Annotated in this window: 109 protein-coding genes and 2 pseudogenes (2 of these 111 only partly in view); 48 read left to right on the top strand and 63 right to left on the bottom strand. The window is 60.8% G+C overall.

All coding sequences use genetic code 11. The features are described 5' to 3' along the window. The 11 genes from AACX99_RS02565 to AACX99_RS02515 form a co-directional block, all read left to right on the top strand. Window positions 1–663, top strand: partial view of a FecCD family ABC transporter permease gene (locus AACX99_RS02565; RefSeq protein WP_339409258.1) — the 3' portion only. 357 nt of this gene lie to the left of the window's left edge; 663 of the gene's 1020 nt are visible here — the last part of the coding sequence; its start codon lies off the left edge, out of view; the stop codon is at window positions 661–663. Between the two features lie 117 nt (window positions 664–780). Continuing rightward, window positions 781–1038 carry a BufA2 family periplasmic bufferin-type metallophore gene (gene bufA2 / locus AACX99_RS02560; protein ID WP_160013906.1) on the top strand — a complete coding sequence of 86 codons (258 nt, stop codon included), beginning with the start codon at window positions 781–783 and terminating at the stop codon, window positions 1036–1038. Window positions 1039–1093: 55 nt separating this feature from the next. Beyond that, window positions 1094–1939 carry an MNIO family bufferin maturase gene (gene bufB / locus AACX99_RS02555; RefSeq protein ID WP_339409257.1) on the top strand — a complete coding sequence of 282 codons (846 nt, stop codon included), beginning with the start codon at window positions 1094–1096 and terminating at the stop codon, window positions 1937–1939. Further along, a complete protein-coding gene (locus AACX99_RS02550; protein ID WP_339409256.1) occupies window positions 1930–2718 on the top strand; it encodes an HvfC/BufC N-terminal domain-containing protein in 789 nt (262 codons plus the stop codon). The genes bufB and AACX99_RS02550 overlap by 10 nt, the downstream gene beginning before the upstream one ends. Window positions 2719–2775: 57 nt before the next feature. After that, complete coding sequence (locus AACX99_RS02545) at window positions 2776–4530, top strand: sensor histidine kinase (RefSeq protein WP_339409255.1); 1755 nt, start codon at window positions 2776–2778, stop codon at window positions 4528–4530. 116 nt (window positions 4531–4646) lie between these two features. Next, entirely contained in the window at window positions 4647–5999 is a 1353-nt protein-coding gene (locus AACX99_RS02540) for a sigma-54-dependent transcriptional regulator (RefSeq protein ID WP_339409254.1), read from the top strand. 532 nt (window positions 6000–6531) lie between these two features. Further along, window positions 6532–7485 (top strand): TAXI family TRAP transporter solute-binding subunit, encoded by a 954-nt coding sequence (locus AACX99_RS02535; protein ID WP_339409253.1) that lies wholly within the window; start codon window positions 6532–6534, stop codon window positions 7483–7485. A gap of 235 nt (window positions 7486–7720) precedes the next feature. Then, on the top strand, window positions 7721–9748 hold the full coding sequence (locus AACX99_RS02530; RefSeq protein ID WP_339409252.1) for a TRAP transporter permease: 2028 nt from the start codon (window positions 7721–7723) through the stop codon (window positions 9746–9748). Then, the gene (locus AACX99_RS02525) at window positions 9745–10167 is read left to right on the top strand and encodes a DUF1850 domain-containing protein (protein ID WP_339409251.1); all 423 of its coding nucleotides are present in this window, start codon (window positions 9745–9747) and stop codon (window positions 10165–10167) included. Before AACX99_RS02530 ends, AACX99_RS02525 begins: the two co-directional genes overlap by 4 nt. Window positions 10168–10298: 131 nt before the next feature. Beyond that, a complete protein-coding gene (locus AACX99_RS02520) occupies window positions 10299–10790 on the top strand; it encodes a GNAT family N-acetyltransferase (RefSeq protein WP_339409250.1) in 492 nt (163 codons plus the stop codon). Between the two features lie 341 nt (window positions 10791–11131). Further along, a complete protein-coding gene (locus AACX99_RS02515) occupies window positions 11132–12787 on the top strand; it encodes a BCCT family transporter (RefSeq protein ID WP_339409249.1) in 1656 nt (551 codons plus the stop codon). A 212-nt stretch (window positions 12788–12999) separates the two neighbouring features. On the opposite strand, the gene AACX99_RS02510 is transcribed toward AACX99_RS02515, so the two are convergent. After that, window positions 13000–13719, bottom strand: coding sequence for a 3'-5' exonuclease (locus AACX99_RS02510; protein ID WP_339409248.1), 720 nt, complete (start codon window positions 13717–13719; stop codon window positions 13000–13002). Further along, a complete protein-coding gene (locus tag AACX99_RS02505; protein ID WP_339409247.1) occupies window positions 13716–15605 on the bottom strand; it encodes a DUF294 nucleotidyltransferase-like domain-containing protein in 1890 nt (629 codons plus the stop codon). The genes AACX99_RS02510 and AACX99_RS02505 overlap by 4 nt, the downstream gene beginning before the upstream one ends. 232 nt (window positions 15606–15837) lie before the next feature. Between AACX99_RS02505 and AACX99_RS02500 the strand changes: the two genes are divergently transcribed. Then, window positions 15838–16353 (top strand): DUF3617 domain-containing protein, encoded by a 516-nt coding sequence (locus AACX99_RS02500; RefSeq protein WP_339409246.1) that lies wholly within the window; start codon window positions 15838–15840, stop codon window positions 16351–16353. 10 nt (window positions 16354–16363) lie between these two features. On the opposite strand, the gene AACX99_RS02495 is transcribed toward AACX99_RS02500, so the two are convergent. After that, window positions 16364–17110, bottom strand: coding sequence for a substrate-binding periplasmic protein (locus tag AACX99_RS02495; protein WP_339409245.1), 747 nt, complete (start codon window positions 17108–17110; stop codon window positions 16364–16366). A gap of 276 nt (window positions 17111–17386) precedes the next feature. On the opposite strand from AACX99_RS02495, the gene AACX99_RS02490 reads away from it, so the two are divergent. Continuing rightward, entirely contained in the window at window positions 17387–19054 is a 1668-nt protein-coding gene (locus AACX99_RS02490; protein WP_339409244.1) for a BCCT family transporter, read from the top strand. Between the two features lie 661 nt (window positions 19055–19715). Here AACX99_RS02490 and AACX99_RS02485 read toward each other — a convergent pair. The 11 genes from AACX99_RS02485 to AACX99_RS02435 form a co-directional block, all read right to left on the bottom strand. Next, complete coding sequence (locus AACX99_RS02485; protein WP_339409243.1) at window positions 19716–19976, bottom strand: hypothetical protein; 261 nt, start codon at window positions 19974–19976, stop codon at window positions 19716–19718. Window positions 19977–20050: 74 nt separating this feature from the next. Beyond that, on the bottom strand, window positions 20051–20608 hold the full coding sequence (locus tag AACX99_RS02480; protein WP_339409242.1) for a hypothetical protein: 558 nt from the start codon (window positions 20606–20608) through the stop codon (window positions 20051–20053). Window positions 20609–20691: 83 nt separating this feature from the next. Further along, the gene (locus AACX99_RS02475; protein WP_339409241.1) at window positions 20692–21084 is read right to left on the bottom strand and encodes a hypothetical protein; all 393 of its coding nucleotides are present in this window, start codon (window positions 21082–21084) and stop codon (window positions 20692–20694) included. Window positions 21085–21154: 70 nt separating this feature from the next. Beyond that, window positions 21155–21430 (bottom strand): hypothetical protein, encoded by a 276-nt coding sequence (locus tag AACX99_RS02470; protein ID WP_339409240.1) that lies wholly within the window; start codon window positions 21428–21430, stop codon window positions 21155–21157. Window positions 21431–21483: 53 nt separating this feature from the next. Beyond that, a complete protein-coding gene (locus AACX99_RS02465; RefSeq protein WP_339409239.1) occupies window positions 21484–21858 on the bottom strand; it encodes a tetratricopeptide repeat protein in 375 nt (124 codons plus the stop codon). Between the two features lie 95 nt (window positions 21859–21953). Continuing rightward, complete coding sequence (locus AACX99_RS02460; RefSeq protein WP_339409238.1) at window positions 21954–22364, bottom strand: hypothetical protein; 411 nt, start codon at window positions 22362–22364, stop codon at window positions 21954–21956. 104 nt (window positions 22365–22468) lie between these two features. Continuing rightward, window positions 22469–22813, bottom strand: a complete 345-nt coding sequence (locus AACX99_RS02455; protein ID WP_339409237.1) for a hypothetical protein — start codon at window positions 22811–22813, stop codon at window positions 22469–22471. Window positions 22814–22900: 87 nt separating this feature from the next. After that, window positions 22901–23176, bottom strand: coding sequence for a hypothetical protein (locus tag AACX99_RS02450; protein ID WP_339409236.1), 276 nt, complete (start codon window positions 23174–23176; stop codon window positions 22901–22903). Window positions 23177–23680: 504 nt separating this feature from the next. Continuing rightward, complete coding sequence (locus AACX99_RS02445) at window positions 23681–23890, bottom strand: DUF6434 domain-containing protein (RefSeq protein WP_339409235.1); 210 nt, start codon at window positions 23888–23890, stop codon at window positions 23681–23683. Window positions 23891–23996: 106 nt separating this feature from the next. Then, window positions 23997–24707 (bottom strand): 3'-5' exonuclease, encoded by a 711-nt coding sequence (locus tag AACX99_RS02440; protein ID WP_339409234.1) that lies wholly within the window; start codon window positions 24705–24707, stop codon window positions 23997–23999. Then, a complete protein-coding gene (locus tag AACX99_RS02435; RefSeq protein WP_339409233.1) occupies window positions 24704–26578 on the bottom strand; it encodes a DUF294 nucleotidyltransferase-like domain-containing protein in 1875 nt (624 codons plus the stop codon). Before AACX99_RS02435 ends, AACX99_RS02440 begins: the two co-directional genes overlap by 4 nt. Window positions 26579–26740: 162 nt before the next feature. Here AACX99_RS02435 and AACX99_RS02430 point away from each other — a divergent pair, with 162 nt between their 5' ends. Together AACX99_RS02430 and AACX99_RS02425 are read left to right on the top strand one after the other, a co-directional pair. Next, window positions 26741–27307, top strand: a complete 567-nt coding sequence (locus AACX99_RS02430) for a LemA family protein (protein WP_339409232.1) — start codon at window positions 26741–26743, stop codon at window positions 27305–27307. A gap of 1 nt (window position 27308) precedes the next feature. Further along, a complete protein-coding gene (locus tag AACX99_RS02425; RefSeq protein WP_339409231.1) occupies window positions 27309–29237 on the top strand; it encodes a DUF2207 domain-containing protein in 1929 nt (642 codons plus the stop codon). A gap of 108 nt (window positions 29238–29345) precedes the next feature. Here the strand turns inward: AACX99_RS02425 and AACX99_RS02420 are convergent, their stop codons facing one another. From AACX99_RS02420 to folE2, 3 genes are all read right to left on the bottom strand, one after another. After that, window positions 29346–29582 carry a hypothetical protein gene (locus AACX99_RS02420; protein WP_090378522.1) on the bottom strand — a complete coding sequence of 79 codons (237 nt, stop codon included), beginning with the start codon at window positions 29580–29582 and terminating at the stop codon, window positions 29346–29348. After that, window positions 29579–30073, bottom strand: a complete 495-nt coding sequence (locus tag AACX99_RS02415; RefSeq protein WP_339409230.1) for a GNAT family N-acetyltransferase — start codon at window positions 30071–30073, stop codon at window positions 29579–29581. The genes AACX99_RS02420 and AACX99_RS02415 overlap by 4 nt, the downstream gene beginning before the upstream one ends. 62 nt (window positions 30074–30135) lie before the next feature. Then, the gene (gene folE2, locus AACX99_RS02410) at window positions 30136–31026 is read right to left on the bottom strand and encodes a GTP cyclohydrolase FolE2 (RefSeq protein WP_339409229.1); all 891 of its coding nucleotides are present in this window, start codon (window positions 31024–31026) and stop codon (window positions 30136–30138) included. Between the two features lie 75 nt (window positions 31027–31101). Here folE2 and dksA point away from each other — a divergent pair, with 75 nt between their 5' ends. The 3 genes from dksA to AACX99_RS02395 are packed head-to-tail and all read left to right on the top strand — an operon-like array spanning window position 31102 to window position 33391. Further along, window positions 31102–31527: an RNA polymerase-binding protein DksA gene (dksA, locus tag AACX99_RS02405; RefSeq protein WP_339409658.1), complete on the top strand. Its 426-nt coding sequence runs from the start codon at window positions 31102–31104 to the stop codon at window positions 31525–31527. 14 nt (window positions 31528–31541) lie between these two features. After that, a complete protein-coding gene (gene zigA / locus AACX99_RS02400; RefSeq protein WP_339409228.1) occupies window positions 31542–32747 on the top strand; it encodes a zinc metallochaperone GTPase ZigA in 1206 nt (401 codons plus the stop codon). Beyond that, window positions 32747–33391, top strand: coding sequence for a DUF1826 domain-containing protein (locus AACX99_RS02395; RefSeq protein ID WP_339409227.1), 645 nt, complete (start codon window positions 32747–32749; stop codon window positions 33389–33391). The genes zigA and AACX99_RS02395 overlap by 1 nt, the downstream gene beginning before the upstream one ends. Before the next feature lie 134 nt (window positions 33392–33525). On the opposite strand, the gene AACX99_RS02390 is transcribed toward AACX99_RS02395, so the two are convergent. Continuing rightward, window positions 33526–33879 (bottom strand): NADH:ubiquinone oxidoreductase, encoded by a 354-nt coding sequence (locus tag AACX99_RS02390; protein ID WP_339409226.1) that lies wholly within the window; start codon window positions 33877–33879, stop codon window positions 33526–33528. A gap of 213 nt (window positions 33880–34092) precedes the next feature. On the opposite strand from AACX99_RS02390, the gene AACX99_RS02385 reads away from it, so the two are divergent. Continuing rightward, window positions 34093–35085, top strand: coding sequence for a CobW family GTP-binding protein (locus tag AACX99_RS02385; protein ID WP_339409225.1), 993 nt, complete (start codon window positions 34093–34095; stop codon window positions 35083–35085). Here AACX99_RS02385 and AACX99_RS02380 read toward each other — a convergent pair. Beyond that, complete coding sequence (locus AACX99_RS02380) at window positions 35050–35409, bottom strand: hypothetical protein (RefSeq protein WP_339409224.1); 360 nt, start codon at window positions 35407–35409, stop codon at window positions 35050–35052. The two genes, AACX99_RS02385 and AACX99_RS02380, sit on opposite strands and share 36 nt — an antisense overlap. 112 nt (window positions 35410–35521) lie before the next feature. Here AACX99_RS02380 and AACX99_RS02375 point away from each other — a divergent pair, with 112 nt between their 5' ends. Together AACX99_RS02375 and AACX99_RS02370 are read left to right on the top strand one after the other, a co-directional pair. Next, window positions 35522–36400 (top strand): alpha/beta fold hydrolase, encoded by an 879-nt coding sequence (locus AACX99_RS02375; RefSeq protein WP_339409223.1) that lies wholly within the window; start codon window positions 35522–35524, stop codon window positions 36398–36400. A gap of 2 nt (window positions 36401–36402) precedes the next feature. Beyond that, on the top strand, window positions 36403–36777 hold the full coding sequence (locus AACX99_RS02370; RefSeq protein WP_339409222.1) for a DUF7079 family protein: 375 nt from the start codon (window positions 36403–36405) through the stop codon (window positions 36775–36777). Between the two features lie 40 nt (window positions 36778–36817). On the opposite strand, the gene AACX99_RS02365 is transcribed toward AACX99_RS02370, so the two are convergent. Continuing rightward, window positions 36818–37222, bottom strand: a complete 405-nt coding sequence (locus AACX99_RS02365) for a DUF3301 domain-containing protein (RefSeq protein ID WP_339409221.1) — start codon at window positions 37220–37222, stop codon at window positions 36818–36820. Window positions 37223–37610: 388 nt separating this feature from the next. On the opposite strand from AACX99_RS02365, the gene AACX99_RS02360 reads away from it, so the two are divergent. Then, window positions 37611–38144: a zf-TFIIB domain-containing protein gene (locus tag AACX99_RS02360; protein ID WP_339409220.1), complete on the top strand. Its 534-nt coding sequence runs from the start codon at window positions 37611–37613 to the stop codon at window positions 38142–38144. A gap of 33 nt (window positions 38145–38177) precedes the next feature. Next, window positions 38178–39416 (top strand): hypothetical protein, encoded by a 1239-nt coding sequence (locus AACX99_RS02355; protein ID WP_339409219.1) that lies wholly within the window; start codon window positions 38178–38180, stop codon window positions 39414–39416. Window positions 39417–39563: 147 nt separating this feature from the next. On the opposite strand, the gene AACX99_RS02350 is transcribed toward AACX99_RS02355, so the two are convergent. The 4 genes from AACX99_RS02350 to AACX99_RS02335 form a co-directional block, all read right to left on the bottom strand. Beyond that, window positions 39564–40049: an acyl-CoA thioesterase gene (locus tag AACX99_RS02350; RefSeq protein WP_339409218.1), complete on the bottom strand. Its 486-nt coding sequence runs from the start codon at window positions 40047–40049 to the stop codon at window positions 39564–39566. Between the two features lie 61 nt (window positions 40050–40110). Next, a complete protein-coding gene (locus AACX99_RS02345; RefSeq protein WP_339409217.1) occupies window positions 40111–40863 on the bottom strand; it encodes a substrate-binding periplasmic protein in 753 nt (250 codons plus the stop codon). A 108-nt stretch (window positions 40864–40971) separates the two neighbouring features. Then, window positions 40972–42339: a glutamine synthetase family protein gene (locus AACX99_RS02340; RefSeq protein ID WP_339409216.1), complete on the bottom strand. Its 1368-nt coding sequence runs from the start codon at window positions 42337–42339 to the stop codon at window positions 40972–40974. A gap of 107 nt (window positions 42340–42446) precedes the next feature. Then, on the bottom strand, window positions 42447–43838 hold the full coding sequence (locus AACX99_RS02335) for an aspartate aminotransferase family protein (RefSeq protein WP_339409215.1): 1392 nt from the start codon (window positions 43836–43838) through the stop codon (window positions 42447–42449). A gap of 122 nt (window positions 43839–43960) precedes the next feature. Between AACX99_RS02335 and AACX99_RS02330 the strand changes: the two genes are divergently transcribed. The 4 genes and pseudogenes from AACX99_RS02330 to AACX99_RS02315 all read left to right on the top strand — a co-directional run bounded on the left by AACX99_RS02330 (window position 43961) and on the right by AACX99_RS02315 (window position 46585). Beyond that, window positions 43961–44734, top strand: a complete 774-nt coding sequence (locus tag AACX99_RS02330; protein WP_339409214.1) for an SDR family NAD(P)-dependent oxidoreductase — start codon at window positions 43961–43963, stop codon at window positions 44732–44734. A 304-nt stretch (window positions 44735–45038) separates the two neighbouring features. Beyond that, window positions 45039–45692, top strand: coding sequence for a GntR family transcriptional regulator (locus tag AACX99_RS02325; RefSeq protein ID WP_339409213.1), 654 nt, complete (start codon window positions 45039–45041; stop codon window positions 45690–45692). Window positions 45693–45719: 27 nt separating this feature from the next. Further along, a pseudogene (locus tag AACX99_RS02320) lies at window positions 45720–45868 on the top strand (sensor histidine kinase); the annotation flags it as partial. A 39-nt stretch (window positions 45869–45907) separates the two neighbouring features. Continuing rightward, a complete protein-coding gene (locus tag AACX99_RS02315; protein WP_339409212.1) occupies window positions 45908–46585 on the top strand; it encodes a Fe2+-dependent dioxygenase in 678 nt (225 codons plus the stop codon). Between the two features lie 16 nt (window positions 46586–46601). Here AACX99_RS02315 and AACX99_RS02310 read toward each other — a convergent pair whose 3' ends face one another. From AACX99_RS02310 to AACX99_RS02300, 3 genes are all read right to left on the bottom strand, one after another. Continuing rightward, a complete protein-coding gene (locus AACX99_RS02310) occupies window positions 46602–47432 on the bottom strand; it encodes an alpha/beta hydrolase (RefSeq protein ID WP_339409211.1) in 831 nt (276 codons plus the stop codon). Then, on the bottom strand, window positions 47432–49123 hold the full coding sequence (locus tag AACX99_RS02305) for an autotransporter family protein (protein WP_339409210.1): 1692 nt from the start codon (window positions 49121–49123) through the stop codon (window positions 47432–47434). The genes AACX99_RS02310 and AACX99_RS02305 overlap by 1 nt, the downstream gene beginning before the upstream one ends. Window positions 49124–49799: 676 nt before the next feature. Then, window positions 49800–50210 (bottom strand): SMI1/KNR4 family protein, encoded by a 411-nt coding sequence (locus AACX99_RS02300; RefSeq protein ID WP_269379478.1) that lies wholly within the window; start codon window positions 50208–50210, stop codon window positions 49800–49802. A 134-nt stretch (window positions 50211–50344) separates the two neighbouring features. Between AACX99_RS02300 and AACX99_RS02295 the strand changes: the two genes are divergently transcribed. Next, window positions 50345–50932, top strand: a complete 588-nt coding sequence (locus AACX99_RS02295) for a hypothetical protein (protein ID WP_339409209.1) — start codon at window positions 50345–50347, stop codon at window positions 50930–50932. Here AACX99_RS02295 and AACX99_RS02290 read toward each other — a convergent pair. From AACX99_RS02290 to uvrD, 6 genes are all read right to left on the bottom strand, one after another. Next, window positions 50929–51297: a VOC family protein gene (locus tag AACX99_RS02290; RefSeq protein ID WP_339409208.1), complete on the bottom strand. Its 369-nt coding sequence runs from the start codon at window positions 51295–51297 to the stop codon at window positions 50929–50931. The two genes, AACX99_RS02295 and AACX99_RS02290, sit on opposite strands and share 4 nt — an antisense overlap. A 136-nt stretch (window positions 51298–51433) precedes the next feature. Then, window positions 51434–52279: a Tim44 domain-containing protein gene (locus AACX99_RS02285; protein ID WP_339409207.1), complete on the bottom strand. Its 846-nt coding sequence runs from the start codon at window positions 52277–52279 to the stop codon at window positions 51434–51436. 343 nt (window positions 52280–52622) lie between these two features. Then, complete coding sequence (locus tag AACX99_RS02280; protein WP_339409206.1) at window positions 52623–53201, bottom strand: TetR/AcrR family transcriptional regulator; 579 nt, start codon at window positions 53199–53201, stop codon at window positions 52623–52625. 112 nt (window positions 53202–53313) lie between these two features. Next, window positions 53314–54018, bottom strand: a complete 705-nt coding sequence (locus tag AACX99_RS02275; protein ID WP_339409657.1) for an outer membrane protein — start codon at window positions 54016–54018, stop codon at window positions 53314–53316. Between the two features lie 41 nt (window positions 54019–54059). Next, window positions 54060–55148 (bottom strand): TRAP transporter substrate-binding protein, encoded by a 1089-nt coding sequence (locus tag AACX99_RS02270; protein ID WP_339409205.1) that lies wholly within the window; start codon window positions 55146–55148, stop codon window positions 54060–54062. Between the two features lie 154 nt (window positions 55149–55302). Continuing rightward, window positions 55303–57507 (bottom strand): DNA helicase II, encoded by a 2205-nt coding sequence (gene uvrD, locus AACX99_RS02265; RefSeq protein WP_339409204.1) that lies wholly within the window; start codon window positions 57505–57507, stop codon window positions 55303–55305. Window positions 57508–57742: 235 nt separating this feature from the next. On the opposite strand from uvrD, the gene AACX99_RS02260 reads away from it, so the two are divergent. From AACX99_RS02260 to AACX99_RS02250, 3 genes are all read left to right on the top strand, one after another. Next, window positions 57743–60625: a putative bifunctional diguanylate cyclase/phosphodiesterase gene (locus AACX99_RS02260; RefSeq protein ID WP_339409203.1), complete on the top strand. Its 2883-nt coding sequence runs from the start codon at window positions 57743–57745 to the stop codon at window positions 60623–60625. 74 nt (window positions 60626–60699) lie between these two features. Then, complete coding sequence (locus tag AACX99_RS02255; protein WP_339409202.1) at window positions 60700–61968, top strand: MFS transporter; 1269 nt, start codon at window positions 60700–60702, stop codon at window positions 61966–61968. 149 nt (window positions 61969–62117) lie between these two features. Beyond that, a complete protein-coding gene (locus AACX99_RS02250) occupies window positions 62118–62792 on the top strand; it encodes a hypothetical protein (protein WP_339409201.1) in 675 nt (224 codons plus the stop codon). Between the two features lie 10 nt (window positions 62793–62802). On the opposite strand, the gene zwf is transcribed toward AACX99_RS02250, so the two are convergent. Then, window positions 62803–64290, bottom strand: coding sequence for a glucose-6-phosphate dehydrogenase (gene zwf / locus AACX99_RS02245; protein ID WP_339409200.1), 1488 nt, complete (start codon window positions 64288–64290; stop codon window positions 62803–62805). 111 nt (window positions 64291–64401) lie between these two features. On the opposite strand from zwf, the gene hexR reads away from it, so the two are divergent. Both hexR and AACX99_RS02235 read left to right on the top strand, forming a co-directional pair. After that, window positions 64402–65268 (top strand): transcriptional regulator HexR, encoded by an 867-nt coding sequence (gene hexR, locus AACX99_RS02240; protein ID WP_339409199.1) that lies wholly within the window; start codon window positions 64402–64404, stop codon window positions 65266–65268. A gap of 211 nt (window positions 65269–65479) precedes the next feature. Then, on the top strand, window positions 65480–65707 hold the full coding sequence (locus tag AACX99_RS02235) for a PA3496 family putative envelope integrity protein (protein WP_339409198.1): 228 nt from the start codon (window positions 65480–65482) through the stop codon (window positions 65705–65707). Between the two features lie 46 nt (window positions 65708–65753). On the opposite strand, the gene AACX99_RS02230 is transcribed toward AACX99_RS02235, so the two are convergent. Then, entirely contained in the window at window positions 65754–67943 is a 2190-nt protein-coding gene (locus AACX99_RS02230; protein WP_339409197.1) for a M14 family zinc carboxypeptidase, read from the bottom strand. A gap of 330 nt (window positions 67944–68273) precedes the next feature. Between AACX99_RS02230 and AACX99_RS02225 the strand changes: the two genes are divergently transcribed. After that, the gene (locus tag AACX99_RS02225) at window positions 68274–68744 is read left to right on the top strand and encodes a hypothetical protein (protein ID WP_339409196.1); all 471 of its coding nucleotides are present in this window, start codon (window positions 68274–68276) and stop codon (window positions 68742–68744) included. Here the strand turns inward: AACX99_RS02225 and AACX99_RS02220 are convergent. Then, a complete protein-coding gene (locus AACX99_RS02220; RefSeq protein WP_339409195.1) occupies window positions 68710–69690 on the bottom strand; it encodes a LysR family transcriptional regulator in 981 nt (326 codons plus the stop codon). The two genes, AACX99_RS02225 and AACX99_RS02220, sit on opposite strands and share 35 nt — an antisense overlap. A 190-nt stretch (window positions 69691–69880) precedes the next feature. Here AACX99_RS02220 and AACX99_RS02215 point away from each other — a divergent pair, with 190 nt between their 5' ends. From AACX99_RS02215 to AACX99_RS02200, 4 genes are all read left to right on the top strand, one after another. After that, on the top strand, window positions 69881–71296 hold the full coding sequence (locus AACX99_RS02215; protein WP_339409194.1) for an acetyl-CoA carboxylase biotin carboxylase subunit: 1416 nt from the start codon (window positions 69881–69883) through the stop codon (window positions 71294–71296). A 16-nt stretch (window positions 71297–71312) separates the two neighbouring features. Further along, on the top strand, window positions 71313–73124 hold the full coding sequence (oadA, locus tag AACX99_RS02210; RefSeq protein WP_339409193.1) for a sodium-extruding oxaloacetate decarboxylase subunit alpha: 1812 nt from the start codon (window positions 71313–71315) through the stop codon (window positions 73122–73124). 319 nt (window positions 73125–73443) lie between these two features. Then, window positions 73444–74385, top strand: coding sequence for a sodium-dependent bicarbonate transport family permease (locus AACX99_RS02205; RefSeq protein WP_339409192.1), 942 nt, complete (start codon window positions 73444–73446; stop codon window positions 74383–74385). 1 nt (window position 74386) lies between these two features. After that, window positions 74387–74689: a DUF3240 family protein gene (locus tag AACX99_RS02200; protein WP_339409191.1), complete on the top strand. Its 303-nt coding sequence runs from the start codon at window positions 74387–74389 to the stop codon at window positions 74687–74689. On the opposite strand, the gene AACX99_RS02195 is transcribed toward AACX99_RS02200, so the two are convergent. Continuing rightward, window positions 74686–75081 (bottom strand): hypothetical protein, encoded by a 396-nt coding sequence (locus tag AACX99_RS02195; protein ID WP_339409190.1) that lies wholly within the window; start codon window positions 75079–75081, stop codon window positions 74686–74688. The two genes, AACX99_RS02200 and AACX99_RS02195, sit on opposite strands and share 4 nt — an antisense overlap. A 221-nt stretch (window positions 75082–75302) precedes the next feature. Between AACX99_RS02195 and glsB the strand changes: the two genes are divergently transcribed. Beyond that, window positions 75303–76211: a glutaminase B gene (gene glsB, locus AACX99_RS02190; protein WP_339409189.1), complete on the top strand. Its 909-nt coding sequence runs from the start codon at window positions 75303–75305 to the stop codon at window positions 76209–76211. A gap of 29 nt (window positions 76212–76240) precedes the next feature. On the opposite strand, the gene AACX99_RS02185 is transcribed toward glsB, so the two are convergent. The 5 genes from AACX99_RS02185 to AACX99_RS02165 all read right to left on the bottom strand — a co-directional run bounded on the left by AACX99_RS02185 (window position 76241) and on the right by AACX99_RS02165 (window position 81480). Then, window positions 76241–76573 carry a hypothetical protein gene (locus AACX99_RS02185; protein WP_339409188.1) on the bottom strand — a complete coding sequence of 111 codons (333 nt, stop codon included), beginning with the start codon at window positions 76571–76573 and terminating at the stop codon, window positions 76241–76243. 150 nt (window positions 76574–76723) lie between these two features. After that, complete coding sequence (locus AACX99_RS02180; RefSeq protein WP_339409187.1) at window positions 76724–78079, bottom strand: 8-oxoguanine deaminase; 1356 nt, start codon at window positions 78077–78079, stop codon at window positions 76724–76726. Between the two features lie 170 nt (window positions 78080–78249). After that, a complete protein-coding gene (locus AACX99_RS02175) occupies window positions 78250–78705 on the bottom strand; it encodes a GNAT family N-acetyltransferase (RefSeq protein WP_339409186.1) in 456 nt (151 codons plus the stop codon). Window positions 78706–78763: 58 nt separating this feature from the next. Further along, window positions 78764–79750: an asparaginase gene (locus tag AACX99_RS02170; RefSeq protein ID WP_445261824.1), complete on the bottom strand. Its 987-nt coding sequence runs from the start codon at window positions 79748–79750 to the stop codon at window positions 78764–78766. Between the two features lie 287 nt (window positions 79751–80037). Continuing rightward, window positions 80038–81480: an alanine/glycine:cation symporter family protein gene (locus AACX99_RS02165; RefSeq protein ID WP_339409185.1), complete on the bottom strand. Its 1443-nt coding sequence runs from the start codon at window positions 81478–81480 to the stop codon at window positions 80038–80040. A gap of 152 nt (window positions 81481–81632) precedes the next feature. On the opposite strand from AACX99_RS02165, the gene AACX99_RS02160 reads away from it, so the two are divergent. Continuing rightward, complete coding sequence (locus tag AACX99_RS02160) at window positions 81633–82451, top strand: helix-turn-helix domain-containing protein (RefSeq protein ID WP_339409184.1); 819 nt, start codon at window positions 81633–81635, stop codon at window positions 82449–82451. A gap of 84 nt (window positions 82452–82535) precedes the next feature. Here the strand turns inward: AACX99_RS02160 and AACX99_RS02155 are convergent, their stop codons facing one another. Genes AACX99_RS02155 through AACX99_RS02145 form a run of 3 tightly spaced genes read right to left on the bottom strand, consistent with a single transcriptional unit; the run spans window position 82536 to window position 84321 of the window. After that, window positions 82536–83216: a GNAT family N-acetyltransferase gene (locus tag AACX99_RS02155; RefSeq protein WP_339409183.1), complete on the bottom strand. Its 681-nt coding sequence runs from the start codon at window positions 83214–83216 to the stop codon at window positions 82536–82538. A 14-nt stretch (window positions 83217–83230) separates the two neighbouring features. Further along, window positions 83231–83674, bottom strand: a complete 444-nt coding sequence (locus AACX99_RS02150) for a GNAT family N-acetyltransferase (protein ID WP_339409182.1) — start codon at window positions 83672–83674, stop codon at window positions 83231–83233. Beyond that, on the bottom strand, window positions 83671–84321 hold the full coding sequence (locus AACX99_RS02145) for an FMN-binding negative transcriptional regulator (RefSeq protein ID WP_339409181.1): 651 nt from the start codon (window positions 84319–84321) through the stop codon (window positions 83671–83673). Before AACX99_RS02145 ends, AACX99_RS02150 begins: the two co-directional genes overlap by 4 nt. Window positions 84322–84524: 203 nt before the next feature. Between AACX99_RS02145 and AACX99_RS02140 the strand changes: the two genes are divergently transcribed. After that, the gene (locus AACX99_RS02140) at window positions 84525–85508 is read left to right on the top strand and encodes an NAD-dependent epimerase/dehydratase family protein (protein ID WP_339409180.1); all 984 of its coding nucleotides are present in this window, start codon (window positions 84525–84527) and stop codon (window positions 85506–85508) included. On the opposite strand, the gene AACX99_RS02135 is transcribed toward AACX99_RS02140, so the two are convergent. After that, window positions 85505–85885 carry a MerR family transcriptional regulator gene (locus tag AACX99_RS02135; RefSeq protein WP_339409179.1) on the bottom strand — a complete coding sequence of 127 codons (381 nt, stop codon included), beginning with the start codon at window positions 85883–85885 and terminating at the stop codon, window positions 85505–85507. The two genes, AACX99_RS02140 and AACX99_RS02135, sit on opposite strands and share 4 nt — an antisense overlap. Window positions 85886–86141: 256 nt before the next feature. Between AACX99_RS02135 and pdxR the strand changes: the two genes are divergently transcribed. Further along, window positions 86142–87614 (top strand): MocR-like pyridoxine biosynthesis transcription factor PdxR, encoded by a 1473-nt coding sequence (gene pdxR / locus AACX99_RS02130; protein ID WP_339409178.1) that lies wholly within the window; start codon window positions 86142–86144, stop codon window positions 87612–87614. A 100-nt stretch (window positions 87615–87714) separates the two neighbouring features. Here the strand turns inward: pdxR and AACX99_RS02125 are convergent, their stop codons facing one another. The 6 genes from AACX99_RS02125 to AACX99_RS02095 all read right to left on the bottom strand — a co-directional run bounded on the left by AACX99_RS02125 (window position 87715) and on the right by AACX99_RS02095 (window position 96071). Then, window positions 87715–89121, bottom strand: a complete 1407-nt coding sequence (locus AACX99_RS02125) for a mechanosensitive ion channel family protein (protein WP_339409177.1) — start codon at window positions 89119–89121, stop codon at window positions 87715–87717. Window positions 89122–89236: 115 nt separating this feature from the next. After that, window positions 89237–89986, bottom strand: coding sequence for a glutaredoxin (locus AACX99_RS02120; RefSeq protein WP_339409176.1), 750 nt, complete (start codon window positions 89984–89986; stop codon window positions 89237–89239). A 448-nt stretch (window positions 89987–90434) separates the two neighbouring features. Continuing rightward, window positions 90435–91190, bottom strand: a complete 756-nt coding sequence (locus AACX99_RS02110) for a substrate-binding periplasmic protein (protein WP_339409175.1) — start codon at window positions 91188–91190, stop codon at window positions 90435–90437. A gap of 106 nt (window positions 91191–91296) precedes the next feature. Beyond that, entirely contained in the window at window positions 91297–92721 is a 1425-nt protein-coding gene (locus AACX99_RS02105; RefSeq protein WP_339409174.1) for an alanine/glycine:cation symporter family protein, read from the bottom strand. Window positions 92722–93228: 507 nt separating this feature from the next. Further along, window positions 93229–94482, bottom strand: coding sequence for a dicarboxylate/amino acid:cation symporter (locus AACX99_RS02100; protein ID WP_339409173.1), 1254 nt, complete (start codon window positions 94480–94482; stop codon window positions 93229–93231). A gap of 164 nt (window positions 94483–94646) precedes the next feature. Next, on the bottom strand, window positions 94647–96071 hold the full coding sequence (locus AACX99_RS02095; protein ID WP_339409172.1) for an aspartate ammonia-lyase: 1425 nt from the start codon (window positions 96069–96071) through the stop codon (window positions 94647–94649). 449 nt (window positions 96072–96520) lie between these two features. Here AACX99_RS02095 and AACX99_RS02090 point away from each other — a divergent pair, with 449 nt between their 5' ends. Then, the gene (locus AACX99_RS02090) at window positions 96521–97426 is read left to right on the top strand and encodes a LysR substrate-binding domain-containing protein (protein WP_339409171.1); all 906 of its coding nucleotides are present in this window, start codon (window positions 96521–96523) and stop codon (window positions 97424–97426) included. Window positions 97427–97448: 22 nt separating this feature from the next. On the opposite strand, the gene AACX99_RS02085 is transcribed toward AACX99_RS02090, so the two are convergent. The 5 genes from AACX99_RS02085 to AACX99_RS02065 form a co-directional block, all read right to left on the bottom strand. After that, the gene (locus AACX99_RS02085; RefSeq protein ID WP_339409170.1) at window positions 97449–98561 is read right to left on the bottom strand and encodes a polyamine ABC transporter substrate-binding protein; all 1113 of its coding nucleotides are present in this window, start codon (window positions 98559–98561) and stop codon (window positions 97449–97451) included. 110 nt (window positions 98562–98671) lie between these two features. Next, a complete protein-coding gene (locus AACX99_RS02080) occupies window positions 98672–99706 on the bottom strand; it encodes a histone deacetylase family protein (RefSeq protein ID WP_339409169.1) in 1035 nt (344 codons plus the stop codon). 126 nt (window positions 99707–99832) lie between these two features. Then, window positions 99833–99958, bottom strand: coding sequence for a hypothetical protein (locus AACX99_RS02075; RefSeq protein WP_339409168.1), 126 nt, complete (start codon window positions 99956–99958; stop codon window positions 99833–99835). 31 nt (window positions 99959–99989) lie between these two features. After that, window positions 99990–100982 carry an AraC family transcriptional regulator gene (locus tag AACX99_RS02070; RefSeq protein ID WP_339409167.1) on the bottom strand — a complete coding sequence of 331 codons (993 nt, stop codon included), beginning with the start codon at window positions 100980–100982 and terminating at the stop codon, window positions 99990–99992. Window positions 100983–101083: 101 nt separating this feature from the next. Then, the gene (locus tag AACX99_RS02065; RefSeq protein WP_339409166.1) at window positions 101084–101878 is read right to left on the bottom strand and encodes a hypothetical protein; all 795 of its coding nucleotides are present in this window, start codon (window positions 101876–101878) and stop codon (window positions 101084–101086) included. A gap of 304 nt (window positions 101879–102182) precedes the next feature. Here AACX99_RS02065 and purE point away from each other — a divergent pair, with 304 nt between their 5' ends. The 5 genes and pseudogenes from purE (at window position 102183) to AACX99_RS02040 (ending at window position 105456) form a co-directional block, all read left to right on the top strand. Then, window positions 102183–102674, top strand: coding sequence for a 5-(carboxyamino)imidazole ribonucleotide mutase (purE, locus tag AACX99_RS02060; protein ID WP_339409165.1), 492 nt, complete (start codon window positions 102183–102185; stop codon window positions 102672–102674). A 3-nt stretch (window positions 102675–102677) separates the two neighbouring features. Beyond that, the gene (locus AACX99_RS02055) at window positions 102678–103763 is read left to right on the top strand and encodes a 5-(carboxyamino)imidazole ribonucleotide synthase (RefSeq protein WP_339409164.1); all 1086 of its coding nucleotides are present in this window, start codon (window positions 102678–102680) and stop codon (window positions 103761–103763) included. 51 nt (window positions 103764–103814) lie between these two features. After that, window positions 103815–104573 (top strand): substrate-binding periplasmic protein, encoded by a 759-nt coding sequence (locus tag AACX99_RS02050; protein WP_339409163.1) that lies wholly within the window; start codon window positions 103815–103817, stop codon window positions 104571–104573. A 67-nt stretch (window positions 104574–104640) separates the two neighbouring features. Further along, window positions 104641–104888 (top strand): annotated as a pseudogene (locus tag AACX99_RS02045) (GlsB/YeaQ/YmgE family stress response membrane protein). A gap of 34 nt (window positions 104889–104922) precedes the next feature. Further along, window positions 104923–105456: a DUF3299 domain-containing protein gene (locus AACX99_RS02040; RefSeq protein WP_339409162.1), complete on the top strand. Its 534-nt coding sequence runs from the start codon at window positions 104923–104925 to the stop codon at window positions 105454–105456. A gap of 54 nt (window positions 105457–105510) precedes the next feature. On the opposite strand, the gene AACX99_RS02035 is transcribed toward AACX99_RS02040, so the two are convergent. The 6 genes from AACX99_RS02035 to tssI form a co-directional block, all read right to left on the bottom strand. Then, the gene (locus AACX99_RS02035; RefSeq protein WP_339409161.1) at window positions 105511–106323 is read right to left on the bottom strand and encodes a hypothetical protein; all 813 of its coding nucleotides are present in this window, start codon (window positions 106321–106323) and stop codon (window positions 105511–105513) included. Window positions 106324–106483: 160 nt separating this feature from the next. Further along, window positions 106484–109024, bottom strand: a complete 2541-nt coding sequence (locus AACX99_RS02030; RefSeq protein ID WP_445261830.1) for a T6SS phospholipase effector Tle1-like catalytic domain-containing protein — start codon at window positions 109022–109024, stop codon at window positions 106484–106486. A gap of 62 nt (window positions 109025–109086) precedes the next feature. Further along, the gene (locus AACX99_RS02025) at window positions 109087–109611 is read right to left on the bottom strand and encodes a DUF3304 domain-containing protein (protein WP_339409159.1); all 525 of its coding nucleotides are present in this window, start codon (window positions 109609–109611) and stop codon (window positions 109087–109089) included. A gap of 97 nt (window positions 109612–109708) precedes the next feature. After that, complete coding sequence (locus tag AACX99_RS02020) at window positions 109709–110236, bottom strand: DUF3304 domain-containing protein (RefSeq protein WP_339409158.1); 528 nt, start codon at window positions 110234–110236, stop codon at window positions 109709–109711. Then, window positions 110233–111048 carry a DUF4123 domain-containing protein gene (locus AACX99_RS02015; protein WP_339409157.1) on the bottom strand — a complete coding sequence of 272 codons (816 nt, stop codon included), beginning with the start codon at window positions 111046–111048 and terminating at the stop codon, window positions 110233–110235. Before AACX99_RS02015 ends, AACX99_RS02020 begins: the two co-directional genes overlap by 4 nt. A 17-nt stretch (window positions 111049–111065) precedes the next feature. Further along, on the bottom strand, window positions 111066–111817 hold the 3' portion of the coding sequence (gene tssI, locus AACX99_RS02010; protein WP_339409156.1) for a type VI secretion system Vgr family protein. The gene runs 1339 nt beyond the window's last position; the window shows 752 of its 2091 coding nt (coding positions 1340–2091); the start codon falls outside the window, past its right edge; its stop codon occupies window positions 111066–111068.

Here is a 111817-nt window from a genome sequence, read left to right as displayed (position 1 = left end):
CTGGGTGAATTTGTCGGCCTGCTTAGCCTGCCGCTGGCGGCCTTTGTCGGTGCACTGGTGAGCATGCTGCTGGTGCTGGCGATTGCCAGTCGCGGTGGTCGGCTGGAGAGCGACCGCCTGTTGCTGGCCGGGGTGGCGGTGTCGTTTGTGATGATGGCGGCGAGCAACCTGCTGCTGTTTCTCGGCGATCACCATGCCGCCAGTTCGGTGATCTTCTGGATGCTCGGCGGCCTTGGTCTGGCGCGTTGGGAACTGCTTTGGTTGCCGGCGCTGTGCTTGATGCTGGCCCTGCTGCTGTTGCTCGGTCTGGCGCGGGCGTTGAATGCGCTGATGGCCGGTGAACACAGCGCGGTCAGCCTGGGCCTGGAACCGCGTCGGGTGCGCCTGCTGGTGTTTGTCTGCGCGTCGCTGCTGACCGGGGTGCTGGTGTCGCTAAGCGGTGCCATCGGGTTTGTCGGACTGATCCTGCCGCATATCGCGCGCTTTCTGGTGGGCGCCGAACACCGTCGCCTGCTGCCGGTCAGTGCGCTGCTCGGCGCGCTGTTTCTAGTCTGGGTGGATGTCGCCGCGCGCACCCTGCTGGCGCCGCAGGACCTGCCAATCGGCATCGCCACGGCGGCAATTGGTGGGGTGTTCTTCGTGCTTTTGCTGCGTCGGCGCTGAACGACTAAAGTTTTTTTCAGCGCGGCTGTAACGCCTGTTCGTCTCGTCGCTCTAGTTAAATGCCGGCACACAAACCCCTTTTCGTCCGGCCAACCCAGATCACCCGAGGATACGCACATGACCATGAAATCCACCGCTGCTACTGGTGCCGCCATTGCCTTCGCCGCTGCTGCCATGTTCGCCGGCATGTCCGGCACTGTCGTCGCAGCTGAAGAAGCCAAGGTGCACTGCTACGGCGTGACGTCCTGCAAAGGCCAGAATGACTGCAAGACCGCCGAAAACAGCTGCAAAGGTCAGGCTGTCTGCAAGGGCCACGGCTTCAAGGCCATGACTCAGGCCGAGTGCGATGCTGCTGGCGGTACTGTCGGCGAGTAAGTGAGCCGGGGCAGCCGCGTGCGGTTGCCCCGCATCACCCTGCAAGGAGCCAGCAATGAATGCTCAACGCGGCAATCTGGGCTTTGGCCTGGGCCTGCGCAGCACCTATTACCAAGCCATTCTCGAGCAGCAGCCGGCGATCGACTGGTTCGAGATCGTCTCGGAAAATTATCTGGTAGCGGGCGGCAAGGCCCTCTACTTTCTCGATGCCATCGGCGAGCAATACCCGCTGGTGATGCATGGCGTGTCGCTGTCGATTGGCGGCCCGCATGAGCTGGATCGCGACTACCTGCGCCAGCTCAAACACCTCGCCGCGCGCGTGCAGCCGGCGTGGATCTCCGATCACCTGTGCTGGAGCCAGGGTAATGCCCACCAGTTGCATGACCTGCTGCCGCTACCCTACACCGAGGAGAGCCTGCAGCATGTGGCGGCGAGAGTGCGTCAGGTGCAGGACGTGATCGAGCGGCCGCTGGTGCTGGAAAACGTCTCCAGTTACTTGCGCTGCGCCGATGATCAATTCAGTGAATGGCAGTTTCTCGCGGCCCTCAGTGAACTGAGCGGCTGCGAGCTGTTGCTCGACGTTAACAACGTCTACGTCAGTGCACGTAACCATGGCTTCGATGCCTGGGAATTTATCAGCAGCCTGCCCCCGCAGCGTATTCGTCAGCTGCATCTGGCCGGGCACAGCGATTACGGCAGCTACTTGATCGACACCCATGATCAACCGGTCAGTGATCCGGTCTGGCAGCTCTATCAGCGCACCTTGCAGCACCTCGGGCCGGTGTCGACCTTGCTTGAGCGCGATGACCATTTCCCTGATTTAGACGAACTGCTCGGCGAGCTGAATAAGGCCCGTATGGTGGCCGCTGAAGCCCTCAAAGGTTCGACGTTATGCGCCTGAGTGACTGGCAGGCAGAGGTGCAGAGCTACCTGCTGAATGGCGATGTAATACCCCATCCGGCTTTGCAGGCGAGCCTATTGGGCAGCGCCGCATTGACTGCCGAACAGGGCCTGGCGATTTATCACAACGCCTATCGCGCGCGCCTGTTGGAAACGCTGCGTGGTGACTATCCCGCCGTGCATGACTGGCTCGGTGACGAGGAGTTCGATGCCTTGGCGCTGGCCTATCTTAGTGCGCACCCGTCACAACACTACAGCCTGCGTTGGCTCGGCGCGCAGTTGGCCGACTTTATCGATGGTTATCTGGTGCCGGCGCAAGCTGCACCGTTAAGCGAGCTGGCGCGGCTGGAATGGGCCTTCACCCTGGCCTTTGATGCTGCAGACGCCAGCGTGCTGAGCATGGCGCAGATGGCTGAGCTTGCGGCTGAAGATTGGCCGACCTTGCAGGTACGCTTGCTCCCCAGCGTGCAATGGCTGGCGTGTCGGCATAACAGCCTGGCGCTCTGGCGGGCGTGCAAGGAGCAGGGCGAATTTCCCGGCAGCCAGCCACTGAGCGAGGTGGAAAGCTGCCTGGTGTGGCGCGACCACCTGATCACCCGCTATCGCAGCGTGGCGGCCGATGAAGCCGCTGCACTACAGGGCATGGCCGTGCAGGGCTGGAACTTCGCCGAGCTGTGCGGCGAGCTGGCGCATCTGGGTGAACAGGCGCCGGTACAGGCCGTCTCCTGGTTGCGCCAGTGGCTCAGCGATGGCTTGCTACAGCGTTACCCAACGGTCTAATCCGCTGCACCTAGCTTTTGCCTTACCATGCCGGCTCTGCCTTGTTGCGAGCCGTGCATGCCTGCTTTCCTGCTGCGTTACCGCGTTGTTCTGATCGTCCTGCTGATTCTGCTCGGCCTGTTGGCGAGCATCTGGCTGGCCGGGCGCTATGCCGAACAGCGCGCCTGGCAGGAGCGCAGCGTCGAAGCGCGCGGCCAATTGCAGCTGTATGCGCAGTCGATCCACACTCTGGTCGAGCGCTTTCGTTCGGTGCCCGAGGTGCTGGCGCTGGACAGTGATATCAAGTCATTGCTGCGTGCGCCGGCTGACAGCCTGCTGCGCAGCAAACTGAATGAACGCCTGGAGCAGCTCAACACTGCCGCCGGCTCCAACGTGCTGTATCTGCTTAACGATCAAGGCGAAACTCTGGTGGCCAGCAACTGGCGCGACTGGAGCAGTTTCGTCGGCAACAACTACGCCTTCCGTCCCTATTTTCAGGATGCCGTACGGCAGTCCTCCGGGCGTTATTTCGCGGTGGGCGTGACCACTGGCATCCCCGGATATTTTCTCTCCCATGCGGTGCGCGATGACGACGGCACGGTGCTCGGCGTGCTGGTGGTCAAGCTGGAGCTGGAAGAGCTGCAACGCGAATGGGCTAGCCAGTCCGGTGTGCTGCTGGTGGCCGACAGTTACTCGGTGGTGATCCTCAGCAACCGCCCGGCCTGGCGTTTCCTCGCCCTCGACAGCTTGAGCGAGCAGGCCCGCGCGGAGCTGGTGGAGGTGCGCAAGTACGCCGAACAGGCGTTGCAGCCGCTGTCCAGCATGCTGCGTCGGCAGATCGACAGCGACAGCCAGTGGCGCCGCGTGCAAGGCCCGGATGGCTCGCGTGATTACCTGTGGCAGCGCCAGGATCTGGGTGAAGAAGGCTGGACTCTGCACTTGCTACACGAACCGAAAACTCTGGTCGACAGCGTACGCAGCTACCGCCTGGCTGCCGCTGGGGTGTGGATGACCCTGGCGTTTCTGCTGCTCTACCTAGCCCAGCGGCGCAAGACTCAGCGCCTGCAGGCTAGCATTCGTGAGCGCCTGGAGCGTGAGGTGGCCCTGCGCACCGCCGAGTTGCGCGAGGCCCAGGAAGGCCTAGTACATGCGGCGAAGATGGCGGCGCTGGGGCAGATGTCGGCGGCCATGGCCCATGAAATCAACCAACCGCTGACCGCCATGCAGATGCAACTGGGCAGCCTGCGCCTGTTGCTCGATAGCGGTCGCCAGGACGACGTGCGTGAAGGGCTGCAGCGTATCGATAGCTTGTTGCAACGCATTGCTGGGCTCACCGGCCACCTGAAAACCTTTGCCCGCAAAAGCCCGGCGGGCCTGAGTGAGCGCCTGCGCCTGAGCGATGTGCTGGAGCAGGCGCTGCAATTGCTGGCACCGCGTCTGCGCAGCGAACAGGTGCAGCTGCACAGCGAGATCGACAGCCGCGCGCTGGTGCTGGGCGATGCGATTCGCCTGGAACAGGTGCTGCTCAATCTGCTGAACAACGCCCTGGATGCTATGGCGTCTGTAGAGTCACGGCAGTTGCAGATTCGCATCGAGCGCCAGGCCGAGCAGTGCTTGCTGAGCATCGCCGACAGCGGCGGTGGAATCGCTGCGGACGCGGTGGGGCATGTGTTCGAGCCGTTCTTTACCACCAAGCCGGTGGGTGCCGGGTTGGGCCTCGGCCTGGCGGTGTCCTACGGCATCGTTCGCGAACTGGGCGGCAGTCTGGAGGCGGCCAATGGCGAGCAGGGCGCGGTGTTTACCCTGCGCCTGCCAGCCGCGCCGAATCTGTAGGGTGGATGGCGCGGTATCCATCCACCAAGGCTGCCCCGGCTGGTGGATGTAAAGAGCGACATCCACCCTACAAAATGCCAAGGCAGTAGACTGCCGCCGATTGATCAGGAGGTGATATGACTGGGCACGTAATAGTCGTCGACGATGAAGCGGCAATCCGCGAGGCGGTGCAGCAGTGGCTGGAGCTGTCTGGCTTGCACGTGCACAGCTGCGCCACGGCGCAGGCCGCGCTGGCGCTGGTCGGCCGTGATTACCCTGGCATCATCATCAGCGATGTGCGCATGCCCGGCACCGACGGCCTGCAGCTGCTCGACAGCGTGCTGGAGCGCGACCGCGACCTGCCGGTGATTTTGATCACCGGGCATGGTGATGTGCCGATGGCGGTGCAGGCGTTGCGCCAGGGCGCCTACGACTTTATCGAGAAGCCATTCACCCCTGAGCGCCTGCTCGACAGCGTGCGCCGCGCCCTGGATAAGCGCCGGCTGGTTTGTGAGAACCGCCAGCTGCGTCAGCAGTTCGCCCTCAAGGACCATATCGAGGCGCAGCTGCTCGGCGTATCGCGGCCGATGGAAAACCTGCGTCGACAGATCCTCGAACTGGCCGGCACCTCGGTGAATATTCTCCTGCGTGGCGACACCGGCAGTGGCAAGGAGCGGGTTGCCCGCTGTCTGCATGATTTCAGCAACCGTGCCGGCAAGCCGTTTGTCGCGCTGAACTGCGCGGCGATTCCCGAGCACCTGTTCGAAAGCGAGCTGTTCGGCCATGAAAGCGGCGCCTTTACCGGAGCCCAGGGCAAACGCATCGGCCGTATCGAACACGCCGATGGCGGCACCCTGTTTCTTGATGAGGTGGAAAGCCTGCCGCTGGCCCAGCAGGTCAAACTGTTGCGCGTATTGCAGGAGAAGACCCTCGAACGTCTGGGTTCGAACAAGAGCATTCGGGTCGACTTGCGAGTGATCAGTGCAGTTAAACCGGACCTGCTCGATGAGGTTAAGGCTGGGCGTTTCCGCGAAGACCTCTACTACCGTCTGAATGTCGCCACCCTGCGTATTCCGCCGCTGCGTGAGCGCCGCGAGGATATTCCACTGCTGTTCGAGCACTTCGCCAATCAGGCCGCGCAACGCAATGGCCGCGAGACGCCAAGCCTAGCGCCCGCAGAGCTGAGCCGCTTGCTCGGGCATGACTGGCCGGGCAACGTGCGGGAGCTGATCAACGCCGCCGAACGCCATGCCCTGGGTTTGAGTGGTGACGTGGCGAATGCCGATGGTCTGCCGGTGCAATCGCTGGCCGAGCAGATGGAGGCTTTCGAGGCGCAATGCCTGCACCGCGCCCTGCAGCACTGTCAGGGCAATATCGCCGAGGTGATGGCGCTGCTGCAGCTGCCGCGGCGCACCCTCAACGAGAAAATGCAGCGCCACGGTTTGCAGCGCAGCAGCTATCGGCCTGCCGGCAGCAGCGACGAAGATTGAAAGCCCGTAGCCAGGATGCACGGACCATGTAGGGTGGATGACGCTTCATCCATCCACCGCCTGCGATGGTGGATGAAAACAGCGTCAGCTCCGCCCCCCGATCCACCCTACGAAATCGCATCTCCCTGTGACACAGTCGGCGGAATCTCGCTTATCCAGGTTTTTCCGCTGGCGGATTTCCGCTTACTGCAGCCGCCAGGTTGGCAGTGCTGATTGGAGTAAAGGCTCTAAACCGGGCTTTTCTCTCACTGGCACGGCATCTGCTATAGCTCTTGTCAGCCAGGCACTCGATTGCCTCGGCCTCTATAAGAAAGACAAGAGGTGAATCCCATGCACTGCCCAGCATCATCTGCGCGCTCGTCGCGTCCTGCATCAACCGCTCATCTCTTGTGCGCTCGGCTCAGGCCGCGCGTGAGCCTCTGCTCCTTTTCGCCTTTGCGTTAGTCCCGGCGCTGCACCGCCACCTGGGTGGCGCGCAGCGTCTACAGTGAAAAACTCTGCATAAAGCCATAACAACGACGGAGATTCTTCCATGCGAATGACCAAACGTTTCAGCCTGTTTGCTGCTGCCGCAGCCTTTACCGCGAGCACCGCAGTACTCGCCGCCCCGACCTTTATCAATATCCTTACTGGCGGCACCAGCGGTGTGTATTACCCAATTGGTGTGGGCCTGTCGCAGCTGTATAGCAACGGCATCGAAGGCTCGAAGACCTCAGTACAAGCGACCAAGGCCTCGGTGGAAAACCTCAACTTGCTGCAAGCCGGTCGTGGCGAACTGGCCCTGGCCCTGGGTGATTCCGTGGCCGATGCCTGGAATGGCGTGGAAGATGCCGGCTTTAAAGCGCCGTTGAAAAAGCTGCGGGCGATTGCGGGCACCTACCCGAACTACATCCAAATTGTTGCCAGCAAGGAATCCGGCATCACCACCCTGGCTGACCTGAAGGGCAAGCGCATCTCAGTTGGCGCACCGAAGTCCGGCACCGAGCTCAACGCCCGCGCCATCTTCAAGGCCGCTGGTCTGAGCTATGAAGACATGGGCAAGGTCGAGTTTCTGCCGTACGCCGAGTCGGTTGAACTGATCAAGAACCGTCAGCTGGATGCCACCCTGCAGTCTTCGGGCCTGGGCATGGCGGCGATTCGCGACCTGGCCGCGACCCTGCCGATCACCTTTGTTTCGGTACCGGCTGACGTGACCGCCAAGATCGGTAATGACGCTTACCAGCCTGCTCCGATCCCTGCCGGCACCTACGACGGTCAGGATGCCGACGTACCGACCGTGGCCATCACCAACATTTTGGTCAGCCATGAAGGCGTGTCCGAAGAAGTGGCTTACCAGATGACCAAGCTGATGTTTGAAAACCTTGAGCGTTTGGGCAACGCCCATTCGGCTGCCAAGGACATCAAGCTGGAAACTGCAGCGAAAAACCTGCCGATCCCGCTGCATCCGGGTGCTGAGCGCTTCTACAAGGAAGCCGGCGCGCTGTAAGGCTGCTGAAGGGTTGGCCACGTAGGATGGGTTGAGCATCGCGATACCCATGCTGCATGGTTTGAGCCTGGTGAGAGACTTCACCATCGCTCGATGGGTTACGCCGCTGCGCGGCTAACCCATCCTACCCATGCCTCCCTATTTCTAGAGCTACGAATAAAACCGGCGTGCGCGCCACGGCAGGTTTTGTTGGCGACTCTTGCGCTATCGACGTTGTAACGAGGGTGTGACCTTCATGAGTGAGCAAAACCAAGGCCTCGCCGCCAACCCCAGCGAGTGGCCGAAAGCGCTGTTTTATGTCGCGCTGCTGTTTTCCATCTTCCAGATCATCACCGCAGCTTTTCACCCGGTATCCAGCCAGATTCTGCGCGCGGTGCATGTGGGCTTTCTGCTGCTGGTGGTGTTTCTCTGCTTTCCGTCCCACGGCAAGGGCCAGCCTTGGCAGCCGATGGCCTGGCTACTGGGCCTGGCCGGTATGGCCACGGCGTTCTACCAGTGGTATTTCGAAGCCGATCTGATTCAACGTTCCGGTGATCTGACTCAGAGCGACATGGTCGTCGGCCTGATGCTGATCGTGCTGGTGTTTGAAGCCGCACGCAGGGTGATGGGCATCGCCCTGCCATTTATCTGCGCGCTGTTTCTGGTCTACGGTCTGTTCGGCCAGTACCTGCCGGGCGACCTGATGCACCGTGGCTACGCCATCGATCAGATCGTCAACCAGCTGGCCTTCGGCACCGAAGGCCTGTACGGCACGCCGACCTATGTGTCGGCCACCTATATCTTCCTGTTTATCCTGTTCGGCGCGTTCCTCGAACAGGCGGGCATGATCAAGCTGTTCACCGATTTCGCCATGGGCCTGTTCGGCCACAAGCTCGGCGGCCCGGCCAAGGTCTCGGTGGTGTCGTCGGCGTTGATGGGCACCATCACCGGTTCGGGCGTGGCTAACGTGGTCACCACCGGCCAGTTCACCATTCCGCTGATGAAGCGCTTCGGCTACAAGCCGGCGTTTGCCGGCGGCGTGGAAGCGACCTCGTCGATGGGCAGCCAGATCATGCCGCCGATCATGGGTGCGGTGGCCTTTATCATGGCCGAGACCATCAATGTGCCGTTCTTCGAGGTGGCCAAGGCCGCGTTGATTCCGGCCATGTTGTACTTCGGCTCGGTGTTCTGGATGGTCCATCTGGAAGCCAAGCGTGCCAACCTGCGTGGCCTACCGAAGGATCAATGCCCCAACCCCTGGGCTGCGGTGAAGCAGCGCTGGTACCTGCTGATTCCGTTGTTCGTGCTGATCTACCTGCTGTTTTCCGGGCGCACACCGTTGTTCTCCGGGATGGTCGGCCTGTGCTTGACCGCCATCGTGATTCTTGGTTCGGCGATCATCCTACGGGTGTCGTCCAAGGTTATGCGCTTCGCCTTCTGGATTGCCCTGGGCGTGCTCTGCGCCGGCTTCTTCCAGCTCGGCATCGGCGTGGTGTTCGGTGTGGTCGCGCTGCTGGTGGCGGTGTGCTGGTTTATCAAAGGCGGCCGCGACACGCTGACCATTTGCCTGCACGCGTTGGTGGAAGGTGCTCGTCATGCCGTGCCAGTTGGCATTGCCTGCGCCCTGGTGGGGGTGATTATCGGCGTGGTCTCGTTGACCGGTGTGGCCTCGACCTTCGCCGGCTATATCCTCGCTATCGGTCAGGACAACCTGTTCCTCTCGTTGGTGCTGACCATGCTCACCTGCCTGGTGCTGGGCATGGGCATCCCGACCATTCCCAACTACATCATCACCAGCTCGATTGCCGCGCCGGCGTTGCTGGAGCTGGGCGTGCCGCTGATCGTCTCGCATATGTTCGTGTTCTATTTCGGCATCATGGCCGACCTCACGCCGCCGGTGGCGCTGGCTTGTTTCGCAGCCGCACCGATTGCCAAGGAGAGCGGCCTGAAGATCAGCCTGTGGGCGATTCGCATCGCCGTTGCCGGCTTCGTGGTGCCATTTATGGCGGTGTACGAGCCGGCGCTGATGCTGCAAGGCGATAGCCTGCTAGCCACGCTCTATGTGGTACTCAAAGCGCTGCTGGCCATTGGCATCTGGGGTGTGGTGTTTACCGGTTACCTGCAGGCCAAACTGAGCTGGTGGGAGCGCGCGCTGGGCTTTGCGGCGGGCGCCAGCCTGATTCTGGCCACGCCGATGAGTGACGAAATCGGCTTTGCCCTGGCGGCGCTGTTTATCGCTCAGCACGTCTGGCGTGCGCATCGCGCCCAGGTAGCGGCGGCGTGATTGGTTTGTGCCTGGGTTTGGCGGGCGCGGTGTGGGCAGAAGTGCCTACGCCAGCCTTCACCCTGGCCTGGACGCACACGATTGAGAAGATACGTTGGGAAGAGGATTACCGCGTGACGCCTGAGGGGTTGCTGCTCGGCGAAGCGCGGGTCAAGGGTTCCGGGGCCGGAATGGAGATTCCAGACGGTGCCGAACTGCGCGAGGGCAGCTGGCATTACCAGCGTCAGCTACCACCCTTGCAACCACTGCGCTTGGGGCGAACCCCCGAGGCAGGGGATTATCAACTGTGTTTCAACCAGCGTTGCCACTCGATGAGTGAATGGCTCGGCCCGCCACAAGCGACCCAGCCGGCGTTGGAACTCTGGAGCTGTGAGCAAAGCTCCCCGGCCGCCTCGGCGGCAGGCCAGGACGATCGCTAAGGCGGCGTCTGCTCCCGGGCCACAAGCCCTGGCGTAAAAAGAGGAGAACCCCCATTTGGCTCAGCCGGTGGGGGTTTTGTTCGTTTGTAGTAACGGTTAGCTTCAGCAGATTGACTGACAAGCAGGATGTTATGAGCACCATCACCTATTACCTGGCTATGCAGCACCCCGAGCAGATTCTCGCCAAGCCACTACCGGCCGACCTGAGCGTGGTGGAATGCCAGCTCAAGCAGTTTCAGCTCAACCGCTTTCTCTACCAACTGGTCGGCGAGCCCTGGCAGTGGACCGACAAACTGAGCTGGACGGACGCGCAGTGGCGCGAGCTGATCGAGCAGCCTAATCACCGCACCTGGGTGGCCTATCACCAGGGAGCCATCGCCGGGTACTACGAGCTGCTGCGCGATGCCGACGGCGCGGTGGAGATTCTCTATTTCGGCCTGGCCGATGCGTTCTTCGGTCAGGGCTTTGGCGGCCCATTGCTGAGTCATGCCTTGCAGTCCGCCTGGGCTTGGCCGGGCACCAGCAAGGTCTGGGTGCATACCTGCAGCCTCGACCACCCCAGCGCGCTGGCCAACTACCAGGCACGCGGCCTGCGTATCTACCGCGAAGAAGTGACCGCGTAGGACGGGCGTATGGCGCCCACCGCGTCGATACCTTGATATTTGACACGCGCCGTTACCCATAGACGGCGCGGAGCGCTCTTGCTGGCCAGGTCAGGCCTCGGGTGTGTTGCCGCAGGAGTAATCCGGGACGACCACACCGCGAATGCACGGTTCAAGCCCATGAGCTGCAGATGACGTTTCTGTAGCATTGCACGCCGGTTTCAATACCGGTCGCTCGATACCTCGCTGTTAACCTCCGCAATCAGAGTGGAATGGGCCCTGTTAGCTATCAGTGTGCATATCCGCCGGTTGTCCGCTTGCGCACTTCAACAAAAACATAATAAGAAGCGAGGATACAGTAGATGGCTAACTATCCACCCAAAGGCGCAACGCCAGCGCCGACCCCTGATAGCATTCCGGCCCCCAGTGGGGCGGCCAATCTGATCGATACCGACTATGTGATCGGCCAGGACAACATCAAGGGCAAATATCTCTTCAACCTTGACATCCATGGCAAGGTCTTCAGCATTTCCGCGTTGCTAACCGTGCTGTTCGTGGTCTTGACCCTGGCACTGCAAAGCGAGGTAGAACCTCTGTTCACCGCCGTGCGCAACTGGTTGACCGGCAACCTGGCCTGGTTCTTCCTTGGCTCGGCGAATATTTTCGTCCTGCTCTGCCTGGGTCTGATCGTCTCGCCGTTGGGCAAGGTGCGTCTGGGCGGCAAGGAGGCAAAGGCGGATTACTCGTACACCGGCTGGTTCTCCATGCTGTTTGCCGCCGGTATGGGTATCGGCCTGATGTTCTATGGCGTGGCCGAGCCGATGTCACACTTCTCCTCGTCCATGGGCGGCACCAGTGTCGAGAATGGTGCGCGTACCGACTGGGCGCCGTTGGCTGCCGCCGCCGGCGATGCCAAGGCGGCCGCCAGCCTGAGCATGGCCGCCACCATCTTCCACTGGGGTCTGCATCCCTGGGCGATCTACGCCATCGTCGCGTTGGCACTGGCGCTGTTCTCCTTCAACAAGGGCCTGCCGCTGAGCATCCGCTCGATCTTCTATCCACTGCTCGGTGAGCGGGTTTGGGGTTGGCCGGGACATATTGTCGACATCCTCGCCGTATTCGCCACCCTGTTCGGTTTGGCCACCTCCCTGGGCCTGGGTGCTCAGCAGGCGGCTGCCGGCCTCGACTTCTTGTTCGGCATCCCCAATACCGACACGAGCAAAGTGCTGCTAGTCATCGGTATCACCGTGATCGCTCTGTGCTCGGTGCTGGCCGGTCTGGACAAGGGGGTCAAGCGCCTGTCGGAAATCAACATGGTGCTGGCGATCCTGTTGCTGCTGTTCATCATCGTGGTGGGACCAACCATGGCGATTTTCACCGGCTTTTTCGACAATCTGGGTAGTTACCTAGTCAACTTGCCGGCGCTGTCCAACCCGTTCGGACGCGAAGATGCCAACTTCAGCCAAGGCTGGACCGCGTTCTACTGGGCATGGTGGATCAGCTGGTCCCCGTTCGTTGGTATGTTCATTGCGCGGGTCAGTCGCGGCCGCACCGTGCGAGAATTTCTCGTCGCCGTGCTACTGGTGCCGTCGCTGGTGTCGGTGCTGTGGATGACTGCCTTCGGTGGCACCGCTCTTGGCCAGTTCGTCACCGATGGCTTTGCCGGGGTGCAGGATGCGGCGTTGGAACTGAAGCTGTTCGCCATGCTCGGCGAATTGCCGCTGACGCAGCTCAGCTCCTTTATCGGTATCGTGTTGGTGATCGTGTTCTTTGTTACCTCGTCGGACTCCGGCTCGCTGGTGATCGACACCATCACCTCCGGCGGCAAGGTCAACGCGCCGGTACCGCAGCGGGCCTTCTGGGCCATCTTGGAAGGTGTAGTGGCCATTGCCCTGCTGCTTGGCGGCGGCTTGGTCGCCCTGCAGGCCATGGCGGTGTCAACGGGCTTGCCGTTCACCATCGTGTTGTTGGTGGGTTGCGTGTCGATCGTCAAAGGTCTGTTGAGTGAGCCGCGCTAACCACGGCAGTTGGGTCATGCAAGAGCGCGCCTAAGGGCGCGCTTTTTTGTGGGCGGTCGGAAAATTCTACTGAGAGGGTTTGGCGGCAACCCGCTTTAGCTGCGAATGCTTAACCAGTACCCGGGCGGATGACGTCTTTTTCATCGCCCCCACGATGTTGGCGAACAGAGGGTTTTGTTGCGGTGGCAAGGCGGTAAATAGGGAAAGATGCCTTAATTCCACAGACTGCCCACCGGCGTGCTTGCCGAATAGTGTTTCGCCGTTTGGGCCTGCAGCAACTCCGCGGTCGCCAAGGCATCGGTCAGGGCATGGTGCGCCTGGTACAGCGGCAGGTTGTAACGCAGGCGGCTATCGGCCAGACGGATCGACACCGATGGCTTGTCGAATAAGTGGCGCAGCCAGCCGGCCCGCCGCTTACGCGGGTGTAGAAGGGCCTCAAGTTGCATGGTGTCGATTACTGGGAATTGCAGCCCCTCACCGAGCAAATGACGCAGCGCCTGGTCGAGAAAACCGCGTTCGATCGGGCGGTAGTGCACCACCATGATCTTGCCGGTCATGGCCGTCAGCAGCTGTTCCAGGACGCTGTCCAGGCCCGGTGCGCTTTGGATATCCGAGTGGGTGATGTGGTGGAAGGTGACCGACTGACTGCTCAGTTCGCCCGCCGGCTTGACCACCCAGTAGCTGGCCTCGCGGCAGCGAATGCGCTGCAGGTCGAACGGTACTAGGCCGAGGCTGACGATCGAGTCCCGGCTACTGTCCAGGCCGGTGGTCTCGACATCCAGGGCGATCAATGGCACCCGCTCCAGCGGCGTGTCGGCGCTGACCGTGCCGGCCTGGTAGAAGCGCGCCAGGCGAGGATCGCGGGCGCTCTGCGCCAGCTGGGCGAACAGCGCCGGCCAGTCGGGCGGCGCGGCAGTGCGCTGGCGTCTCATAGCGGCATATTTTGCGCTTGCCCCGGGTAGCGGAAGCGCAGAAATTTCTGCGCATTGCTCAGCACCTGGAAAGACGATTTGAGGTTGTGCCGGTCGCTAGCGGAGACCTTCTCCGGTTCGATGTAGTTGTCCGGTTTGCGGCCTTCCTGCAGGTCCATGGCCTGATGGCGGATGCGTACGATGGAGAGAAATTCCAGGGCGTAGCGCAGCTGGGTGATGGCCTCCTCGGTGAGCAGCTTGGTGGCGGCGATGGCGTCCAGGCGCTCCAGCGAGTTCTGTGCCTTGGAACCGCAGGCCAGGGCATGCACGCGGATCAGGTCGGTGAGCGGCGCAGTGCCGCGGCCCTTGAGGTTGATGATGTTGTTCTGCTCGCCATCCTTCTCCATCACGAAGGTGCGGAAGAAGCCCAGCGGCGGAGTGCGGTTGATCGCGTTGCGCGCCAGGTTGGCGAGAAACAAGGGGTTGTTGCTGGCCTTGTGCGCCACCAGCTCCTTGAGGTTTTCGACCAGCTCGGCCTCGCCGTAGACGCTGTCCAGGTCGAAGAAGATGCAACTGTTGAGCAGGGTTTCCGGATTGGGTCTATCGATCCAATCGGTGAAGTAGCCCCGCCAGACCCGCAGCGGCTGGCGCCACTTGGGGTTGCTGGCCATGATCCCGCCCTTGCAGTAAGTGAAGCCGCAGGCCGCCAGGCCATCGCTGACGAAGTCGGCGAGTTGCACAAAGTAGTCATCGTGAACCCGCGGATCGAAGCGGTTGTCGAGCACCAGGGCGTTGTCCTGATCGGTGACTATCAGCTGCTCGTCGCGCGCCATCGAGCCCAGCACCATAAAGCAGTAGGGCACCGGCGGGGGCCCGAGCTTCTCTTCGGCCAGCTCCAGCAGACGTTGGGTCAGGCTGCGGCCGATGCCGGACATGGCGCTGCCGATCATGTGCGCGGTGGCCTGCTCGTTGACCAGGCGCAGGAAGGTGGCGCGCAGGTCCGGCACCAGGGCCTGCAACTCCGCCACCGACTGGCGGTTGAAGATGCTGTTGACCAGATACAGGCTGCTCTGCGACTCGTACTTGATGATGTCCGAGAGGTTGATCACCCCGATCGGCCGCTGACGGTGCATCACCGGCAGGTGGTGGATGTTGTGCCGGAGCATGCACAGCATGGCCTCGAACACCGAGTCGTCGGCCTGGATGGTGATCGGGTTGGGCGACATGATCTGCTCGACCGGCGTGTCCAGGGCCAGGCCCTCGGCCAGCACGCGGGTGCGCAGGTCGCGATCGGTGGTGATGCCGACCATCGCCTGGCCCTGGCCGGCATTGCCCGACAGCGCGCCGAGGATCACCAGGGAAGACACGCCGTGCTCGGTCATCACCCGCGCCGCATCCTGCACCGAGGTGCCCAGCGGCACGCTGACGGTACGCCGGGTGACCAGCTTGCGCACCTCGATCTTCATCAGTTCGCTGGCATTGCCCTGGGATTGTTCCAGCGACTTCAGCCGCGACTGGCCTTCGGCCTCGACGAAGTCGGCGAAGGCCTCATAGGTCTCGCATAGCTGCTCGAACAGCGGGCCGGGGATGAAATAGATCAGGCTGTCCTCGATCGCTCGGGCCGGTAGCCGGACTTTCTTGCCGCGCAGTAAGCCGAATTGACCAAACACCTCGCCTTCGGCCAGACGGTTATACAGCTCTCCGTTACGCCGGTAGATCTCCACCGCACCGCTGCGGATGTAGTGCAGTTCGCCGATCGGTTCGCCATAGCGAAGGAGGTCGCTGCCAGCCTGAAAATAGCCGACTTCGACCTGTTGCGCGATTTCGTCGAGGACCTCGCTCGGCAGTCCGTCGAAAGGGGCGAAGCGACTCAGGTGGTCGCGTATTTCGATCAGCTCTACCTGCATGCGGATCTCCTGGCGGACGCTATGGTGAACATTGAACCATACGCCCGGCGGTGTCGGCAGTTACTGCCTTCGCGTGCGGTAGCAACCGTCGTTTGCAGGTAGCTGCGTGTCGGTTGGAGGTAGCCTTGGCTGGGTATCGGTATGGCGCAGTTTCGGGTATCCCGTCGGTTTTCTACCGACACCGGATGGCGGAGCCTATGCTTGGGCCAAATTAATTATCTGGAGCCGTGTCATGCGTCTATCACTGTTGAACAGCCTGCTGTTGGGGCTCTGTCTGGTGCCATTGGCCTGCAGCGCAGAGGAAATACAGCCCGGCCTCTGGGAAATCAGTTCAAACAATATGCAGGTCGGCGGCCAGGCGGTGCCGGGGATGGAACAGATGCTCGAACAGATGAAAAATCTGCCGCCCGAGCAACGGCAAATGATGGAGCAGATGATGGCCCAGCAAGGCGTTCAACTGGGCGACAAGGGCGTGCGCATCTGCATGAGTGAAGCGCAGATCAAAGCCCAGCAGATTCCCATGCAAGACCCCGAGTCCGGTTGCAGCAATGAAGTCACCGAACGCAGCGCCGAGCTGTGGAAGTTCCGCTTCAGTTGCCCCAACGGCCAGGGCGAAGGCGAGACGCGCTTTGTCAGCGACAAGGAGTTCACCTCAACGGTCAACGGTACCTTCGACGGCCAGAGCAGCAGCATGCAAAGCCATGCGCGCTGGGTGGCGACGGATTGCGGGACGTTGCAGCCGCAGTAAGCAGTCGAGGTCACTGGCTGTTAAGCGGATCACTGATGCCGTGGCGGTCTTTTAGCGTTTGCACCAGCTCGGCCTGGCTGAAGAGGAAGGCGTCGAACTGCTCGATCACCTCAGGGTGGTTGATGCTCGACAGGAAGTAGTGATCATCCTGATAGGGCAGGCTGGGGTCGAACACCAGGCCGCTTTGCGCGCTGTTATAGAGCTGGTGGCGCACCACTTGCGGGTTGAGGTACACACCGTCGACCCGGTCGCTCATGGCCATGGCCAGCAGCGAGTCGATCTGGTTGGCCTGGATCAGCAGAATCTTGCCGGCTTTGATGTCATTCAAGTAGGGCCAGGGTGTAAAGCCGCGCTGCGTGCCGAGGCGCAGTAGGCGTGCTTTGCCCTTGCCGAGGAACTGCGGCTTGACCAGCACACCATCGATGGCCGGCGCTGCCGCCTGGCTGAAGTGCACCTTGTGGCCTTGTTTCAGGTCGGCGTTCCAGCGCGGGTTGTCCGGGTATTTGAAATCCACCCGGCCGCTGAGAAAGTCGCTAAGCAGGCGCCGCACCGGCAGCGGCTGGTAGATAAATTCATGGCCCTGATGCGCCGCAAAGGCGTCGAGCAGATCACGGCCATAGCCCAGGTACTGGCCATCTTGCACGTTGGAGTAGGGCAAATAGGGTTGTAGCTCAACTCCAACCTTAAAAGTCTCGGCTTGTGCCAGCGAAGCCAGGGCAAGAACTAGACAAGCCAGCAGAATCAGCAATGCTCTCATCAGTGACATCTCGAACAGCGACCCTGAGCAGGCCATAGGCAAACCATAGCTAATTGCCACGACCTGCGGGAGGCAAGTGCCGAGATAATCTGAACAGGCAGACCAAAACAGCAATTGCGCAGCAGGCTGCAATGGCCGGTAATACTGGCTTTGCGCCTGCACGCAGCGGCCATGGCTGTTACCCTGTACCCGCAGCCGCCGCGATGGCGGCTGTACGAGTAGGGCAATCCGTCCTCGTGCGCGTAATGCGTGCCACACGCCAAAGGAGCATTCCATATGGAAAAAGACCCTTCGTCTGACACGACCCCGCAACCAGAAGCGGCAAATCTGGACGGCATCCCCGCCCCTTCGGGCGAGGCCAATCTGATCGACACCGACTACGTCATCGGTCAGGACAACATCAAAGGCAAGTTCCTGTTCAATCTGGACATCCACGGCAAGGTCTTCACCATCTCGGCAGTCGTTGCCGTGCTGTTCGTAGTGCTGGCACTGGCCCTGCAAACCCAGGTCGAGCCGCTGTTCAGCGCCCTGCGCAACTGGCTCACCCAGCACATGGCCTGGTTCTTTATCGGTTCCGCCAACATCTTTGTGCTGCTCTGCCTCGGCCTGATCGTCTCACCCCTGGGCAAGGTGCGCCTTGGTGGCATGGACGCGAAACCGGATTACTCCTACCTCGGTTGGTTCTCCATGCTGTTTGCAGCCGGGATGGGCATCGGCCTGATGTTCTACGGCGTCTCCGAGCCGATGTCGCACTTCAGCTCGGCCATGGGCGGTATCAGCGTCGGTGCCGATGGTGTGCGCACCGACTGGGCGCCGTTGGGTGGCGCTGCCGGTAATGCCGAGGAGGCCGTGCGCCTGGGCATGGCTGCGACCATCTTCCATTGGGGCCTGCACCCCTGGGCGATCTACGCCATCGTCGCCTTGTCGCTGGCGCTGTTCTCTTTCAACAAGGGCCTGCCGCTGTCGATCCGCTCGATCTTCTACCCGATCCTCGGTGAGCGGGTGTGGGGCTGGCCGGGCCATGTGATCGACATCCTCGCGGTGTTCGCCACCCTGTTCGGCCTGGTCACCTCCCTCGGTTTGGGCGCGGAACAGGCCGCAGCAGGCGTCGAATACCTGTTCGGTATCAGCGCCACCGACACCAGCAAGGTGCTGCTGATTATCGTCGTCACCATCATCGCCCTGGTTTCGGTGGTTGCCGGTCTGGACAAGGGCGTCAAGCGTCTGTCTGAGCTGAACATGGTCCTGGCCATGGCGCTGCTGTTGTTTGTGATTATCGCCGGGCCGACCCTGGCCATCCTCACCGGCTTCTTCAAGAACCTCGGCGCATATATGCAGTACCTGCCGGCGTTGTCCAACCCGATTGCCCGGGAAGACGCCAACTTCAGCCAGGGCTGGACGGCCTTCTACTGGGCCTGGTGGATCAGCTGGTCGCCGTTCGTGGGGATGTTTATCGCCCGCGTCAGCCGTGGCCGCACCGTGCGCGAGTTCCTGATAGCCGTGCTGCTGGTGCCGTCCCTGGTGTCGGTGTTGTGGATGACTGCGTTCGGCGGCACCGCGATCAACCAGTTGCTGGTCGATGGCTTTACCGGCGCGCAGGATGCCGGCCTGGAGCTGAAGCTGTTCAGCATGCTCGGCGAGATGCCGTTGACCAGCATCACCTCGCTGATCGGCATCGTCTTGGTGGTGGTGTTCTTTATCACCTCGTCAGACTCCGGCTCGCTGGTGATCGATACCATCACCGCCGGCGGCAAGGTCAATGCACCGACACCGCAGCGGATTTTCTGGGCCAGCATCGAGGGCGTAATCGCCATCGCCCTGCTGCTCGGCGGCGGCTTGGTTGCCTTGCAGGCCATGGCGGTGTCGACGGGTTTACCGTTCACCATCGTGCTGTTGGTGGGCTGTATTTCCATCGTCAAAGGCTTGATGAGCGAACCGCGCTGACCGCTGTTGGTGGGTAGTACAAGAGCGCGCCTTTGGGCGCGCTTTTTTATGCCCACGATTTGTGCTGGTTGGCGCCTGTAGGAGCGGTTCATGGCCGCGATGCTTTGCCTTGTTTTTCACCCCTCTCCCGCTTGCGGGAGAGGGGCTGGGGGAGAGGGCGCGGTTGGCTGCGTAGAATGGGTTGAGCTTGGCGATACCCATCACTTGGCTATTTGATCGATATGTTCGGCATTGCACCGCGTGTGCTGATGTTTCGTGTTGCGCCCCCTCGGGCGCCTCACTTTTCTTTGTTCCCGGAGCGCCGGCCGGTGCAAAGAAAAGTGAGCAAAAGAAACACGCCCCGGCATCCGGCCCTGCCTGCGGCAGAGTACGTTACTCGCTCCGCTCGCCCTTCGGGCCAGCCTACGGCTGTTACTACGCTTCGCTCCGTATCACGCCATTATTGCTCCAGGGGCCCGACCAAGAGGCCATCCATGGCCCATCGCAGCTCTCGCGGCATCCATGCCGCTCAACCCCTTCCGCAACGATTCTGTTCACCCTCCTGACGGGGGATTTGGCGCGCGGCTGGGAGTACTGGGTTTTTGAACTCAAAACGAGTGGCAAAGAACATGTTTATTTCTTGTCGCAGAACAAAAATAGATCCGCCCCTTAACGGCCTCCTTTACGTGCGCTCATCTTTTACAGTTGCGGCATCAAGTAGCTTTTGTGGGCTTTCATTCGCTAGGTCTACGTTGCTAGCGAGATCATCCAGATTGCCTGGCTGGGTCAGAAACAGAATAGCCCCCAGAATCTTGTCCGATTTATCCGCCGATTTTTGCAGGATTTCTTCTGCCTTTTCTCGATAGAGAGGACCAAATTTTTTATTGATGACCCAATCTCTATCGTCAGGGCTTAAACCGTATTCCCTTCTGTTCCTAGGCATAACCCTAAAGCCTCGAATTACACATAGTGCTGACGTGAGCGGCGCCCCAGTCGGGCGTACGCTCGATGGAATGGTTAGTCATCTCGAGTAGAACTAAGGTGTAGTGCTATTGCGATGACCATGTTCCAGAAAATGTACGACGGGATAACCCACTGTGGCGCGAACAATGCGTCTTTCCAGTCCATTGTTCGGAAGCATATTGCGAAGGGAATGCTGCCTAGAAATCCTGCAAAAGAAAGCACGATGAAGTAGCGAAAATACTGCCGAGACTGAATGAGGCGTGGGACGAGAAGCCCAAGTATCGCCCCGCTTATCGACCCCGCTGCGACAAAGGAAAGCCAACCGCCGATCCACCAGCCAAAGCCTCCAACTGCGAATGCAGCAACCCACGCGAACACGCCTATGCCCAGCGCAGCGACTGCGCGACCGGGGCTGACCCAACGACTATGGGGAACGAGAAGCAAGGCACCGAAGATAATCCCCGGCAAGATCCAGGCAGGAATTTCCGATACAACATCCTTATCAAGAAGGCCTAACGGGCCAACTGCCCAGGCAAGAAGTCCAGCCGCAAAGGCCAGCCAAAGTTTAATAGGCAATGAAGTTTTTATGTTTGTAGCAAGTTTTTTATGCATCAGCATGTTCCTGTGATGCCTAACGTTTGGTTAATGCGCTGGCTTTAGCACTGTTCCAGTGAGTGAACGGTTCGACACAGTTGTCAGGGCTCGTGCCACTCTTCATCCGGAGTTGACTCTTGTTCCGGGTTACCGAAACTGAACGTGTCGCCATTGCTCGCGGTGATAGTGCCAGTACCCAAATTGCGAATTTGCCACTGCCATGTGTCGTAACGAGTGCTAAGAGTCCCTCTTATAGAGCATGGCCCATACAGGAAAAAATCGTGCTCTTGGCGCCCAGAAATTAATACCGTTTTGTTAAAAAAGACATGGACCTCATCCGCTGTCATAACAAACGCGGCACACCCTTCGTTCTTTGGTCCGATGCCGCTCTCCATAATAGAGATATTTGTAATAACGCCAATCGGGCTAGCTAAACTTAGCGCGGGAAATATAAGTTCGACTATGAGTAGTAAGTGTAAGATTTTCTTATTCATCGGGAGCTAACGTTTGGTTAAGGGTGGGCTTTTGCCCGAAGCGAACGGTTTGAACCACTTGCTTATGCGTTTAACCGAACAGGCCAGAGATTGCAGTCGCAATGCCTTCGACTATCGCTACGGCACCATCGAATATTGCGTCGAGAGTACCTAATAGTATTTCTAGTGGACCATCATTGCTGAGACCAACAGGTGTTGCTACGCCTGCAATAGAAAATGCTACAGCTGCCATAGCGACAGAATGGAAGCCCGCAACCAAAATATAAATCACGGATGACAAGAGTAAAGTTACGCCAAGTGCATTAAAAGCTCTAAGGCCAACTGGGTTTTTGTTTTTTTTCTTCATTTACGCTCCATGTATAACTGAATGCCAAATTACCGTAGACGCATAACGTTTGGTTAAGGGGTGACTTTGCCGGTCCCAGCGAACGAAGTGAGCGCTTTGATATAAACATTGCTGTTGCTCAATGCCTGGTTTATTTCTTTTAGCATTTGATACTCTGCACCGGCAATTTCTTTGTTGTGCGTAGACAGCTTCGATAGATGAATTTGGGCGGCTATAAGTTTTGGATTGGCTTCTTCGGTGCGGCCAAGTTGATGCAGTGTAAGACCTAAACCAGCTTCAAAGATGCTGTTTTTCGTAATTTCAGGATCCCACCTTTCGGCTTTTGTGAGCAATTCGCAGCTTTTCTGATAGTTCCCCCGCCAATAGTGCATTAGACCTTGGGTTGCTACTGCTGGCGCGAAAGCCGCTTTGAAGAAGCTGATCAGCATGATCTATACCATTTGATTAAGGGGCGAAGTTTAGTCCGTCCTAGAGAGCGAAGCGAGAGATTCGAACCAATTGTTATGCATTGAGTCACTGGGGATCAACTAGAGAAGTAAATAGCCATACCGGCAGTAGCCCCAATGGCAAAGGAGAAAAAGTCATAAGTTAAACCGCTTAACGTAGATAATGCAGAATTATTTTTCAACAGAATAAACCCTGCTGTTGAACTAATTGCTGCGCTTGGTAGCAAGAAACAAATATGGATTAACCCTAATAGGCCTTGGTTTATCTGATGCTGCCAGTAAAAAAATATAAAAAATGATAGCTGTAAGGCCAAAGCCATTCCGCAACAAATATTAGAAGCTGTTGTGAGGAAATAATTTGCACCTATTATAAGTGCAGGTAGTAGAAGGTAATACCACAGTCCTATATAGAGATAGTCGCCGTTCAATATGACGATAATTGGTGCTGCTGCCGAGATAAGGCATGCAGTTTCAATATCCATTTCCATGAATTTATCTCGATTTCAGCTGTGCATAACGTTTGGTTAAGGGGCAGGCTTTAGCTCGTACCAGTGAGCGAAGCGAACGTTTGAACAGTTGTTAGAGGTTGCCATTACGGGCCCTGAATGTGCTTAACCCATATGGGAGCAGTATATCCAAGGAGACCGCCAATGATCGTAGCCAACGCATAACCTTCTGACCCTGCTTGAAAAGAAAAAGCAATGAGCAGGCAACCTAATATTGAGAAGCATATCTGCCAAGTAATAGGGTGACTAAAAGCCTTAGGTTCGATGTGCGGTGCTCCAATAGCGCCGAGGATAGCGCCTAAGGAAGAGAATAATAAAATATTGGGCAAGGTGTAGCCGTAAGTCAGTCCACCGAAGATAGCGAAAAATGCTGCGCTTGTGGCGGCGATTACTATTGCAACTTTAAGGGCAGAGGTGAGCTTCCGAGCCATCAAGACCTCTAACGTTTGGTTAAGGGGCGGGCTTTAGCCCGTCCCAGTGAGCGCAGCGAACGATTTGAACCAATTGTTATACGGCGATTACTCATGCGGCGTTCCTGCTTTCACATATTTCAAAATTTCTTCGCAGTTAGATTCATAACCCTGTAGTGGCAGGTTGCTAGCGAAATTCGCCCAATTTTTAAAAGCTTTTGGTTTTGAAGAGTTAGCTGCTTTCTGTGAGCCGGAGCCAAGCTCTGACAGTAATTCGGAGTAGCACATATTTTGGTTAAACGAGGTCGTAAAAGCACCTACCCCAAAGCATAAAGCTCCGAACGTAAGGCTTAAGAGCACAGCAAATATTGCTTTGATGGTCATTACGGGCTCTCCATAGCCTTATAACTATTAATTATGCGACAGGTCTATCGCAGTGCTTGTCGCATAAACTTCCTAGTCGTCGGCTAAGCCTGTGCCTGCATTGAAGTTTCTTCGCAGCAACGCGACAGCACTTAGAGGTAAACGCGACATGAAGGACGGCGAGCCCGAGTTGCTGGTGCAATGCTGGTAGGTTTGAGCCAGAAGCTAGTTCATTCGAGCCTAGGCTGTCCATGGCGGCGGCCGATAACGCAAATCCGGCCAGGTTTCGCTTTGGCTTTTCGCCAGTCACAGAGCATTAGCCGCGTGCCGACGCCTTATCAGAAGGCTGAGCGTAGGTGTTGCGTAGGAGGACGAGCCGCATGGATGCGGCGCGCTAAGGGGCGTAACCAGAAACTTCAGTACATAGGGTGGCGTGTCGAACGACTATGTAATAGCCGAGTATTGATGGATATCGCGCTGCTCAACCTACGCGAACCGACCCATTCTACGGCGCTTATTCCGTCGCTACTGCTGGCGCCGCAGCCATTCTGTCGCCACGTCGCCCATTGTTTTGGGCGACCCGTCTTTTATCCAAGCCATAAACGCGCGATTAAATTGGAAGCTCGGTCCGCAAGCGTCCGTTAAAAACCGGCGAACATTTTGCGTATTTCGATAGGTCGTAGTGATCGGTGTTTGGGCCGTTATCGTGTCGCTGTGCCAGTCGAAACTATTCATCTTGGTTTGCTCGAGTCATGCGGGCTGGGTTATTTACATGAGGTGGTCGGCTTACAAATCAATCGTGATGGTTTGTGTCGCCCAATTTCGTTCCTGAAGGTTTGTCTCAACTCCACAATTCCCCCACCAGCGTATCCCCCGAATACCGCGTCGCCACCTGCGCCTGCAGCAGCTCCGCGGTGGCCAGCGCATCGGTCAACGCATGGTGCGCCTGGTACATCGGCAGGTTGTAACGCAGGCGACTGTCAGCCAATCGTATCGACACCGGCTGGCGGCCCAACAACCGGCCAACCCAGCCCGGCTGACGCTTGGGATACAAACGCGCTTCCAGCTGCATGGTGTCGATTACCGGGAACTGCAAACCCTCACCCAGCTGCTGACGCAGTGCCTGGTCGAGAAAGCTGCGCTCGATAGTGCGGTAGTGCACCACCATCACTTTGCCGGCCATGGCCGTCAGCAACTCGTCGAGTATCTGCCCCAGACGCGGGGCGTGGCGGATGTCCGAGTGGGTGATGTGGTGGAAAGTTATCGACTCGCCGCTCAGCTCGCAGGCCGGTTTGACCACCCAGTAGCGCGCCGCGCCGCAGCGGATGCGTTGTAGGTTGAAGGGCAGCAGGCCGAGGCTGACGATGGCGTGCTGGTTGGCATCCAGGCCGGTAGTTTCTACGTCCAGGGCCAGCAGTGGCACTTGCTCCAACGGGGTATCGGCGGCCACACAGCCGGCCTGGTAGAAGGCTTGCAGGCGTGGTTCGGTCGCGCTGGCGGCGAGTTCGGTAAAGCGCGCAGCCCAGTCCAGTGGCGCGGTGGGCGTTGTCACAGGCTTTTGCTCGGTTGCGCGGGGTAGCGAAAGCGCAGGAATTTCTGCGCGTTGCTAATCACCTGAAAGGCTTCCTTGAGGTTGTGCCGATCACTGGCGGAGACTTTTTCCGGTTCGATGTAGTTGTTCGGCTGCGCACCGTCGGCTGCGGCCATGGCCTGGTGGCGGGCACGTACCAGGCTGAGAAACTCCAGGGCGTAGCGCAGCTGGCTGATGGCTTCGGGTTGCAGCAGTTTGGTTTTGTCGATGGCGTCGAGGCGTTCCAGAGAGTTCTGCGCCTTGCTGCCGCAGGCCAGGGCGTGCACGCGGATCAGGTCGGTGAGCGGCGCGGTGCCACGGCCCTTGAGGTTGATGATGTGCTTCTGCTGGCCGTCGGTTTCCATCACAAAGGTGCGGAAGAAGCCCAGCGGCGGCGTGCGGTTGAGGGCGTTGCGCGCCAGGGCAGCGAGGAAGGCCGGGCTGCTGCTGGCTTTCTGCGCGAGCAGGTCCTTGAGGTTTTCCACAAGTTCGAACTCGCCATACACGCCGTCGAGGTCGAAGAAGATGCAGCTGTGCAGCAGGGTCTGTGGCTTGGGTTTGTCGATCCACTGGTTGAAGTAACCGCGCCAGACGCTTAGCGGCTGCCGCCATTCGGCGTTGCTGGCCATGATGCCGCCCTTGCAGTAGGTGTAGCCGCAGGCGGCCAGGCCGTCGCTGACAAACTGGGCGAGGGCCGCGAAGTAGGCATCGTGCTGCGCCGGGTCAAAGCTGTCATCGAGCACCAGGGCATTGTCCTGGTCGGTGACCAGCAGCTGTTCGTCGCGGGCCATGGAGCCGGCAACCATAAAGCAGTAGGGCACGGGCGGCGGGCCGAGTTTCTGTTCGGCCAGCTCCAGCAGGCGCTGGGTAAAGGCGCGGCCGATGCCGGCCATGGCGCTGCCGACCATATGCGCGGTGGCGTGCTCGTTGACCATGCGCACAAAGGTGCCGCGCAGGGCTGCCAGCAGGTTTTGCAGGCCGGCGACATTGGGTTGGTTGAAGATTGAGTTGACCAGGTACAGGCTGCTCTGCGACTCGTAGCGGATGATGTCGCTGAGGTTGATCAGACCAATCGGCCGGCGACGCTGCACCACCGGCAGGTGATGGATATTGTGGCGCAGCATGCACAGCATGGCGTCGAACACGCTGTCATCGGCCTGCACGGTAAATGGTTCGGGTGTCATCACCTGGCTTACCGGCGTGCTGTCCGCAAGCCCGGCGGCGAGCACGCGCGTGCGCAGGTCGCGGTCGGTGAGGATGCCGACCATCATGGCGCCGGCGGCATCGCCATCGACAATCACCAGTGAGGACACGCTTTGCTCGGTCATCAGCTGCGCGGCCTGTTGCACGGGTGTATCCAGGCTGACGCAGACCGGCGTGCGCGAGATCAGTTTGCGCACCTTGAGCTGGATCAGCTCGCTGGCCTGGCCCTGGCTTTCCACCGCGGATTTGAGCCGCGACTGGCCTTCGGCCTCGACGAACTCGGCAAAGCCGTCGTGCTCTTCGCACAGCTGGGCGAACAACGTGGCGGGGATAAAGTAGATCAGACTGTCTTCAATCGCTCGCGCCGGGAAGCGCACCTTGTTGCTGCGCAGCAGCCCGGCCTGGCCGAAGATGTCGCCCTCACTCAAGCGGTTGTACAGCTCGCCGTTGCGTCGGTAGATTTCCACCGCACCACTGCGCACATAGTGCAGCTCGTGAATGGCCGCGCCGTGCTGGAGAATGTCGCTGCCGGCTTTGAAGTAGGTCACTTCGATCTGCCGGGCAATAGTGTCGAGGCTGTCCTCGGGCAGCATATCGAAGGGCGGGAAGCGCTGCAGGTGGTCGCGGATTTCCAGTAACTCGATCTGCATGGGGTGCCTCGCAGTGGCTGGTACTAAAGGATACGGCGATTATCGGATGATGTCCGCCTCGCCAGCGTTCTGGATGTGCCGGCACGCGTGGTCGACGCCGGCTATGGTGTGAGGTGGTGGCGGATAACACAGGCGACAGCTGGTTTTTATCAAGGAGTGACTATGCACGGTGCGGGATTCTGGGTGGTGCTGGCGCTGCTGTTGGCGCTCGCGGGTTTGGCGATTTATTACTACAACCGCCTGGTGTTCAACCGTGCGCGGGTGGCCGAGGCGTGGAGTGGTATCGATGTGCAGCTCAAGCGCCGCGCCAGCCTGATTCCGGCGCTGGTCGAGTGCGTGCGCCAGTACATGAGCTACGAGCAGGGCACCCTGCAGGCGCTGGTGCAGGAGCGCATGCGCGCGGTGCAGCTGGCCGATTCGCCGCTGGGCGAGCGCGCGCCGGTGGAGGCGCAGTTGAGTACGCAGCTGCGCCAGCTGTTCGCCCTGGTCGAGGATTACCCGGCGCTCAAGGCCGATGGCCAGTTTCTCGACCTGCAACGCACCATCAGCGAGGCCGAGGCGCATATCCAGATGGCCCGGCGTTACTACAACGGCGCGGTGCGCGAGTTGAATGTGCTGGTCGAGTCGGTGCCGAGCAACCTGGTGGCGCGGCCCTTTGCTTTTACCCTGGCCGAGTACTTCAGCCTGGATGACCCGCGTGATGCTCAGTCGCCAAAAATGGAGTTTTGATATGCCCGGATTACTGCGCGCTCTGCTGTTGAGCCTGTGTCTGCTCCCACTGTGGGCTACAGCGGCCGAGGTGATTGAGGACTTTGCCGTCACGCTGCAGGTGCAGGCGGACGGCAACCTGTTGGTGACCGAGCGAATCACCGTGCGGGCCGAGGGCGAACAGATCAAGCGCGGCATCTACCGCGATTTGCCTGTCAGCTATGGGAGGGCGTTGGGCTTGTTGCAGAGCAGCCCGATCACCCTGCTTGGAGTGAGCCGCGATGGCCAGCCGGAGCGCGTGCGGGTCGAGCAGAACGGCAGCTGGGTGCGTTATTACCTCGGCTCGGCGGACCACCTGCTGCAGCCGGGCCGCTATCAGTACGAACTGCGATACCGGGTTGAGCGACAGCTGTTGCATCACGCCACTACCGATGAGCTGTACTGGAACGTCACCGGTAATCAGTGGGTGTTCCCGATACTTCAAGCCTCGGTCGAGGTTCAGCTGCCGCCGGGCGCGCGGATGGGTGATGTGGCCGCCTATACCGGGGCAGGCGGTGAGCAGGGCAAGGCCTATGAGGTGCTTGAGCAGCGCGACGATTATTTACACCTGGCCACCACGCAAACTTTGCCGGCCTACCATGGCCTGACGGTGGCCGTGGATTGGCCAGCTGGCCTGGTGGCGCGGCCGGGCGCAGCGCAGCGCCTGGGCTCTCTGTTGCTGGATAACCTCGGCCTGTGCCTGGGCTCGCTGCTGCTGATCGGCCTGGTGATTTTTTATCTGCGTGCCTGGGATCGGGTCGGCCGCGACCCTGATAAAGGCTTGATCATTCCACTGTTTGAAGCCCCGAAAGGCATGAGCGCAGTGCAGGCCGGCTATCTCTGGCATCGCGGTTTGCAGGGGGCTTATCAGGATGCGCGGGCGTTTAGTGTGTGGCTCACCGATATGGCCATCCGCAAACACCTGCATATCGAGGACAAGCCGCGCGGCGGTGGTTTTAGCCTGGCCCGTGGCACAGGCGCGCGTGACGATTTCAGCGAGGCGGATCGCGAGCTGCGCAAGCGCCTGTTCCCGGCTAACAAGGAAGGTATCGCTCTGGAGATTGGCAGAGACTACGAGCCGCGTCTGGCCGATGCGTTAGCCGGGCTGAAAAGCCAGCTGCAAAAACAGGGCAAGGCCTGGTTCAGCAATAACCGCGGGCTCTGGGTGTGGGGGCTGGTGTGGGCAGTTGCTGCGTGTCTGCTGATGTTGTTTCTCGGTGCGCAGAGTGAGGACGATGTGGCTGCCGGCTTTGCGGGCCTGGTGTTTAGCTTGGGTTTTGGTGTGCCGTCGCTGTGGGTGTTTTATCTGGCCTGGCATCAACCTAGCTGGGGTAAACGGATTGGCCTGGGCTTGGCGGGCTTTATGTTTTTCTGGCCAGCGCCGATTGGCCTGTGGATGCTGTGCGACGCCGTATCAGTGCCGGCCTTGTTGCTGCTCTGCCTATTTGTGCTGGTGGTGGTGCTGTTCTACTACCTGCTGCCGGCGCCGTCGGTCAAAGGGCGGCGCTTGCTTGATCAGCTGGAAGGCTATCGCGACTACCTGCAACTGGCGGAAAGCGACGCGCTGGCCCTGGCCGGCAATGCCCCGGCGATGAGCATCGCGCTGTACGAAAAACACTTGCCCTACGCCATGGCCCTGGGCGTTGAGGACAAATGGAGCGCACGCTTTAGTACGGCGCTGGCCAATGGGCTGATTGACCCGGCGCAGCGTGACTATCAACCCGACTGGTACCACAGCCGCAGCAGTTTCAGCACCCCACTGGCGATGAGCACCGCTCTGGCTGCTGGCCTGAGCAGCGCCACGGCACTGGCTTCATCGCCACCGTCGAGCAGCTCGTCAGGCGGTGGCGGTTCATCTGGCGGTGGTTCGTCCGGCGGCGGCGGTGGTGGCGGAGGGGGCGGCGGTTGGTAGGGCACTAAGTGCTGTTGTAGGAGCGGCGGGGCGCCTAGCCCATGCCCGCGATTCGCATGGTTTAGTCATCCCCGCCGCACCTACAGGTTTGCGGCAGCTGTCGTGACACTAGGGCTTGCGGGTTTCCTGCAGCTTGGCCAGCAAGGCTTCGCTTTTCTCCAGTTGCTCGGCTTCGCTGAGTTGCGGGTTTTCCAGCACGCTGTCGAGTTGTGCGATCAGCTCGCTCTGCCGGTTGATCCGTTCATCCAGCTTCTCCAACTTGCGCTGGTTGTGCCAGCTCCACAGCGCCAGAGCGCAGGCTGCCAGCACCACGGCGGTCAGCACGATAATTGTCAGGGTGTTCATCGCGGCTCCAGAGTTTTGCCCATCAGCATGCGCGGCAACATAACAGCGCCGCGCGTCACCGTCTGTGCCTGCTGCACAGAAAATCCCTGGCTGGCAAAAAACGCCTGGGCCACTAGGCTGGCTTCGGTAAACAGCTCGCGCACACCGCCCTCCCGCAGGCGTTGTTCGGCAGCGGCATACAAGGCGCTGGCGACACCCTGGCGGGCATGGCTGGGCGCGCAGTACAGCAGATCAATATGCCCATCCAGGCTAAAGCCGATAAAACCGGCGATAACCTGGCCTTTTCCTGCGATAAACAGCTCAAGTGACGCCAAACGTGTTTGCCAAGTGGGCATGTCCGCAACCTCGGGAGACCAGGCCTGACGCTGCGCTGCGTCGTAGTGCTCGGTGGTCAACTGGCTGACCGAGGCCTGAAACAGTGCGACCAGGGCGGGTAGATCCTGAGGTTGGTAGGCCCGTAAGTTGAACGCGGCAGGCAGGGGAGTTGTCATCGGGATACCTGCAATTGGCTGCCCGGCAGGTTAGCGCCGGGTGCTGATCAGGTAAATCGCCGCTAGCGCCAGTTCCAGGCGCTAGCGGCCACCGCATCGTGGGCGTGCAGGCTTTCCGCGTGCACCACGCGCAGCTGAAAGGCGCTGAACGCCGGTTGCTCACGTAAGGCGCTGTGCAGGCGGCGCGCGGCGTCTTCGCAGAACATCAGGTTTTGTCCGTTGGCCAGGGCAAAGGCCTGCTCATCGGCGCGCTTTACGGCGGTTTGCACGGCGGTACCGAGGGTCTGTTCAGCGCTGTCGATCAGCGCAACCAGCGGCAACTCTGCGCTGTTGCTGTGCAGACGCACTTGCAGGGTGGCGTAGCTGCGCTGGCTGTGCGGCGTGGCGACGATGCCCTCGGGCGAGCCGAGCCAGGCCAGCAGTTGTGCGTGGTTCAGCGGCTGGCCTGCGAAGTCCTCGATAAAGCGCTGCTGAATCAGCTGGCGCGCCAGGGCAGCGGAGCACGGGCAGGTCGAGGAATAGGCCACTTCAACCTGCAGTTCCACGTGAAACCCCCATAGGTCCTGGCGTGCACGCACCTCGAAGGGGTAGGACTTCCAACCGGCCAGGTGGCTGACCAGTGCTGGGCGGCTGAGTAAGGCCTCGCCACGCAGGGCAATGGACGCCTGTTGCGATAGGTCTTGGTGGCTGTTCAGAAACTCGTCCAGCAGCTGCTGCAGCGTCGTCGTGCTCAGTTCGCGCTGTTCCAGCGCATGCAACGCCAGATACAGGCGTGACATATGAATGCCGCGGGCATTGCCATCACCCAGGTTGACCCCGACATCGGCGTGGGCATGGATGCGTTGCCCAGCCAGGTTGATCGGCAGCGCGATGCCCTGCATGCCGACCCAGTCCAGAGCCTGTGCGTGGGCAGGTGTTTGCGCGGCTATGTCCGGCAGGGTCAGTGCGTTCATCAGAAATCGGCGCTCGGTTATGGGTTTAAATGTTATGTTATAACAAGTAAATTACAAAGCCAGCGAATCCTGATGATGACCGAAACGCCGCTTACCCACGCCGAACTGCTCGCTCAGCCGGCGGATGACTATATGAACGCCGCGCAGCAGCAGTTCTTTCGCACGCTGCTGCTCAGCCAGCGCGATGAACTGCAGAACCGGATTGCCGAGGAGTTCGAAACCCTGCGCGAACGCGAAACCAGCAGCGACCCCGCCGACATTGGCAGCGCCGAAGAGCAACGGCAGTGGCAGCTGCGCCTGCTGGAGCGGGAAAAGAAGCTGCTCGACAAGATCGATGAAGCCCTTGAGCGCCTGGCCCGTGGCGAATACGGCTGGTGTGTGGAAACCGGTGAGCCAATCGGCCTTAAACGCTTGCTGCTACGGCCCACTGCGAGCCTGTGCATCGAAGCCAAAGAGCGTCAGGAACAACGCGAAAAACACCTGCGCCACGCAGAATTTTGATGGAGCCCGCAACCATGACCAATCGCCTTCCCGTAACTGTGCTGTCCGGCTTTCTCGGTGCCGGTAAAAGCACCCTGCTCAATGCCATTCTGAAAAACCGCCAGGGTTTGAAAGTGGCGGTGATCGTCAACGATATGAGCGAGATCAATATCGATGGCAGCGAAGTTCAGCGTGATGTCAGCCTGAACCGCGCCGAAGAAAAACTCGTGGTGATGAGCAACGGCTGCATCTGCTGCACCCTGCGCGAAGACTTGCTGGAAGAAGTCGGTCGCCTGGCCCGTGATGGCCGTTTCGACTATCTGCTGATCGAATCCACCGGGATCAGCGAGCCGCTGCCGGTGGCCGAGACCTTCACCTTCCGTGGTGAAGACGGCCAGAGCCTGGCCGATGTGGCGCGCCTGGACTGCATGGTGACGGTGGTCGACGGAGTGAACTTTCTGCGCGACTTCCATGAGGCCGAGAGCCTGGCCAGCCGCGGCGAAACCCTGGGCGAAGAGGACGAGCGCTCGATCACTGACCTGCTGATCGAACAGGTGGAATTCGCCGATGTGTTGCTGGTCAGCAAGATCGACCTGATCAGCAGCCATGAGCGCGAAGAGCTGATGGCCATTCTCAAGGGCCTGAATACCCACGCCGAAATCGTGCCGATGGCCATGGGCGCGGTGCCGCTGGAAAAGATCCTCAATACCGGCCGTTTCGACTTCGAGCGCGCCGCGCAAGCGCCGGGCTGGCTCAAGGAACTACGCGGCGAACACGCCCCGGAAACCGAGGAGTACGGCATTGCTTCCACGGCTTACCGAGCGCGCAAGCCGCTGCACCCCGAGCGGTTCTTCAATTTCATCAACCGCGAATGGAGCAATGGCCGCCTGCTGCGCAGCAAGGGCTTCTTCTGGCTGGCCAGCAAGTACCAAGAGGCTGGCAGCTGGTCCCAGGCGGGCGGTCTGATGCGTCATGGTTTTGCCGGGCGCTGGTGGCGTTTTGTGCCGAAAAGCCAGTGGCCCCAGGATGAGGAAGGGCTGCAGGCGATTATGAAAAACTGGCAGACGCAAACCGGCGACTGCCGTCAGGAGCTGGTATTTATCGGCCAGAACATCGACTTCGCTCTACTGACCGCCGAGCTGGATGCCTGCCTGCTCACCGAGGCGGAAATGGCCCTCGGTGTCGATGCCTGGCAGGCGCTGCCCGATCCATTCGGCCCCTGGCATGAGCAGGCCGCCTGATGCTGGCGCCTGTACTGCGTCAGCCGTTGCAGCAGGCCAGCAGCGAGCAGATTGATGTATTCGGTGAGGTGCTGCGTGATGAGGTCAACCTGGCTGTTTGGCAACGCCAGCTGCCGGCGCTGATCGGCGATTTCGCCAACGCTCTGTTAGCCCAGGGCGAGCCGCTGGGGCAATCCATCGTGCTCGAGCTGGCCAGCCCGGAGAGCACGCCGAACCTCAGTGGCCTGGTCGATGGCTACAGCGGTTTGCCGGGGCAGGCGGCCTTTCTGCAGGATGTTAGCTGGCTGGTCAGCGCCTTTGCCTGCCTGTTCGACGCCACACGCATCGGCCTGCGCCTGCGCATTCTCGACAAGGCCATGTGTCCGCGTTTTCACGTTGACCATGTGCCGGTGCGCTTGATTACCAGCTATGCCGGGATAGGCAGTGAATGGCTGGAAGAGGGCGTGATGGCGCGCCGTCGCCTTGGCGATCCGGCGGCTGAGCCCAGTGATGCTGCGTTGATCAAGCGAGCCGAGAGCGGGCATGTGCTGCTGGCCAAGGGGGAGAAATGGGTCGGCAACGAGGGCGGCGGGCTGATTCACCGCTCGCCGCAACCGCCGGCCGGTGAGCGGCGCTTGTTGTTGACGCTGGATTGGCTGGCCTGAATTTCAGGCAAAAAAATAGGCTGCGCAGACAGCAGCCTTAAGCACCAGAAAGGCATACCGGCGCGTGACCCGGCATGCAGGGGTGAGGTACCCAAGGCCACTAGAACATAGAAAGGGTTACGCTTTGATGACGGTTAACGAGCCATCCATACACCCTTACTCTGCTGCTCGCAGAAGGGCTTGAGGTAGGTGGCGTCGCTGGCAACGCCGTAATAATGCACATCCTGCTTGTAGGGCGTGCCGCCGACCGTTGAGTTGCGGCACACACCGAAGGAGCCCATCGGGCACTGCTCGACAAATTCCACTGCGACCTTCTGCCCTTTTAGCTGCGGCTGGCAGAAGCCAGTGCGGAACAGGTTGGGCGGGATGCTGCGATTCTGCTGACACACCTTCACATCCAGGCGTTCGGCCTGGCTATGCACCACACAGGCTTCACCCCAGGCCAGGCCGGACAATAGGGATAAGCCAAGCAGTAGAGCGACACGCATCGTTAAAAACCTCGATAGCAGGAATGGCCAAGAACAGGTGAGCGTTGTAGGAGCGGCCCATGGCCGGGAAGCGCAATCGCGGCCATGGGCCGCTCCTACAGTTCAGGTTGATGGCATGTCAAAAAATTGCTGCAAACTCTAGCACGCAGCTTTTATTCAGTCTGCGCCATGCTCGGGGTTCTCTCCCAGCAGGCAAACCCGCACCATAGGCCCATGCTGAAAAATATCCCTACCCATGTGATTGCCGGGCCGCTTGGTGCCGGCAAGACCAGCCTGATCCGTAATCTGCTGGCGCAACGGCCGGCGCATGAACGCTGGGCGGTGCTGATCAACGAGTTCGGCCTGGTTGGTCTGGACGCCGCCCTGCTGAGCAGTGATGACGACGGCATTGCCATGGGCGAAGTGGCAGGCGGCTGTCTGTGTTGCGTCAACGGCGTGCCGTTTCAGGTCGGCCTGAGTCGGCTGTTGCGCAAGGCCAAACCTGATCGCCTGCTGATCGAACCGTCCGGCCTCGGTCATCCCCTACAACTGCTCGAACAGCTGCGCGAAATGCCCTGGGCTGGTGTGCTGGCGGTGCAGGAGCCGCTGCTGGTGCTGGATGCTCAGGCCTTGGCTGCGGGTGAAGCGCTGCCAGAGAGTCAGCAGGCGACGCTTGGCCACGCCGGGCTGCTGCTGTTGAACAAGGCCGAGGGGCTGGATGAAGCCACCCAGGCGCGCATTCAGATGCAACTGCCCGCGCGCCCGATTTACTGGACTCGTCAGGGTGCTTTGCCACTGGCAGAACTGCCCGGTTTTAGCGCCCAGGCCGATAGCGTTGGCACGCTGGATAACCTGCCCACCGGCAGCGCGCCATTGCCGCAACTGTGGCGCAACCCGAGCGAGCCGATCTGCCAGATTCAGCAACAGGCCGAAGGCTGGAGCATCGGTTGGCGCTGGCACCCCAGCCAGCAGTTCGAGCTGCTGCGCGTACAGCAGTGGCTGAGCGGCCTGCCCTGGCGCCGTGCCAAGCTGGTGCTGCACTGTAACGCCGGCTGGCTGTCCGCCAACGCCCTGAACGGTGAGGCGCTGCATTGGCAGAACAGCGAATGGCGTAAGGACTCGCGGTTGGAGCTGATCTTTAGCGCGGCGCAGGATGTGCCGGCGTTGCAGGCCGGGTTTGCCGCCTGTGTTTTAGCGCCAGAGCATTTCGGCCAGGCTGCCGAATAGCAAAATCAGCACAGCCAGGGCGCTGATACGCAGAGCCAGAGGGGAGGTGAGCCACTGCAGTGCCTGCTGTTTCGGAGCTTCGCGCAGCGCATGCCACTCTTGATGGAACACCGGGTCGATGCGCAGGGCAAATATTCTGTCGCGGTACAACAGGTGCCGGGCGTGGCGCATCTGGCTGTAAAGCGGCAGGCGAATGGCAAAGTGCAGTTCGCCGTCTGCGGCGCGTCCCATGGCCAGTACATGGCAGTTGATGCCGGCGCTGCTGAGTTGTTCTTGCAGGTGCTCGATAAAGCCGGCGTGGCTGGATTCCAGTAAAACAAACACCCTGACGTCCTCCCTGATAGGTTTGCGCTCAGCATGCCGGAGTCAGATAGAACTGACGAGTCGTCTGGTTACGCTGATAATTCCGCTTAATAAATTCACGCAAGGCACGCCCATGCACCTTCTCCCCTGGTCCCACGACAGCAGCGCCGGCTTTACCCTGCGTGGCTGGTATACGCCGCCTACGGGCAAACCTGTGTTGCATTTTCTGCATGGCAACGGCTATTGCGGGCGGGTGTATACGCCGATGCTGGCGCTGTTGGCCGAGGATTTCGACCTGTGGTTGTGCGACGTGCAGGGCCATGGTGAGACTGATCACGGCGGGCGTTTCCATGGCTGGAACCGCAGTGCCGAGCTGGCGGTAGAGGCGTTTAACGCCGGTCGTGAGCGCTTTGCCGATGCGCCGGCCTATGCGCTGGGCCACAGCTTTGGCGGGGTGTTGACCAGCCTGATGCTGGCCCAGCAGCCGCAGTTGTTTCAGCGCGCGGTGTTGCTCGACCCGGTGCTATTCAGCCCGGCGATGATTGGGGTGATGGCGCTTTCCGATGTGGTTGGCCTGAGCCGGCGCACCACCCTGGCCAGCAAGGCGCTCAAACGTCGCAGTAGTTGGCCGGATCGCGCGGCCGCCCACGCAGCATTGCATGGCCGTGGGATGTTCCGCGGCTGGACCGAAGAGGCCTTTGCCGCCTATATCCAGCATGCATTGAAGGACAGCGACAAAGGCGCCGAGCTGCGCTGCCGGCCAAGTCGCGAGGCGGATATCTTCAGCTCATTCCCCAAGCGGCTGTGGCCGTCGCTGGGCAAAGTCACCACCCCGACCCAGGTGCTCTATGGTGAGCGCAGCTACCCCTTTGTGGCCAAGTCGGTGGCCCGTTGGTGCGCCAGCAATGGGCATGTCAGTGGCCATGTGGTGCCCGGCGGGCACTGCTTTATGCAGGAGCAGCCGGAGGCCGCTGCAGCGCGCATTAGCGACTTTCTGCTGCAGCGTGGCTAAGCATGCAGGCCGCGACTCGGGAGGACGTCTGGTTGATGTTGTCCGACCTGTGGCTGGATACCGAACTGGATCAGCGCTGGCTGGCAGGGATTGCTGATGTATTGCGGCGTAGTGGCCTGAGCAGGGCGCAGCTGGAGGCAGTCTGGTTGTATGAAGTGGCCCCCGTGGTCTGGCTCAATCACTGGAACTTTACCGGTGTGTGGGCCGGCTTCGATTCGCAGTGGTTGCTCGCCGGTTGCCGGCGCAACCAGCAGCGTGGGCGTTGGCATCGCTGCAAATGCCGGCTGTTGCGCTGGCCGATGACCTACGGCTGCCAGAGTGAGTGGCTGCAGATTCTCGGGTACTTGGCCGAGCCGCCTGCGGGCGGTACGAGTTAGCGCTTGGGCAGTGCCGCCTATGGCGCGTGAGGTGGTGTTTTCAGTGACGCGGGCTGCTGTCGTCGGGCAAATGACGCTGGCTGCGCCACTGCTCCATTTCGATCACCTGGGCACTGTCTGCCGGCGGTTCGCGGAAGGGATGGGCCGCCAGTTCGATACGCCCCACTTGCTTGCCGAACATGACGATGCTGCCGGCGTGGCGCTGCTCACCCGTAACCGTGAACTCGAAGCCATACACTCGTGCCAGGCGCTTGCGTCCGCGCGCATCGGGCAACAGGGCGAGCCGGCGTAGGGCAACATTGCCATCGAGCAACTCCACATCAGCCTTGGCGCAGTGCTGCTGCACCAGGGCCAACGCGCGCTCACGCAGACCATGGGCATGCCACAGCCAGGCGCAGGCGGTGGCGAACAGCATCAGCAGAAATACATCGAAGAGGTCGATCATGGTGGCTCCGGCGGCAGAGTGCAGAGCTTAACCGATTGCCGCACAGTTCTTGGTGCCGGGCTTGTCGCCGTTAAGCAGTTGCTTTAGGGTCTGTTGCCGTTTCGTTCGCGGCCGCGCCGGAGCCTGTTTTAGCGCGAGGCAAGGCACGAGACACGAAGTTTGGTTGTCCCAAATGAGTGTCGAGAAACGCAGCATCGCGCTAAAACAGGCCCGTCCCTACGGGTTGCGCGCAAAATCTCGCCATGCGGTGTTGGAGGACTTGGCAAGGGAACAACCATTACCTGCGTCCTCCGCCTAGCCTGGCGAGATTTTACGCAGCAACGCGGCTCGCGACGAAACGGCAACAGACCCTAGCGTCCGCGCACGCCAATCCGAAAAGGAATTTCCCATGCAGTGTCCTGCCTGCCGTACCACCCCGTTGCAACCAACCAAACTGGATGACGGCCTGCTGGCCCACGGCTGCCCACAGTGCTCCGGCGCTCTGGTGGCCTTGTTGTATTACCGCGACTGGGCTGAGCGTCAGCCGCAGAACGATGAGCCGCAGGCGCAGGTTGCAGCTGAGGCGGCCAGCGAGAGCCAGCAGGCCCTGAGCTGCCCCAAATGCGCCAAATTGATGAGCAAATTCCAGATCAGCGGCACCCACGGCAACCGCCTGGATTTGTGCAGCAGCTGTGATGAGGCCTGGCTGGATAACGGCGAATGGCAACTGCTCAAGGCGCTGGAGCTTAGCCACAAGATGCCGAGCATTTTCACCGAGGCCTGGCAGCGCAAGGTGCGCCAGCAAGCCTCCGAGGAAGCGCGCCGGCAACGCTTCGCTCGGCTGGTTGGGGATGAAGCCATTGCCCGCGCGGACGATATTCGCAGCTGGCTGAAGGATCATCCGCAGCGCCGTGAGCTGCTGTTCTATATCGGTCACGAGTGACCCTGAAGCTGTTCGTGGAGCAGGACGCTGTATATGAACAAGTGGGCTGTTTCGGCGCTGGCTGGCCTGATGTTGTTGGTTACTGTTGGCTGGTTGTGGTCACGCGATGAAGCGTTGAGTCCGCAGGCTAAGGATTGGCTTGAGCAGGCGGCTGCCAATGTGGGTGAAAGTCCGGCCTACTACCAGCTTATGGGGATGGATGCATCTGCTGGCCGCGACCCGCAGATTGAAGGTCGTAAGCGTGTGGCGCTCTATCACCAGCGTTTGCTTAGCCAGGAGGCACAACCTGGTGCAGACATATCCACGCTGGCGATGCCGGGGCGGGCGTTGTGCGTGCTTGGTGCGCAGGGCTGTTTGCAACGGTTGCGGCTAGAGCCTACGCAACGGCAAGCGTTGCTCAGCCAGCACCGTGAACTGTTGCAGCGCTATCAGCAGCTGTTGATGCTTGATGCGCCGCATACCGTGGCACGACCTGGTCTGGATGAGCCGATACCCAACTATGCAGCGGTACTGCGGGGTAATCGACTGCGCGCTTTACAAGCGTTGCAACTGGCTGAAGAGGGCCGGGGTGAAGATGCTCTGGCGTTGCTTCAGGAGGATATTCGCCTGCTGCGTATCTGGCTGTCGGATGCCGATAACCTGATCATGAAAATGACCACCGTAGCGCTCATCGCGCAGAACCTGGATGCGCTAGCGATGCTGTATCAGGTCGGTCTGATTCCTCCGCCTGACATTCAACAGCCTTTGAGCGGTGAGGAGCGCTCGTTGTTGCGCGCCATGCAACGTGAGTTCGCCATGGTGGCTACTGGTCTAACGGAGCTTAGATATCAGGCAAATCTCGAGCAGGAGTTGGGTGTCAGTGCTTGGCGCTTGCAGTGGGTCTACAAGCCACAGATGAGTATCAACGACAGCTTGCCTGCCTATGCTCGCTCGGCCAGCGAGTCTTTTATGGATGCTGAGGCTTTTGTCGGAGTTTTGAGTGAGCCGGCGCCCTCTGATGTTTCGACTTGGCGGCGCGTGCGCAACCCTGTTGGAGGGATTCTGGTTGGGGTGGCGATCCCTGATTTCAGGCCTTATATGGCCCGGCTGCATGACTTAGACGCCAAGTTTGTATTGTTCAATCGCCTAGGGCGGCCTGCGCGGGTAGGCGGTAATCCCTACTCGCCCAACGAGCAGCCTGTTTGGGATGAGAAGCACCAACGTATGTGCTTTAACGGCCCGCTGGCAGACGCTAAGCAGGTGCGTTGTCTACCCGCTAACCCGCCACTTTAGCGCCTCGACAATCTAGGCAGATACGCTTACGCCCCTGCGCTTTGGCGTTGTATAGCTGGGTATCCGCCCGCTGCAGCTGTTGCAGGCTGTCGCCGGGACGGGCGCACGTCAGATCGATGCTGATGGTGTATGTACTTGTCTGCACGCTCAGCTTTTTTCTTTGTTCAAGGCCTGGTAGCGCTGCTGCAGTTCGTGGCGGATCTGCCGGCGCTGCAGGGCCTGGCGCTGGCGGCGTTCGGCGTCGGCGGTGGCGGGCTCTAGGGTGGGGATGGGTACGGGCTTTCCCTGTTCATCGACTGCCACCATGGTGAAGAAGCAGCTGTTGGTGTGACGCACCGAACGTTCGCGAATGTTCTCCGTGATGACCTTGATGCCGACCTCCATTGAGGTACGGCCCGCATAGTTGACTGAGGCGAGAAAGGTCACCAGTTCGCCAACGTGGATGGGCTTGAGGAACACCACCTGATCTACCGACAGGGTCACCACGTAGCAGCCGGCATAGCGGCTGGCGCAGGCGTAGGCGACTTCATCAAGGTATTTGAGCAGGGTGCCGCCGTGCACATTGCCGGAGAAGTTAGCCATGTCCGGGGTCATCAGTACGGTCATCGTCAGCTGGGCGTTTCCGGGTTCCATAACAGGCTCTGTACGGGGAAGTAGGCCAACCATAACAGCTGGCGCCTGCTGTTGGCTGCGTTTAAGGCAGGCTGGCGCTGCTTTGGGGCAGGTTGAACCGTTGGCGCAGCTGGTTTAATTGCACAGCCTCTTCGAGCAGGAAGCGGTCAAAGCGCTTGATCAGTTCGGGGTGTTTGTAGCTGCTCAGGTGAAAACTGGTGTTGACCTGCGGTAGCTGTGGATCGAGCTGCACCTGAGCGGGGTCGAGGCCGAGTTGGCGTAGCTGGTGCTGTACCACTTGCGGGTTGGCATAGATGGCATCCAGGCGGTTGCGCTCCAGCATGCGCAGCATGCTGTGGATATCCTGAACCTCCACCAGTTCGACGCCGTTTTTGGCCAGCACGGGCTGCCAGGCCTCGGCGGTAAAGCCACGGACAATACCCAGGCGTTTGACCGTGTGCAGTCCTTGGCCGAGTCGTTTAGCACGCACCAGGGTGGCGTCGACAATCTGGACCACCGGCTGGCTGTAATACAGCGTCTGGCCGTCGCGGGCCTTACGGGCCCAGGCCGGGTTATCGGGGAACAGCAGATCGAGGTTTTGTCCGCTGAGCATATTGCGATACAGGCGGTTGACCGGTTGCGGGCGCAGCTCCAGCTCAAGGCCTTCGCGCGTGGCAAAGGCTCGCAGCAGAGCGATGCAGTAACCATCGAAATCCTGACCTTCTACGGCGCTGTAGTAGGGGTAGTAGTCGTGATTTTCCAGGCCAACGCGCAACGGCTCGGCCGTTGCGAGTGTGCTGTACAGCCAGCAGGCCAGGATAAAGCAGAGGCGCATGGGCCACTCCACGGGTGTGCAGTTTTTGTACAGCATAGCCGCTAGGGACTGTTGCCGTTTCGTCGCAACCTGCGAACGAAACGGCAACAGTCCCTAGACACCGCACCGTCAGGCGTGGGTCAGGTACCAGCGCCAGTCCTGCTCGCCGACTTCGCCCATAAACTGGCGGAATTCATTCCACTTGATCGCCAGAAACACCTTGAGGAAGTCCTCGCTCAGCGCTTCTTTGGCCCAGGCGGAGTTTTCCAGCGCGCGTAGGGCGGTCAGCCAGTCGGTCGGCAGGGTTTCACGTGCCTGTTCGTAGCCGTTGCCGATGATTTCCTCGCCCGGATCGATCTGGTTTTTGATCCCGTGATGAATCCCGGCAAGGATCGCCGCTGCCGCCAGGTAGGGGTTGGCGTCGGCGCCGCAGATGCGGTGCTCGACATGCCGACTCTTGGCCGGACCGCCCGGTACACGGAACGACACGGTGCGGTTGTTCACGCCCCAGCTCTTGGCCAGTGGCGCGTAGCTGTTGGCCTGGAAGCGGCGGTAGGAGTTGGCGTTGGGGCAGAAGATCGCCAGGGCGTCGTTGAGCGTGGCCATCATCCCGCCGATGGCGTGCTTGAGCAGCGGTGTGCCATGCGGGTCGTCGCTGGCCATCAGGTTGTTGCCCTGTTCATCCGCCAGGCTAACGTGCATGTGCATCCCGCTGCCGGCCAGGTCGCCGAACGGCTTGGCCATGAAGCAGGCCTGCAGCCCGTGCTTGTTGGCCACGCCTTTAACCAGACGCTTGTAGCGCACACCTTCGTCGACGGCCTGCAGCGCGTCGAAGCGGTGCTCCAGGGTCAGTTCAACCTGGCCAGGGGCGTATTCGGAAATCGCCGTGCGTACCGGCAGGCCCTGTACCTCGCAGGCGCTGTAGAGATCGTCGAGGAAGGGCTGCAACTGCTCTAGCTCGTACACCCCATACACCTGCGACGCCTGCGGACGCACGCCGTTGGCCTGCATGGCCGGCTGCGGGCGACCGTTGGCGTCGCGCTGTTTATCTAGCAGGTAGAACTCCAGCTCCACCGCCATTACCGGGTGGTAGCCGTCGGCCTTGAGGCGGTCGATGGCGCGTACCAGCACATGCCGTGGATCGGCCGGCGCGGCGGGCATGCCTTGCGTTGGATGCATGCTCACCTGCAACTGGCCGGTGGGGTTGCTGCGCCAGGGTTGCAAGGTCAGGCTGCCGGGGATTGGATAGGTCCAGCAGTCGGCGTCGGCCACTTCCCAGACCAGGCCGCTTTCTTCCACGTCCTCGCCCTGGATGGTCAGCGCCAGGATCGAGCTGGGCAGCGGTCGGCCGTTCTCGTAGATGGCCAGCAGCTCGTCGCGGTGCAGCAACTTGCCGCGCGGAATGCCGTTGGCGTCGATCAGCATCAGCTCGATGCTGCGTACCTCGGGATGGGCGGCAAGGAAGTCGCGGGCTTCCTGGGGATCGGCGAATTGCATGGTGGTGTCCTGGGTAGGATGGGTTAGGCGCGTAGCGGCGTAACCCATCGATGCGCTCTGATGGGTATCGCTGCGCTCCACCCATCCTACGGTTTAGATCGTTTGGTTTACTCGCGGGCGCCGGGAATGGCCAGCAGCTCGGTCAGGGCCCGGTCGAGCATGTCGATCAACTTATCCACATCGTCTGCCGTGGTGCTGGGGCAGCACAGGGTCATATTGTGGAAAGGCGTGATCAAAATGCCGCGGTTGATCAGGTACAGGTGCAGGGCCATCTGCAGTTCGTCATGGAACGCCGCTTCGGCCTCGGCGCCGGTCTTCGGTGATACCGGGCAGAACTGGAACTCGCTGCGCGCGCCCAACTCGGTCACCGACCACTTGAGGTCGTGCTTGCCGATCAGGCTGCGAAAGCCCGCCGCGAGTCTGGCGGCCAGCGGCAACATATGCGCGTAGGCAGCCTCGGTCATCACCTGTTCCAAGTTGGCGCGCATGCAGTGCATGGCCAGGGCGTTGGCCGACAGGGTGGTGCCCATGCCGCTGTGACCGTGACCGTGGCTGCCTTCGCTGGCGCGTTTGCGCGCAGCGGTCATGGCCTCGGCCATCGCTGCGCTGCAGCCGAAGATACCGCACGGCACACCGCCGGCAATCGGTTTGCCGACCACAAAGAAGTCCGGTTCGAGGTTCCACAATTTCGTGCAGCCACCCATGTCGGTGGAGATGGTGTGAGTTTCGTCGATGATCAGCAGCGCGCCATACTTACGTGTGAGTTCGCGGCATTGCTGCATAAAGCCCGGCTCGGGCAGGACCATGCCGATATTGGTCATCGCCGGCTCGCAGAGCAGGGCGCACACATCGCCTTGGGCCAGTGCAGCTTCCAGCGCCGCGACATCGTTGAACGGGATCGAGCGGCTGTGCTCGGTCAGGTCATAGGCCTGGCCGATCAGGCCGGAGCGCGGCACGGTTTCGCCGTCGATACAGCGCACCATCACATCATCCACGGTGCCGTGGTAGCAGCCGTCGAATACCAGCAGGGTGTTGCGCTGGGTGATCGCGCGCGCCCAGCGCAGCACATAGCGATTCGAATCTGTTGCGGTGGCCGTGACCTGCCAGAACGGCAGGCCGAAGCGTGCGGCCAGCAGCTCACCGCAGACCACCGCGTCCTCGCCTGGGAGCATGGTGGTCAGGCCGTTGTTGCCTTGCTCGGCGATGGCCTTGGCGATCGGGTCCGGCGAGTGGCCAAACATGGTGCCGGTGTCCCCCAGACAGAAGTCGATGTATTCGTGGCCGTCGACGTCATAGAAACGCGCGCCCTTGGCCCGCTCGACGAACAGTGGCACCGGTGTCGACCAGTCGGCCATCCAATGCATCGGTACGCCGCCATACAGCGAGTTGCGCGCGCGTTCGGCCAAGGCCACGGATTTCGGGTTACGCGCAATAAAACGCTCGCGCTCACGGCTGGCGAAGGTTGCTACGGCGGATGGGCTGATACCGCTGGCAGTCATGTTGAACACCTCGTTCGAATATCTGCACATCCTATTTTGTGATCACAGAAAGCTCAAGCGTTGGTTTAATTCGGCTTTATTGCTAGATTGTCGTCATATTTGTGATCACAGGATGTTGCGAAATGGTCTTTCAACAGCAGGTCGCGCTGATCAGCGGCGCGGGCAGTGAATCGGGAATCGGCCTGGCCATCGCCCGGCGTCTGGGCCGTGCCGGTGCGCGGGTGTTGCTGACTGCCAGCAGTGCGCGGGTCGAGCAACGGGTCGCCGAGTTGTGCGCTGAAGGTATTCAAGCACGTGGCCGCGCAGCTGACCTGACTGATGAGCAGCAAGTGGCCGAGCTGGTCGAGTGGGCTCAGGCGCAGTGGGGGCAGATCGACATTCTGGTAAACAACGCTGGCATGGCCATGCAAGGCAGCCCCGAGCCGTTTGCCGAGCTGGCGGACATGGACCTGGCGACCTGGAACCTGTCCATCGCGCGCAACCTCGGCACGGCTTTTCTGCTCACCCGTGCGGTGCTGCCGGGCATGCGTGCGCGCGGCTACGGGCGCATCGTCAATATCAGCTCGACCACCGGCACTCGCGGCAGCAATCCCGGCGAGGCGGCCTACAGCGCAGCCAAGGCCGGCATGCTCGGCCTGAGCATGGGCCTGGCGCTGGAAGTAGCCAAGCAGGGAATAACAGTCAACAGCGTGGCGCCGGGTTGGATCGCCACCGGCTCGAGCACCGAGGAGGAGCGCCACGCGGCAGAGTACACGCCGATGCGCCGCGCTGGCCGGCCAGAAGAAGTCGCTGCCGCCGTGGCCTTTTTGGCTTCGCCGGAGGCCAGCTATATCACCGGCGAGGTCATCGTGGTGGACGGCGGTAATTGCCTGATCGAGAACAAAGCCCCCTGCTGAACGGCTGCGCGTCGATCTGGCTGTGTTGAAAAGCGGCTCGGAAAGCCGCTTGCGGTTAACGCGCTTTAGCGCGACCGAAGGGCGAGTGAAACGAGTACTGCTCATTTACAGCTCGTAAACTCGTGTGCGAGCCCAGTCCGCGTCCTCGCCGCTTTGACCAGCCGGAGGCTGTTACTAACGTAGCGCCTTGCCAGCTTCTAGCTCGCGCGCTCAGATGCTCGTACCTATTTTGGAGAACCCCATGCATAACTGCTCGCTGACCCTCACCCAACTCCCCGCGCCACCGCTACGGGGCTGAACGACCATGGCCGATAATCTGCAGGATCAGCTCTACCAACGTATTCGAGAAAGCCTGCTGGCGGGGCGCTTCCAGCCCGGCGAGCGCTTGAAAATTCGTGGTCTAGCCGCGGAGTGGGGCACCAGCCCGATGCCGGTACGCGCCGCCTTGCAGCGCCTGGTCGCCGAAGGCGCGCTGGAAGGTGAGCCGCAGCGCTCGGTGCGCGTACCGCCGATGACCCGCGAGCGTTATCAGAATATCGTTCAGGTGCGCCTGGGCCTCGAAGGCCTGGCCGTGGAATTGGCCACGCCACGCCTGACCCCGACTGATCTGGCCGAGCTGCGCGGTTGCGTGGCGCGCATGGACCAGGCCATCGAGCAGCGCCAGGTGCAGGCCTATCTGGATGCCAACAGCCAGTTTCACCTGCACCTCTACAGCGCCTGCGGCAACCCAGTGTTGCTGCGCTCAATCGAGTCGTTGTGGTTGCAGGTTGGGCCGTTCTTCAATCGGCTTTTTACTGACGCCGATCTGTCGCTGCGCCTCAACGACTTCCACGAGGATGCTTTTGCCGCCATCGAAGCCGGTGACGCCAAAGCCGCGCGCCAGGCTATGGAGCAGGACCTGAGCTACTTCGCGCGCTTCCTGCTCAATCTGCTGGACTTGGATCTGGCCCAACGTTGAGAAGCTGGCAGCGGGTGTGTTCTGGAACTCAACCAGAGCACTGGCAGTACTGGCCTTGGCCTGTACTTCTCGGCGCGTATTGCTGGCCTGCATTGCCGTGGCGAACACTGTGGGCACATTGAACTGGCTAATGGTGGCCACTCGGTGGCGGTGAGTTTCGCATTTACTTACCCTGATACCCCTCCGGCGTGCGGAGAGTAGAGAGATAAACCCCCATGATGCATATTCCCCGGGTGCTGAACCCGCAACAGGTGACTGAGTGCCGTGAACTGTTGCAGCGCGCGCAGTGGATGGACGGTCGGCAAACCGCTGGGCCGCTGTCGGCGTTGGTCAAGAACAACCTGCAACTGCCAGTGGGCAGTGCCGAGGCGCAGCAGATCGGGCAGATGATGCTGGCGGCGCTGGAAAGTAACGCGCTGTTTATGTCTGCCGCGCTGCCACGGCGAGTGCTGCCGCCACGCTTCAATTGCCACCAAGTTGGGCAAGCTTACGGTCTGCATGTGGACAATGCGGTGCAGCGGCTGGCCGGCGGCGAGATGTTGCGCTCGGACCTATCGGCCACGTTGTTTCTCAGCGGGCCTGACGAGTACGAGGGCGGTGAGTTGGAAATCGTCGCCAGTCTGGCTACCCACAGCATCAAACTGGCAGCTGGTGACTTGCTGCTTTATCCCTCGACCAGCCTGCATCAGGTCTGCCCGGTGACACGGGGCACACGCTTGTGTGCGTTTTTCTGGTTGCAGAGCATGGTGCGCGATGCCGAGCAGCGGCGCTTGCTGTTTGAGCTGGATCAGAGTGTTCAGCAGCTCTCGCGGGAGCTGGGCAATGACCATTCCAGCGTGCTGCAACTTACCGGCGTGTACCACAACCTGATGCGCCAATGGGCGGATATCTGACCTGAGAGACTGCGCTCTAGGGCACGCAGCTCAAAGGTTGCTCACGCCAGGCTGCCCAAGCCTGTGGCCAGCCCTCGGCATGACCGACACCTGGCAAGATGGCCGCCTCCAGGCAATCAGCTTGCCCTAGCGCCCGCCGGTAATCATCGAGTAGCACGCGCGGTATGACGCGGTCGGCGTCGCCCAGCAGATGGCGCTGCGGTATGCGGGCCAGACGCTCGCGCTGGTCGAGCGGTTCCAGTGAGCCGTCCAGCGGTGTCAGCTTGAGCGTCGCCGTCCAGCGACGCGGGCTGAGGTTGCCGGCCAGCGTTTGCACTTGGGCGATATCGTCGCGGCGTAGCGCCAGCAGCAGCGCCAACGTTGCGCCGCCGGAATAGCCGACTAGCTCGAAGTCCCGGTTGTCATAGCGCGCCTTGAGCTGATCGAGCGCCTGGTCGAGGCTGTGCACGATTTCTTCGGCATAGCGCCGGTTGGTCCACAGGGCCGTCGTGCAGGCGGGCGCACTGATGAACTGGCAGGGCCTCGCCAGATACAGGTTGGGCGTCGGGTCAGTAAAGGCCAGTTCGGCTAGCAGTAATTGGCGCGGGCTGGGATCGAGGCTGGGTTGGCTGGACGTTGCCCAGGCATGGCCGTCGCCTTCCAGATAGACACGTAGGCGCTGGCCCGGCACCGGGTGGCGCGGCGTGGCTAATACCAAGGGAAAAGGTGAGCCGGGCAGGTTTTCCACCTGCCGCTCATGCGCTGCGGCCAATTCCTGCAACTGGCTGAGCGGGGTCTGGCAGGCGCTCAACAGAGTTGCGAGCAGCAGTAGCGCGCTGCGTGTCGAATCTGCCAGAAGCGCCCTCATCAAAAGTCGTAACGCACCTTGGCCTGCAAGGTATCGGTCTGGAAGTCTTCCTTGCCGCTGTAGTCGTAGCTGACGCCAAAGGTGGTGGCGGCCAGTTTGTACTCCAGGCCGAGGCCAGCTTCGTAGCGGGTGCGCGCCGGGCTGGCACCAGTCGCCAGGAAGGGCGAGCCACCGAAGGTGAAGCTGGCGCTGGTGGCGACCCGGTCGGCGGCGAAGTCGTGGTAGACCATGACCTTGGCTTCCGGCTGCAGGGTGCCCTGGCCTAGTGGTAGGTTGCCGGACAGGCGCACGCCGGCACCAAGTTCGACCACTTCATAGCGTTGGTCGTCCACGTCCAATGCGGCGATTGAGCCCTTCTCACGGAAGCTGTCGATATCCACGCGGGCGTAGCGGGCGGCTGCGCGCGGTTCGACCTGCAGGCCGTTGTCCAGCTGAATGCCATAACCACCGAGCACATCCAGGCCGAGCAGCTGGCTGTCGTAGTCGCCTTTGGCCTCAGTGCCAGCAATATAGCGGGTGCTGTCGTTATGGTTGAGGCCGAGGGTCAGGCTGGAGTCGAGGAACCAGGCGTCCTGCTCATAGCCGCTGTACAGGGTGATGGCGTGGCCATCGATATCGGCCTGGTTGCCGCCATCGGCACTGATATCGCTGTTCAGGTAGCTGTAGGCTAGGCCCAGGGTTAGCTGATCGGTCACCTTGGTATCGGCGCCGATACCAAGGCCGGAGAGGTCGGCATCGTAGCCTTCGATACCGTCACGGCTGTCCTGCTCGACCTGGCTGCCCAGCGCTTTGATCCACAGGCCGGCGTCCTTGAAGCTGTCACCGGACGACTGGCCACGCAGGCCCTGAGTGCGCTGGTTGGCATTGAGGTGGGCTGTGTTGTTCAGGCCATAGGCGGCCTGCAGGCTGGCGCCGTTGACCTGGGGGACCAGCTGCTCGGCGGTATCTGCGACCTGCTGGGCATCACCAGCCAACGCATCGAGCACCGGGTTGTTTGGGCTGTTGGTGGCCATGGTGGAAAGCAGCGGCAGGATGGCACTGCCCGCCGACTGGGCGTTTGGGCTGTTGCCGATGAAGTTGTATTGGTCAACGGTGCTGACCGTGGCCACAACCTTGCCGGCATTCACCGCGAAACTGTCGACGCGCAGCAGCGCCGAATCGCGTGCAACCACGCTGAGGCCGTTGTTGACGATGCCTTCGCCGGACAGCAGGGTGTAGGTCGTGTTGTCTGCGGCGAAATCTGCGCCGCGCACCTTCAGGCCAATCTGCGAGCTGTTGCCGAAGGTGGCGGTGCCCAAACCTGTGACAATCGCATTGCCATCGCCGGTGCCGCTGGCCACAGGGGTGGCGCTGCTCAGGTACATATCCAATTTGGCATTGGAGGCCAGGGTCAGGCTGCCGGTGAGGGTGGTGCGATCCTGCTCCAGAGTCAGACGTGCGCCGCTAGCCACGTTGATCATCTGGTTGGCGCTGGCATTACGGTAGCGCACATCACCGTTGACGATGATGGTGTTGAGGCCCGTGATGGCTCCGATAATGCTGCCACCATTCCAGTTCAGGGTGGTGGTGCCGGCTGTGAAGCTTGTGTTGCTAAAGTCCACGTCGCCATCGACGTTGACCTGGTTCGCCCCCTTGACCAGGCCGCTGATGCTGCCGCCACTCCAATTAAGGGTAAGTATTCCTGCGCTCAAGTTGGTTATTGCATTTGGGGCGTTAATGCTGCCGCTTATTTGATTAATAGTTAAGTTGCTTGCTGATTCCAAATAAATGCCATACGAGTTATTGGAAATCGTGCCCCAGTTATTTAACGTATCTAAACTCCCAAGTGATGTTATGTAGAGAGTTCCTGAGGAGTTTCCAGTCCCGTTAAGTGTTCCGTAATTGTCGATACTGCCAATGGTTGTTTGTATTTCAATGACGTCTTCGCTGTCGTAGTTGTTCGCGATGATTGTCGTGGTACTGGGAATAGTTACTTGAGCGCAAGCTTGGTTGAGAATCACCTCAGCATTTGCACTGCCTAACGTAATCGGACAGCCAGGGACTGCTAAGGCAGAGCTGCTATGAGCAGCGATAGCCAGGGCGAGCAGGGAAAGGCGCGAAGCTGAAGGCGTCATGGGAGTCCTTGTTGTCATTGGCGGCAGGGCACTGATGGCCAATAGATGGCAAAGCGCCATATCTTGCCTAGCTGGCAAGAGGCAAACAAGTAAATTCAGGCGACCGTTTATCGCTGTGCACTGATGGGTCTATGGACTCGCGGCTGCAGATAACTTGGTTTGGAGCTACCTGTGGCTACGTGGAGAAGGACTATCGTGAGTCGATCTGGGCTCGCCAATCTGATGGCTGGCGAGCTTAGCGTGTAGTCGCCGTTCAGCTTTCCAGCCACACGTCACGCACCCAATGCCAGACCGATTCCCAGCTTTCGTCTTCGTTGATTTCGGTGGTGTCGGCTTCCCACAGCAGCACGGTGCCGTCTTCTTCGACCACGTAGTAGTTGCCGTGGTCTTCGCACAGCGGCACGAATTCGCGTGGCACGCCCAGGGACCAGGCGGTGGCGGCGACTTCCGGCAGGTAAGTGTGTGATTGCGGGTCGCTGGCGGTAACGGGCTCCAGGCGGCCGTAGACCACGTCGCTGACCTGTAGGAGGAATTCGCGCAGGCCGTAGGGCAGGTGGATCAGGATCTGCTCCTGAATCTCCACCAGGGTTTCTTCTTCCGGCAATTCCAGCGGGACGGGCACCGGCTCGTTGAGTTCGCGCAACTGTTCGATGACTTCTTCCACGGTGTCTGCCTCATTTATTACGGGGTATACGGGAGCGTCTTATACCCTAGACGGGTCTAAGCAAAAAGCTGGCACAGTGCTATTGTGCAGATGAACAGTGCGTCAATTTTTGAACGTCATAAGTTGGTTGGGTCATGAACAGTCAAACGCAAGAGTCCGAAGACGGTGCACTCAGCGAGGAAGAGCGGTTACAGCTGCTGACTACCGCTGGTAAGCGCAACCGCCTGTTTATCCTGGCGCTGGCCGGGGTACTGGGTAGCCTGATGCTGGTTTCGGTCGGGCTGAATATTTACAGCGCGTTCAGTGCCGGCGACGAGCCGCGTATTCAGGCGCTGGAACAGCAGATCCTGCAGCTTGAACAGCAACTGGCGGTGCAGCAGACCGCGTTGAGCAACCAGGAAGAACTGCTGGCCAGCCAGCAGGCATCGCAGCTGACGGGAATGTTCGAGCGCGCGGAGAACCCGGACAGCATCGCTGAAGTGAGTAAAGTGCTGCAGGCTCAGGAGCGTGATTACCAGCAGGTAATGCAGGGCCTGAAGGTCGGTATGCGTGACCTGGCCAATATGCTGCCAGGCTCGCGCAGCTGGCTGGCGCATTACGAAGAAGCGATTGACCGTGCCCAGTTAAACAGCCGCAAACGCAGTGAAGATATTCAGGCCTGGAGCGACAAGGCCCAGCAGCCTGCCCCGGCGGCCAAGCCGCCAGGTAAGAGCGCCAACTAGCCCATGTGGTAGAAGGCCAGCTTATTTCCATCCAGATCACGGATATAGGCGCCATAGAAGCCCGGTATGCGTTCGCCAGGTTTGCCTTCGCAGCTTGCACCCAGCTCGATGGCTTTGGCGTAGAGCTTGTCCACACCTTCGCATGAGCCGCCGGGCAGGGCGATCATCTGGCCATTGCCTGGGGTAGGCGCTTGCTTGTCGTAGGGCAGGCAGACGGCAAACATCGGCTGACCCTTGGCGATACCGTAGAAGGCGATGCGGCCCATATCCATGACCACTCTTGCGCCCAGTTTAGCCAGCAAGGGGCTGTAGAAAGCCTTGGCTTTTTCCATGTCAGTGGTGCCAACCGTGGTGTATCCGATCATTGCACAGTACTCGCGTTGGGTAGGTTCGAGCGGCTCAGATTGCACCGTGAATGGAGCGCGCGCCAGTCCATACATGTGCTGAATGATGGATAAAGAAAACCCGGGGCTTGCCCGGGCTTCTTGATGCAGCGAAGGATCAGCCGTTTTGGCGGATACCAGCAACCAGCCACGGCTGGTCGTCACCGACGGCACGCTCCAGGCGCCAGCTTTCGCTGAACACTTCGCCTTGGTCAAAGCGCGAGGTCTTGGCCACGCCGGTAAAGGTCAGGGTGGCGACGGTCTTGTCGCTGAGGTCATCTACGCCATCGAGCTGTACATCGAGGTTGTCGACGTAGGTGGACTGGAAGCCATCGCCCAGATCAGCACGTTCACGGCTGAGGAATTCCAGCAGCTGCGGGGTGACGAACTCGCCGATCTTGTCCATCTCGTTGGCATCCCAGTGCTGTTGCAGGCTGAGGAAGTGCTCGCGACCGGCGTTGATAAAGCTCTGCTCGTTGAACCAGGCCGGGGCGTTGATTACTGGCTTGATCGCGGCTGCGGCGCTGCTGCCGCCGAAGATCGAAGCTGGAGCTGCAGGCATTTCACGCTGCATTGGCGCACCGTTAGCAGTCGCCGGATTGGCTTGCTGGCGACGGGTGGCAAGGAAGCGGAACAGCAGGAAGGCGATCAGGCCGAAGATCAGCATGTCCATGATCTGCAAGCCTTCAAAGCCGTCACCCATAAACATCGAGGCCAGCAGACCACCGGCGGCCAGACCGGCCAATGGGCCCAACCATTTCGATGCACCGCTGGCTGCGGCAGGTTGACGACCAGCGGTCGCCGGGGCAGCGGATTGCTGGGCCGGCGCTTGGCGAGCCTGGTGGCTTGGCGCAGAACCGAAGGATTTGCCGCCGCCCAGACGTTTGGCTTCGGCGTCGAAACTCATGGTGGTCAGTCCCAGGCTGAGGAACATGGCCAGGGCGATGCTAAGGAAACGCTGCATGGTTAGCTGTCTCTTGGTGATTGGATCTACGCGCGGCATCTTGCCCGGCGTAGCCGCCGCTGGCTAGGCCTAGAATGTTTCCGGCTTTTGCCTTCGGGTCTGTCTCCGATCAGCTGCGCGTCGGCCCTGCCGCGTTAAAAACAGGCTCCGCAAGCCGCTTGCGGCTAACGCGCTTCAGCGCGGCCCGAAGGGCGAGCGAAGCGAGTAATGCTCATGTACAAAAGTACACTCGCGTGCGAGCCCAGTCCGCGTCCTCGCCGTTTTGACCAGCCAAAGGCTGTTACTAACGTAGCGCCTTGCAGGACTCTAGCTCGCAAGATCTTAAATAGGTTTTGGGTCTTGGTCAGCGGCGCAGCAGCACCAGCAATGGCCCGCAGCGTAACTGCCGGCGCAGCAGGGCGCGGAAGTCGGCGGGGTCTTCTTCGGGGTGGCGCAGCCAGTGGATAAAGCAGCGCAAATAGATGCCGGTCAGCAGGCTTTCCTCGGCGATGCGGCACAGGTGCAGGGTTTCCCGCTGCGCGGCTTCGCGCCACCACTGCACGGTGCGGCTGATACGCAGCAGGCCGCCAATCTGTAGGTGGATATGCCCTGGTTCGAGCTTGTACATCAGCATCTGTGCGCTGACTGCGCGGTGTGTGGCCAGGCTGTCGAGCCAGGCGATCAGCAATTCTTCCAGGCGTTTGGCCGGCCCCAGCGTCAGTAGGTCTGCGCCAGTGCCGCGCGCCAGCAGGGCCTGGTCGGCGCGGTCGAACCAGGCTTCAACCAGCTGATCTTTCTCGCGGTAATGCGCGGCGATGGCGTCCAGACCCACACCCAGGTCGGCGGCCACATCGAACAGGTGCAGGCGCTCCCAGCCGCAAACATCGGCCAGTTTTAGGGCGCTATCGAGTATCTGTGACGCAGAAGGGTTGGAGCGCGGCATGGTTGACCTCCGCACAGCAGTATGGCGGCTGAGCGGGAGGTGAGTGGCGGGATACGACGGGCGGGCTCTCCGTTATTACGCTGTCCTTGTGTAGCTGGGGTGGCCGGGCGACTTAGAAGTGGTAAGCCGCACCCAGGCGTACGCTCTGCTCGGTCAGGCGGTGATTGAATTTTTCATTCCACATTTCGACAGGAAGGTCTTCCTGGGTGCCGTAATCGGCATAGCGATACTCTAATCGGGCCGAAAAGCTATCACTTAGCAGGTACTCGGCGCCGAGTCCCGCTGTCCAGCCGCCCTGGCCATTGCTGCTGGATTCGGATGCGGCGGTAGGGAAGTTAGTTTGCCACTCGCGCTCGACCTTGGCGTAGGCGTAGCCGCCCGTTACGAATAGCAGCAGATCGTTACTTGGCATATAGCCAGCGCGAGCGCGCAGGGAGCCGCTGGCGTTGATACCGCTAGTGCCACTGAAAAGGGGGCTGCTGGTGCCATTGAGCTCCTGGTCGTTACTGTCGCTCTCGCCGCCACGGCCGTCGTAATCGGCTTCAACCCCTACCAACCAGCGATCTGCCAGCGTCCAGTTGTAGCCAGCGAGCGCGCCGTACTGTGCCGACTTTGGGTTGGTTTCTTGAGTCCAGCCGGTTTTCACGTCAAGCCCTTGGGCGTAGCTGGTGCCCTCATCTTTGGCCCAGGAGTAACCCGTATAGAGGCCTATGTAGGCTCCCTCGAAGCTTGGGCCAAGGTGGGCAGCGGGGTCAGAAGAGCAGCAAGGAGCAAGGCGCGTTTCATCGGGGTAATCCTTATTGTTGTTATCGGGCAGGGCTAGCCGCAGTGTGACCTAGCCCTGTCGGATCTGAATGTTCAGCGCCAGTTGTATAGCTCTTTCTCCGACAGCTGGTGCATCTGGCTGACCTGGGCCTGGAAGGCCTGCATTGAGGCCCAGATGCGGCCGTTCAGTTCGTTCTGTGCGGCCAGCTCGCCAAGCACCACTTCAGATTCGCGCTGCATGGCAGTCAGCACGTCGTCGGGGAAGCGCTTGAGCAGGGTGCCTTGTTGCTTGAGCTGATCCAGGGCCATGGCGTTGTGGTAAACGTAGTCGTCGAGCATGTCCTGGTTGGCGGCGCGGGTGGCCTCTGTGAGGATGGCTTGCAGGTCGGCCGGCAGGCTGTCGAGGGCTTTCTGGTTGACCAGCAGCTCGAGTACCGCCTGGGGTTCCTGCCAGCCGGGGTAGTAATAGAACTTGGCAGCTTTGTGCAAGCCGAAGGCCAGGTCGTTGTAAGGGCTGACCCAGTCGGTGGCGTCGATGGCGCTGGTTTGCAGGGCGGTGAAGATCTCGCCGCCTGGCAGGTTGACGGTGGTCGCACCAAGTTTGCTCAGCACTTCGCCGCCCAGGCCTGGCATGCGGATTTTCAGACCCTTGAGGTCATCCAGCGAGTTGATTTCCTTGTTGTACCAGCCGCCCATCTGCATACCGGTATTGCCCACCGCCAGCGGTTTTACGCCGAACGGTGCATAGGCTTCTTCCCATAGAGCCTGACCGCCGCCTTTGCTCAGCCAGGCGTTCATTTCGCTGGTGGACAGGCCGAACGGCACGGCGGTGAAGAACTGCGCCGCCGGCACCTTGCCCTTCCAGTAATAGGCGGCGCCGTGACCCAGCTCGGCAGTCCCGCGTGACACGGCGTCGAACACCTCCAATGGAGGCACCAGCTCGCCACCGGCATACACCTTGATGGTCAGGCGGCCGTTGCTCATGGTCTTGACCCGCTCGGCCAAACGCTCGGCGGCGGTGCCCAGGCCAGGAAAATTCTTTGGCCAGGCGGTGACCATCTTCCAGTGGAAAGTTTGCACCGCTTCGGCGCTGGCTTGCGGTTCGGCAGGTTCTTCCTTGCAACCGCTCAGGCCGATGGCGGCGAGCAGGGCGCTGGCGAGCAGCAGAGGGCGGCGGATCATGGGACTTCCTTATTATTTGAGAGGGCGGTTACTGACAGGGGGTAGGGTGGATGACGCTTTTTTCATCCACCATCGCAATTGGTGGATGGGTGAAGCTTCACCCACCCTACAAGGTCGCAGGTCTTGCAATAAACATAAGTGCTGCGGACGGCTGTTACAGTGCTTCCAACTTGGCGTAACTGAGCATCAACCATTTGCTGCCCTCGCTCTCGAAATTCACCTGCACCCGCGCCTGGGCGCCGGAGCCTTCGAAGTTGAGGATGGTGCCTTCGCCGAACAGTGAGTGCTGCACGCGTTGGCCGAGGTTGAAGCCGGTGTCCGGTACGGCGCTGCCGGCGAACATACTGCCACCGCTCATGCTATTGCCGCCCATATTGCGGCTGACCGAACCGAACGGCCGGCTGACGCTATTGGACAGGCGCACTTCCTGAATCAGCTGCGGCGGAATCTCGCGGACGAAACGCGACACCTTGTTGTAGGTCTCGCTGCCGTACAGGCGGCGCGTTTCGGCGTAGGTGATCACCAGCTTGCTCATGGCCCGGGTGATACCGACGTAGGCCAGGCGGCGTTCTTCCTCAAGGCGGCCGGGTTCTTCCAGGCTCATCTTGTGCGGGAACAGGCCTTCTTCCATGCCCACCAAGAACACCTGCGGGAACTCCAGGCCCTTGGCGCTGTGCAGGGTCATCAGCTGGATGCTGTCTTCGTTTTCCGCGGCTTGGGTGTCACCGGCTTCCAGCGAGGCGTGGCTGAGGAAGGCTTGCAGCGGGCTCAGCTCATCGTCTTCATTGTTCTCGAAGGAGCGCGCGGCGCTTACCAGCTCCTCAAGGTTCTCGATGCGCGCCTGGGCTTTTTCACCTTTCTCGGCCTTGTGATAGGCGATCAGCCCGCTCTGCTCGATGACGGTCTGGGTCATCAGGTGCAGCGACATGCTCAGCGCCTTGGCGGCGAGGTTTTCGATCAGTTCGATAAACCCGGCCAGCGCGCTCGAAGCACGGCCAGGCAGAGTCTTGGCGGCGACCATCAGGCGAATCGCTTCCCACATCGACACATCATGGGCGCGAGCGTATTCGCGGATGGTCTCGACGCTCTTCTCGCCGATGCCGCGCGCCGGCACGTTGATAACCCGCTCCAGCGCTGCGTCGTTGCCGCGGCCGTCGAGCAGGCGCAGGTAGGCCATGGCGTTCTTGATTTCCGCGCGCTCGAAGAAGCGCTGGCCGCCGTAGATGCGATAGGGAATCTTCTCGCGTAGCAGGGCTTCTTCGAGCACCCGCGACTGGGCGTTGGAGCGGTAGAGAATGGCGATTTCGCTGCGTTTGAGGCCGTCCTTGCGCAAGGCGTCCTCGATCGACTCCACCACATAACGCGCTTCGTCGTGTTCGTTGAACGCCGAATACAGGTTGATCGGCTCGCCGTCGCCGTCTTCGGTCCACAGTTCCTTGCCCAGGCGGCCCTGGTTATTGGCGATCAGCGCGTTGGCGGCCTTGAGGATGCCGGCGGTGGAGCGGTAGTTCTGCTCCAGGCGGATCACTTCGGCATCGCTAAAGTCGTCGGAGAACTGCTGGATGTTCTCGATCTTCGCCCCGCGCCAGCCGTAGATCGACTGGTCGTCGTCACCCACCACCATCAGGCTGTCGCCGCCCTTGGCGAGCATGCGCAGCCAGGCGTATTGCACGGCGTTGGTGTCCTGGAACTCGTCGACCAGAATGTGGCGGAAGCGCCGCTGGTAATGCTCCAGCAGGCCCGGTTTGTCACGCCACAAGTCGAGGGCGCGCAGCAGCAGCTCGGAGAAGTCGATGACCCCGGCGCGGGCGCAGGCCGCTTCGTAGGCTTCGTAGATCTTCAGCATGGTGGCCAGGAACAGGTCGCCGCCGGGCTGGATATTCTTCGGCCGCAGGCCTTCGTCCTTCTGTCCGTTGATAAACCACTGCGCCTGCTTAGGCGGCCAGCGTTGTTCATCCAGGCCGAGGTCGCGGATCACCCGTTTGACGATGCGTTGCTGGTCGTCGGAATCGAGAATCTGGAAATTTTCGGCCAGGCCGGCCTCCTGCCAGTGCGCGCGCAACAGGCGATGGGCCAGGCCGTGGAAGGTGCCGACCCACATGCCCGCAGGGCTCTGCCCGAGCATCTGCTCGATGCGGTGGCGCATTTCGGCAGCGGCCTTGTTGGTAAAGGTCACCGACAGAATGCTGTGCGGCGAGGCATTCTCGATCTGGATCAACCAGGCGATGCGGTGCACCAGCACGCGGGTTTTACCGGAGCCAGCACCGGCCAGCACCAGTTGGCGGCCCACGCGCGCGGCTACAGCCTGGCGTTGGGCATCATTAAGAGAGGCAATCAGGAGTTCGGGGTCATTTTGCATCGCGGCATTCTAGGGGGCTGTGCCAGGCAGGGCAAACCAGGGTATGACCTGAATCGGCGCAAGGGTTTTAGTGGACGACTGGTGAGTCAGCTGCGCGCGCGCAGAGGGGCCGCGCCTGCACTCGGCGAAAGTTAGGTATTTGTACTGTGAATTAGCGCACGTCTGGCTTGGGCGATGCGTCTAGCTCGCGTATGCTGCGCCGACGTTTAGGCAACCACTTATAAGAAAATCGCCTATGACCGCATCGACTTCATCTGCTGGCGCCAATGGCTTCAGGCCGACTCCCGGGCGGGAAGTGGCTCAGCTATTCGCGACAGACATAGCCGCCGAACGCACCCGCATGCTCTATCAGGGCTCGCAGGTGCCGACCCTGTTTATGCTGCTCAGCGGCGTGGTGTGTGCCTTCCTGTTGTGGGGCGCGCTGCCACCAGTGCTGCTGGTCAGCTGGTCGGTCTGGCTGGTGATCCTCGCCGCGCTGCGCCTGGTGCAGGTGCGCGCCTTCAACAACGCCTTGCCCAGCCGTCAGGCCGAACGCCATTGGCGTCGTCTGTTTCTGCTTGGCGCGAGCGCTTCCGGGCTGACCCTGGCGTTTGCCGCCATCGCCCTGGTGCCGGCGGATGTGTTCTACCTGCAGGCAGTGGTCTATGGCCTGATTGCTGCGGCGATTCTCTCGGCCAGCGTGGCCTATGCCATCAGCTTTACCGCCTTCCTCAGTTTTGCCTTGCCCTGCCTGCTGCCTTCGGTGGGCTATCTGCTGCTCAGTGATAACCCGCTGCAGCGCGGCTGGGGCCTGCTTGGCAGCATTCTGCTGCTGGCCCTGTTGGTGGTGGCGTGGCAGGTCAACCGCCTGGTGCAGCGCAGCCTGCTGCAGCGTTTTCACAACCAGGCGCTGATCAGCAACCTGGAGCACGCCAAGATGCAGGCCGAAGGGCTCAACGGCGAGCTGGCCCATGAAGTGGAACAGCGCCGCCGTGCCGAGCGCGAGTTGCGTCTGGCCCATGGCGAGCTGGAAATGCGCGTGGCCGAGCGCACCCTGGAGCTGGATGAAACCACCTACGCCCTGAGCAAGAGCCGCGCACGCCTGACCCTGGCCATCGAAGCCAGCGAGCTGGGCCTGTGGGACTGGGACCTGCAGAGCGACGAAGTGCACCACTCGCGCCTCAAGGAAATCTTCGGCCTGGAGCCGCAGGCCGTACAGGTGATGCTGCGCGACCTCAAGCCGCGCCTGCACCCGGATGATCTGCCGGTGCTGCGTCGCGCCTTGGTCGAGCATATGAAGGGCCGCAGCGACGACTATCAGGTCGAGTACCGCATCAAGCACGCGGCCGGCCACTGGGTGTGGATTGAGGACCGTGGTCGTGCGGTCGAGCGCGACGCCGAAGGCCGCGTGCTGCGTATGCTCGGCACCCGTCGCGATATCAGCGCGCGCAAGGTGCAGGAACAGCAGCAACAGCTGGCCGCCACGGTGTTCGAGGCCGCCAGCGAAGGCATCGTGATTCTCGACCCGGACTACCGCCTGCTGTCCGTCAACCAGGCCTTCAGTGACGTGACTGGTTATCGCCAGGATGAAGTGGTCGGCAAAAGCGTGATCAGCCTGATCAGCAGTGGCGACAGCCGCCGGCAGTACCAGCTGATCCGCCTGGAGCTGGAAAACAGTGGCACCTGGCGCGGCGAGCTGATTGAAACGCGCAAGAACGGCGAGCTGTATCCGCAGTGGCTGCAGCTCAATGTGGTGCGCGATGCGCGGGGCAGTGTCAGCCATATCGTCGGCTTCTTCGCCGATCTGTCGTCGCGGCGCGAGGCCGAGGAGCGCCTGCGCTACCTGTCGCACTACGACGAGCTGACCGGCTTGGCCAATCGCAGCCTGTTCAAGGAGCGTCTGCATGAGGCCAGTCAGCGCGCAAGGCAGGGCGGACGCAGCATTGCCCTGCTGCATGTCGACCTGGACCGCTTCAAGCTGCTTAACGACAGCCTCGGCCATGAAGTGGCCGACCAGCTGCTGCGCCAGGTCAGCCGCCGTCTGACTCAAGCGGTTCCGGAAGCCGATACCCTGGCGCGACTGTCCGGTGACGAATTCGCCATCCTTATCGACTCCTACGGCAGCCTCTCAAGTCTCGCGCGCCTGGCCAGCCGCCTGTTGAGCAAACTGCGCGTGCCGATGACCGTGGGCGGCCATGAGCTGGTGGTCAGCGCCTCCCTGGGCATCAGCCTGCTGCCCGACAATGCGCGGGAAATCTCCGCCCTGGTCAGCCAGGCCAATATGGCCATGCAACATGCCAAGCACCTGGGCGGCAACACCTTCCAGTTCTTCACCGACAACCTGCAGGCCTGCACCCTGGAGCGCCTGCAACTGGAAAACCAGCTGCGCAAAGGCATCAACGAAGGCCAGCTGGAAGTGTTCTACCAGCCCAAATTGTGTCTGGCCGATGACAGCCTGAATGCCGCCGAGGCGCTGGTGCGCTGGCGGCACCCTGAGTTGGGCCTGGTGCCGCCGAGCGACTTTATTGGTCTGGCTGAGGAAACCGGGCTGATTGGTGCGATTGGCGAATTTGTCCTGCGCCAGGCGTGCAAACAGGCCTGCGCCTGGCAACTGCAGGGGCTGGCGCAGATTCGCGTCTCGGTGAACCTGTCGGTGCATCAACTGCGTCAGGGCAACCTGCTCAGCCTGGTGCGCCAGGTGCTCGATGAAACCGGCCTGGCCGCGCAATTCCTGGAGCTGGAACTGACCGAAAGCCAGCTGCTGGACAACGTCGAAAGCGTGATCAGCACCTTTCAGCAACTGCGCGAACTGGGCGTCAAACTGGCGATTGACGACTTTGGCACCGGCTATTCCTCGCTGAGCTACCTCAAGCGCTTCCCGGTGGATTACGTGAAGATCGACCAGACCTTTATCCGCGATCTGACCCCTGGCAGCGAAGACGCCGCGATCACCCGCGCGATTATCGCCATGGCCCACAGCCTGGAGCTCAAGGTGGTCGCCGAGGGTGTGGAAACCCAGGCGCAGATGGACTTCCTCAAGAGCCAGCGCTGTGACGAGATTCAGGGCTACCTGATCAGCAAACCGGTGCCGGTCGAGCAGTTCGCCCAGCTGCTGCGCGAGCAGGCCAGCAAGTTCTGATTGGCCGGCCGGCGGCTTGTCTGTCGCCGGCCGGGTCGCTACTGTCGCGCTTTCGCTGATTTGCAGGATGCTCCATGCAGCCCACTTCTTCCGCCGCCGCGTCTCGCCCGGCCAATGCGACCCTGATCCTGCTGGCCTCGCTGTATTGCGCCCAGGGGTTGCCCTCGGGGCTGCTGGCCCATTCGCTGCCGGTGTTGCTGCGTCAGCACGGCGTCGATCTGGCGCTGATTGGCCTGCTCAAGTTGCTGGCGCTGCCCTGGTTGCTCAAGGTGCTCTGGGCACCGTGGGTGGATCGGCTGGCTTCGCCGCGTCTGGGCCATCATCGCGGCTGGATTCTGCCATTGCAGCTCGGCGTTATCGCGGTGATTGCGAGCCTGGCGCTGATGAATCCGGAGCGGCTGTTCGACAGTCATTTTCTGCTGCTGATCGGCCTGTTGCTGCTGGTCAACCTGGCTGCCTCGACCCAGGACATTGCCACCGATGGCTTGGCCGTACGCCTGCTGCCAGAGCGCTGGCGCGGGCTGGGCAACAGCCTGCAGGTGGGTGGCTACAAGGTCGGCATGCTGGTTAGCGGCAGTGGTCTGCTGCTGGCGATGGATGCGCTGGGCTGGAACCTGAGTGTGGCGCTGGTGGCGGTGCTGCTGGTGCTGATGACGCTGCCGATCTGGCGCTTTAACGAGCGGCGCGAGCTGCCGTTTCAACCCGCGCAGGCGGAGCCAGCCGGGCCTGGGCTGCTGCTGCGGCATTACCGTGGCCTGTTGCTGCAGTCCGGCATGCTGTTCTGGCTGGCGGTGCTGCTGAGTTTCAAGCTGGGCGATGCGCTGGGTTCGCCGATGATCAAGCCGATGCTGGTGGATCAGGGCTGGAGCAACGCCGAGCTGGGCCAGCTGACCCTGATCAGCAGCCTGGCCGGGATCGCCGGGGCGTTTCTCGGCGGCCTGTTGTATGCGCGCATCGGCGCGTTGCGCGCGCTGCTGCTGTTCGGCCTGTTGCAGGCTTGCGGGATCGCGGCCATGGCTGTCCTCGTAAATGCCGGCAGCAGCATCGGTCTGGTCTATGGGGTGGCGTTGTTCGAGCAGACCGCCGATGGCATGTCCACGGTGGCGCTGTTCGCGGTGATGATGCGCCAGTGCCGGCCCGAGCACGAAGGTGCGGACTTTACTCTGCAAGCCAGTGTGCAGCTGCTGTTGGCCGGGTTGGTGGGCGCCACCAGCGGCTGGCTGGCCGAGCAGTTGGGCTTTGCCAATCTGTTTATCAGCGCCGGCGCTCTGGGGCTGCTGGCGCTGCCCATCGTGCTGCTGTACTTCTGGCGCGGCGCACGACCGGCGGTCAGCGCCGCATAAGTTGCCTGCTTCAGCCAGGGGTGTTTCCTCTATTCCCACCTGCGCCGGGCGCTGCTTGCCCGGCAGGCGCGCAACCGGATCAAAGATGGCTGCCTTTGTGCTGCGCGCGGGCAATCCTGCGGGCCTGTCCGGATTGAATAGAGGTGCGTATGCGCAAACCCGCGAGCCTGAGTGTCGGCCTGCGCCTGCTGTTGGCGTCCCAGGCCATGGCCCCGTTGAGCGTCAAGCTGGGGCTGGTGCAGCAACTGGGGGCGGAGAAGGCCGCGCTGCTGGCACCGCATATGCCGCCGGGGCAGTTGCGTGAGCTGATCATGGTCATGCCCATCGAGTTTGCCGCTGCGGTGACCACGCACCTCGACCCACGGCTGATCCTCGACACCTACCTGAGCCTGCCGGACAGCCTGCACCTAGAAGTGGCGCGCCAGCTCTGTGCCGATGGTGCGTTTGCCACGGCGGCGCTGTATGCCGAATGCCTGTCGGCCAAACAGATCAAAGTGCTGATCTACGGCATCAACGATGTCGACCATGTGCTGCAGATTGCCCGGCATATCGTCGATATGCCGCTGATCAGCGAGAGCCTGCGCAGTTTCTCCACGGGATATTTGTGCAAACTGACCGAGGCGGCGGTGCTGGATCGCAACCTGCCAGTGGCCGCCCAGGTGTTAGGTGGCTTGTCACTGGCGCGGCAGGCGGATGTCTGCGCCGGGCTGCAGCCGGCGACCCTGCGCAAACTGTTGCCGCTGCTATTGCTGATCAGCGGTGATGGCTTGCGCAAGCAACTACCGGAGGCCGTGCTACAGATCTTCGAGCAGCAGTGGGCCTAGACCGCGCCCGCTATTCCATCCACTGCCGTTCATGGCGTTCCAGCAGGTTGCCGGCCTGCTCCGGGCCGTCGCTGCCGGCCGGGTAGGGCCGCGGGCTCTGGTAGTGCTGGTGCCAGCCTTTGATGATCGGGTCGACCCAGTGCCAGGCTGCTTCCACTTCGTCGCGGCGCATAAACAGCGTTGAGTCGCCTTCGATCACATCGAGCAGCAGGCGCTCGTAGGCGTCCCAGCGGCGCTGCTTGTGGAAGGCGTCGGCCAGGTTGAGGTCGAGCTCCACTGGCTGCAGGTGCATGCCTTTGCCCGGGCTCTTGCTCATCAGTTGCAGGCTGATGCGCTCCTCCGGTTGCAGACGGATCAGCAGGCGGTTGGCTTCGCCTTCGCCGAACAGCTGGTGCGGTACCGGCTTGAACTGGATCAGAATTTCCGAGGTCTTGTGCCCCAGGCGTTTGCCGGTGCGCAGATAGAACGGCACGCCAGCCCAGCGCCAGTTGTCGATCTCGGCCTGCACGGCGACAAAAGTTTCGGTGTCGCTGTCGTTGTCGACGTTCTTCTCGAAGTAATAGGCCGGCACTTCCTGACCGCCGATCTTGCCGGCGGTGTACTGGCCGCGCACGGTCTTGTCCTGCACGTCGAGGCCGGTGATGGGCTTCAGCGCTTCAAGGATCTTCACCTTCTCGTTTCGCACCGCCTCGGCGTCGAAGCGCACCGGCGCTTCCATGGCCACCAGGCAAAGCAGCTGCAGCAGGTGGTTCTGGATCATGTCGCGCATGGCGCCGGCTTTTTCGTAATAAGCGCCGCGGTTTTCCACACCGAGGGTTTCGCAGACGCTGATCTGCACATGGTCGATATGCCCGGTACGCCAGATCGGCTCGAACAGCGCGTTGGCAAAACGCAGGGCCATGAGGTTCTGCACCGTCTCTTTGCCCAGGTAATGGTCGATGCGGAATACCCGCGATTCATCAAACACCGCGCCAATCGCGGCGTTGATTGCCTGGGCCGATTGCAGTGAATGGCCGATGGGCTTTTCCAGCACGATGCGCGTTTTGGGGCCCGCCAGGCTGGCGGTTTTCAGGTGCGAGGCAATGTCTTCGAACAGGTCCGGCGCGGTGGCCAGGTAGTAGATGCGCACGCGTTCATGGTCTTGCCCCAGGCGTTTGCCCAGGCGTCCGAAGTCCGCGCTCTGGCTGGCGTCCATGGCGAAGTAGTCGAGACGCGCGGCAAAGCTGGCCCAGGTGTCATTATCGAAGTTGCTGCGCGCCACCTGTGCGCGGCAATGGCGTTCGGCCAGGGCTTGGAAGGCGCTGCGCGCCAGATTGCTGCGGGCCAAGGCAAGAATGCGCGTGTCGCCATGCAGGCGGCCGGCGCGATGCAGGTGATAGAGCGCTGGCAGCAGTTTATGTAAGGCCAAGTCGCCGGTGCCGCCAAACACCAGCATGTCGCAGGGAATGCTCAAGGTGGGAACTCCGACTCGGTTTAACCGTGCGAGGGCGGCGGCCATGTAGTATAACTACAAGTCCACTACAACCCGTCTTACGCCGATCATAACCGAGTCATGACTCCGATGCGGCGTGCTAGATGGATTCGTTAGCCAAATGCCGAGCCTAAACCTGTGAACCTGTTGCAGCACATTGCCCAGTCGCGTCATCTACTCCGCAAATCGGAACTCAAGGTCGCCGACCATGTTCTGCTTGACCCTGCGTCGGTCATGCACAGCTCCATGGCTGAGCTGGCGCACAGCGTCGGTATCAGCGAGCCGACTATCGTGCGTTTCTGCCGGGCGATTGGCTGCACTGGTTTTCAGGATCTCAAGCTGAAATTGGCGCAGAGCCTGGCTGCCGGTGCCAGTTTCGGCCAGTTCGCCATTCATGAAGACGATTCGGTGGCGGACTTCAGCCTGAAGATCTTCGACACCACCCTGCACACCCTGATCGAAGTACGCGAAAAGCTCGACACCCAGGCGCTGCAGCAGGCTATTGCCGCTATCGCCAATGCCCAGCGTGTGGAGTTCTATGGTTTTGGCGCATCCGGTGCGGTGGCGGCGGATGCCCAGCACAAGTTCTTCCGCCTGCTGCTGACCGCTGCCGCCTATTCCGACCCGCATATGCAGGCGATGAGCGCGGTAACCTTGAAGCCCACCGACGTGGCGATCTGTATCTCCCAGTCCGGACGCTCCAAGGACCTGCTGATTACCGCCAATCTGGTGCGTGAAACCGGCGCGACGTTGATTACCCTGTGCCCGAGCCAGACGCCGTTAGCCGACCTGGCCACGGTCAACCTGGCCATCGACGTGCAGGAAGACACCGAAATCTACACCCCGCTGACCTCGCGTATCGCTCACCTGGTGGTGATCGACGTGCTCGCCATGGGTGTGGCGATGGCCCGTGGCCCAGGCTTGGTCAACCACCTCAAGAGCGTTAAGCGTAGTCTGCGCAGCCTGCGGCTGTCGCCCAAGTCGCATAAAAACATCGAAGACTGAAACCTGTTCAGGATCTGCTGCTTGTCGACGATCCGGCGTTAGAGCTGGCCTTCGGCTGTTACTACGTTGCGCCTAGTTTCGCTCCAGCGCGCTAAATTCTGACTGAGGTTTGGCTCCGCTGATTTCACCACCACGTTATCGCGTGGCCATCAAAGCGTCATATTCAGGGTCGATGCTGGTACTCCCTTATTCAGCTTGGGAGTTGCACCCTATGTCTGGCTATCTGGATAAACCGCAGTCTCACGAAAGCAGCGACGCCAAGGCCCGGCGCAAGCTGCTGGACCAGCGCCGCATGGAATACCGCCGCGCGATCGAAAGCTATGCCGAGCAGCGGCAGCTGCAGCATGAGTTGATCGATTTTCCGGAGTTGATCGCGACCAGCTACCTGCACAGCCTGCAGGTGGGGTCGAAGAAAGGTGCGGCAGCGACGGCGCGCTGAATGCGCGAACCTGGGGCCGTATAAGGCGGCCCCAGGCTGCTAGGCCTTACTCGATATTAACGGTGTAATCCTCCACTTCACCGTAATTGAAGGTGCCACATGGCACAGGTGCGGTGTTGTAACGCATGGCCACACGCAGGCGGGTTTTCCCGGTCGCGGCGCCTGCGGGGATCACCAGGTTGCCATTCACCACCGTGCTGAGCGCGCGTGCGGAGGTGAACAGTTCTTCACCCGCGTCGGTGAAGTCGCCGTCCTTATTCAGGTCGACCCAGACCTTCCAGTACTCGTTGTAGGTAGAGCCGGCAAATTGCGGCGTCAGGCGCAGGCTGTTGCTGCCTCGTTGCAGGTTCACCACCTGGCCAATCCGCGCTTCGGTGAAGTCGCTGTAGGTGCTGGCGCCAGAGCTGCGGGTGAAGCTGCCGAAGCTGACCTGGCTGATCCACTCATCGTTGGCATTGCCGCTGGCCGCGCTGCAGTAGTTGGGCTGTGGCGTACCGCTGCCGATCACCAGAAATGCCGCCGAAACTGCACCCCAGGTGCCGGACGCATCCCGCGCGCGGACATACACGGTGTGCTTGCCGGGCTGCAGCCCAGTGGTGGCGATGTTGCCGGTCAGGCCTTCGGTCTTGCCGTTGAAGCTGCCGTCCAGGGGTTGCAATGGCATCGCCTGAGCGCCTGACTCCCAGGGCGCCTTGTCGATGTAGTACTCGGCGGCGGTGACGTTCTGCGTGGGCTCGGTGCCGTTGCGGGTGCTGAAGCGCAGGTCGCTCGCGGTAGCACTCAGCGTAACCAGAGTGCCGGCCGGCACGCCGCTGGAGGCATTACCACTCAGCGCAAGGTTGCTGATATCCGGGCCGCCCGGGGTGACGTAGGGCGTACGCACAACCTTGGCCGCATAGATCAGGGCCGGCAGGTTCTTCGGCTTGATGGTGTTCTGGTAGACGGTACAGCTCTGGAAGAACTGCGTGCCCAGCTCGAAGGTGTAAGCGGCGACGCCCAGCTCGCCATAACTGACCCCATCACTGGTGCCGTCGGTCGGGTAGAGTCCGATGGACTGCTGTGGCGAATAGCCATTGAACAGGGCGAATTTGCGTCCCAGGGTTTGCAGCGCGGTGCCATTCGGCGCTGCCTGGCTGGTATCGCCCCACGGCCATAGCACCAGTTCGCTGTAGCTGTGGATATCCAAGTGGATGCCGCTGGTGTCGCTTGGCGCCGCATCATTTTTGCCGGAGCCACGACGATCCGGCCAGAGGCTGCGCACATAAGCTTCCAGGGTCTGAATTTCCGGCTCGGAGCCCGCGCTTGGGCCACGGTAGGTGTCATTGCAGGCACTGCCGCTGGAGCCTTGGCCGTTGGTGCTGTTCCAGCCGAAGGTGAAGTTGCGGTTGAGGTCGGCGCCGCGGCTGTTGCTGTTGGCGCCGCAATAGTTCTGGTTGGCATTCTTGCGCCAGGACAGCCCGGTTTCGGCTTTCTTGCGACCGTCCGGGTTGGTCTGCAGCATCAGATGGACTTCGTGGTGATCGAGAATCCAGGTGGCGTCGGCATCGGTGCCGTAGCCGTTGACCAGCCAGCGGGCGAAATCCAGCACCAGCGGCGCGGTGGTGTACTCGCGGGCATGGATGGCGCTGTTGATAAACAGCTTGGGCTTATTGCCGGTAATGGCTTTATTGGTCAGCTTGAGCACACCGATGTCGTGTCCGCCCTGGCCGTTGAGCTTTTCCCAGGACTGGCCAACCAGCAGCCACTCGGCGATGCCGGGAAACTGGCTGGCCATGCCGCTGGCCACACTGTAGGTGCTTTCCAGGGTTTCATAGCAGGCGTAGCCGGGGATGCTGGCCAGGCTTGCGTCGCTCATCGCCGTGGCGCTTTTCAGGCTGCGCTGTTGCAGGCGATTCTGGATCAGCGTGAGGACTTCATTGCGCTTGGCAATAAACTCGTTGGCCGGTGCGAAGGTAAAACCGAAGGCCGCAAGTTTCTCCTGCTCTTCTTCGGTCAGCTCCATGATCAGGTAGCCCTGCTCATAGTGCGATTCAAGCAATTGACCGTGGAAGCTGATGGCCGCTTTGCGGGCAATGTCTTCGTTGGGAAAAAACGCCTTGTACACCTGGTTGGCGGCTTTTTCCTGCTCCAGCAGCATAAAGTCTTCTTGGGGGTGAGTCTGTGCCTGAACCGTGTTGAGCATGCAGAGCGCGGTGATGCTGGCGCTGATGGCGAGGGTTAACTTCCGCTTTCTCATTCTTGAGATTCCTATCCTTCACTTATTGTTTATCCGCCCCTGGTAAGGAACGGTGTGTTTTTTGCCCCCTTGTGGAGGGCGAGGGATGTTTGGCAGTGGAAGCTCTTGATGCCGAATGCGTTGGCGCTACTGCATGCCCCTGAACATCTTGTTATGCGAGGCAGGCCGATCTGGTACAAGAGTGCAAAGGAACTTAGAAGGCACTTGGCTGGCTGTCAATTTCTTCGTAGATCGCTGTCGTTTTTCGTATTTTCACGACATATAGCCGACACGATGCTCGTAAAAGTGATGGCTACTGGCTATGTATGGCAATCGTGTAAGGAGAGATTTATGCAAGGAATCAATGGATTGCGGATCGGCATGTTGCTGCTGACCCTCGGGTTGGCCTTGGGCTGTGCTTCAGGCGGAGCCCAGCAGCAGGCAGGCGTTGATAAGGGGTACGCGATGGCGGTCGAGTGGACGCAGTTGCGGCAAGCCAAGGGGCATTTTGCTGGGGGCGAATGGCGCGAGGATCTGGATGCCTGGCAGGGGCGCAAGCACCAGCTGATGCAGGCGTTGGCCGCAGAGGTGCTGGTTGCGCGCGGCGATACACCGACTGTATTGGCGCTGCTGGGCGAGCCGGATGCCAAGGTCACGGTCGGCCAGGCGGACTACGTCGACTGGCAGCGCCGCACGGAATGGCAGGGCAACCCGGGGCCGCTGCTGTGGAGTTACCACTGGCGCGGCCAGCATGATCAGCTGCTGGTGGCATTCAGCGAGGGGCGGGTCAGTGCGGTGGGTTGGTTGTATGCCTGGGAATAGCGTCCCCCATGGGCCCGGCAAAGCGCTCGGCTAGGGCGTTGATCAGGCTGCGCTGATCACGCACAAAGGCGAAAAATGCCTGACCCACCGGTGACAGGTATTTGTTGCGCGGGTGCACCAGGCACCAGCTGCGCAGCAGCGGCAGCTCGGCCACTGGCAGTTCGCGCAGGGCGCCGCATTCCAGTTCGCGGCGCACCGCGTGACGCGGCAGCAAAGCCAGGCCAAGGCCGGCGATCACCCCTTCGCATTGGCCTTCCATGGAGCCGACTTCCAGGGTCTGGGCGAAGTGCGCACGTTTCTGATGGCAATAGTCTTCGCAGGCCTGGCGCGTGCCGGACCCCGCTTCGCGGATCAGCAGCGGGAAGGCGGTGAGGTCCTGCAGGCTCAGCGGGCCCTGCGAGCACAGCGGGTGCTCGGGCGGCGCCACGGCGATGATCGGGTTATTCAGGAAGGGTAAAAACTCCAGGTTCATGTCCGTGGGCACGCGCGACATGATCAGCAGGTCATCGCGGTTGGCGTTCAGACGCTTGAGCGCCTGGGTGTGATTGGTGACCACCAGCTGTAAATTGACTTCCGGGTATTGTTGGCGAAAAGCGGCGAACAGGTGCGGAACAAAGTACTTGGCGCTGGATTCTATGGCCAGGCTCAGCTGTCCCTGCAGCGAGCCCTGCAGGTCGGCCAGCTGCATATCGAGGCTCTCCAGGCGGCCAAAAATATCCGCGCTGGCGCGTTGCAGCGCTTCAGCAGCCTCGGTCAGGTAGAGCTTTTTGCCGATATAGTCGAACAGCGGCTGGCCGATCAGCTCCTCCAGCTGACGAATCTGCAGGCTGACCGCCGGTTGGGTCAGGGCCATTTCCTCCGCCGCGCGGCTATAGGAGAGGTGGCTGCACACTGAGCGAAACACCTGGATCTGACGAAATGTCATACGTAGCAAAGACTTACGCACGGATAGAGCCTGTGTGGAATAGTCGATCAGGCTCAACTATAAGCTTTAGCTAATGCCTAGCCCAATAATTATTGATTTTGGTTAATCGCCAAGCCGGCGTAGCGTGAGTGCCCTGACCGCCACTGCTACTGCGGTCACACGTCGACCGGTTTTGTCGGTTGCCTGCTCACGTGATCGAGGATGCTGGCTTGTGATCAAGAAAATCCTGATAGCCAATCGCGGCGAGATCGCCGTGCGCATCGTGCGGGCCTGTGCCGAAATGGGCATTCGTTCGGTGGCGGTGTATTCCGATGCCGATCGCCAGGCACTGCACGTCAAGCGTGCGGACGAGGCCCACGGCATTGGTGCCGACCCGCTGGCTGGTTATCTGAACCCGCGCAAGCTGGTCAATCTGGCGGTAGAGACCGGCTGTGATGCGCTGCATCCCGGTTATGGTTTTCTCTCCGAAAACGCCGAACTGGCAGACATCTGCGCCGAACGTGGGATCAAGTTCATAGGCCCGAGTGCGGAAGTGATCCGCCGCATGGGCGACAAGACCGAAGCGCGGCGCAGCATGATCAAAGCCGGCGTGCCGGTCACCCCAGGCACCGAAGGCAATGTTGCTGACATAGCCGAGGCACTGAGCGAGGGCGACCGTATTGGCTACCCGGTGATGCTCAAGGCCACGTCCGGCGGTGGCGGCCGCGGTATCCGTCGCTGCAACAGCCGTGAGGAACTGGAGCAAGCGTTCCCGCGGGTGATCTCCGAGGCGACCAAGGCCTTCGGCCGTGCCGAGGTGTTTCTCGAGAAGTGCATCGTCAACCCCAAACATATCGAGGCGCAGATCCTCGGTGACAGCTTCGGTAATGTGGTGCACCTGTTCGAGCGCGATTGTTCGATCCAGCGGCGTAACCAGAAGCTCATTGAAATCGCCCCCAGCCCGCAGCTGACGCCCGAGCAGCGCGCCTATATCGGCGACCTCGCCGTGCGCGCCGCCAAAGCCGTGGGTTACGAGAACGCCGGTACCGTGGAGTTCCTGCTCGCCGAGGGCGAGGTGTACTTCATGGAGATGAACACCCGGGTGCAGGTGGAACACACCATCACGGAAGAAATCACCGGTATCGACATCGTCCGCGAACAGATCCGCATCGCCTCGGGCCTGGAGCTGTCGGTCAAACAGGAAGACATCATCCACCGTGGTTATGCCCTGCAGTTCCGTATCAACGCTGAAGACCCGAAAAACAACTTCCTGCCCTCGTTCGGCAAGATCACCCGCTACTACGCCCCCGGCGGCCCTGGCGTGCGCACCGACACGGCGATCTACACCGGCTACACCATTCCGCCTTACTACGACTCAATGTGCCTGAAGTTGGTGGTCTGGGCGCTGACCTGGGAGGAGGCGATGGACCGTGGCCTGCGCGCCCTGGATGACATGCGCGTGCAGGGGGTGAAAACCACCGCCGCCTATTACCAGGAAATCCTGCGTAACCCGGAATTCCGTAGCGGTCAGTTCAACACCAGCTTCGTCGAGGCGCACCCGGAATTGACCGAGTACTCGATCAAGCGCAATCCGTCGCACCTGGCCATCGCCATCGCTACCGCCATTGCCGCCCACGCCGGCCTGTAGGGGAAGGATTCAGATTATGAGCACTAAAAAAATCACGGTTACCGACACCATCCTGCGCGATGCCCACCAGTCGATCATCGCCACGCGCATGCGCCTGGAGGACATGTTGCCGATCTGCGCCAAGCTTGATCAGGTCGGTTACTGGTCGCTGGAAGTCTGGGGCGGCGCGACCTTCGATTCCTGCGTGCGCTTCCTCAAGGAAGACCCGTGGGAGCGTCTGCGCAAGCTCAAGGCAGGTTTGCCCAACACCCGTCTGCAGATGCTCCTGCGCGGGCAGAATCTGCTCGGCTACCGGCACTACAGCGACGACGTGGTGCGGGCCTTCGTAGCCAAGGCGGCGGTTAACGGTATCGACGTGTTCCGCATCTTCGATGCGATGAACGATGTGCGAAACCTGCGCGTGTCCATCGAGGCGGTTAAGGCTGCCGGCAAACATGCCCAGGGCACCATCGCCTACACCACCAGCCCGGTGCACACCGTCGAGGCGTTCGTGAAGCAGGCCAAGGCCATGCAGGCCATGGGCATCGACTCCATCGCGATCAAGGATATGGCCGGTCTGCTCACCCCATATGCCACCGCCGAGCTGGTCAAGGCCTTGAAGGCGGATGTCGACCTGCCGGTGTTTATCCATAGCCACGACACCGCCGGCATGGGCTCGATGTGCCAGCTCAAGGCGATTGAAGCGGGCGCCGACCATATCGACACCGCCATCTCCAGCTTCGCCTGGGGCACCAGCCATCCTGGCACCGAGTCGATGGTTGCCGCGCTCAAGGGCAGCGAGTACGACACCGGCCTTGACCTGGCGCTGATCCAGGAGATCGGCCTGTACTTCCATGCCGTGCGCAAGAAGTACCACCAGTTCGAGAGCGAGTTCACCACGGTGGACACCCGCGTGCAGGTCAATCAGGTGCCCGGCGGGATGATGTCCAACCTGGCCAACCAGCTCAAAGAGCAGGGCGCGCTGAGCCGCATCAACGAAGTGTTCGCGGAGATCCCGCGGGTGCGCGAAGACCTCGGCTTCCCGCCGCTGGTTACGCCGACCTCGCAGATTGTCGGCACCCAGGCGGTGTTCAACGTGCTCGCGGGCGAGCGCTACAAGACCATCACCAATGAGGTGAAGCTCTATCTGCAAGGCCGTTACGGCCTGGCCCCGGGCAAGGTCAACGAGCAGCTGCGCAAGCAGGCGATTGGCAGCGAAGACGTGATCGAAGGGCGTCCGGCCGATTTGCTCAAGCCGGAAATGGCCAAGCTGCGTGAAGAGATCGGCAGCCTGGCGCAATCCGAAGAAGACGTGCTGACTTACGCCATGTTCCCCGACATCGGGCGCAAGTTCCTCGAAGAACGCGCTGCCGGTACCCTGGCGCCAGAGGTGCTGCTGCCGATTCCTGAGGCCGGTGGCGTAGCGCCTGCCGGTGGCGAAGGGGTGCCGACCGAGTTTGTGGTCGATGTACACGGCGAAAGCTACCGCGTGGATATCACCGGCGTTGGTGTGAAGAGCGATGGCAAGCGCCACTTCTACCTGTCCATCGACGGCATGCCAGAGGAAGTGGTGTTCGAGCCGCTGAATGATTTCGTCGCGGGTAACTCAGGCAAGCGCAAACAGGCCAGCGCGCCGGGCGATGTCAGCACCAGCATGCCGGGCAATATCGTCGATGTATTGGTCAAGGTCGGCGACACGGTTAAAGCCGGCCAGGCGGTGCTGATCAGTGAAGCGATGAAGATGGAAACCGAAGTGCAGGCACCGATTGCCGGCACCGTGAAGGCGGTGCACGTGGCCAAGGGCGACCGGGTCAACCCGGGTGATGTACTGGTGGAAATCGAAGGTTAACCTCGGAAGCCCCGGCTGTTTGAACAGGCATTTGAATGGCTTTTTTGGGGCTTCTTTTTACACCGCCGGCGTGGCTCATTCGCTGCGCCGGCAAGGGTTTTGGGCCAAGTGCATAGGTACTTGTTGCCTGAGTCCCCTAGGAGCCTTACGGCTCCTTTTTTTCGGTTATGCCCCGCTGCGCAGGGGCCTGCTGTTCTCAGCAGGAAACTGGGCAAAACTGCGGGTATCAGCACAACGCGTGGTTGGGGCATGACCTTTTATTCGAGCAGGTGACGCACTAGGCGTCTAAGTAGCAGTTCAATTAGGGGAGCAATGCGCGGTGAGTCTGGATCCGGTGGTGCTGTTCTTTGTCTTCGGTCTGTTGGCCGGTTTGCTGAAAAGCGAGCTGAAACTGCCACCTGCGCTGTATGAAACGCTGTCGATCATTCTGCTGCTGGCCATTGGTCTGCACGGCGGCGTGGAGTTGGCCGAGCAAGCCAGCTGGCAGTTGCTCGGTCAGGCGGCCTGGGTGTTGGGTCTGGGTGTGGCGTTGCCGTTGCTGGCCTTCGGCGTGCTGCGCGGCCTGGGCTTCGACCGGGTCAACGCCGCGGCGGTGGCGGCGCACTATGGCTCGGTCAGCGCCGGTACCTTCGCCGTGGTGGTGGCCTATATGCTGGCCAAGGGCATCGAGTTCGAAAGCTATATACCGCTGTTTGTCGCCATCCTGGAAATCCCGGCGATCCTGGTCGGCATCCTGCTGGCCAAGGGTATTGCCCGCGACACGGACTGGGGCGAGTTGGGCCGGGAAATCTTTCTTGGCAAGAGCATCATGCTGCTGCTTGGAGGCTTGATCATCGGTGCGATTGCCGGCAAGGAGGCAATCAAGCCGCTGGAGCCGTTCTACACCAGCATGTTCAAACCGGTGCTGGCGCTGTTTCTGCTGGAGATGGGCCTGATTGCCTCTGGCCAACTGGGCTCGCTCAGGCAGTTTGGTCTGCGCCTGCTCGGTTTTGCCCTGCTGATGCCGTTGTGCGGTGCGTTGATCGGCGCGCTGCTCGGCCGCTTTATGGGCCTGAGCCTGGGCGGCACCGCCGTGCTGGCTACACTGGCGGCGTCGGCGTCCTACATTGCCGTGCCGGCCGCCTTGCGCTTGGCCTTGCCCGAGGCGAATCCGTCGCTGTCGCTAACGGCGTCACTGGGCATTACCTTTCCCTTCAATATCATCGTCGGCATCCCGCTGTACCTGATGCTGGCTGAGCAACTTATGGCCTGGGGGCTCTGAAATGGACGCACATATTCGCACCCTGCTTACCGTGATCTGCGAAGCCGCGTTGGAGAAAAAGCTGGTGGCTGATCTGGAACAGCTCGGCGCGCCGGGCTGGACCATCTCCGACGCCCGTGGTCGCGGCGGTCGCGGCGTGCGCAGCGCCGGCTGGGATACCGAAGGCAATATTCGCGTGGAGATCATCTGCACCCGCGATGTTGCCGAACGCATCGCAGCCCATCTACAGGCGCGTTACTACGCCAATTTCGCCATGGTCTGTTACCTGGCCCAGGTGGAAGTGCTGCGTGCGGAAAAGTTCTAGCGGCTCAGGCGGTGGGCTGTGCGCAGTTCCAGCAGATCTTGATAGGTGCAGGTCTGTGGCACTTCACCGGTCAGATCAAAGCACCGCTGGCCGAAACCCATGGGCCAGTAAGCGATGCCGACCGGTGGCCAAAAGATCGAGGCCACTCGGAAGCGGCTCTTCAACTTTCCAGAACGAATGGTATTGGCCTGGTTGTCTTCGATGCGATAGGGAATACCTGCAGTGGCACCCCAGGAGAAGGGGCGGCTGCGGACGAGCCCCTGGTTGTTCTTCGCCGGTCGTTCGTTGATCACCAGGGTGCTGTTTTCCGGCAGTTTGAACCAGGCGCCGGTAGAGCAGCCTGCGCTGGCTAGGGCTATGAGTAACAAGGCGCTAAGGCGGAGTGCGGACATGCGTGTCAATCCTTATGGTCATCCGTGAACATTCACGAGCGTGCGGCGGCCTGGCCATTGGCCAGCTTCGCGGAGGGGGCGCAAATATACCTAGTTTTTATCGGTTTTGCCTGGGTCGCTGGTGCTCCTGCAAAGTTTTCGCACCTGGCTGTGATGAGCGTCTTCCCGCAAGCGTCTAGCCACAGAGCCCGGGGCGTCTGGGCGCGGCTGTGGACCTAAGCATGCAAGCGCTGTTGAATGAGATTCTTGAGCAAGTCCGCCCACTGATCGGCCAGGGCAAGGTGGCTGATTACATCCCGGCGCTGGCCGATGTGCCGGCTAACCAGCTGGGCATCGCGGTGTACAGCAACGACGGCGAGCTTTACTGCGCCGGCGAAGCGGATACGGCGTTTTCCGTGCAGAGCATTTCCAAGGTGTTCAGTCTGGTGCAGGCGATTCAGCATTCCGGCGAGGATATCTGGCAGCGCTTGGGCCATGAGCCGTCCGGCCAGCCGTTCAATTCGCTGGTGCAGCTGGAGTTCGAGCGAGGTAAGCCGCGCAATCCATTTATCAATGCTGGCGCCCTGGTGATCTGCGATATCAACCAGTCGCGTTTTGCTGCGCCGGTGTTGTCGATGCGCGACTTTGTCCGCCGCCTGGCTGGCAATCCCGAGGTGCTAGTGGATGGCCGAGTGGCCGAGTCGGAATATCAGCACCGCGCGCGCAATGCGGCGGCGGCTTACCTGATGCAATCCTTCGGCAATTTCCATAACGATGTCGAGGCGGTGCTGCGCAGTTACTTCAGCTACTGCGCGCTGCGCATGAGCTGCGTCGACCTGGCGCGGGCATTCTGCTTTCTGGCTAATGATGGTTTCTGCAAGCACAGCGGGCAGCAAATCCTCAGCGCGCGGCAGAGCAAGCAGGTCAACGCGATCATGGCCACCAGCGGTCTGTATGACGAGGCGGGCAACTTTGCTTACCGCGTCGGCCTGCCGGGCAAGAGTGGTGTTGGCGGCGGCATCGTCGCTGTGGTGCCGGGGCGTTTCAGTGTGTGCGTTTGGTCACCGGAGCTGAACGCCGCCGGTAATTCCCTGGCAGGGATCAAGGCCCTGGAGCTGCTCAGCGAACGGATCGGCTGGTCAGTGTTCTGATCGCCGTTAGGGCGCGCAGCAGGCGCAGGTCAATCCTCCTCAGTTGCCGCCGCCTCTTCCTGCGTGACTTCCTCAGTCTTTGTGCAAATGCCGTTGGCACCCTGTTTACCGGTGTAGGACACCGTGGGCGCACCGCTGGCATTCAAGCTGATGGCGATGGTCACGCCTTCGCCTTTGGCCTCAAAGTACTGCTCGCTGAACTTGCTCAGCGTGACCTGTTTATCGTTGATAAAGACCGGGCCGCTGGCCTCGGCGCGCACTTTGATATCGGTCGGGCAGGTGAAGTCGAGGGCCGGCAGATTGGCGGCCTGGGCCAGGCTGCTGGTGGCCAGTAGGGCAATGCTGATGGGTAGCATGTTCATGGGCTTGCTCCATGCAGAGGGACTCGAGGCGCTGCAGTTTTAGCGCCCCGAGTAGTCAACTAAGCAGCCGTGTAGGGCCTTGTCCAGCTGCTGCGGACGTTGGCCGATAGGCTGCATCCGCTTATTGCCTCGGCTAAGGAGCGACCTGGGTTAGCCAGCAATCAGCTCCTTCGCCGCCTGGCGGTGGTCGGCGATCAGTTGGGCCACATCCAGGCCTTCGATCTGCCCATCGATCACCCGCCACTGGCCGCCGATCATCATCCGGTCAGCTTTGTCGGCGCCGCACAGCAGCAGGGCGGAAATCGGGTCGTGGCTGCCGGAGAAGCGCAGTTCATCGAGCTTGAAGAAGGCCATGTCGGCCTGTTTGCCGACCGCCAGTTCGCCGATGTCGCTGCGCCCCAGGAGTTTTGCCGAGCCCTTGCTGGCCCAGCCCAGCACCAGTTCCGGGGTGATCTTCTCGGCGCCGTAACGTAGGCGCTGGATATACAGGGCCTGGCGCGCTTCGAGGATCATGTTGGAGGCGTCGTTGGACGCCGAGCCATCCACGCCGAGGCCGATTGGCGCACCGGCAGCTTCCAAATCGAGGGTCGGGCAGATGCCCGAGGCCAGGCGCATATTCGAGCTTGGGCAATGGCAGATGCCGGTGCCGGCCTGGCCCAGGCGGGTGATTTCATCCGGGTTGAAGTGGATGCCGTGGGCCAGCCAGGTGCGCGAGCTGAGCCAGCCGACGCTGTCCAGATAATCCACGGTGCGCAGGCCGAAGCGCTGCAGGCAGAAGTCCTCTTCGTCGAGGGTCTCGGCCAGGTGAGTGTGTAGGCGTACGTCCAGCTCTTCGGCCAGTTCGGCGCTCTGGCGCATGATTTCCTGGGTCACCGAGAACGGCGAGCAGGGCGCCAGGGCAATCTGCACCTGGGCACCGTCGCCGCGCTGGTGATAGTCATGAATTAGGCGCTGGCTGTCGGCCAGAATCACTTCGCCTTCTTGCACCGTTTGCTGTGGCGGCAGGCCACCGTCGGCTTCGCCCAGGCTCATGGAGCCGCGGGTGAGCATGGCGCGCATGCCCAGTTCGCGCACGGCTTCGACCTGCACATCGATGGCATTTTCCAGACCGCCGGGGAACAGATAGTGGTGATCCGCCGCGGTGCTGCAACCGGACAGCAGCAGTTCGGCCAGGGCCACTTTACTGGCCAGGGCGAGCTTCTCTGGTGTCAGGCGGGCCCATACCGGGTACAGGGTCTTCAACCACGGGAACAACGGCTGGTTGACCACTGGGCCCCAGGCGCGGGTGAGGGTCTGATAGAAGTGGTGGTGGGTGTTGATCAGCCCTGGTAGGACGACATGCTCGCGGGCATCGAAGGTCCGGTTGCACGGTTGGCTCGGCTGTTGGCCGGCCTTGAGCAGTTCGCTGATCACACCGTCTTCAATCACTAGGCCGCCGGCGGCGTCGAGGTTGTTGGCAGTGAAGATGGCGAGGGGGTTTTTGATCCAGATACGTGTAGCAGCCATTGAATTGGCTCCTCTGAAGGTGGGTTCAGGTTCGCCAGCTCAGTGTTTACCCTGTCTGCTGATCCAGGTACGCGGCCGGCGCAGGTGGCCGGGCGTGGCGCAAAAGATAACGCCGTAATCTGCCTGCGGCAAGAGCGCAGGGCGGAATTTCTGACCGGACGGTCAGTGGCCTAGAACAGCTTGCGGTACTGGATGAAGCCGGAGCGTTCGGCGATGCGCTCATACAGCAGCATGGCCTTGCTGTTGCTCTCATGGGTCAGCCAGTAGGTGCGCGAGCAGCCCTGGGCCTGTGCCTCACGGTAGACGTGTTCGATCAACTGACGGCCGGCACCGCTACTGCGGATGTCCTTGGCGATAAACAGGTCCTGCAGGTAGCAGTAGTCGCCGCTGGTCCAGGTCGAGCGGTGGTAGATCCAGTGCACCAGACCAATCGCCTGGCCGTCATGCCAGGCCAGCGCGGCGTGCATCGGCTCGGCCGGGTCGAGGAAGCGCTGCCAGGTGATATCGCTGGTCGCGGCGGCAATCTCGGTCATATAGAAGCGCTGATAGCCCTGCCACAACGGTAGCCAGGCGGCATGATCAGCGTCGGTTATCGGACGGATTTCGACGGGAATGCGGATGGGCATGCTGGCAACCTCGTTGGTTTAGTCAAGCCCTTACAGCCTAGCTGCAAGAGCCCAGCCTTCAATCGGCGCGTTCACCACAGACATCCAGGGCATACCAGTGTTCCACCTCGGCCTGGCTCAGACCGGCGCCGAGCAGGGCGAACAGTTTGCCCAGAGCCGCTTCGCGGGTCATGCCGCCGGCGGAGATCAGCCCGGCACTGGCCAGCTGGCTGCCAGCAGCGTACACGCCGAATTCGACATGGCCGTGGGGGCACTGGCTGATTGCAGCCATTACCACGCCGCGCTGATGCGCCGCTTTGAGCACGTCGAGCAGTTCGGCGTCGTCCGCAGGACCGGTGCCGCTGCCGTAGCATTCCAGCAGCAGGCCCTGGACGCCGCTGTCCAGCACGGCACGTAGATGGTTCGCCTGGATGCCGGGATAGAACGGCAACACCGCGAGATTGACCGGCTGACGGGTCTGGCGGTAATCGATACTCGCCGGGATGTTTTCGGCGCGCGGACTCTGGCGCTGGCGCGGTAGCACATGGAAGGCGTCGAAGGCATCACTGCGCAGCTTGCTGACCCGTGCGCCATGCAGTAGCGCGCCATTGAAATACAGGTGCACACCTGGGGCGACGCCGGCTTGCAGCGCACGCATGGCGCCGAACAGATTGCCCCAGGCATCGCTGCCCTCGGCACCGGCCGGCAGCATCGAGCCGCTGAGGATTACTGGCACTGGCAAGCCCAGCAGCAGAAAGCTCAGGGCGGCGGCGCTGTAGGCCAGGGTGTCGGTGCCGTGTAGCAAGAGAACGCCATCGCAACCGTCCTGCTCGATGCCAGCGCGTATAGCCGCGACCATCGCTAGCCAGTTGCTCTGGTTCATATTGGCGCTGTCGATTGGCGGCAGCAGCTCGCGGAAGGTCCATTGCGGCAGCGGTTGGGCTTCCAGCGCCTGCTGCGTACGCAGCCGTGCCTCGAAGCCGGACGCAGGGGCCAGGCCATTGGCGCTCATCTGCATACCGATGGTGCCACCGGTATAGAGCACCAGAATTTTTTGACAACCCATCAGACGGGTCTCCATTTTTTATTGTTCTTAGAGCCTGTTTACGATCTAGCGAGCTAGAGCCAGGCAAGGCAAAAACAGCCGAGGATGCGGAGTTTACGAGCTGTAAATGAGCATTACTCGTTCCACTCGCCCTTCGGGTCGCGCTAAAGCGCGTTAGCCGCAAGCGGCTTGCCGAGGCTGTTTTTAACGCAGGCTTGCCGACGCGCAGCAGATCGTAAACAGGCTCTATAAGAAAACAGGGGGCCTAGCCCCCTGTTTATTACAGCTAATGCAGCTTCTGCAGTGACTTAGCGCTGGTGAACGCTGTTGCCGATTTCCGCATGGTTGACCGGGGCGTTTTGCGCCGCGTTAGGCCATACAGCTGGGTCGAGGTCCAGATCGGCAAAGTTCTTCGCGTCGAACACGGGCGACTCGACGCCGGCCTTGATCTGGTTGTCGTAGTCGCGCATCAAACGCAGGCCGACCTTGAACAGCAGCACCAGGGCAATCAGGTTGGCAATCGCCAGCAGGCCCATGGTCACGTCGGCAAAGGCGAACACAGTACCGAGATCCTGCACCGAACCCCAGAGTACCAGAGCGATCACCAGTACGCGGTAGACCATCACCGGGCCACGCTTCTTGCTGAAGAAGCCCAGGGCGTTCTCGCCGAGGTAGTAGTTGTAGATCAGGGTGGTGAACACGAACATCAGCAGGGCGACGGTGACGAACACCCGGCCCCATTCGCCAACCACGCTGGCCACGGCGGTCTGGGTCAGCACCACACCGGCGATGTCCATGCCTGGCTGATACACGCCCGACAGCAGGATGATCAGCGCGGTGCAGCTGCACAGGATGATGGTGTCGATAAACACGCTGAGCGACTGCACGATGCCCTGTGCAACCGGATGCTTGACCTCGGCAACCGCAGCAACGTTCGGTGCACTACCGAGGCCGGCTTCGTTGGAGAACAGGCCGCGCTTCACGCCCATCAGGATGGCCGCACCGATACCGCCGGCAAACGCAGGCTCAAGACCGAAGGCACTCTTAACGATCATCACCAGGGTGGCCGGGATGGCGTCAACGTTGATGCCGATTACGAACAGCGCCATGGCGATATAGGCAAATGCCATGACTGGCACCAGCACGTCGGCGAATTTGGCGATGCGCTTGATGCCGCCGAAGATGATCAGACCGATCACCACAGTGAGGATCAGGCCGCTGACATAGGTCGGCAGGCCGAAGGTGTCATGCATCGAGCTGGCCACGGTGTAGGACTGCACGGCGTTGAAGCCGAAGCCGAAAGTCACCAGCAGCAGGATCGAAACGACGATGCCCAACCAGCGCTGGCCGAGGCCGTGCTCAATGTAGAAAGCCGGGCCGCCGCGATAGGTGCCGTCGTCTTCACGGCGCTTGTACAGCTGGGCCAAAGAACACTCGAAGTAGCTGGTGGCCATGCCGACCAGTGCTACGACCCACATCCAGAAGATGGCGCCGGGGCCGCCGAGCATGATCGCCACGGACACACCGGCGATGTTGCCGGCACCGACACGACCGGCTACCGAGAGCATCAGTGCCTGGAACGAGCTGAGTTGACCCGGCTGGCGCTGGAAGGCTTCGGCGAAGATGCGGAACATGCTGCCGAAGTAGCGAAACTGAACGAAACGCGAGGCGATGGTGAAATACAGACCAAGGCCGATCAGCATCACGATCAGGAGCTTGCTCCAGATCAGGTCGTTGAGAATATCGAGCATGGCAGGCGAGTCTCTCTTGTTGTTTTGTGAAGGAAAAATAGGCGGGGCCGAATGGTTGAGCAGACGCGAGCGTGGTGCAATTTCGCGGGTGGCGGCGAACTGACGCGAGTTGATGCTAGAATCGCGCCGCTCGCATCACCTGGAAATGCACCATGTCCGACCATCTAGGGCCCAATCTAAAGCTGTTGTGCGGCCATTACCGGTCAATCGCCGAGGTTTGCCGCAAGCTCGTGATCAATCGCGCCCAGTTCAATAAATACCTGAGCGGGCAGAGCCGACCGACGGCCTATAACCTCAAACGTATCTGCGACTTTTTTGGCGTTGAGGCCTACGAGTTGAGCCTGCCCGCCGAGCAATTTGCCGACCTGATCGGCGCGCGCGCGCCGGGCCAGGCTGCAGGTGCGCGCACCGACGCGTTGGTGGAGTTGCTCAAGCCGTTGCGCGCGCATGCCGGCAACCTCTCGCGCTATTGCGGCTACTACTTCGAATACTCCAACTGCATGTCAGTGCCGGGCACCGTGTTGGTATCGCTGGTGCATCTGCGGGAGGAGGACGGAGACTTTCTGTTCGAGCGCCAGGAGCGTCAGGAGCGCTCCGCCAGTGCTGACGTGCAGGGTGAGGATTGGGTGCGTTGCCGTTACCTGGGCGCCGCGTTCCAGCTGCAGGACCGCTTGTTTCTGATGGACTACGAATCGCTGACCCTTAACGAGATGAGCCAGACCATCCTTATCCCTAGCTACAAGAGCCGCATCACCCGCCTCAACGGCCTGAAAACTGGCGTCTCCAGCGGCGACCGGCGCAGCCCGGCCTGCACCCGCGTGGTGTGGGAATACCTGGGCACCGAAATCAACCGCATCAGCGCCTACCGCCAGGTTCGCCTGTACCGTCCGGATGACCCGCGCATCGACGACGACGTGCGCCAGCGCCTGTCGGTGGCGCCGCTGAAGAACGGCCTGTTCGAGATCGAATAAGCAAGGTGAGTTGGTCCACGCCTAATATGCGTCGAGGCCAGCGACAGCGTTGGGCTTCGCTGCGCTCAACGCCAACCCACCGTTTTATTTCCTCAACTCTTCCAGGCGCTGTGTCTGCTGGCCGTCGACGCTGAAGTTATCCGCCGCCAGCCAGCGTTCAAAGGCCGCGTTGCAGGCCGGCCATTCGCTGTCGAGGATGGAAAACCAGGCCGTGTCGCGGTTACGCCCCTTGACCACCATATGTTGGCGAAACAGCCCTTCGTAGCGGAAGCCCAGACGCTCAGCCGCGCGCATGGAGCGGACATTGGCGGCGTTGCACTTCCATTCCAGGCGGCGGTAACCGAGCGTGCCGAGCGCCAGCTTGGCCAGCAGATACACCGCCTCGGTCGACGCCGGGCTGCGCTGCATGGCGCGGCCAAAGGCGATATGGCCAATCTCGATACAGCCATCCTTGGGCGCAATGCGCAGATAGCTCAACAGGCCGACCACACGCCGCTGGTGCAGGTCGACCACGCTAAAGAACAGCGGGTCGCGGCTGGCGGCATGGCCGCTTAGCCAAGCATCGAACGCCGCGCGTTCGCTGAACGGGCCGTAGGGCAGGTACTCCCAGAGCAGCGGGTCGCTATCCGGGCCTTGTAACGCCTGCCACAGATCGTCGCCATGGCGTGCCGGGTCGAGTGGCTCAAGGCGTACATAATGGCCGTCCAAGGGTTTATGGGCCGGCGTGGGCACGGGCTGCCAGTCGTGTAGGGCTTGCTGGGGCATGCTGCGGCTCCTGTTCAGAACTGTTTACGGTATTGGATAAAGCCCGAGCGTTCGGCGATTCGGTCATAGAGTTGCCTGGCGTCGCTGTTGCTTTCGTGGGTTAGCCAATGCACGCGGCTGCAGCCGGCCGCCTGGGCCTGGGCATAGACGTGCTCGATCAGCAACCGGCCGATGCCGGCGCCGCTCTGATCGGCGGCGACAAACAGATCCTGCAGGTAGCAGCTGCTCTCCACCGACCAATTGGTGCAGTGGAAGATCCATTGCACCAGGCCCACGGCTTTACCGTCGCGCCAGGCGAGGGCGGCATGGGTGGGCTCGCTCGGGTCGAGAAAGCGCTGCCAGGTCATGGCGCTGACCTCGGCCGGCAACTCGCTCTGGTAAAAGTGCAGATAGCCCTGCCATAGCGGCAACCAGGCGGCGTGGTCAGCGGGGCTGATTGGGCAAATTTCAATGTTCATGAGACCTCCTTGTCTGGGTGATCGTTGCTCATCTGTGCCGCCAGCTCGAGGTCGCGCGCGTCGCTGCTGGCGGTCAGCCCCTCGCGTACGCCGACCTGATCGGTGCTGCTGCGGTTCTGCCCGAGCTTCCATTTGCCTTCCAGGCGTTCGATGGGCAAGGCGAAGCCGACGATGGCGCGCAGCATGCTGTCGATGTACTCACGCGGTGCATCGCTGACCGCCCATGGTTGCGGGCGCTCGGCTTCGTGCAACGCGCTGAGGCGGCTGACCAGGTGCAGCAAACGCTCGGCGTCATCAAACACTTCGACTTGGCAGTGGGCCTGCACGCTGATGTAATTCCAGGTAGGCACCACCTTGCCGTGCTCGGCTTTGGCGGCGTACCACGACGGGCTGATATAGGCCTCGGCACCCTGGAAAATCACCAGCGCTTCGCTGCCTTCGGCGAGGTCGCGCCATTGTCGGTTGGTGCGGGCGAAGTGGCCGTAGAGCGTGCCGTACCCACCTTCATCAGGTGCCAGTAGCAGTGGCAGATGGCTGGCGAGCAAGCCCTGATTGCCGTGGCTAACCAGCGTCGGCAGGCGCGTGGCACGCATCTGCTGGTGCAGGGTGGCGAGGTCGTCCTGACGAAAGGCGGCGGGTGTATACATGGGCAAGCTCCTGGCGAGATGGAGCCATGCTAGAGCGTGTATTGGCCTGTTGTAAGATCCATTTATTGCGAATTCAGTAGAGCCAATTTCATGCCTGCCCCTCCACCGAACCCACCATCACCAAGGCTTGACTCTGCCCTTAAGGACAGACTTTACCGTGGCGCAGCTGTTCTTAATCGAGTCTGCAAAGGTAGCGAGCCACGATGAGCAAATTATGTTTGGTGACAGGAGCCAATGGGCATCTCGGCAATACGCTGGTCAGGGCGCTGTTGGCGCGCGGTGACCAGGTACGGGCCGGTGTGCGCGACCTAGACAATCGCGCACCTTTCGAGGGCCTTGCCTGCGAACTTGTCTATGCGGAGTTGCAGGACAAGGTGGCCATACGCAAAGCGCTGGAAGGTGTGGATGTGCTCTATCAGGTCGCAGCCGTATTCAGGCATTGGGCTAGAGACCCGCACGAGGAAATCATTCTGCCCAACGTCAATGGCACCCGTGTGCTGCTGGAGACGGCAGCCGAAGCCGGCGTCAGACGAATTGTTTACGTCAGTTCGGTTGCAGCAGTTGGGCACAACGGCCAGTTGCTCGATGAAGAATGCTGGAACGATGAAGCGGACAACCCTTACTACCTGTCCAAGATCCTCTCAGAACGTATGGCCTGGAAGGTAGCGCAGGAGCACGGCCTGTGGATGGTATCGGTGCTGCCCTCGGCCATGGTTGGCCCCAACGCAGACCGTCTGACCGATACGATGAATTTTCTTCAGTTGGCTCAGGGTCGCAAGTTGCCGTTCGATCCGAACTTCCACTTCAATTTTGTGGATGTACGCGATGTCGCTGAGGGCATGATCCAGGCAGCGGAGAAGGGGCGCTCCGGTCAACGCTACATCCTGGCCAATCGATATTCGTCTTCGCTGGCAGTGTTAATCGACGCCGCCAATGCCATCGCGCCAGGTTATCGCCTACCTCCGTTAGCCCCGCGCTGGTTGCTGCTGGGCCTGGCCTGGTTGCAAGAGCGCCTGGCGCGGGTGACGGGTAAATCCGCTGAGTTGCTTGTTAGCCAGGTGCGGTTATTTTATGGGGTCAAGCAGGAGTACAGCATTGCCAAGGCGCAAGCCGAACTAGGTTACTGCCCGAGACCGCCGGAGCAGGCGCTAAAGGATGCGTTTGAATATCTACGTGATCGGGGCTAGTGACTAAAGGCCTGGGAGGTAGGCTCGGCAAATACGAGGTTAACTTCTGTGTGGAGCCCCGCTAGACGCTCATCCAGTGCTTTAAGTGCAGCAATATCTGCTTGCACCTGCTGGCGTTTGGCGGCGATTACCTGATTCGCCAGCTCAAGGGGGAAAACCTGTTGTCGTTCTTTCTCCTTGAGCAATGGCGCCATCTCGACAAGTTTGAAACCTGCGGCCTGGGCTGCCCGGATCATGCGGATGATGGTCACATGGTGCGTGTCATAGAAACGATAACGGCCCTGCCGGCTGGGTGCGTTCAGTAAGCCCAGGCTCTCGTAAAGACGGATGGCCTTCGGTGTACAGCCCGTTAGATCAGCAACTTTGCCAATGTACATAATGGAGTTCTGCTCTTTGTTATGGCCAAGGCAACGGACTCTAGCCCGCGCCTAGATTGGATGATAGGCGAGCGTTAGATCACCACACAGACCAGAGCCCGCAGTTTTGTCGCGCAGGGCGTCACGTTTAACGAACCAGTGTGGATAAATAACGGGCGTATACATGAGCAGACTCCTGGTGAGAGAGGGTCGTGTTAAAGCGAATATTGGTCTGTTGTAAGATCCATCTATTGCTAATTCAGTAGAGCCAATTTATATGCCTGCCCCGTCTGTTCCACCCTTGCCGGTGGACCTCTCCGGTATCCGCCTCGACCCGCAGCAGGGTCTGGCGCGTCAGCTGTATCAGGCGTTGCGTGAGCGCATTCTTGATGGCCGACTGCAAAGCCGCACGCGCCTGCCGGCGAGTCGCGATCTGGCGCAGTTATTGGCGATATCCCGCAACACCGTGACCCGTGCCTTCGACCAGCTCTACGCCGAGGGCTATGTCGAAGGCCGTATTGGTGACGGTACTTACGTTGCCGAACTGAGTGCCGCCAGCCGGCCGGTACCGTTGGCGACCGAGCCGGTGGCGCAGAGCGCCGCTCTAACGCGACTGCAGCAAAATCACCTGAACCCACCGTTAGCCGGCCCGCCGCGGGCATTTCGCGTCGGGGTGCCGGCCTTTGATCTGTTTCCGTTCGAGACCTGGGCGCGTTTGTCAGCGCGCTTCTGGCGCAAGCCCTCGCCGGCGCGCCTGGGTTATGGCGACCCGGCCGGTGACTGGCAATTACGTGAGCTGATCGCCGCTTACTTGCGTAACAGCCGTGGTTTGTACTGTGATCCGGCGCAGATTGTGATCACCAGTGGCGCACAGCAGGCCATCAGCCTATGCGCGCAGTTGCTGGTGACGCCGGGCGAGCGGGTGGCGGTGGAGAACCCTGGCTATCGTGCGGCCGGTCATGCTCTGGCGGTGGCCGGCGCGCAGTTGTGTGGTGTTGCGGTGGATTCCGACGGGTTGGACACGGCAGCGTTGGCGCAGATCGAGGGTTGTCGGCTGGTTTATCTGACGCCGTCGCATCAGTACCCCACTGGCGTCACGTTGTCGCTGGCACGGCGCCTGGAGTTGCTGGAGTGGGCCGAGCGCAATGACGGCCTGATTATCGAAGACGACTACGACGGCGAATACCGATACAGCGGCACGCCACTGGCGCCGCTCGCCGCCCTCGATCGACAGGGTCGGGTGCTTTACGTCGGCACCTTTTGCAAGATCGCCTTTCCGGCGCTGCGCCTGGGTTATTTAGTGCTGCCACCGGCACTGGCCGAAGCGTTTGCCCAGCGCCGCGCGGTGGACATGCGCCACTCGGAAATTGGCACCCAGGCGGTTATGGCTGAATTTATCGCCGCCGGGCACTTCCAGCGGCATATCCGGCGTATGCGTACCGCCGCGCGTAGTCGGCGCGATGCATTGTTAGCCGGCTGGCCTGATCACGTGCCGGGCTGCGCACCACTGCCGCTGGTGGAGGCCGGGCTGCATTTGTGCGTGCGGGCAGACAGCCTGGCCCGCGAGCGCGAGTTGATCGCCGCTGCTGAAGGCGTTGGCGTGGAGATGACCGCATTGAGCAGTTACTGGCTGCCGGGTAGCACCGCCCCTGAAAATCAGCGTGCCGGGCTGGTGCTGGGTTTTGCCGCCGTACCCGAAACGCAAATTGAGCAGGCGCTGGCTGCGCTGCGCCGTGCCTGGGAAGTCTAGCGCGGCCATATGACAAGGGCTGTCGTGGCTGGGGCTTTAGCCGCGACAGCTCCATTCCTCAGCGTGCTGCTTAATGCAGGTCGCGCTCGTTTTACGCGGATTACTCGTGCGGCACATGTTTATCCAACAGGTCATTGCCCTGGTCGGAGCGGATTTCCGCGTCTACTTTCTGCTCCAGGTGTTTGTCCGGGGTGACATCGAGCACCGCATCGCCGCGCTTAACTCGGGTCGCAGGAGCCCCATTTTTGTCCGCGCCGCCAGCCTGCGGGGTGACGCCAGTGCTTTTGCCATCCAGCGCGCTAAACAACGCGGTGTTGACCTCGGGGTCGAAACGCAAACGGTAAATGGGTTCGGGCAAGGTGAAGCCCTGTTCTTCCAGCGCGCGCATGGCAGCGCGAATGGCCAGACTGCGGGCTTTACCAAAATTGGTTTGGCGTTGATCGATCCAGGCATAGAACGTCAGCACGATGTTGGAGTCGCCCACCGTATTGATCAACGCGTCGGGCTCGGGGTCTTGCAGGATGAAATCGAGGGCGCTAATGGCGTCCAGTCCGGCCTTCATACCGGCCACCGGATCGTCTTCGGCATCGACGCCGAGTTCGAATTCAAAGCGCCTTTCCGGGTTGGTCGAGTAATTGAGGATGATGCCTTTGAACACCGCCGAATTGGGGATGCGCATATGGTTGCCGTCGAGGGTCATCAGGATTGTGGCGCGCGAGGTGAGGCGTACGACGATGCCTTCGATGTCATTGATGACCACATGATCTTTGGCGCGAAACGGCTGACGCAGGCTCAGCATCACGCTGGAAATATAGTTCTCCACCGTGTCGCGCACGGCGAAGCCGATGGCCAGGCCGATCACCCCTGCGCCGCCAAGGATCGTGGTTATGACGGTAGCCGCGCCTAGCAGGTTGAGCGCGAGAATAATCCCCAGCAGTAGAATGACGATGCGTGTTGCCTGGGCCATCAGATCGGCCAGGAAAGGGTTCGGTGCTATTTTTCGCCACAGTATTTTTCGCCGGGCCAGGAAGTTGCCCAGTAAGGCAAAGGCCGCCAGTACCAGCAATGCCAGCCCAAGCAGCGGCAAGGCTTTTATAAAATTCAGGGCTTGGGTGCGTAAACGCTCAATGACCGGCCGCACATTATCGGCCACGGCCAGCGTCCGGCTCATTTCGTCGGTGACCGTGACCACCCCGGCAAGCCGGCTGGCCAGTCGCTCGGCCTGTTGCGCCGCCACTTCATTGGCGACCTCGCCGCGCAGAATCACCACCCCTTCGCCGACATAGACCGTCACTTCGCGCAGCGGCTGCAGTTCGGCAAAAATATTCTCGATGCGGGCTCTGATCTTCTCGTCACTTTCGCGCGTCTGCGCATCGATAGCCATCTCGGCAGTGTCATCAACAGCGGGGCTTTCGGCCTCGGCCAAGAGTGAGCCGCCCGGCAACAGTGCCGCCAGTAAAGCCAGCGCCCGCGCCGTGTTGCGCAGGAGGCTAATCGAACATGTCATCGCATACGGCTCCGGTCAGTCGGCGAAAGTCACTTGGTCGCTGCCAAGGCGCAGAGCAGTTTCGGCTGAAACCTACGCTGTTGGTACGTTGGCATTGGGGCTCGCGTCCGCATACTTAAAGGGCTTGAACCAGCATCCATATCGCCATCGCGATCATCATTAGATTTTCGGTCAGCGAAACAAAGCCCAGTGGCACCTTACTGCCACCGCCGACACAGGCGCATTTAATCTCACGCTTGTCGACATACACGGCTTTGATGACTGAAACCGCGCCTACGCAGCCGATAAACAGCGCCACTGGCGCGGCAAGCCATATCAGCGCGCCCGCAATCATCAAGACCCCCGCCAGCCCCTCGCCGAATGAATAGAGATAGCCATAGCGCACCCACTTCCTCGCCAGCAAATCGTAGTTGAGGAACATGGTCGAAAAGCTTTCGAGATCCTGCAACTTCTGAATGGCCAGCACGCACATGGCCACTGCGATAAACCATTCGAGTGCTCGCACCGTGAACAGAGTGCCGTAAGCCGCCCAGCTCATGGCCAAGGCCATTAGCAAGGCGACGGCAAAGATTGCAATCACGGGGGTGTAGCTTGTTTCGTCTGGCCCTTTGACGTGCTCGCCAAAATATTTACGCAGTGCATCGTAGCCACCGATACGCTGCCCTCCAATCCAGGTCTGGGGAGTTGTCTCAACGTTGTGCTGCTTCTGAAAAGCATCAGTTTCAGCGCGGGTTGTCAGGTGGTGGTCGTCCACGTCGAAGCCTTTACGCTCGAGCAAATCCTTCGACTTGAGGCCATAAGGGCATAGGTGATTCTTCATCACCATGCGATACAGCGTGGCCTGCTTTGGCGTATCTGTGTCCATGACGTTTCTCCTGTACCAGCAGATTGTCCAGGGGCGCCTTGTTAGCGCCGTTTAAGGCGAACCAGCGGCCGTTAGCAATGGCGCGCCTGCGGCGCTTCTCAAGGTCGAAAATCCCAGCGGTAGTAAGTGCAGACCACCGTTATGACGTTGGATTCCATTGCATTTGCCGGGCACTGTTGACCTGCGTGGCCTGAACAGGTGTCAGGTTGCATCTCTGTGTGCGGCTTAGCGCCTGGTTCGCGAGCGCGAGCTGATCGATGCAGCCGAACGCGTCGCGTGGCGTTGAATGGCTTGAGCAGCTACTGGCCGTCAGACAGCAGCACTCCAGAAGACCAGCGTGTCGGGTTGGTGCTGGGTTTTGCCGCAGGGCACGGGCGCAGATTGCCGAGGCCTTGCAGTTACTGCGCAAGGCCTGGCATTTGTAGGTGTTATCAGGGGCGTGTTGTGTTCAGCACAGCTCGGGATTTTTCGCGCAGCTGCCGTAGCCTTCGCTGCGCATCTGTTCCAACGCGCTTTGCAGGCGTTCGATCACTTCGTCTGGGGTGTCCTTATTCAGGGCCAGGTACAGCTGTGAGGTTTCGAAGCTGAGCAGGGTTTGCAGATCATCAACACCTTGCTCGCGGGCGTAGAAACGCCACACCGGGTCAGAGGTGGCCCACAGGTCGATCTGCCCGCGCTGTAGCTTGCGGATATTTTCCTGGTCGCGCAGGGCATTGTTCGGGGTGAACCCCTGGCGCTCGAGGTACTGGCTGACCGCCGCGCTCTGATAAGCGCCGATGCGGTAGGCCTTGGCCTGTTGCAGATTATCCAATTGTGGGCTGCTGCCCTTGAGACCAACCAGCACGCTCTGGTACTCAGCGATCGGTCCGACCCATTTGAACAATGGCTTGCGTGCCTCGCTCATGGAAGTGGAAAACAGGCCGTGGTTGGGCTTATCCATCGTCTGCTGGTAGATGCGATCCCAGGGGAAGCGCAGGGTCAGGCTGTAGTCGATGGCGGCGCGCTTGAACATCTCGCGCACGATGTCGGCGCTAATGCCGGTGATATTGGCGTCGCGCGCAAAGTTCTTGCCGTGGTCGGCCATGTTGAAGGGTGGGAAGTTTTCCGTCTGCAGCACCACCTTGTAGTCAGGCGGCAACTGCGCCTGGCTCAGGGGGCTGAACAGCAGGCAGGACAGCAGTGCGGTGCAAAGAAGATGACGCATGGTCTGGCACTCCACTCGTAAGGAGAGTCCCGCGCCTGCCAACTGGCCGCGCGGGGCCTATGACATAAACAACAACACCCAGGCCAAGGGCCTGGGTGTATTCAGATCAACGCTGTTGGTGCGCGTTGAACGGTGGCAGGCTTGGCGCGTTTGGCCATACAGCTGGGTCGAGGTCCAGATCGGCAAAGTTCTTCGCGTCGAACACGGGCGACTCGACGCCGGCCTTGATCTGGTTGTCGTAGTCGCGCATCAAACGCAGGCCGACCTTGAACAGCAGCACCAGGGCAATCAGGTTGGCAATCGCCAGCAGGCCCATGGTCACGTCGGCAAAGGCGAACACAGTACCGAGATCCTGCACCGAACCCCAGAGTACCAGAGCGATCACCAGTACGCGGTAGACCATCACCGGGCCACGCTTCTTGCTGAAGAAGCCCAGGGCGTTCTCGCCGAGGTAGTAGTTGTAGATCAGGGTGGTGAACACGAACATCAGCAGGGCGACGGTGACGAACACCCGGCCCCATTCGCCAACCACGCTGGCCACGGCGGTCTGGGTCAGCACCACACCGGCGATGTCCATGCCTGGCTGATACACGCCCGACAGCAGGATGATCAGCGCGGTGCAGCTGCACAGGATGATGGTGTCGATAAACACGCTGAGCGACTGCACGATGCCCTGTGCAACCGGATGCTTGACCTCGGCAACCGCAGCAACGTTCGGTGCACTACCGAGGCCGGCTTCGTTGGAGAACAGGCCGCGCTTCACGCCCATCAGGATGGCCGCACCGATACCGCCGGCAAACGCAGGCTCAAGACCGAAGGCACTCTTAACGATCATCACCAGGGTGGCCGGGATGGCGTCAACGTTGATGCCGATTACGAACAGCGCCATGGCGATATAGGCAAATGCCATGACTGGCACCAGCACGTCGGCGAATTTGGCGATGCGCTTGATGCCGCCGAAGATGATCAGACCGATCACCACAGTGAGGATCAGGCCGCTGACATAGGTCGGCAGGCCGAAGGTGTCATGCATCGAGCTGGCCACGGTGTAGGACTGCACGGCGTTGAAGCCGAAGCCGAAAGTCACCAGCAGCAGGATCGAAACGACGATGCCCAACCAGCGCTGGCCGAGGCCGTGCTCAATGTAGAAAGCCGGGCCGCCGCGATAGGTGCCGTCGTCTTCACGGCGCTTGTACAGCTGGGCCAAAGAACACTCGAAGTAGCTGGTGGCCATGCCGACCAGTGCTACGACCCACATCCAGAAGATGGCGCCGGGGCCGCCGAGCATGATCGCCACGGACACACCGGCGATGTTGCCGGCACCGACACGACCGGCTACCGAGAGCATCAGTGCCTGGAACGAGCTGAGTTGACCCGGCTGGCGCTGGAAGGCTTCGGCGAAGATGCGGAACATGCTGCCGAAGTAGCGAAACTGAACGAAACGCGAGGCGATGGTGAAATACAGACCAAGGCCGATCAGCATCACGATCAGGAGCTTGCTCCAGATCAGGTCATTAAGAATATCGAGCATGGGGTCTCTCCCTTTTTTGTATTTATCGGGGAATTACAGGCCGTTTCTAACGCCGCGATGGCAACGTAGGTAGTTTTTCAACAGCCTGTTAATGGTGATGACGCCGCAGCGCCGCCCGGGTAGGGCGACGCTGGCGGACGGCACGGGTGTTCCGTGTGCTGGGAGCCTGTGCAGTCGGTCGGTGGCGAGGGTTGTGCGCCGACACAGAAACCCTGCGATGGCTGATGGCATGCCATAAACCGCCGCAGGAGGATTCGCCACCGAGCCGACTGAACGGGCTATTCAGGCACTAGGGCAGCGGGGATGGCCTGCTGCCTGGCGGAGAGAGACGACCGGGGTCGAATGCGTTCATGGGGTCACCCTGTGTGGTTGTTTTTATTGGTATGCCCTGGATGTCGATGGACATCTCGTTGGCTGCCGGGTCCTGCCGGCTATGCCGCTGCGCCGGGTTGGCGCAAAAGCCCCGCACGTCCGTGTGCGGGTGTTGCTCATGAGCACCGCGCCGCGTTATTGCGCGTTGTCGCTGTTGTAGATGTCGCGATCCAGCTCCTTCTCGCTGCTGCCCACCAGGGTGGTGGTCATCAGGTCGCCGGCGACGTTGACCGTGGTGCGCGCCATGTCGAGGATGCGGTCGATACCGGCGATCAGCGCCACGCCTTCCAGTGGCAGGCCGACCGAGGTCAGCACCAGGCCGAGCATGATCAGCCCCGCGCCCGGTACGCCGGCGGTGCCGATCGAAGCCAGGGTCGCGGTGAGGATGATCATCAGGTATTGGCCGCCGTTGAGGTCGACGCCAAACGCTTGGGCGATAAACAGCGCCAATACACCTTGGTAGATGGCGGTGCCATCCATGTTGATGGTCGCGCCTACCGGCAGCACAAAACCGGCCACACCCTGGGATACACCGAGGTTTTTGCGTGCACATTCAATCGACACCGGCAGAGTGCCGGCGCTGCTTGAGGTGCTGAACGCTACGGCCAGTGCCGGTGCCACGCCCTTGAAGAAGCGCAGAGGGCTGAGGCGTGCCAGCATGGTCAGCAGGCCGCCATACACCAGCAGCATATGGGCGATGCTGGCCAGGTAGATCACGCCGATTACCTCGGCCAGCGGCAGCAGCACTTCGATACCGTGGCTGGCGACTACGCCGGCGATCAGGGCGAATACACCGATGGGTGCGCAGCGCATCACCAGGTCGGTGAGCTTGTAGAAGACTTCGGCCAGGCTGTCGAACAGCTTGACTGCCGGCGCGGCTTTTTCACCGATCAGGTTCATGCTCACGCCCAGGGCGATGGCGAACACGATGATCTGCAAGATATTGCCTTCGGCAAAAGCGGTGACCGGATTGGTCGGCACCAGACCGACCAGAATCTGCACCAGCGAGGGTGCCTGCTTGGCTTCCTGGATGCCGCTGGCAACCATGTTCATGCCTTCGCCTGGTGCAAACAGGGCGCCGAATAACAGGCCAATGCTCACCGCAAATGCGGTAGTGGCCAGGTAGATAGCGATGGTTTTAACGCTGATGCGGCCGAGTTTGGCGCTGTCGCTCATGGCCGTGATACCGGCCACCAGCGAAACAAACACCAGCGGCACGATAAGCATCTTGATCGCATTGAGAAACAGCGTGCCAATGGGCGCGAGCACCAGTGCGTCGGCTTTGAATACCACGCCGATGAGTACGCCGAGGCCGAGGCCAATCAGGATTTGCTGCCACAGCGGCATGCGCCGCAGGAAGCCGAGGGAAAAGGTTGTGCTCTGACTCATGTGTATCACCCGAATTATCGTTTTTGTGGGGCTGTCTATGCAGCCTTGAGTGGTGCCGCCCAGTAGGCAGGGCGGCAAACTCTGTACCCGGCATCAAGGCCTGATACATGGCTAAAAAAACGCGCCGGTCCTTGCGGATACGGCGCGTTGTATTGCTCTGTGGATCAGCCTGCTAGTGGTACCAGGCGTGGGGCGATCATGTTCTCGGGCCGCAGGATGTCGGCCAGTTCGGCGTCGCCCAGCAGCTTCTCTTCGCGCACCAGCTCCAGTACGCCGCGGCCACTTTCCAGCGCCACCTTGGCGATGCGTGTGGCGTTCTCGTAGCCGATATAGGGGTTGAGTGCGGTGATCAGGCCGATGGAGTTTTCCATCAGTTCACGGCAGCGCGCTTCGTTGGCGGTGATGCCGTCGATGCACAGCTCACGCAACATATCCATGGCGCGGGTCAGCAGGCGGATCGAATCGAAGATCTTGTAGGCGATCAGCGGCTCCATCACGTTGAGCTGCAACTGGCCGCCTTCGGCTGCCATGGTCAGGGCCAGGTCGTTGCCGATTACTTCGAAGGCCACCTGGTTGACCGCTTCCGGGATCACCGGATTGACCTTGCCGGGCATGATCGAGCTGCCCGGCTGGCGCGGGGGCAGGTTGATTTCATTGATGCCGGTGCGCGGGCCGCTGGACAGCAGGCGCAGGTCGTTGCACATCTTCGACAGCTTCACTGCGGTGCGCTTGAGCATGCCGGAGAACAGCACAAAGGCGCCCATGTCCGAGGTGGCTTCGATCAGGTCGGCGGCCGGGGTCAGCGGGTGGCCGCTGATAATCGCCAGGCGTTTGACCGCCAGCAGTTGGTACTGCGGGTCGGCGTTGATCCCGGTGCCAATCGCGGTGCCACCCAGGTTGACTTCGGTGAGTAGGGTCGGGGCAAGCAGCTTGAGGTGCTGCAGGTCTTCACTCAGGGTGGTGGCGAAGGCGCGGAACTCCTGGCCGAGGGTCATCGGCACGGCATCCTGCAGCTGGGTGCGGCCCATCTTCAGTACGTGGCTGAATTCCAGCTGTTTTTTAGCGAGCGACTGGATCAGCTTGTCCAGGGCAGTCAGCAGGCTGTCGTGGCCGAGCAGCAGGCCCAGGCGGATGGCGGTGGGGTAGGCGTCGTTGGTCGACTGCGCCATGTTCACGTCGTTGTTCGGGTGCAGCTGCTTGTAGTCACCTTTCTCGAAACCCATGGCTTCGAGGGCAATGTTGGCGATGACTTCGTTGGCATTCATATTGGTCGAGGTACCAGCCCCGCCCTGGATCATGTCGACCACAAACTGGTCGTGGAACTCGCCCTGAATGATGCGTGCGCACGCAGTGCTGATGGCCGTGTGTTTAGCAGCAGACAGGTGGCCCAGCTCGCGGTTGGCGTCGGCGGCGGCCTGCTTGACCATGGCCAGGGCAACCACCAGTTTCGGGTAATGCGACAGCGTCACGCCGGACAGGCGGAAGTTCTGCACAGCGCGCAGGGTCTGGATGCCGTAATAGGCGTCAACCGGAACGTCGAGGGTGCCAAGCAGGTCTTTTTCGATGCGCGATGATGCAACAGGGGACATGATGGTTACAGTCTCTGAGAGTGCGGAATATGCCGCGATGTGCCGTAGGTTAGGGGGTGTGGCTTGATGCTGGCCAATGCTGTTAAACGCTAGGTCATGCATAATCGGCATAATGTTGGTGTGACGCCGAATTGTCGGCGGACGTGGGGTGGAGGCGCATTACCCATCCAGTAGTAGGGTGGGTTAGTGGCGCCATACACCGGTCTATAACCCGCATGCGTTTGTGGCGCAGCGCGTAACCCACCAGGCGATCGACCGCGTTGCACCAGTGGTGGGTTACGCCGCGCGTTGAATGGCACGGTGTTTGGCAATGGCGGGACGCGGCCAACCCACCCTACGCGCCTCCCGCAGGCCGTAGGGTGGATGACGCTTTACCCATCCACCACAACCAATGCCGGCTGGGCGATGGATGAAAGAGCGTCATCCATCCTACAAAAACAGGAGTGACGATGAACCTTGAAAGCAAATGGCTGGAAGACTTTGTCACCCTGGCCGCCACCCGCAGTTTTTCCCAGGCGGCGCAGAAGCGCTTCGTCACTCAGCCGGCGTTTAGTCGGCGGATTCGCAGCCTGGAGAGCATGCTCGGCCTGACCTTGGTGGATCGTAGTTGTACGCCGGTCGAGCTGACTGAATCCGGCCAGCTGTTTCTGGTCACTGCACGGAGCATGGTCGAGCAGTTGGGGGAAGTGGTGCGTCATCTGCACAACCTTGAAGGCCAGCAAGGCGAGGTGATGCAGATCGCCGCGGCGCATTCGCTGACCCTGGGTTTTTTCCCCGAATGGATTGCTCGCTTGCGCCGTGAGGGGTTGCCGCTGACCACTCGGCTGGTCGCCACCAACGTCGGCGAAGCGGTGCATTCGCTGCGTGAGGGCGCCTGCGACCTGATTCTTGCCTACTACGACCCCGATGCCGCATTGCAAATGGACCCGGAAATTTTTCCTTCGCTGCACCTCGGGCGCACCGAGATGATGCCGGTATGTGGGGTAGCGGAGGACGGTGCCCCGCTGTTCGACCTCAACAGCGGCCAGAGCGTGCCGCTGCTGGCCTATACCGCTGGCGCCTTTCTCGGTCGTTCGGTCAACCTGCTGCTGCGCCAACGCGCGCTGCGCTCAACCACGGTGTATGAAACGGCGATGGCCGACAGCCTGAAAAGCATGGCCTTACAGGGCATGGGCGTGGCCTGGGTGCCGCGCTTATCGGTGACTGCCGAGTTGGCGCGTGGTGAGTTGGTGGTATGCGGCGGCGAACAATGGCAAGTGCCGCTGGAGATTCGCCTATACCGCTGCGCACTGGTGCGCAAAGCCTCGGTGCGCTTGCTGTGGCGCAAATTGGAAAGTGGCGAGGTCGGCGCTTAACCGACCTCGCCAGTAGCGCGGATTAGGTCCCCGACTTGATGGTGGTCCAGGCACGCGTGCGTACGCGCTCGACCTTCTGTGGCAGGGGTTGCAGCACGTAGAGGGTTTTTTGTGCATCGGCGGTTGGGGTCAGGCCCGGGTTGTCGCGGATATCTGCGCCCACCAGTGGCATGGCGTCTTTGTTCGGGTTGGGGTAGCCGAGAAAGTCGCTGATTGGCGCCACGACTTTCGGGTCGAGCAGGTTGTTGAGGAACTCATGGGCTTCAGCCACGTTCTGTGCGCTTTTCGGGATGGCGAAGGAGTCGTACCACAGCGGCGCGCCTTCTTTTGGCAGACGCCAGTCGACCACCACGCCGTTGCCGGCTTCTTTGGCGCGGTTGGCGAACTGGTAGAAGCTGCCGGAGTAGCCGATGGCCACGCAGATGTTGCCGTTGGCGATATCGGTCATGTACTTGGCCGAATGGAAGTAGGCGACGTGGGGGCGAATTTTCAACATCAGCTCGGTGGCTTTCTTGTAGTCATCCGGCTTGGTGCTATTGGGGTCCAGGCCCAGGTAGTGCAGGGCAATGGGCAGAATCTCGCCCGGCGAGTCGAGCATGGCCACGCCGCACTGCTTGAGTTTGCTGATGTTCTCTTCTTTGAAGATCAGGTCCCAGCTGTCTACCGGTGCATCGGCGCCAAGCACCGCTTTGACCTTGTCCGGGTTGAAGCCAATCAGCACAGTGCCGTACATGTAGGGCACGGCGTACTGGTTGCCGGGGTCGTTGGCGGTCATCAATTGCAGCAAACCGGGATCCAGGTGTTGCCAGTTGGGCAGCTTGGATTTGTCCAGCTTCTGGAATACCCCGGCTTTGATTTCGTTCTCAAGGAAAGTGTTGGTGGGCACCACCAGGTCGTAACCCGAGTTACCGGTGAGTAGCTTGGCTTCCAGGCCTTCGTTGGTGTCGAAGATGTCCCAGGTCAGCTTGATGCCGCTTTTCTCCTGAAATTCCTTTGGTACCGACGGCAGCATATAGTCGGCCCAGTTGTACACGCGCAGTTCGCGCTGCTTTTCTGGAGTTTGCGCCTGGGCCGCAGTGGCCAGCAGGGTTGTGCCGCAGATGGCGACGGCGAGTAGGTGTTTCATTGTTGTCATTGTTTCGCACCCCTGTGTGATTGTTGATCTTGCGTAGGGTGGATGGCGCTTTATCCATCCACCTGGGTTATCTGGGTCGCTAGTGGTGGACGAAAACAGCGTCGTCCACCCTACGAATTGGCTGCTTCGAACCCTTCCAGCACGTTGACCGCGTTGACGCCAATGGCTTCCACCGCATAACCGCCTTCCATGACAAACAGCGTTGGCTTGCCGAGGGCCGCGATGCGTTTGCCCATGGCCAGGTAATCCGGGCTGTCGAGCTTGAACTGGGAAATCGGGTCGTCCTTAAAGGTGTCCACGCCCAGCGACACCACGATCACCTCGGCGCCGTAGTCGGCAATCCGCTGGCAGGCTTCATCCAGTGCGGCGCTCCACACTGTCCACGGGCTGCCCATGGCCAGCGGGTAGTTGAAGTTGCAGCCTTCACCGACGCCAATGCCGCGTTCGTCGGCGTAGCCGAGGAAGAACGGGAACTCCTCGGCCGGATCGCCGTGGATCGAGGCGAACAGCACATCACCCCGCGCATAGAAAATGTCCTGAGTACCATTGCCGTGGTGGTAGTCGACATCGAGGATCGCCACCTTCTTGTGGCCCTGATCGAGGAATGCCTGGGCGGCGATGGCGGCATTGTTCAGGTAGCAGTAGCCTCCCATCAACTCGCCGGCCGCATGGTGACCTGGCGGACGGCACAGGGCGAAGGCGCTATGGGCACCTTTGGTGATCTCGGCCTGGGCACTCAGCGCCACCTGTGCGGCGCTGTAAGCCGCCTGCCAGGTGCCGGCAGTAATCGGTGCGCCGCCGTCGAAGCTGTAGTAACCGAGCTGACCGTGCAGATCCTTCGGGATGACCGCACGCAGGGTGCGCGCTGGCCAGGTGAACGGCAGCAGATCGCCGCTGCCGTTCTGCGCCTGCCAGCGCGCCCAGGCGCCCTTGAAGAAGTTCAGGTAGTCGGCGCTGTGGATGCGCTCGATTGGCGCCAGGCCGAAATCCTGCGGCGGGCGCACGTCGCCGAGTTGGCGATCCTGGACGCGCGCAAGGATATGGTCGGCGCGTTGCGGCTTCTCGAAGCAGGGCATCAGCTGGCCGTCGATCAGCTCGCAGCTGCCGTGGTGCAGGTGATGGTCGTCGCTGTAAAAGGTCAGCATGCAGGTGGCTCCCAGGCTTGTTGTTCTGGCAGCCATTGTTCGCCCGTATGGCGCTGTGAAAGAACGCTGACAACGGCCAAAAGGGGATCGAAGTGGCCAAAAAATCGCCGACAGCGATTTTTGATGTCACACAGCGATGCCCGTGGGGTGGCCGTCAGGGATGGCTGGGCCATAAATTGCGCGGGCGGTCGCCATCTGGCAGGCCCACACCCTGTAGGAGCGGCCCATGGCCGCGATGGGTTTCGCGGGCATGGCCCGCTCCTACAAAAGCCTATGCCGCGTCTCAGGCGCGAAAACGGCTTGGCGGCACGCCACTCCAGCGCTGGAAGGCATGGCGAAAGCTGGCCGTTTCGCTAAAACCCAGGTATTCGGCAATCCGACAAATTGGCCAATCCTCCTGGCCGAGCAGGTTTTTTGCCCGCTCGAAACGCAGCTCGTCGAGCAGTTCCTGGTAGTGGGTGCCCAGTTCCTGCAGGTGCCGGCGCAGAGTGCGCGGTGAGCAGTGCATCTGCTGCGCCAGCTGTTCCAGGCCAGGTGGCGCGGTCAGCTGTTCGGCCAGTAGCTGGCGGATGCGCGCAAGCCAGGCCTGACGGCTGTTGAACTCGCTGTTCTGCTTGCGGCAGCGGTCGAGCATTTCGCGGTGGGTCACCGTATCGGCCAGAGGCAGTGGTCGCTGCAACCAGCTGGCAGGAAAGGCGAAGGCGTTGCGCGTGGCATCGAACTGCAGCGGGCAGGCGAAGCTGTGCGGGTAGCGCTCGCTGTAGTCCGGTTGGCCATAGCGAAACTGCGCGGCGCTAAGCGGCAGGGGCTGGCCGAGCAGGTCGTCGCTGATCAGTTTGAGCGAGGCCAGGCACATTTCCAGGTTGAACACCTCCAGCTCTGGGCGGTGCTGATAGTCGCTGGCGCTGACCCAGGCCAGCTCGCCTTCGAGTTGCATATCCAGTTTGAAGTAGGTGCCGAGCAGCGCCGGGTACTGCAGCATCAGCCGCCAGGCGTCACCAAAGGTGGCACTGGAGAGCGCGGCGTAACCGACCATGCCATAGGCCGACACGTGCATGCGCCGGCCTAGCTCCAGGCCCAGATCACTGCGCAGCAGCAGGGCGTTGGCGCAGACCTGCAATTCCTGGGTGCGGGTGATGCGCGTATCAGCGCAGGCCAGGTCAGCCACAGCAATGCCGCTGCCAGCCAATAGCGGCTCGGTCAGTTCAGGTTGAGTGGCAAAGATTTCCAGGATCTGCGAAACCACATGCAGGGTGGTCAGGTGGGCGTCCAACATCGAGGCAACCGCTACAGTTCAGAATGCCTGAATGAGGCAAGAACTATGCCGCGGAACCGCAGCAGACCGGCGCTATCCGGGCTGCTGCGGTCTAGTCAGAGTTAGCGATTACGCAGGAAGGCGTTGATAAAGTCGCCCTGGTTTGGTGCTTTCTCGTGGGTAGTGAACAGCAGGCCTGCATCGCCCTCGCGCAATTTGAGTTCGGCGTCAAAGCTGCACTGCACGGTTTTCAGCTGCTGGGCCTGGGCTTTGAACGCCGTGCTGCTCTCGCACAAGCTGGCCATCTGGCGGACCACTTCACCGCAGAAGCTCGGCACGCCAAGACGCTTGAGTTTGTCGTCGTCGAGGGCTTTCCAGTCCACCGCGGTGGTCAGTGGCGTACCGCAGCTCTGCGATGCTTCCTGGTCAATCTGTTGCAGCTGCTGGGTGAAGTCGGCCACGCGCTTTTCCCGGTCGAAGCGGCTCAGCTTGTCCTGAATGCCTTTCTTCTTCTGCTGCTCATAGAGTGCCAGCAGATTGGCCGGCTTGGCTTCTTTGCTCTTGGCTTCATCGAAGCCCAGTTCGAAACCGTCGGTATTGGGCAGATAGAGCTGGAAGCGCTCGCCACCCCAGCCCTGACGCTTGACCAGCATGTTGTAGGCGCTGCCATTGAGGGTGGTGGTGTAATCGCGCTCCTCGTTGCCGCGCTCTTTGATCGTGGTCAGCAGTACCACTTCATCCAGTGGATGATTGATGCCGCTGACCTGAACCAATGCCTGCGTGTCATCGCTGCTTGGCGCAACAGTGACGCTGATGCCTTTGCCGGCACCGAACACTTGAGGATATTTGGCCAGTTCGAGGGCGCTGGCGTTGAGGGTGAAGAGCGAAGCGGCGAGTAGCAGTGACAGCCTTGTCATGGTGGTGTCCTTGTTGGATTAAAAGAACGCCCAGTATAGCCAGGCCTCCGGTTGCGATTTGTGCGCCAGGTCTGCTCGCGGCCTTCGCCCGGCGCTGCTTTGACCTGCGCCTAGTATCGCGGCGAGCGGCCAGCGACAAACGGCGCGCCGGGGTGCACGCCAGCCCAGGCTTTACGGTATACTGCGCGGCCTTTGGCGGGCCGCACCGCCATAATTCATTCACTAACAAGCCACGCCTGGTTTCCAGCGTGGCTTGTTAGTTTCTGCAGCGCCTACGGGCACTTGATGAAGAAGAGGCACGACGATGAGCGCACTGGTTGGCGTGATCATGGGCTCCAAGTCCGATTGGTCCACCCTTAGCCACACCGCCGATATGCTGGACAAGCTGGGCATTCCGTACGAAGTGAAGGTGGTTTCCGCCCACCGCACCCCGGACCTGCTGTTCCAGTACGCCGAGCAGGCTGACGAGCGCGGTATTCAGGTGATCATCGCCGGTGCCGGCGGCGCGGCGCATCTGCCAGGTATGTGTGCGGCCAAGACCCACCTGCCGGTACTTGGTGTGCCGGTGCAATCGGCGGTGCTTTCGGGTGTCGACTCGCTGCTGTCGATCGTGCAGATGCCCGCTGGTATTCCGGTCGCCACCCTGGCCATCGGCAAGGCCGGGGCCGTCAACGCTGCGCTGCTCGCCGCGAGCATCCTCGGTCACCAGCACCCGCAGTTCCATGCTGCGCTCAAACAGTTCCGCCAGGAACAGACTGAAACCGTACTGGACAATCCGGACCCGCGTGAGGCCTAACCCATGAAAATCGGCGTAATCGGTGGCGGCCAGCTGGGCCGCATGTTGGCCCTGGCAGGCACGCCCCTGGGGATGAATTTCGCCTTCCTCGACCCTGCGCCGGATGCCTGCGCGCAAGCGTTGGGCGAGCATATCCGCGCCGATTACGGCGATCAGGATCACCTGCGTCAGCTGGCCGATGAAGTCGATCTGGTGACCTTCGAGTTCGAAAGCGTGCCGGCCGAGACCGTGGCCTTCCTCTCGCAGTTCGTCCCGGTCTACCCGAGCGCCGAAGCCCTGCGCATCGCCCGTGATCGCTGGTTTGAAAAATCCATGTTCAAGGACCTCGGCATTCCGACCCCGGATTTCGCCGATATCCAATCGCAGGCTGATCTCGACGCAGCCGTGGCCAGCATCGGTCTGCCGGCGGTGATGAAGACCCGCACCCTGGGTTACGACGGCAAGGGCCAGAAAGTCCTGCGCAAGGCTGAAGACGTCGTCGGCGCCTTTGCCGAACTGGGCAGTGTGCCGTGCATCCTGGAAGGCTTCGTGCCGTTTACCGGCGAAGTGTCGCTGGTGGCGGTGCGTGCCCGTGATGGTGAAACGCGCTTCTACCCGCTGGTGCATAACCGTCACGACAGCGGTGTGTTGGCGCTGTCTATCGCCAGCACCGATCACCCGCTGCAGGCGCTGGCAGAAGATTACGTCAGCCGCGTGCTGACCAAGCTCGACTACGTCGGCGTGCTGGCCTTCGAGTTCTTCGAAGTCGATGGCGGCCTGAAAGCCAACGAAATCGCCCCGCGTGTACACAATTCCGGGCACTGGACCATCGAAGGCGCCGAGTGCAGCCAGTTCGAGAACCACCTGCGCGCCGTCGCCGGCCTGCCGCTGGGTTCGACTGCCAAGGTCGGCGAGAGCGCAATGCTCAATTTTATCGGCGTGGTTCCGTCGGTAGAGCAGGTTATCGCCGTCGCCGACTGCCGTCTGCACCACTACGGCAAGGCCTTCAAGGTTGGCCGCAAGGTCGGTCACGCCACTCTGCGTTGCGCGGATCGCGCCACTCTGGATAAGCAGATCGCCGTGGTTGAGGCGCTGATCGCCAAGGCCTGAAACCTGCTTTGTGACTAAGCTCTTGCGTAGGCCATACACAAGAGCCTCGTCATGAAGTATCTGCTGCTGTTGTCTCTACTCTTCCTGCCGCTTTGCCATGCCGAACAGGTGTTGCGCGCTGATTATCGTGAGCGCCCGCCGGAAATGCAGGCCCTCGACTCGCTGCCCGTCGGCCCGCTGATCGAGGTTCTGGACACGGCCGCGCAACGCGTCGGCGCGCGCATCGAATGGCGTTACGCGCCCTTTGTGCGCAGCCTGGAAGACCTCAAGTCCGGGCGCATCGACCTGGTGCCGCGCGTGTTGTTTACCGCCGAGCGCAGGGACTACGTGCACTTTCTGCCATCCATCGGCACCCAGCGCAAAAGCATCCGCTTTATCGTCAAGGCCGGTCAGCAGGCCAGCCTGCGCAGCTATGCCGACCTGCACGGCAAAGTGATCGGGGTCAAACGTGGCACTGCCTACTTCGATACGTTCGATGGCGACAGTGCCCTGAATAAAAGCCTGGCCACTGACGATTACCTGCTCGCCGGGATGTTTCGTGCCGAACGCCTGGATGTAATGGTGGTGCTGGACGCCGAGGCCATTGAGGCGCAGTTCAACAAGATCGGCTTCAGCGATTACAGCTACGCCGACTACCAGTACGAGCAGTCTGTCGGTAACTATTACGGCGCTTCCAAGCGGCACTATCTGGGCGACAAAGCGGTCCTTTACGAGCAATTGGGACAGACGCTGCGCGGCATGCGCGAGAGCGGCGAGATTGCCCGCATCTACCATCGCTACGGCGTCGCACCGCCAGAGACCGAAGAGTAGCGAACTGCCAGCTTTTCCCGTGGTCAGATCAACGGTCGCAAATCCTACCGTCCACTCAGGAGTTCGCATGAGCATTATCGGCACCATCTTTATCGGCCTGATCGTCGGTCTGATCGCGCGCTTTATCAAACCCGGCAATGACAGCATGGGCTGGATCATGACCATCCTGCTGGGCGTCGGCGGCTCGATTGCCGCCACCTACGGCGGCCAGGCGCTGGGCACATCTACAAGGTGGGTGAATCCGCCGGCTTTATTGGTGCCGTGATCGGCGCCGTGGTGCTGCTGGTAATCTACGCCGCTGTCAGAAAGGACTGATGTCCTTTCACTCCGCTTCTTAGTGAGCCTGCCGATGCGTTATCTGCTGTTATCCCTGCTGTTTATTAGCACCCTGGCCTGCGCTGAACTACCGGAAACCGACTGGCTTGAGCTGATGCCTCCGGAAGATCGCCAGGCCTTGGAAGACATGCCCGAGATCAGCCACCAAGGCCTTGAGCAGGACAGCGGCTTCTACAACCCCGGCGGCCTCAAGCAGCAGGACCAGAACCTGCCCGCGGTGATGTACTCAACTAAAACCGTCGCCGCCTTCGACGGCAAAGCCATCCGCCTGGGTGGCTACCCGGTACCACTGGAAACCGACAGCAAAGGCCACAGCACGCTGTTCTTCCTGGTTCCCTACCCCGGTGCCTGCATCCACGTCCCACCACCACCGCCGAATCAACTGGTGCTGGTGCGCTACCCCAAAGGCATCGAGCTCGAAGACATCTACGCCCCGTTATGGGTCAGCGGCACGCTGAAGATCGAACAGGTCAATAACGAACTGGCGGATGCGGCGTATGCGCTGGAGGCGGGGGAGGTTAGGGTGGTTGAGGAAAGCGATCTTTAACGGTCATGTGCCGGCGGTCTTCCGGCACATCGCGCGCGCCAGCTGATAGTCGTTTTAGTTGGCCTCGATGGCGCGTAGCAGCTCCGCCGATGTCAGGCGTTTCAGCGTATGCATGGCAGGGTCCGTCTCCACATCCAGCGCCAGTGGCGTGATGCCGTCCGCGTCATACACGAAATAAGCGTTGCCGCTGCTCACTTCATAAGTTTTCCCACTCGCAGTCGCTATGGTTTTCGGGGTTGCACCCAGCAGCACGTCGAGCGAGTCGTAACGCAGCACTACGTCGACCTCGCCTAGTTGACCAAGGGGAGCGTCGGCCGCTTGAGAGGGCTCGGCCATCACTGATTGCAGAGACACCGCGTTTGAGGCGTCGATCCACTTGTCCGAGTAGGCGAAAATCAGGTCCTGATCCTCGCTCGACAGTGGTTTATCTAGGTTGCATACGGCCTTGCGAATGGATGCGCCATTCTGTCCATTGCGGATATTGCCGTATGCGCAATTGATCACCGGGGCGTTGTCCTTGATCGTGAGGGTATAGAACACCTCAAAAGATGTGTTTGCCCCGGCGTTTCTATAGGTCAGCGTAGGAGCACCGTTGAACGAAACCAAGGCTCTGGACGTCTGGCCTGCGTAGCCAACGATGTCTGCGATTACCATGGTTTCCGTTCCCCAGCTGATCGTCAACTCACCGGTTTTCATATCCGCCCAGTAGGTTTCAATGCTGCCACCTTTATCGAATGTGAGGGGCTTTGCCTGTGCTTGTGCGGGGGTGGCCAGCACAAGCATTAGCAGTAAGGTTATTGGAATAACGTAGGGCAAAGCGACGGCTCCATCAGTAAAAACGAGATCGTATTTCAGCGGTTTATGCACGTTTCATATTCTGTAGCGAACGATTTATCAAAAAGTAGTTTTTCAAGCTCCTCCACATAGCCTGAAATGTTGGTATATCGGCAGTGCGATCAATCAGGGCCAGGGTAGATCCGTACTCTGGCCCTAGATATGAGTTTGCGGGAGCCTCCGTGCGTATGGCTTAGCTGCTGATTTCCTCTCCCACTGCCTCGGTGACCATCTCCAGCCAGCCTGGCTTGTCTGTTGGTCGCTTGCCGTCTTCGGCATCTACTGCCGCCAAGGCCTGACCTAAGAGGCCGCTGATGTCCTTGCTCTCCTTCGCCTCTTGCAGGGCCTTGGCCGCATCTGCGGCTTTGAGGATGCTTTGTAGTTCTGGAGTTTTTGCGGTTGCTTCGTTGAGTGGCTCGGGCAGTGGCATGGCATTGAGCAGGCTGACAATATCGCCGGGCTGTCGGGTAAAAGCGCGCAGCGCGTCAACACCTTGCAGCATAGGTAGGGCAATACCGGTAAGGGGGTCGAAAGCACTGATTTCAGGTAGCTGTGGCATACCCACCTTGCCAGTCAGTACGGGAGTGGCCAGAGAGGGCAAGAACAGGCCCAGCAGGTAACGCGGGTTGCGCTTTTTGATGCTCAAGCCAACGCTGGCCAGGGCAATACCTACGCCAACGACGCGGCCGGCAGTGGCCAGCACGGACAGGCTCTTATTCGACTCATTGTCGAAATGCGCCAAACGAAACCGGAAGTAGTCGGTGAAAGGCTCGCGTTCACCAAGGCCTGAAGAATTCATAAACCAGGCGCGTGAGTCATGTATCTGCTCATCGAACAGCTTTACCAGCAGCTCTTTGCCTGGTGCCGGCACACCTGGTGTGACGAATAGCTGGTTGTAGCACTCAGTGCCATGTTTGTAGATTTTCGCGTATTCCTCTGCTTCGTCTTCCTCGTTGATTAGAAAGACGGTACCGCCCAGCAGGATATTGATGATCCCGCCAACGGAAAGGGTGTCTTCGGTAACGCCCCAGGTACGCTTGTAATCCTGTTCGAACTCGGCGGCGGCACGGCGCAGTTGCTGGTCATCCAGCGCGGGCTCGAAGGCCTTGTTGGTATTGATACGTTGATAGGCATCCTGGCCACCAATAGCCTCAATATCTTTTTCGTACTGCGCTTGTTCTGCTGCGTTCAGTTCGCGTGGAGGCTTGCCTTCTCGAGCGGCGGTGTTGTCCTTGGTCTTTTTCTCGTGCAGGCGTTTGTGGGCTTCTTGCTGCTCTTCGGTCATGTCCTGATTGCGAACATGGCTATAGAAGCCTTGCTTGTCGATACCGCCGGCATAGCGGTCGATACGCCATCCGGTAATCAGGGCGGTCTCGCGCTCGATTACCTCCTCAAGTGGCCCACCTTTGGCGTTGGCCTGCCAGGCGTTAAAGCGGGCGATAAGCACGTCACCGAATGCAAACTCGGCAAATGTATCGAAATCCATTTTCCGCCATGGCTCATGCTCACCTATTACCGTTTCAGGAACCTGTAGCGGTGCTCCGATGAAAAATGCTTCCCGATACATATGATGCAAAGGCACTTGTGACAACAGCTCGCCTGGGCCGCCCACGGCCTTGCCTTGATCCTTGGCTGGGTAGCCGCCGCCGACATCCGAGTGCATGCCGGGATAGAAATATTCTTTGGTGCCGGCGCGATAACGGGAGGGCAGCTGGTTATTGCGCTTGCCATCCGCCGTCTTCTCGCGGCGGCGGATAGAGTCCAGCGGGAAGCTGGCGCGCTGCTCATGGGCGGACACCAGGTGCACGCAACGTTTAAGAAAGCTACGGTCGTCAGGCAGCTCGGTGGGCATACAGGCTTGTATGCTTGCCTCATCAGGAAGGCGCATGGTGTCATCGGCCCAGCTCATATGGCCGGCGGCAAAGGGCGCGCTGTCGGCCAAACCGACGGCAGCCACGGTATCGAACAAGCCAAGAAACTCGATGGAAATCGGCAAGCCCGCAAAGCGGTATTCAGTGCCGTTGTCGCCCTGGCTCCGTGTCAGGTCGGCCAGCCAGTTGGCAAAGGTGCGGGCCTGGGCGGCGCCACGAGAAAAGCCGTAGACATATAGACGTAGAGCAAGAAGTTCGGGCTTTTCTTCGGCGGCCTGGCGCTTATCCAGCAGGGCTTTTAGTTTCTGTTCTTCCGGGCGTATCGCTGCCTCACGCTTGCGAGCGCCATTTTCCAGTAGGCCGCCGCTAAGCACATTGGCGGCCCAATTGGTGCTCATGGCTTCGACGAGGGAGTATGTTTGATCAAAAGATAGGGGTTCCTGCCCTGAACTCTTTAAAGTGTTTTTTAGGGCATCGATCAAGCGAGTTAGGCCCCAGTTGATGCGGTTCTCACCGCCTTGGGCACCAATCAGCCCCATGCCATTAGGCAGATATTCTTTGATCTCTTCGAAAACCGTACCCACGCCCGGACTGTAATAGCTGAAATATCCGTCGTCCCTCTTGTTAATAGACGCATGGAAAAGCCTTGCGACATTGCTGGTAGAGAGCGGATTCCCCTTATCTGAAGGCTCATGGTTATTGGTGCCATCAAAACACAGGCTGAGATGCAAGGTCTTGCAGCAAGGTGCGGGGGCTTCGTCGCCCTTGGCTGCTGCAGTAGCTGTAAGGCGGTTACCTGCACTTCGCTCATCGCGCTTTTGCTTACGAATATTGCCGGCAACTTCCCCCGTACTGAGTGGCAGGCCCGTACGAGTAAAGCGGGGCGCTGGCGATACGCTTGCCGGTGTGGGGTCACATCCTTGTGTCAGGGCTTCGGACATTCCGTATCCTCCATCTTGCGGGGGTAGTTGTAGGGGTAGCGAGGATCACCGACAAACATATTGTTAGCGGAGACTCGAACCTGATTGCAGGGCAAAAAGTGAACCTTTATGGTTCCGGCTTCTTGATATTGGGGTATTTCAACTGTGACGCTATGGCGGGTGTAATTGCCGCGATGTTTCTCCATGCGTTTATTCCATGCGTCGGAGAAAGGTGTTTCTGGCCAGCTGCCATAACCACGGGGATCTGGATCTCTTTCCCACTCAACAATAGCTCGTAATCCCTGTCGCCAATAACGTGGAACCGAGCCGCAACAGACTTGTCCTCCCTCACCGTAAGGGCCAATACGTGGGCCACCGGCACCATTGACGGTAAAGCGATTAATGGCGGCTGAAGTATGGTTATAGCCCTCCACTGGGCCGCCGAGCATCTCGGATTCCTTGGCCATACAGCCGCTAACTAAAAGCAGGCTAAGTAGCAGGATAGATAGGCGATAGAGTGGTTTAGTCATGCTTAAAAAGCCCTTCCGATTGCGTTATTTTGTAACCGTCCCTGGAGAACAAAGCGGAGCTCTGGCAGTACGCTTGCCTGGGTGGAGTCACATCCTTTTATAAGGGCTTCGGACATTCCGTATCCTCCATTTCGCGTGGGTAGTTGTAGGGGTAGTCGGGGGAACCTGGCTTAATAACCGTGGCAGTGACTCGAACCTGATTACAAGGTAAAAAGTGCACTGTTATTGGTCCGGCTTTTTGGTACTGAGGTATCTCCACCGTGGCACTGTGGCGGGTATAGTTGGCGGCGTGTTTTTTATAATTTTTCGGATCAATAGAACCGTATTTGTTTCGCTTTAATGGCACTGATGGAGAAGGATTTGGATCTTTTTCCCACTCCACAATGGCCCTTAATCCCGGTCGCCAATAACGTGGAATTGAGCCGCAGCAAACAAAACCACCGCCACCGCCATAAGGGCCAAGGTTAGGGCCGCCAGCTCCATTAACGGTAAAGCGATTGATGGCCGCGGAGGTGTGGTTGATACCACTTATATCCGCGCCAAGCATCTCGGATTCCTTGGCCATGCAGCCGCTTAGCAGTGAGGCGACGAGCAGGCTGGAAATTACAGCGGCCCTGCGGATCATGCCCACTCCTCGGCGTTTTCCGGCGGCGCCACTGGAGAGTGTTTGGCCAACCAGGCACGGACAAAGCTGTCACGCTGGTCGAGGTCATATAGCCCTTCACGGTTCGCTGCCAACTGCCCATGCATCAGATGGCGTATCAAGGGTTCCTGCTGAGCCATGCCATAGTCCTGGGGCTTTACATCCCAGTTACGGCGGTAGTCCTCTGCCGCACTCCATGCCAACAAACTGGTGACTTGCTGGTGTTTAAGGCGCAAGGGCGGCAGTGGCGATGGCAATTCCGGCTGACGTCTGAGGCTGCCCGCCAGGCTGCGGGGTTGGCGGTCGCGATCCTGCCAGTGCCAGGCGATAACGGGAGCGTGGAACCACATCTGTTGCGCGTCGAGCGCCTCGCTTGTGGCTACTAGCAAGCGAGGGTCGTAGAAGCGCAGCAGGCCGCTGCTTCTGCCCTCGTTCCACTCGGCCTGGGTGCAATGGCTCAGGTGGTTGGCAAGCGCGGCAAAGGGCCAGGGGCTAAGCAGCGCCAACAGGTGTTGATGGGCGTTTTTGCTGGCAAGCAATTCGCTAAGCCAGATTTGCTGGTCGAGTTGGTCGAGCCCCACTCGCAGTAGCAGCGGCCCGTTAGCCGCTATAGCCTCTTCCGGGGTGCCTTGCAGAAGCTTGGCTAGCTCTGGGGGCTGCCCAAGCTCGGCGAGGCGTGAGAGCAGTGGATAGTGCAGATTGCTGGAGTCGACCAACAGGTCGAAATGCTGCAGGCGCGCCTGCTCTGCTTGTTCGTAAAGCAGGCCTAGCCAGGTTTGGGGCGAAGGTTTCATAGCGTTCTGTTTGCCTCTCAACGTGCAACGAGTGCTTGAGCTTTATTTTGGGCGAGGCGCAAGCACTCCTCACACACCGCAGGTTGAGGCTTGTCTGTGCAATTGCTAAGCAGCCCAGGCTGCGCCTGCTCCAACAAACGCCCCGCCTTATCGCTATCCGCCGCACCCGGCAGCACCGGTGGTTTGATGCCGATGCCTGAGCCCTTACCCGGAGCTCCGCCGGCGTTGATTCTGGCTTGTGGGCCAACCAGGGTGATGCCGCCGGGGTCGAGTTTGATAAAGCTGCCGCCGGCTTTGATCGTCAGTTCGACGCCGGCTTCGATAACCATCTTTTGCCCGGCTTTAAGGTGTATTTCGCGGCCGACTTTGGTCAGTTGCGCGGTGCCGAGTTTGAGGTGTTGGTTCTGCCCGACGGTGAGGTGATCGTCGGGTTTGACTTCGACTTTGCGCTCGGTTTTGACGGTGAGGTTTTCTTCGGCCTGCAGCTCGGTGTAGCTATTGGCTTCGACGGTGTCGTGGCGTTCGTTGCCGACACGGATCTTCTGGTCGTGCTCGATGTTTTCGTCCCAGTCGCGCTGGGCGTGGAGGTAGATCTGTTCGGCGCCTTTCTTGTCTTCGATGCGCAGCTCGTTGTAGCCGCCACCGCCCGGCGTGCTGAGGGTTTTGAACACGGTGCGGGTCTTGTTCGCCGGCAGGTCGTAAGGCACGACATGTTCGGCGTGGTATAGGCAGCCGGTGACCAGCGGTTGGTCGGGGTCGCCTTCGAGGA

It is taken from the genome of Pseudomonas sp. EA_35y_Pfl2_R5, assembly GCF_963970805.1.
GTDB lineage: Bacteria > Pseudomonadota > Gammaproteobacteria > Pseudomonadales > Pseudomonadaceae > Aquipseudomonas.
Note: the sequence above shows the minus strand (reverse complement) of the source record. Positions and strands in the feature narration are given on the sequence as shown.

Coding starts and splice junctions, on each gene's coding strand:
- AACX99_RS02550 (WP_339409256.1), top strand. CDS start 1,930: ATGCGCCTGAGTGACTGGCAGGCAGAGGTGCAGAGCTACCTGCTGAAT.
- AACX99_RS02085 (WP_339409170.1), bottom strand. CDS start 98,561: ATGACAACAATGAAACACCTACTCGCCGTCGCCATCTGCGGCACAACC.
- AACX99_RS02290 (WP_339409208.1), bottom strand. CDS start 51,297: ATGATCGGATACACCACGGTTGGCACCACTGACATGGAAAAAGCCAAG.
- zwf (WP_339409200.1), bottom strand. CDS start 64,290: ATGGCCGCCGCCCTCGCACGGTTAAACCGAGTCGGAGTTCCCACCTTG.
- AACX99_RS02195 (WP_339409190.1), bottom strand. CDS start 75,081: ATGTCCGCACTCCGCCTTAGCGCCTTGTTACTCATAGCCCTAGCCAGC.
- AACX99_RS02200 (WP_339409191.1), top strand. CDS start 74,387: ATGGACGCACATATTCGCACCCTGCTTACCGTGATCTGCGAAGCCGCG.
- dksA (WP_339409658.1), top strand. CDS start 31,102: ATGACCGAAACGCCGCTTACCCACGCCGAACTGCTCGCTCAGCCGGCG.
- AACX99_RS02330 (WP_339409214.1), top strand. CDS start 43,961: ATGGTCTTTCAACAGCAGGTCGCGCTGATCAGCGGCGCGGGCAGTGAA.
- AACX99_RS02050 (WP_339409163.1), top strand. CDS start 103,815: ATGAAGTATCTGCTGCTGTTGTCTCTACTCTTCCTGCCGCTTTGCCAT.
- AACX99_RS02250 (WP_339409201.1), top strand. CDS start 62,118: ATGCGCAAACCCGCGAGCCTGAGTGTCGGCCTGCGCCTGCTGTTGGCG.
- AACX99_RS02515 (WP_339409249.1), top strand. CDS start 11,132: ATGGCTAACTATCCACCCAAAGGCGCAACGCCAGCGCCGACCCCTGAT.
- AACX99_RS02150 (WP_339409182.1), bottom strand. CDS start 83,674: ATGAACATTGAAATTTGCCCAATCAGCCCCGCTGACCACGCCGCCTGG.
- AACX99_RS02140 (WP_339409180.1), top strand. CDS start 84,525: ATGAGCAAATTATGTTTGGTGACAGGAGCCAATGGGCATCTCGGCAAT.
- AACX99_RS02505 (WP_339409247.1), bottom strand. CDS start 15,605: ATGCAGGTAGAGCTGATCGAAATACGCGACCACCTGAGTCGCTTCGCC.
- AACX99_RS02545 (WP_339409255.1), top strand. CDS start 2,776: ATGCCTGCTTTCCTGCTGCGTTACCGCGTTGTTCTGATCGTCCTGCTG.
- AACX99_RS02375 (WP_339409223.1), top strand. CDS start 35,522: ATGCACCTTCTCCCCTGGTCCCACGACAGCAGCGCCGGCTTTACCCTG.
- AACX99_RS02450 (WP_339409236.1), bottom strand. CDS start 23,176: ATGACCATCAAAGCAATATTTGCTGTGCTCTTAAGCCTTACGTTCGGA.
- AACX99_RS02415 (WP_339409230.1), bottom strand. CDS start 30,073: ATGACAACTCCCCTGCCTGCCGCGTTCAACTTACGGGCCTACCAACCT.
- AACX99_RS02105 (WP_339409174.1), bottom strand. CDS start 92,721: ATGCTCGATATTCTTAATGACCTGATCTGGAGCAAGCTCCTGATCGTG.
- AACX99_RS02485 (WP_339409243.1), bottom strand. CDS start 19,976: ATGCCTAGGAACAGAAGGGAATACGGTTTAAGCCCTGACGATAGAGAT.
- pdxR (WP_339409178.1), top strand. CDS start 86,142: ATGCCTGCCCCGTCTGTTCCACCCTTGCCGGTGGACCTCTCCGGTATC.
- AACX99_RS02425 (WP_339409231.1), top strand. CDS start 27,309: ATGCCCGGATTACTGCGCGCTCTGCTGTTGAGCCTGTGTCTGCTCCCA.
- AACX99_RS02500 (WP_339409246.1), top strand. CDS start 15,838: ATGCGTCTATCACTGTTGAACAGCCTGCTGTTGGGGCTCTGTCTGGTG.
- AACX99_RS02055 (WP_339409164.1), top strand. CDS start 102,678: ATGAAAATCGGCGTAATCGGTGGCGGCCAGCTGGGCCGCATGTTGGCC.
- AACX99_RS02435 (WP_339409233.1), bottom strand. CDS start 26,578: ATGCAGATCGAGTTACTGGAAATCCGCGACCACCTGCAGCGCTTCCCG.
- AACX99_RS02090 (WP_339409171.1), top strand. CDS start 96,521: ATGAACCTTGAAAGCAAATGGCTGGAAGACTTTGTCACCCTGGCCGCC.
- AACX99_RS02370 (WP_339409222.1), top strand. CDS start 36,403: ATGCAGGCCGCGACTCGGGAGGACGTCTGGTTGATGTTGTCCGACCTG.
- AACX99_RS02225 (WP_339409196.1), top strand. CDS start 68,274: ATGCAAGGAATCAATGGATTGCGGATCGGCATGTTGCTGCTGACCCTC.
- AACX99_RS02170 (WP_445261824.1), bottom strand. CDS start 79,750: ATGGGTTGTCAAAAAATTCTGGTGCTCTATACCGGTGGCACCATCGGT.
- AACX99_RS02520 (WP_339409250.1), top strand. CDS start 10,299: ATGAGCACCATCACCTATTACCTGGCTATGCAGCACCCCGAGCAGATT.
- bufB (WP_339409257.1), top strand. CDS start 1,094: ATGAATGCTCAACGCGGCAATCTGGGCTTTGGCCTGGGCCTGCGCAGC.
- AACX99_RS02110 (WP_339409175.1), bottom strand. CDS start 91,190: ATGCGTCATCTTCTTTGCACCGCACTGCTGTCCTGCCTGCTGTTCAGC.
- AACX99_RS02280 (WP_339409206.1), bottom strand. CDS start 53,201: ATGCCGCGCTCCAACCCTTCTGCGTCACAGATACTCGATAGCGCCCTA.
- AACX99_RS02535 (WP_339409253.1), top strand. CDS start 6,532: ATGCGAATGACCAAACGTTTCAGCCTGTTTGCTGCTGCCGCAGCCTTT.
- AACX99_RS02360 (WP_339409220.1), top strand. CDS start 37,611: ATGCAGTGTCCTGCCTGCCGTACCACCCCGTTGCAACCAACCAAACTG.
- AACX99_RS02065 (WP_339409166.1), bottom strand. CDS start 101,878: ATGACAAGGCTGTCACTGCTACTCGCCGCTTCGCTCTTCACCCTCAAC.
- AACX99_RS02080 (WP_339409169.1), bottom strand. CDS start 99,706: ATGCTGACCTTTTACAGCGACGACCATCACCTGCACCACGGCAGCTGC.
- AACX99_RS02325 (WP_339409213.1), top strand. CDS start 45,039: ATGGCCGATAATCTGCAGGATCAGCTCTACCAACGTATTCGAGAAAGC.
- AACX99_RS02125 (WP_339409177.1), bottom strand. CDS start 89,121: ATGACATGTTCGATTAGCCTCCTGCGCAACACGGCGCGGGCGCTGGCT.
- AACX99_RS02390 (WP_339409226.1), bottom strand. CDS start 33,879: ATGCGTGTCGCTCTACTGCTTGGCTTATCCCTATTGTCCGGCCTGGCC.
- AACX99_RS02175 (WP_339409186.1), bottom strand. CDS start 78,705: ATGCCCATCCGCATTCCCGTCGAAATCCGTCCGATAACCGACGCTGAT.
- AACX99_RS02350 (WP_339409218.1), bottom strand. CDS start 40,049: ATGGAACCCGGAAACGCCCAGCTGACGATGACCGTACTGATGACCCCG.
- AACX99_RS02270 (WP_339409205.1), bottom strand. CDS start 55,148: ATGATCCGCCGCCCTCTGCTGCTCGCCAGCGCCCTGCTCGCCGCCATC.
- AACX99_RS02490 (WP_339409244.1), top strand. CDS start 17,387: ATGGAAAAAGACCCTTCGTCTGACACGACCCCGCAACCAGAAGCGGCA.
- AACX99_RS02395 (WP_339409227.1), top strand. CDS start 32,747: ATGCTGGCGCCTGTACTGCGTCAGCCGTTGCAGCAGGCCAGCAGCGAG.
- AACX99_RS02510 (WP_339409248.1), bottom strand. CDS start 13,719: ATGAGACGCCAGCGCACTGCCGCGCCGCCCGACTGGCCGGCGCTGTTC.
- folE2 (WP_339409229.1), bottom strand. CDS start 31,026: ATGAACGCACTGACCCTGCCGGACATAGCCGCGCAAACACCTGCCCAC.
- bufA2 (WP_160013906.1), top strand. CDS start 781: ATGACCATGAAATCCACCGCTGCTACTGGTGCCGCCATTGCCTTCGCC.
- AACX99_RS02355 (WP_339409219.1), top strand. CDS start 38,178: ATGAACAAGTGGGCTGTTTCGGCGCTGGCTGGCCTGATGTTGTTGGTT.
- AACX99_RS02365 (WP_339409221.1), bottom strand. CDS start 37,222: ATGATCGACCTCTTCGATGTATTTCTGCTGATGCTGTTCGCCACCGCC.
- AACX99_RS02070 (WP_339409167.1), bottom strand. CDS start 100,982: ATGTTGGACGCCCACCTGACCACCCTGCATGTGGTTTCGCAGATCCTG.
- AACX99_RS02135 (WP_339409179.1), bottom strand. CDS start 85,885: ATGTACATTGGCAAAGTTGCTGATCTAACGGGCTGTACACCGAAGGCC.
- AACX99_RS02465 (WP_339409239.1), bottom strand. CDS start 21,858: ATGCTGATCAGCTTCTTCAAAGCGGCTTTCGCGCCAGCAGTAGCAACC.
- AACX99_RS02310 (WP_339409211.1), bottom strand. CDS start 47,432: ATGAGGGCGCTTCTGGCAGATTCGACACGCAGCGCGCTACTGCTGCTC.
- AACX99_RS02155 (WP_339409183.1), bottom strand. CDS start 83,216: ATGCCCCAGCAAGCCCTACACGACTGGCAGCCCGTGCCCACGCCGGCC.
- AACX99_RS02335 (WP_339409215.1), bottom strand. CDS start 43,838: ATGACTGCCAGCGGTATCAGCCCATCCGCCGTAGCAACCTTCGCCAGC.
- AACX99_RS02255 (WP_339409202.1), top strand. CDS start 60,700: ATGCAGCCCACTTCTTCCGCCGCCGCGTCTCGCCCGGCCAATGCGACC.
- AACX99_RS02455 (WP_339409237.1), bottom strand. CDS start 22,813: ATGGCTCGGAAGCTCACCTCTGCCCTTAAAGTTGCAATAGTAATCGCC.
- AACX99_RS02475 (WP_339409241.1), bottom strand. CDS start 21,084: ATGAATAAGAAAATCTTACACTTACTACTCATAGTCGAACTTATATTT.
- AACX99_RS02100 (WP_339409173.1), bottom strand. CDS start 94,482: ATGAGTCAGAGCACAACCTTTTCCCTCGGCTTCCTGCGGCGCATGCCG.
- AACX99_RS02285 (WP_339409207.1), bottom strand. CDS start 52,279: ATGCAGCGTTTCCTTAGCATCGCCCTGGCCATGTTCCTCAGCCTGGGA.
- uvrD (WP_339409204.1), bottom strand. CDS start 57,507: ATGCAAAATGACCCCGAACTCCTGATTGCCTCTCTTAATGATGCCCAA.
- AACX99_RS02025 (WP_339409159.1), bottom strand. CDS start 109,611: ATGACTAAACCACTCTATCGCCTATCTATCCTGCTACTTAGCCTGCTT.
- AACX99_RS02160 (WP_339409184.1), top strand. CDS start 81,633: ATGTCCGACCATCTAGGGCCCAATCTAAAGCTGTTGTGCGGCCATTAC.
- AACX99_RS02345 (WP_339409217.1), bottom strand. CDS start 40,863: ATGCGCCTCTGCTTTATCCTGGCCTGCTGGCTGTACAGCACACTCGCA.
- AACX99_RS02040 (WP_339409162.1), top strand. CDS start 104,923: ATGCGTTATCTGCTGTTATCCCTGCTGTTTATTAGCACCCTGGCCTGC.
- AACX99_RS02445 (WP_339409235.1), bottom strand. CDS start 23,890: ATGAATAGTTTCGACTGGCACAGCGACACGATAACGGCCCAAACACCG.
- AACX99_RS02165 (WP_339409185.1), bottom strand. CDS start 81,480: ATGCTCGATATTCTCAACGACCTGATCTGGAGCAAGCTCCTGATCGTG.
- AACX99_RS02180 (WP_339409187.1), bottom strand. CDS start 78,079: ATGGCTGCTACACGTATCTGGATCAAAAACCCCCTCGCCATCTTCACT.
- AACX99_RS02095 (WP_339409172.1), bottom strand. CDS start 96,071: ATGTCCCCTGTTGCATCATCGCGCATCGAAAAAGACCTGCTTGGCACC.
- AACX99_RS02230 (WP_339409197.1), bottom strand. CDS start 67,943: ATGAGAAAGCGGAAGTTAACCCTCGCCATCAGCGCCAGCATCACCGCG.
- AACX99_RS02470 (WP_339409240.1), bottom strand. CDS start 21,430: ATGAAGAAAAAAAACAAAAACCCAGTTGGCCTTAGAGCTTTTAATGCA.
- AACX99_RS02235 (WP_339409198.1), top strand. CDS start 65,480: ATGTCTGGCTATCTGGATAAACCGCAGTCTCACGAAAGCAGCGACGCC.
- AACX99_RS02185 (WP_339409188.1), bottom strand. CDS start 76,573: ATGAACATGCTACCCATCAGCATTGCCCTACTGGCCACCAGCAGCCTG.
- AACX99_RS02295 (WP_339409209.1), top strand. CDS start 50,345: ATGAACAGTCAAACGCAAGAGTCCGAAGACGGTGCACTCAGCGAGGAA.
- AACX99_RS02480 (WP_339409242.1), bottom strand. CDS start 20,608: ATGCATAAAAAACTTGCTACAAACATAAAAACTTCATTGCCTATTAAA.
- AACX99_RS02460 (WP_339409238.1), bottom strand. CDS start 22,364: ATGGAAATGGATATTGAAACTGCATGCCTTATCTCGGCAGCAGCACCA.
- glsB (WP_339409189.1), top strand. CDS start 75,303: ATGCAAGCGCTGTTGAATGAGATTCTTGAGCAAGTCCGCCCACTGATC.
- AACX99_RS02540 (WP_339409254.1), top strand. CDS start 4,647: ATGACTGGGCACGTAATAGTCGTCGACGATGAAGCGGCAATCCGCGAG.
- AACX99_RS02430 (WP_339409232.1), top strand. CDS start 26,741: ATGCACGGTGCGGGATTCTGGGTGGTGCTGGCGCTGCTGTTGGCGCTC.
- oadA (WP_339409193.1), top strand. CDS start 71,313: ATGAGCACTAAAAAAATCACGGTTACCGACACCATCCTGCGCGATGCC.
- AACX99_RS02420 (WP_090378522.1), bottom strand. CDS start 29,582: ATGAACACCCTGACAATTATCGTGCTGACCGCCGTGGTGCTGGCAGCC.
- AACX99_RS02075 (WP_339409168.1), bottom strand. CDS start 99,958: ATGCCCGCGAAACCCATCGCGGCCATGGGCCGCTCCTACAGGGTGTGG.
- AACX99_RS02315 (WP_339409212.1), top strand. CDS start 45,908: ATGATGCATATTCCCCGGGTGCTGAACCCGCAACAGGTGACTGAGTGC.
- AACX99_RS02385 (WP_339409225.1), top strand. CDS start 34,093: ATGCTGAAAAATATCCCTACCCATGTGATTGCCGGGCCGCTTGGTGCC.
- AACX99_RS02120 (WP_339409176.1), bottom strand. CDS start 89,986: ATGGACACAGATACGCCAAAGCAGGCCACGCTGTATCGCATGGTGATG.
- AACX99_RS02530 (WP_339409252.1), top strand. CDS start 7,721: ATGAGTGAGCAAAACCAAGGCCTCGCCGCCAACCCCAGCGAGTGGCCG.
- AACX99_RS02340 (WP_339409216.1), bottom strand. CDS start 42,339: ATGCAATTCGCCGATCCCCAGGAAGCCCGCGACTTCCTTGCCGCCCAT.
- purE (WP_339409165.1), top strand. CDS start 102,183: ATGAGCGCACTGGTTGGCGTGATCATGGGCTCCAAGTCCGATTGGTCC.
- AACX99_RS02015 (WP_339409157.1), bottom strand. CDS start 111,048: ATGAAACCTTCGCCCCAAACCTGGCTAGGCCTGCTTTACGAACAAGCA.
- AACX99_RS02145 (WP_339409181.1), bottom strand. CDS start 84,321: ATGTATACACCCGCCGCCTTTCGTCAGGACGACCTCGCCACCCTGCAC.
- AACX99_RS02020 (WP_339409158.1), bottom strand. CDS start 110,236: ATGATCCGCAGGGCCGCTGTAATTTCCAGCCTGCTCGTCGCCTCACTG.
- zigA (WP_339409228.1), top strand. CDS start 31,542: ATGACCAATCGCCTTCCCGTAACTGTGCTGTCCGGCTTTCTCGGTGCC.
- AACX99_RS02260 (WP_339409203.1), top strand. CDS start 57,743: ATGACCGCATCGACTTCATCTGCTGGCGCCAATGGCTTCAGGCCGACT.
- AACX99_RS02495 (WP_339409245.1), bottom strand. CDS start 17,110: ATGAGAGCATTGCTGATTCTGCTGGCTTGTCTAGTTCTTGCCCTGGCT.